The sequence below is a fragment of the Lentzea sp. NPDC004789 genome (genome assembly GCF_053601075.1).
Genome location: NZ_JBSGBE010000028.1, coordinates 1 through 106,971, shown reverse-complemented (window position 1 = coordinate 106,971; position 106,971 = coordinate 1). Strand labels below are relative to the sequence as shown.

Genomic DNA, 106,971 nt, shown 5'->3' with positions numbered 1-106,971 from the left:
GGCCTGCGGTGTGAGGGTTGGGGGGCTTTTCTTTAACTGTCTTTTACAACTAACGCGCCCCGCGTGCACTGCGCGAACGCGTCAGACGGTGGCCGACGTGCGGGCGGCCAGGCCCTCGATGACCTCGGTCAGCTTCTCGGCGACCTCGGGGTCGTCGACCGGGTGCAGCTCGGCGAAGCGGACCACCGAGCTCGGGATCGACAGCGTCAGGTCCTCGGCGACCGCGGCACCGGCGATGGAGACGGCCTTGCGGGCCTCGTCCTGCGCCCACACGCCGCCGTACTGGCCGAACGCGGTGCCGACGACGGCGACCGGCTTGCCGACCAGGGCGCCCGCACCGTAGGGACGCGACAGCCAGTCGATGGCGTTCTTCAGCACGGCGGGGATGGTGCCGTTGTACTCGGGCGAGACCAGGAGCAGGGCGTCGGCCGCGGCGGCGGCCTCGCGCAGCTTCACGGCGGCGACCGGCACGGTGCCCTCGACGTCGATGTCCTCGTTGTAGAACGGCACGGTGTCCAGGCCCTCGTACACGCTGACCTCGATGTGCTCCGGCGCGACCTGGACCGCGGCCTCGGCGAGCCTGCGGTTGGTCGACGCGGCGCGGAGGCTGCCGACGAGGGTGAGGATGCGGACTGCCATGAGGTACTCCCGGTGCAGGTGGTGGAACAGGGGTCGCCAGCCTAAACGGGTCGCGTCCCGCTTATCTTCCCGGCTACCCTGCAAAGGTGATCCACCCCACAGGACTGCCCATCATCGGCGATGGAGCGACCCTGCGCGCGGACGCGGTGCGCAACCGGGCGAAGCTGCTGGAGGCCGCGGCCAGGATCGCCGCCGACCGCGGCGCCGCGGCCATCACGATGGAGACGGTCGCCGCCGAGGCGGGGGTCGGCAAGGGCACGGTGTCGCGGCGCTTCGGCGACCGCAACGGGCTGCTCCAGGCCCTGCTCGACCACTCGGAGATCCGGTTCCAGCAGGCGTTCCTCAGCGGTCCGCCGCCGCTCGGACCCGGTGCCGGCGCGGCCGCGCGGCTGCGGGCGTTCGGCCCGGCGGTGCTGCGCCACGAACACGCCCACCTCGACCTCTACCTGGCCGCCGAACCCGTGCCCGAACGACGGTTCCGCGTCCCGCCGAAGCGGCTGCGGCACACCCACGTCGCGTCACTGGTGCGCGGGCTCCTGCCGGACGCCGACGCCGACCTGCTGGCCCACACGTTGCTGTCCTCAGTGGACGTCGTGCTGGTCGAGCACCTCCTGCACGACCACCGCATGTCGTTGGAACGCATCGAGAGCGGCTGGCACGACCTGCTCGACCGGCTGCTCCCCCGCGGCTGACGCCCGGCGCGGTCAGCGGTCCAGGCGACCGGGATCCCCCGCCTCGCTGCGGCGCACCAGCCAGGCCTCGGTGATGTGGGCGAACATCGCCTTCGCAGCACCCTCGGGGTCGCGCGCCGCGATCCGCTCGTAGATGCGGCGGTGACCGCGGTTCGAGGCAGCGCACAGTTCGCGGTCGGTCCTGCCCATGTAGCTGGCGGTGTGCAGGACCTGGCTCTCCAGCGCCCGCACCACCGCCCTGGCGATGCGGTTGCCGGACGCCCGCATGATCGTGTCGTGGAAGGCGGTGTCCAGCGCGCGGTAGGCGTCGGGGTCGTCCACCAGGCCGTCCATCCGCTCCACGAGGGCGGCCAGCGCGGCGATCTCGTCCTGGTCGGCCACCCGCGCGGCCACGTTCGCCATGTCCGACTCCAGCAACCGGCGGGTCACCACGAGGTCGTCGAGGATCCCGAGCGTCGAGTCCTCCGCGATCACGGCGCCGAGCACCAGCTCGTCGAGCATGTTCCACGTCGACGGCGGCGTGACCTGCGTGCCCGCGCCCTGGCGGACCTGGACCAGACCCTTCTCCTGCAGGACTTTCATCGCCTCCCGGATGACGGTCCTGCTCACCGAGAAGGTCTCGCACAGCACCGGTTCCGGCGGCAGCGACGTGCCGGGCGGGTGATCACCGCGCACGATCCGCTCGACGAGCTCGGTCGTGATCGCCCTGGCGAGGTTCGCCGGTCGGCGCGCCCAGTTCGGGACGGTGTTGACGCTCACGGTCGCGCTCGGTTGCTGGCCTGGTGCCGTCATCGTCCCTCCGGTCGCACCCCTCGCCGATGCGATGGTGCGTGCCGACGAGTGTAGCGGCCGGACATCGGTGACGTGATACGTCATACGATTCGGCTCGCCGTGCGCCTGCCTCAACGGACGGAGCTGAGCCTCGCGTCGTGGTGGGCGGCCATCCGCACCGGGGCGTTGACGACGCCGAAGCCCCGGTAGTCCCCGATTCGCTGGACCACCTCGAAGAACACCCGCGCGCCCACCAGTTCCGTGTAGAAGTGCAGGAACTCGCCGTGCTCGTCGCGGTCGTAGAGCACGGAGTGTTCGCGCAGCACGTCGATCCGATCCGGTGACAGGCCAGTGCGCGCTTCCAGGTCGTCGTAGTAGTTGCCGGGGATCTCCAGCAGCCTCGCGCCGGACGACCGCAGCGCCGCCGCGCACGCCACCGCGTCGTCGGTGCTGAAGGCGATGTGCTGCGGCTCCTTCACCGCGGGCGCCCACACCCCGCGCCGGACCAGTGCGGCGTCCAGCGACAGGCGGATCCCGGCACCGCTGACGCCCCGCCCGCGCACCAGCCCGTACGGCGCGGCGAACTCGGTGACAGCGCTCGGTTCCAGCCCGAGCACGGCGCGGTGGAACAACGTGGCCTCGTCGAAGTGGTCGAACGGCTGGGTCAGCGCCACGTGGTCGATGCCGGTGATGCCGGCACCGGCGGCGGTCTCGCCGGTCGGGACGAAGTCCTCGATCCAGTCGTGGCCGGAGCAGAGGAAGAGCTGCGTGCCGTCCGGCGCGGTGATCGCGGTCAACGGCGCCTCACCGGGCCCCGTCGCGCGGGCCACCGGCGGGGCCAGCATCACTTCCGCGCGCCGCGCCGCCGCGACCGGGTCCGGCACGGTGACGCCGAGCGCGCCGACCGTGCCTGGCTCCCCCACCGCGTTGACCAGCACCCGCGCCTGACCCTGGGTCCACAGCTCCACCGGTTTCGACCGGTGCACGCCGGTGCGGGCGAACCCCAGCGCCGCCAGGCCGGGGTCACCGACGACCTCGGCGAACGCGAACCCCTCCGGCACGGGCGCGGCGGGCACGTCCAGCAACCCGAGCGAGTCCTTGAGCGCCACCAGCGCCCTCATCGCGTCGACCGCTGCGCGATGCGGGTCGGACTGCCGGAACACGTCGTTGAACACTTCGAGCGACAACGGCCCGCGGTACCCGGCGGCGAGCACGTGGCCGGTGAAGGCGGTCAGGTCGAAGTCGCCCTGGCCGGGGAAGAGCCGGTGGTGGCGGCTCCACTGCAGCACGTCCATCGGCAACGTCGGCGCGTCGGCCAGCTGCAGGAAGAAGATCTTCTCGCCGGGGATCGCCCGGATCGGCCGCGGATCGTCCCCTTTGGACAGGATGTGGAAGCTGTCGAGGCAGACGCCCAGCGCCGGATGCGCACCGCGGCGCACGATCCGCCACGCGTGCTCGTAGCCGTTGACGAACCTGCCCCACGCCAGTGCCTCGTAGGCGATCCGCAGACCGCGTTCGGCGGCGCGGGAGGCGAGCAGGTGCAGCTGCTCGGCCGCCAGATCGTCGTCGTCGATGGCGTCCGGGGACACCGAGGAGCACACGAGCACGGTGTCCACGCCCAGCTCCACCATGAGGTCGAACTTGCGCTCCGCCCGGCGCAGGTTGGCCGCCAGCACGTCCGGCGGCACCGCCTCGAAGTCGCGGAACGGCTGGTAGAGGTCGATGCGCAGGCCGAGGTCGACGCACCGCTCGCGGATCTCGGCCGGCGTGCGGCGCGTCGCGAGCAGGTCGTTCTCGAACAGCTCGATGCCGTCGAACCCGGCCTCGGCGGCCGCGGCGAGCTTGTCCTCCAGCGTGCCGGACAGGCAGACGGTCGCGATGGCGGTGCGCGGGTCAGGCCGCATGGGCGGGTTCCCCTTCCAGTTCCGCGAAGTGCGCGAGCATCCGGTCCGGGTCCGGCTCCACCCCGGTGAACAACCGCATCGACTCGGCGGCCTGCAGCACGACCATGCCTCCGCCGTGCAGCACGCGGCAGCCGCGTGCGCGGGCGGCCGCCAGCAGCGCCGTCTCCAGCGGCCGGTAGACGATGTCGGCGACCCAGAGGTCCTCGTGCAGCAAGGAGTCGTCGATCGGCAGGCCTGGATGCGCGGCCATGCCCGTGGGGGTCGCGTGGACCAGCCCGTCCGCCGTCCTGACCGCGTCCGGCGTGCACACGGCCGCACGGTCGGCGCCGAACCTGCGTTGCAGCGCCGCGACGAGCTGCGCACTGCGCGCCGGGTCGACGTCGTGCACGCCGAGCCGTGCGGTGCCGAGCGAGAGCAGCGCGTGCCCCACGGCCGCGCCCGCCCCTCCGGCACCGAGCAGCACGACGTCCTCCATGCCGACGTCGGGCAGGCCGCGGGTCAGGCTGCGGGCGAACCCGGTCGCGTCGGTGTTGTGGCCGATCGCCCTGCCGTTCTCGAAGCACACCGTGTTGACGGCGCCGAGGGCGGCCGCCTCGGGGTCGAGGTCGTCGAGGTGCGGGATGATCGCCTGCTTGGCCGGGTGGGTGACGTTGAGGCCGTCGAACCCCGCCGTGCGGGCGGCGTTCAGCACGTCCTGCGGCGGCAGGCCGAGGACGTCGAGGTCCAGCAGGCGGTAGACGTAGCGCAGGCCCAGCCGGTCGGCTTCCCGCTCGTGCAGCGCGGGACTCAGCGACGGACCGATACCGGTCCCGATGAGCCCGATCAGGTAACTCGGCACGCGTACCCCTCCGCAATGTACGAACTAGTGAGTTCACGGTAGCGCAGCGTTGGGCCGTTCGGAAGAGCCGAACGAGTGGCGCAGACCTGGTCACGAAGTGCACGCGGGGAGCTTTCGTACTCTCCTGGCGCACGCGAGGTCCCCGCGTGCGGGCAAGCGCGGCGGAATAGAGTTGGGCCGGTCATCAGCTGATCGAAGGGAAGCCCGGTGGCCGCACCGTCGTCGTCCGAGGCCGAGCGCCAGCGGGACAAGGACCGCACCCGCGCCGACATCCTGGACGTGGCCACGAGGGAGTTCGCCGACAAGGGCTACACCGGCGCCCGCGTCGACGAGATCGCGGAGCGCACCAGCACCACCAAGCGGATGATCTACTACTACTTCGGCGGCAAGGAACAGCTCTACGTCGCTGTGCTGGAGCGGGCCTACTCCGCGATCCGCGCGCTCGAAGCCGAGCTGGACGTCGAGCACCTCGAACCGGAGGACGCGATCCGCGAGCTCGCCGAGCTGACGTTCGACCACCACGAGGCGAACCCGGACTTCATCCGGCTCGTCAGCATCGAGAACATCCACCGCGCCGAGCACATCGCACGGTCGGAGATCCTCGCGGGCCTCGCGAACCCGGCACTCGACGGGCTGACCCGCGTGCTCGCCCGCGGCCGCGAGGCGGGCCGGTTCCGCGCCGACGTCGACGCGCTCGACGTGCACCAGGTGATCAGCTCGTTCTGCGTGTTCCGGCTCGCGAACCGACACACGTTCGCCGCGATCTTCGGACGGGACATGCTCGACCCGGCTCGCCGCGAGCACCACCGGCGCATGCTCGGCGACCTGCTGATCAACTACCTGACCGCCTGAAGAACAGGCTCTTGACACTCCGGGGTGACGTGACCGACCTTTAATTAACTAACTAGAACGTACAACGGAGTGCGCCGTGACCTCTTCGATGGCCCGCAAGACCGCGCTGGCAGCCTGGATCGGCAGCGCTCTCGAGTACTACGACTTCTTCATCTACGGCACGGCCGCCGCGCTGGTGTTCAACAAGGTCTTCTTCCCCGCCAGCGCGCCGGCGACCGGAACCCTGCTCGCGCTCGCCACGTTCGGCGTGGGCTACCTCGCCCGGCCGCTCGGCGCCTTCGTGCTCGGCCACGTCGGCGACCGCTTCGGCCGCAAGAAGGTCCTCGTCTTCACCCTGCTGCTGATGGGCCTCGCGACCTTCGCCGTCGGCTGCCTGCCCACCTACGGCTCGGTGGGCGTCCTGGCGCCGGTCCTGCTCGTCGTTCTCCGTCTGCTGCAAGGACTTTCCGCCTCGGGAGAGCAGGCGGGCGCGAACTCGATGTCGCTCGAACACGCGCCGGAACACCGCCGGGCGTACTTCACCAGCTTCACCCTCAGCGGCACGCAGGCCGGTCAGATCCTGGCCACCGCGGTCTTCCTGCCGGTGGCCGCGCTCCCCCAGGACGACCTGCTGACGTGGGGCTGGCGCGTGCCGTTCTGGTGTAGCGCGGTCGTCGTGGTCGTGGGGCTCGTCATCCGCCGCAGGATCGACGAGACCGCCGCGTTCAAGCGCACCAAGGCGGCCAAACTGCCGGTCGCGACGTTGTTCCGCAACCACTGGGCCGACGTCCTGCGCGTCGTCCTCGCGGCCAGCGTCGCCTCGGTCAGCACGATCTTCAGCGTCTACTCCCTGAGCTACGGGGTGAACACGATCGGCCTGTCGCGCACGTCCATGCTGTGGGTCGGCGTGCTCGCCAACGTCGTCGCACTGGCCGCGATCCCGTTGCTGGCAGGCCTTTCGGACCGGATCGGCCGCAAGCCGGTGTTCCTCGCCGGCTGCGGCGCGTGCGCGATCCTGATCTTCCCGTACCTGTGGTCGATCTCCATCGGCGCGTACGGCCTGGTGCTGGCGCTCGGCATCCTGATGTCCGGCGTGGCCTACTCCGCGATCAACGGCATCTGGCCCTCGCTGTACGGCGAGATGTTCACCACCGAGGTCCGGCTGTCCGGCATGGCGATCGGCACCCAGTTCGGGTTCCTGCTCGCCGGTCTCGCGCCGAGCGTCGTGTCGGCGATCGGGTCCGGACGGGACGGCTGGACCGCAGTCGCGATCTTCACGGCCGCGGTGTGCGCGATGAGCGCGGCGGCGATCTCCACGGCCCGCGAGACCTTCCGGCGTCCCACGGCGCAGCTGGGGCAGCCGGTGCGGGAGCAGCTCGTGCCGGTTCAGGCCTGACCGTCCGACAACAGCACGACAACCGCGCTACAACGGCCCACAGGTACCTCTTCGGTCAGCAGACCTGCAACCGAGGAGGAAACCGTGAAGACCAAGCTGGCGGCGATGGTGGCCGGGTTGCTGACGGTCGTGGCGCTCGTCGTACCGGCGAGCGCCACGCCGAACTACCGGGACGTCTACACCCGCGACAACGTCACCGACGTGGGCATCGAGCCCAGCGGCGGCAGCATCTACTACAGCCCGGACATCAGGGTGTGCCACACCGCGGTGTTCTGCGCGTCGTCGCAGAACCCGATCGTGGGCGCGACCAACTACGTGTTCGTCACCCTGCGCCGCAAGCCGGGCGCCCAGGGCAACGTCGACGGCTACCTCTACCTGTACCACAGCAACATCGGTGGCGGGACGGCCTGGCCGGGAGGCTGGACGTTCATCGGCGCGGCGGGCACGAGCGTGCCGAACACCGGAACCACGGTCATGATCACCTGGCCCGGCTGGAACGTGCCGGGTCCCGGGCACTTCTGCCTGCTCTCCAGATGGGTGTCGCCCGCTGATCCCATGACGTTCGCCGAAGGGCCGAACACCCAGCTGAATGCGCAGAACAACAACAACATCGCGTGGCGCAACGTCGACTCGGTGCGGGTGTTCCCCAACCACCCGATCCGCGTTCCGTACACCATCGGCAATCCCGATCGCGTCGACGGCAGGCAGAGCCTGATCCTCGAACAGCCCGAACGGCAGTTCGCGGGCACGGTGACGGTCGACCTCGGACCGGACCTGGCGCGGCGGTGGAAGGAGGCCGGGCAGAAGGGCGCCGGGGTGAAGCCGGTGGGTGAGACCGAGGTGCTGATCGTCGAACCGAAGTTCGCACGCCTCGACGGGCTGACGCTCAAGGCCGAGGAACGCGTCGAGATCGGGCTGACGTTCGCGACCGACGTGGAGGCGCCTCCGGCCGAGCTGCTCGTGCACCAGATCGACGCGCAGGGCGTGGATCTGGGTGGCGCGCAGTACCTCGTGAACGAGAAGGACGAAAAGTAGCAGTATCAACTTCGGCAGGTCCGTCTCCGCCCAACGGAGACGGACCTGCCGAAGGGGTGGTCAATGAAGACGATCATGGTGTTGTTGCTGCTGTTGCTGGGAATCGTGCCCGCACACGGAGCACCGGACTGCGACCAGCCGGACTGCCCCGTCGTCGTGGACGCGCTCGACGGTCCGGTGCACGAGAGAGCCGGTCAGCACTCGGCGGAGCTGAAGTCGCGCAACGGCGCGGTGAAGCAGGACGTCGCCGTGTCGTACAAGTTCGTCGACGGCACCGCGAAGCTGGGCGAGGACTACCAGGCGACGCCGAGCGGAACCGTCACGATCAAGGCGGGGACGGACCACGCCGAGGTGCCGTACACCGTGCTGCGGGTGAGCGGGCAGCAGAAGCAGTTCACCCTGCACATCATCGAGGTGAAGCCCGGTCAGATCGGCAAGGCCGTGGCCGTGTTCACGATCGCCGGCAAGAAGTGAACAGCACGACGGCCTGAGACCAGTGCCGTGCCGCCTCGGTCCACCGCCCGCACCGGCCTTCCAGGTCGGCGAACGCGCGGTGGACCGAGGCCTCCTCGAACCCGTCCGGTGCCTGGGCGCGTGCCGCCAGCGCGGCCGTGAGGTGCTCGCGGGCGGCGGCGAGGCCGCCGAGAGCGAGCTCGGCCTCCGCCAGGTGGTGCAGGGTCGACGACTCGCGGTGCCGGTCGCCGAGCTCACGGCACACCGCGACCGCGGCGGTCAGGTGGTCGTGAGCGGCGGCGGGGTCACCGAGCGCGAGCTGCGTGACCCCCAGGTGGCCCAGCGCGTCGGCCTCGAACCGGCGGTCGGCGATCTCGCGGCTGATCCGCAGCGCGTCGCCGAAGCAGCGCAATGCGGGCCCGCGGTCGGCCAGCTGGTGGAAGGCGTTGCCCAGCGACATCAGCGTCGCCGCCTCCAGCCGTGAGTTCCCCTTGGCGCGCAACGTCTCCAGCGCGGCGAACAACGGTTCCACCGCATCGCCGGGGCGGCCCATGCGCACGCAGGTGTAGCCGAGGTTGCGCTGGGCCAGCGCCACGCCCACCTCGTCGCCCGCCGCCCGGTGCAGGCGCATCGCCGCCTGGTAGGACTCCAGGGCCAGGTCGAACTCCCGCAGCTCGGAGTGCGCGTTGCCGATGTTGTTGTGCAGCCGTGCTTCCCCGCGCAGGTCGCCGGCCTCGCGCACCAGCGCGAGCGCTTGCCGTTGCACCACCATGGCTTCGGCGATGCGGGAGGTCATCTGCAACGCGATGCCCAGGCCGCGCAACATCTCCGCCTCCGCACGCCGGTCGCCGAGCGCGCGGGCGGCGGCGACGGCGTGCTCGCACTGCTCGACGCGAGCCGCCCAGTTGCCGCGCGCCTCGAAGTAGCTCGTGAGCAGGTACGCCAGCTGCCAGGTCTCGCGGTGCAGCCCGGCCCGCGCGGCCAGCCTCAGCACGTGCAGCAGGTTGTCGCGTTCGGCGTCGAGGAAGGCGAGCACCTCCACCCGGTTCGCCGCGAACGGGAGGTCGTCGGCGGGTGCTCGGGTCACGAGGTCGTGGCGCGGGTTGAGCACGGTGTTGGCCGCGTGGGCGACCGTGAGGTACCGGTCGAGCAGGCGTTCCACGCCGTTGCCGAGGTCGCCGCTCTGCCGGGCGAACAACCGGATCAGGTCGTGCAACGCGTACCGGCCGTTGCCCACCTCGCTGACGAGGTGCGACGCGACGAGCTCGTCCAGTCCCGGTCCCAGCGCGTCGGCGAGGTCGGCGGGAAAGCTCGCGCCGGGATGTTCACCGAGCACGCGGAACAGGCGCGCCGCCTGCGGGCTGAGCGTGCGGTGCGCGCTGGCGAACACCGAGCGCACCGAACGGTCGTCACCGTCGACCGCCAGCACGTCCAACGGGTCGTTGCGGGTCAGCTCGCGCACGAGGTCGGCGATCCTCCTGCCCGGCCGCACCGCGAGCCGGGCGGCCGCGATGCGCAGCGCCAGCGGCAAGCGTCCACAGTGGACCACCAGGTCGGTGGTGGCACCGGACTCCGCGCGCACCCTCGGCGCGCCGAGGATGTCGGCCAGCAGGTCGTGCGCCTCCGGCTCGCTCAGCAGGTCGAGGCTGACGGTGTGCACGGCGTGGCGCGTACCGAGCGCCGAGAGCGCGTCCCGGCTCGTGATCAGCAGCAGATTCCCCTGGTCGCCGGGAACGAGGGGCAGCACGTCCCGCGCGCGGCGGACGTCGTCGAGCACGATGAGCAAACGCTTGCCGTGCAACAACGTCCGGTACAGCGGCGCCGGGTCGGCGGGAATGCGGTCGGACGGCACGCCGAGGCCGTGCAGCATCTCGATCAACGCCTGGGCGGGGGTGAGCCGTTGCAGGTCGAGGAACACCTGCCCGTCGGGGAAGCGATCGGCCACGCGGTGGGCCCACTCGACCGCGAACGTGGTCTTGCCGACCCCGGCGACTCCGGAGACGACCACGATCGGCGGGAGGCAGGCCAGTGCGGCGAACTCGGCGGCACGGCCGGTGAAGTGCCCGGCGCGGGCGGGCAGCTGGGCGGGTTTCGCGCTGTGCAGTGCGGGATCGCGGCGCAGGATGGCGGTGTGCAGTGCGCTGAGCTCTGGCCCTGGGTCGGCGCCGAGCTCCTCGGCCAGCCGGGATCTCAGGCGGCGGAACACCTCCAGCGCGTCCGCGTGCCGTCCGTCGAGGTGCAACGCCCGCATCAGCAGGCCGACGAGCCGTTCCCTGGTCGGGTGACTCGCCACCAGCCGTTCCAGCTCGCCGATCGCGCCCTGGTGGTCCAGCCGGTCGGCCCAGTACCCCTCCAGCACGGCGATCCGCTTTTCCCGCAACCGGTCGATCTCCGCGCGCCCCCACCCGAACAGCTCGGTGCCCGCGAGCGGTTCACCTCGCCACAGGCCGAGGTCCTTGGTCCGCTCGAACCGCTCGGCGTCGACCGACGCGTCCAGCTGGTAACCGCCGGGCTTGGTCAGCAGCGCGCCGGGCATGCCGCAGTCCGCGAGCGCCTGCCGCACCCGCGCCACATAACTGTGCAACGACCGCACGGCCGTGCGGGGCGGGTCGTCACCCCACAGCACGTCCACGAGGTGGTCGACCGGCACGGGAGTGCCGGCCCGCAGGGCGAGCACCGCCACGATGCCGCGTTGCCGGGCACCGGTCAGCGCGGCCCGGCCGTGCGGACCGCACACCTCGACCGGCCCGAGAATCCGGACCTCACCACGGGGTCCCGCCACAACTCGTACGTTAGCTGCCGGAATGTCCTGATGGCAGAGCTGATCAGCGGCGAACGAATTCGATTCGAAATGCCTATCCCACCGGCAGATCTTCTAGATTTGCCCGCATGCCCATGCGGAAAGCGTTGTCCGTGATCCTGGCTCTTCCCCTTCTGCTGGCCCTCACCCCGGCCGCCGACGCGCACACCCGGTCGTGCGATCGCCCCGATCTGTTGTTCTGCGAGGACTTCCAGTCCGTGCCACTGGGCGGCGCGACCAGTCTCAACTGGGGCGTCGACACCAAGCACGGCACGCTCACCGTGGAGAAAGGCGCACGCGGCCAACGAGTGCTGCACGCGCACACCGAACGCAACGGCCGCGCGTTCCTGCGCGTCGACGACTTCTCGGCGCCGGGCAACAGCTTCTACGGCCGCATCCGGCTGAAGGTCGAGGCCTTCCCGCGCAGGCCCGACTGGGCGCACTACACGCTGGTCGAGGCCACCGGCCGCGGGCCGGAGATCGTGCGCCCGCTGGGCGGCCAGTACGTGCCGACCACCGGCCACGCGCTGTGGGGAGTCGGCGCCGACGGAGGCCCGACCGGCGACTGGACGAACTGGCGCGAGTCGGCACCTTCGCGCGAGGACGTGTGGCAGTGCGTCGAGTGGCGGATGGACGCCTCCGACAACCGCGTCGAGCTGTGGTTCGACGGCGTGCCGCAGCCGGACCTCACCGTGTCGACGCGTTCGCACGGCGGCAACCCGGTGGACTTCGTGTTCCCCGCCTTCGACACCGTCAAGATCGGGTGGCAGCTTTACCAGGACAACGACGACACCCACGACCTGTGGATCGACGACATCGCGCTCGGGTCGAAGCGGGTGGGTTGCTGAGCCGAGCCGTCACGCCGACGGCTGGAACACCGGCGGCTCCCCCGCCGCCAGGTCCTCCGGCAACCGCAACCCCTGGTGCCGCGGCACGAGCTCCGACTGCAGCACGATCGCCGCGGCACCGATCGCCGGAGCCGACGCCGCCGACGGCGACAGCCGCACGGCGATCGGGTGCGCGGCACGGGCGAAGAACGCCGTGTCCAGCTCCGCACGCAGCACCGGCAGGTACACCGACCCGGCCACGGCGAAGCTCGGCCCGGTGAGCACCAGCACCTCGAGGTCCATCACGTTCGCGAGCGTGCGGGCGGCGGCCGCGACGTACCTGGCCGACCGCTCCAGCAGGGCCAGCGCCCGCGGGTTGCCCTGCCGCGCGACCCGGCTCACCGCCGCGAAGTCCGCCGAAACCGGTGTGCGGGGCCGGGTCCGGCCGCCGAGCAGGCCGGCCGCGCGGCTCAGCGCGCGGTCGGCGCGGGCCTGCGCGACGACCGCCGCGGGACCCGCCAGCGCCTCCAGGCAGCCGCGGGCGCCGCACCAGCAGTGCGGGCCGTCGACGTCCAGGCAGGTGTGGCCGATCTCGCCGGCGTTGCCGCTCGGGCCGCGGTAGGTGGTGCCACCGAGCACCGTGCCCGCGCCGATGCCGGTGCCCATGTACAGCGCGGCGAACGTCGACGTGGCGCCGACGCCGCCGGACCAGTGCTCACCGATCGCGGCCGCGGCGGCGTCGTTGTCGAGCACCACGGGCAGGCCGGTCGCGCGTTCCAGTGCCGCGGCGGCGTCGTCGTTCAGCACCACGGGCAGGCCGGTGGCGCGTTCCAGCGCCGGGGCGCCGTCGCGCATCAACGGCGAGGTGAGCCGCGGGGACACCAGGCCCAGGCCGAGCACGCGGTCGCGGTCGACGCCGACGCTGTCGATCACCGCGTCGACCGTCCGTGCCACCAGGCCGGAAGGCTCACCGACGCACGCGCGGGAGATCCTCGCGACCACCGCGCCGCCGAGGTTGGTCAGCACGCACGTGATCCGCGCGTCGTCGAGGTGCACGCCGACGGCGTAGCGCGCGAAGTGGTTGAGCTGCAACATGACCCGGCGCTTGCCGCCGGTGGACTCGGCGTGCCCGGTCTCGACGACCAGGCCCTCGTCGATCAGGCCGCGCACCACCGTGGAGATCGTGCCGCCGGTCAGGCCCGTTGCGTTGACCAGGCCGACCCGGCTGATCGTGCCGGCCGCGCGGACCAGGTCCAGCACGGTCGCCCTGGTGCTGGAATGGGTCATGCCCGCCTCCGTCGTCGAACGACGAACCTACTGATCGATAACAGAACACTAGCAAAGCGTCGACAACCGCACGGTTGACTTTCTTTGTTTAACGACTGAAGAATCCTCTCACGCAGGCGCCCCGTCCGGGCTCCACAGGCCGGGTGCGGACCACTCGGCCACGCGGAGGATCAACGATGTTCCTGCTGAAGCGGCTTTGCACACTCGGCCTGGCGGTACTGCTCGCCGCGGGCTGCGCGAGTTCCGGCGGGCGCGGTCAGTCCCGGGACACCCTCGTCGTCTACACCGGGCAGGCGGGCGACTTCCAGCTCAACTTCAACCCGTACTCCCCCACCTTCATCGAAGGCATGGGCACGATCAACGAGCCGCTGTTCTTCTTCAACATCGCCGCGGACCAGCCGCCGAAGCCGCTGCTCGGCACCGCGTACTCGTGGAACGGCGACGGCACCGAGCTCTCGATCACCCTGCGGGACGGCGTGTCCTGGTCCGACGGCCAGAAGTTCACCGCCAAGGACGTCGTGTTCACGCTCGGCATGGTCGCCAAGAACCCCGCCCTGAACAAGACCTCCTTCCAGGGCACCGCCTCCGCCACCGACGACACGCACGTGGTGGTCAAGTTCCCCGAACCGTCCTACATGGACGGACCGCAGGTGCTCGGCCAGATGTGGATCATGCCGGAGCACGTCTGGAAGGACATCGCGAACCCCGCCACCGAGGTGAACCCCAAACCGGTCGGCACCGGACCGTTCGTGCTCGACGACTTCAAACCGCAGTCGTTCACCCTCAAGGCGAACCCGAAGTACTGGGGCGGCGAGCCCGCGCTCAAGCGCATCCGCTACCTCTCGCTGTCCGGCAACCAGGCGGGCGTGGACGCGTTGAAGGCCGGGTCCATCGACTGGCAGACCGGCCCCATCCCCGACCTCAAGGACGTCGAGAAGAACTACCCCGGGTACAAGGCGATCACGTTGCCGCTCAACCAGGTCGCGCTGTTCACCTGCTCCAACGCCCAGCTGGGCTGCCAGGGCGCGCAGACCGATCCCGCGGTGCGCAGGGCGATCTACTACGGCATGAACCGCACCCAGATCAACTCGCTGGCGTTCCAGAACGTCAACAGCGAGATGTCCCCCGGTTTCACGCTGCTGCCGCGGGACAACGCGCTCGTGTCGAGCAAGCTCACCGACCGCCTGGCGCCGATGAACCCGAACGCCGCCAAGGCCAACGAGCTGCTCACGTCGGCCGGGTACGTCAAGGGCGCGGACGGCATCTACGCCAAGGACGGCAAGCCGCTGACGCTGAGCGTGAAGGTGGTCGCCGGCTGGACCGACTACATCACCGCGCTGGAGACCCTGGGCCAGCAGCTGCTCCAGATCGGCATCAAGATCACCCCGCAGCAGCTGTCGTGGAACGAGTGGGCCGACGCGCGCGGCCGCGGCCAGTACGAGCTGCTGATCGACTCGGTGGAGCAGGGCCCGGCACCCGACCCGTACTACACCTACGCCTACTTCTTCTCCACCGCGGCCACCGCTCCGGCCGGGCAGTCGGCCTACCCGAACTACTCGCGGTTCAGCAACGCGACCGTGGACCAGGCACTGGCCGAGCTGAAGAAGACCGACCGCGGCAACCCCGCGCGGCAGCAGCACTACGACGCCATCCAGGTCGAGCTGGAGAAGTACATGCCGTACATCCCGGTGCTGACCGGGGGCATCCCGAACGAGTACAACGCCAAGGCGTTCACCGGCTGGCCGAGCAAGGACGACCTCTACGCGTTCCCCGCGGTGTGGAAGCGCCCGGACGCCTCGCAGGTGTACGTGAAGCTCAAGCCGGCCGGGCAGTGAGCGGTGGGCTACCACCTGCGCAAGCTCGCGTTCTACCTGGTGGCGCTGTGGGCCGCGGTGACGCTGAACTTCGTCGTGCCGCGGCTGATGCCGGGCGACCCGGTGGACATCCTGATGGCCAAGCTCCAGCAGCGCGGCGGGACCGTCGACCCCGGCGCCCGCAAGGCCTACGAGACGCTGCTCGGCACCGGCGGGCGCGACTCGGTGCTGCACGAGTACTTCGCGTACCTGGGCAACCTGGCGCGCGGTGACCTCGGGATCTCGGTCAGCGCCTTCCCGGCGAAGGTGTCGGACGTGATCGGCGACGCGCTGCCGTGGACGGTCGTGCTGGTCGGGCTCGCGACGCTGCTGTCGTTCCTGCTCGGGGTCGGGCTCGGCGCGGTCGTCGGCTGGAAGCGCGGCACGTGGCTCGACGCGCTGGTGCCCGCGACCACCGTGCTGTCGGCGGTGCCGTACTTCTGGCTGGCGCTCATCCTGGTCGCGGTGCTGTCGTCGGGGCTGGGCTGGTTCCCGCTCAACGGCGGCTACGACGTGGTGCTGGATCCGGGCTGGAGCGCGGAGTTCATCGGTTCCGCGATCTACCACGGCGCACTGCCCGCGTTGACGATCGTCATCTCGTCGATCGGCGGGTGGCTGCTGGGCATGCGCAACATGATGGTGTCGGCGATGTCGGAGGACTACGTGCTGACCGCCAGGGCGAAGGGCCTGACCGACGGCCGGATCATGGTCCGGTACGCGGCCCGCAACGCGGTGCTGCCGTCGGTCGCCGGGTTCGCGATCTCGCTCGGGTTCGTGGTGTCCGGGTCGATCGTCACCGAGCAGGTGTTCTCCTACCCCGGCATCGGCTCGAAGCTGCTGCAGGCCGTGCAGAACAACGACTACGCGCTCATGCAGGGCATCTTCCTGGTGATCACCATCGCGGTGCTCGGCGCGAACCTGGTCGTGGACCTGCTGTACGGGCTGATCGACGCCCGCACGAGGGATCGGAGCACGGTGTCATGACCTGGTCCGGCAAGCTCCGCGCGGGCCTCGGCCTCGCCGGGCTCATCGTCCTCTTCGGACTCCTCGGCCCGCTGCTCACCGGCGATCCGGCGACGATCAGGGACATCGGCCTCACGCCGCCAGGCGGTGAGCACCTCCTCGGCACGACGCTGACCGGCCAGGACGTCCTCGCCCAGCTCGCGCACGCCACCCGCGGCTCGCTGTGGATCGGCGTGCTCGTCGGGGTCATGGCGACCGTGCTGTCCGGGATCTTCGGCATCGCCGGCGCGTACGCGGGCGGGGTGGTCGACGAGGCGTTCTCGTTGTTCTCCAACGTGATGCTGGTGATCCCGGGCCTGCCGCTGGTCATCGTGGTCGCCGGGTTCGTCCCGGCCGACCGGCGCGGCACGTGGACGATCGCGCTCGTGCTGGCGATCACCGGCTGGGCGGCGGCCGCCCGTGTGCTGCGCGCGCAAACGCTGTCGTTGCGCAACCGTGACTACGTGGCGGCGGCACGGGTGTCCGGCGAGAAGACGTGGCGGGTGATCTGCGTGGAGATCCTGCCGAACCTGCTGCCGGTGCTCGCCTCGCAGTTCGTGTTCGCCGTCGTGCTGGCGATCCTCAGCGAGGCCGGGCTGTCGTTCCTCGGGCTCGGCGCGGCCAACTCGTCGACGCTCGGCACGATGCTCTACTACGCGCAGAACGGTTTCGCGCTGCAACGGCAGGCGTGGTGGTGGTTCGTCCCGCCCGGCCTGATCATCGCCCTGTTCGGCGGCGCGCTGGCGTTGATCAACTTCAGCATCGACGAGGTCGTCAACCCCCGGCTGCGCGACCGCGCGCGGCGCGAGCGGGACGTGGTGGCCCTCGACGCGGAGATCGCCCCGGCCGAGCCGGACGCCGTGCTGACGGTCAGGAACCTCAACGTCGTGTACCAGACCGCCACGCCGGTGCACGCCGTGAAGGACGTGTCGCTGACGTTGCGGCGCGGCGAGATCCTGGGTCTGGCGGGTGAGTCCGGCTGCGGCAAGACCACGCTCGCCTACGCGATCAACCGCCTGCACCGGCCACCGGCCGAGGTCACGTCCGGGTCGGTCCGCTTCGAGGACGTCGACGTGCTGGCGCTGGGGCCCGAGGAGCTCAGGGAGTTCCGCTGGGTCAGGCTCTCGATGGTGTTCCAGGGCGCGATGAACTCGCTGAACCCGGTCACGCCGATCCGGGCGCAGCTGCAGGACGTGCTGCGCACGCACCGGCCAGCCATGTCCACTCTGGACCGCGACGCGCGTTGTGCCGAGGTGTTGCGGCTGGTCGGCGTCGACCCGTCCCGGCTCGGCGCCTACCCGCACGAGCTGTCCGGCGGCATGCGGCAGCGGGTCATGATCGCCATGGCACTGCTGCTCGACCCGCAGGTCATGATCATGGACGAGCCCACCACCGCCCTCGACGTGCTGGTGCAGCGGGAGATCCTGAACGAGATCAAGCGCTTGCGCGACGAGCTGGGCTTCGCTGTCGTCTTCATCACGCACGACCTGCCGCTGCTGCTCGAACTGAGCGACCGGATCGCGGTGATGCGCGACGGCGAGGTCGTCGAGCACGCGCCGGCGGAGGAGATCTACCTGCGGCCGCGGCACCCGTACACGCGTCAGCTGCTGGCCTCGTTCCCCAGCCTGACCGGCGAGGCAGGAGCGCTGACCCGGTGACCACCCTCGAAGTCCGCGACCTGACCAAGTCGTTCCGCAAGCTGCGGGCGGTGGACGGCGTCTCGTTCACGCTCGCGGCCGGCCGCACGGTGGCGCTGGTCGGCGCCTCCGGTTCGGGCAAGTCCACGGTCGCCAGGATGATCGCCCACCTGGTCCGCCCCAGCTCGGGGGAGATCCTGCTGACCGGTCCGGACGGCGAGCCGGTGCCGCGCCGGGCCTACCGCGACCACGTGCAGATGATCTTCCAGGACCCGTTCGCGTCGCTCAACCCGTTCCACACCGTCGAACACCACCTCGCCCGGCCGTTGCGGCTGCACGGCCACTCGCGCGCGGACACGGCGGCGGAGGTCGTCAGGTTGCTGGAACGGGTGAGCCTCACGCCGGACTTCGCGCGCCGGCGGCCGCACGAGCTGTCCGGCGGGCAACGGCAGCGGGTCGCGATCGCCCGCGCGCTCGCACCGGGCGCCAAGGTGATCGTCGCCGACGAGCCTGTGTCCATGTTGGACGTGTCGATCCGGCTCGGCGTGCTCAAGCTGCTCTCCCGTCTGCAGCAGGAGGAGAACCTCGCCGTCCTCTACATCACGCACGACCTCGCCACCGCACGGCACTTCTCCGACGAGGTCCTGGTGATGCACCAGGGCCGGATCGTCGAGCGCGGCCCGGCCGGCGAGGTGCTCGTGCGTCCGGCGGATCCCTACACCCAGCGGCTCGCCGCGGCCGCACCCCGTCCCGAGGCGCGTTTCGGTCCAGGAGGCCTGACCTGATGATCCGCCAGTACCTGCACGACGGCTGGCAGCTGACCGCGCCGACCACCGAGGTCCCCGACCACGTCCGGGGCAGGACGGTGCCCGCGACCGTGCCCGGCAGCACCCACCTGGACCTGCTCGCCGCCGGGCTGATCCCCGACCCGTTCCTGGACCAGGCCGAGACCGAGCTGGCCTGGATGCACCGCGCGGACTGGTGCTACCGCACGGCCTTCCCGGCGTGGAAGGCGGACCCGGACGAACGGGTCGACCTCGTCTTCGACGGCCTGGACACGGTGGCCGCGGTCGAGCTCAACGGCACGCTGCTCGGCAACACCGTCAACATGCACCGCAGCTACCGCTTCGATGTCCGCGAGCTGATCACCAACGGGGACAACGATCTCACGGTGTCGTTCTCGTCCGCGCTGACGCACGCCGAGAAGGTCGAGGCCGCGCTCGGCCCGCGTGCGCACGTCAACGCCCACCCGTTCAACATGATCCGGAAGATGGCGTGCAGCTTCGGCTGGGACTGGGGACCCGACCTGCAGACCGCGGGCATCTGGCGGCCGGTCCGGCTGGAACGCTGGCACACCGCGAGGATCGCCGCGGCCCGGCCGGTGGTGACCGTCGCCGAGGACGGCACCGGTCTCGTCGAGCTGCACGCCGACATCGAGTGGGCGAACGACCGTCCGCAGGACCTCGCGCTGCAGGTCTCCGTCGGCGGACGCACGATCGTCCTCCCCGCGGCGCAACGCTCTCTCGTGGCACGCGTCGCGGTTCCCGGTGTCGCGCTCTGGTGGCCTGCCGGGCACGGCGCGCAGCCGCTCTACGACCTGGAGGTCGTGCTGCTCGCGGCGTCGGGCACGGAGATCGACCGGGTCGCGAAGCGGATCGGGTTCCGCACGGTCACCGTCGACACCACCCCGGACGAGATCGGCACGCCGTTCACCGTGATGGTGAACCGGAAGCCGGTGTTCATCAAGGGCGCCAACTGGATTCCCGACGACCACTTCCTCACCAGGATCACCCGCGACCGGCTCGCGCGGCGGATCGACCAGGCACTGGGCGCGCACGTGAACCTGCTGCGCGTGTGGGGTGGGGGGATCTACGAGTCCGACGACTTCTACGACCTCTGCGACGAACGGGGCGTGCTGGTGTGGCAGGACTTCCTGCTCGCCTGCGCCGCCTATCCGGAGGAGGAGCCGCTGCGGGGCGAGCTCGAAGCCGAGGCCCGCGAGAACGTCACCCGACTGATGTCCCACCCCTCGCTGGCGCTGTGGAACGGCAGCAACGAGAACATCTGGGGGTTCGCCGACTGGGGCTGGCCGTGGCAGCTCGAAGGCAGGACCTGGGGCCTGGACTACTACACCGAACTGCTGCCGCGGATCGTGGCCGAGCTCGACCCGACCCGGTTCTACTGCCCCAGCAGCCCGTACACCCCCGAGCCCGGCCTGCACCCCAACGACGAGAACCACGGCACCCGGCACGAGTGGGAGGTCTGGAACCGGATCGACTACACCCGTTACCGCGACCAGATTCCCCGGTTCTGCTCGGAGTTCGGCTTCCAGGGGCCGCCCACGTGGGCCACGCTCACCCGGTGGATCCACGACGAGCCGCTCACCCCGTCCTCGCCGAGCTTCCTGACGCACCAGAAGGCCGAGGACGGCAACGGCAAGCTCGACCGCGGCCTGGCGGCGCACCTACCCGTTCCGCAACGGTTCGAGGACTGGCACTGGGCCACGCAGCTCAACCAGGCCCGCGCGATCCGGTACGGCATCGAGCACTTCCGCTCCTGGTGGCCGCGCACCGCGGGGGCGGTCGTCTGGCAGCTCAACGACTGCTGGCCGGTCACGTCGTGGGCCGCGATCGACGGTGACGAACGGCAGAAGCCGCTCTGGTACGGGCTGCGGCACGCGTTCGCGCCCCGGATCCTGACCTTCCAGCCGCGCGACGACCGGTTCGTGCTCGTCGCGGTGAACGACCACGACGAGCCGTGGGACACCCACATCACGCTCGACCGGCAGTCGTTCCGCGGGGTGACGCTGCACCTGACTAGACTGCGGCGGACGGTGCCGCCCCGGTCGGTCCTCGAACTGCGGCTGGACGCACCGTTGCTCGAACCGGACCACGAGGACGCGGAGGTGCTGGTGGCGACCACCGCCGAGGCACGCGCGGTGCTGCCGTTCCTGGCCGACCGCGAGCTGTCCTACCACCCCGCTCCCCTTGCGGCGCAGGCGGAAGCCGTGCCGGACGGGTACGTGGTGGAGGTGCGCGCCGAGTCGTTCACGCAGGACGTGGCGATCCTGGCCGACCGGGTCGCGCCGGACGCGGTCGTCGACGACATGCTGGTGCCGTTGCTCGCGGGTGAGTCGCGGCGGTTCCACGTCCGCACTCAGGCCACTGTGGACCCCGCCGCGTTCACCGATCCGCTGGTGCTGCGCTGCGCCAACGATCTGGGCCGGCCGTGACCGCAGCACCGACGGGCGCGATCGGGCTCGTGCTGGCGAGGCCGGCCCGGCTGCTCGGGGTGGAACCGTTCTTCATGGAGTTCATCGCGGGCATCGAGGAACGTCTCGCCGAACGCGACCTGTCGGTGCTGCTGCACGTCGTGGCCGACCACGACGCCGAGATCGCCGCGTACCGCCGGTGGGCGGCACGCGGGCTCGTCGACGCGATCGTGATGGTCAACCCCACGGACGGCGACCCGCGCCCGGACGTCGTGCGGGAGCTGGGTTTCCCGGCCGTGGTCGTCGGTGAGGCGGGCGCGCCGGACCTGCCGGAGGTCCGCACCGACCACGCCGGACCGGTCGCCGCCGCTCTCGGCCACCTGCTCGACCTGGGGCACCGGCGCATCGCCAGGGTCACCGGCCCCAGCGCGTTGCTGCACACCCGCGCCCGCACGGCCGCGCTGCTGTCCGGGTGCGCCGCCGCCGGTGTCGAACCCACGATCGTCGAGGGCGACTACTCCGAGGAGGCGGGCGCGAAGCTGACCGCCGCACTCCTGCGCGCGCCCGAGCCGCCCACCGCGATCCTCTACGACAACGACGTCATGGCCGTCGCCGGGCTCGCCGCGGCGGCCGAGCTCGGCGTCACCGTGCCGGACCGGCTGAGCCTCGTGGCGTGGGACGACTCCACCCTGTGCCGGCTCGCCTCCCCCGCGCTGACCACGATGAGCGTCGACGTGCACCAGTTCGGCGTGGTGGTGGCGGAGTCCGTGCTCGAACGCATCGACGGCCTGCCCGTCGCTCCGCGCTGGTCCCCGACCGCGCGTTACGTGCCGCGAGGGACGACGGCACCCGCTGCTCGCTGACACTCATCTGAGGCTGGTCCGTTGTTACCGGCAAGTCAACGATTGACGTCATACGTTATACATCTTATGTTTCTGCGGCACGCCGCTACGCCTAATGCACGCCCACCCTCCGACAGGCGTCCCAACCCCCGACCGCACCCGGCCGTACCTCGGCCGGTACGTCGGCGCACCCGGAAAACCAATGACGTTCATCCGTTAGGAGCGCAACGTGTCGCACGTTCTCGCCCGATCCGCCGCAGCGCTGCTGCTCGCGGCCGGCAGTGCCTCGGTGCTGTCGACACCGGCCACAGCCGCGGTCATGACGACCGTCTACGCCTCGCCGTCCGGTTCCGGCACGGCCTGTTCGTCCGCCCAGCCGTGTTCGATCACCCAGGCCCGGACCGCGGTGCGCGCGATCGCGCCGAACATGACCGGCGACGTCGTCGTGCAGCTCGCGGCCGGCACGTACACGTTGAGCTCACCGCTCACCTTCACCGCCGCCGACTCCGGCACCAACGGCAACACCGTGCTCTGGCAGGGCGCACCGGGCGCGATCATCTCCGGCGGGCAGAAGGTCACCGGCTGGACGCAGGACAACGCCGGTCAGGACATCTGGAAGGCCAGCGTCGGCACCGGGTTCGACGCCCGGCAGCTCTACGTCGACGGCAAGATCGCGACCCGCGCCCGCACCGCGATCAACCGGTCCGACTTCACGTTGAGCTCCACCGGCATGACGTTCACCAGCAGCTCGCTGTCGTACCTGAACAACCTGGGCAACTCCAGCCGGGTCGAGCTGGAGTCGGCCAACTCGTTCACCGACCGGTTCACGCCGGTGCAGTCGATCTCCGGCAACACGATCACGATGCAGCAGCCCGCCTGGGACAACAACACCTGGGGCTGGGACACCGTGCAGAGCCCGTTCAACCAGGCCGGGTTCTGGCTGGCGAACGCCAGGGAGTTCCTCGACGCCGAGGGCGAGTGGTACCTCGACACCGCCACCGGCACGTTGTACTACAAGCCGTTGGCCGGGCAGAACATCGCCAACGCCGACGTGGAGCTGCCCAGGCTGCAGTCGCTGGTGAACGTCGGCGGGACCTATGACGCGCCGGCGCACAACATCTCGTTCTCGGGCCTGCAGTTCTCGTACACGAGCTGGCTGCAGCCGAGCACGAACGAGGGCTACGCGGACCAGCAGACCGGCGGCTACATCAAGGGCGTGTGGAGCACCAGGCCGTCCAACGGGTTCAGCACCTGCGGCTCCGGCTGCAGCCAGTTCGAGTCGACCCGGCCCGGTTTCAGCCAGATGCCCGCGGCGGTCCAGGTGTCCGCGGCCAACTCGATCACCTTCAGCGGCAGCAAGTTCTCGAGCATCGGCCAGGTCGGCATCGGCATCGGCAACGACGCCAACGGGCACACCACGGGCGTGGGCCTCGGCGTGAACAACGTGACCGTCACCGGCAGCACGTTCGAGCAGATCTCGGCCGGTGGCATCGTGGTCGGCGGCATGCGGGCCGACGCGCACCACCCGAGCGACAGCCGGATGACCGTCCAGAACGTGACCCTCAGCAACAACAAGGTCCACGACGTCGCCCTTGAGTACCGCAGCCACGTCGCCGTCCTGGTCACCTACGTCACGAACGCGACCATCTCGCACAACGAGATCTACAACATGCCCTACTCGGGCCTGAACCTCGGCTACGGCTGGGGCATCAACGACCCCGGCGGCAGCCAGGAGTACCAGAACCGCGGCACCTACAACTACCAGCCGCTCTACACCACGCCGACGACCGCGAAGAACAACCTGGTCATCGGCAACTACATCCACGACACGATGACGACCATGTCCGACGGCGGCGGCTTCTACATGCTGTCCGCGAGCCCCGGCACGGTGCTGAAGCAGAACTACTTCAAGACCATGAACCGCGGGTTCGACATGTACTTCGACGAGGGCTCGCGGTACGTCTCGGTGACGAACAACGTCTACCAGAGCGGCTGGAACTGGGCACACGCGAACGCCAACAGCAACAACCACACCGGTGACCTCACGCTGACCGACAACTGGTCCGACCACAACGGTGCCGACATCACCAACGGCACGTCGGGCAACACCGTCACGGGCACCGTCTTCGTCAGCAACGGCAGCTGGCCGAGCACCGCGCAGACCGTGATGGCGGCGGCCGGTGTGCAGAACACCCAGAACGTGAAGGTGGTCGGTCAGCAGTCCAACCGGTGCATGGACATCAACAACTCGACCACCACCAACGGCACGCAAGCCCAGCTGTGGGACTGCAACGGCAACACCAACCAGCGCTGGACCTACAACGCCTCCAGCAAGCAGCTGCTGGTGTACGGCAACAAGTGCCTGGACGCCTTCGGTGCGGGAACCACCAACGGCACCGCGACCGTGATCTGGGACTGCCACGGCGGCACCAACCAGCAGTGGAACCTCAACGCCAACGGCACCATCACCGGGGTGCAGTCGGGGCTGTGCCTGGACGCCAACGGTGCGGCCGTGGCGAACGGCACGCAGCTGCAGCTGTGGAGCTGCACGGGTGGCACCAACCAGCAGTGGAGCCTGGTCCCGTGACCGCTCAGGCTCGCCCGGCGAGGTAGAGGTAGGCGCCTGCGGTCCACGTGTAAGCGCGGTCCCGCAGGCCCTCCCCGGTGAGCGCGTCGAAGTTCTCGGCGAAACCTGATTTCTCGCAGGTGGCCCGGAACCGCGCGCTCACCTCCCCGGCCAGCTCCACCGCGCCACCGCGGCGCAGACCGTCCTCGATCAGCACGGTGGCGGGGGCCCAGACCGGCCCCCGCCAGTAGCCGTCCGGCTCGTAGAACGGCGAACCCGGCAGTTCGGTGGCCAGCCCGACGGACGTGAGGTGTGCGGCGACGCCGCGGCAGAGGTCGTCGAAGATCTCGCGCGGCAGGTGTTCGCCCAGCACCACGGGCATCAGGTCGAGCAGGCTCGCACCACGTCGTTTCACCCCGCTGGTCACGCCCTGGCTGACGAAGCAGTTGCCCTGCCAGAGCTCCTCGACCAGCGCGGCCAGCAGCGCGTCCGCCCGTTCGCCCCAGCGGGCGGACGCGTCCCCCGTCTCGGCGGCGAGCACGGCGAGCTCCTTCATCTGCAGCACCAGGAAAGCGGCGAGATCGGGCGAGCGGACGAGGCGTTCCTCGCGGAACACCGTCGAGTTGTCCCAGCCGCTGTCGTTGCCGTGCTCGTAGTGCGGCAGCCGGCTGCCCGGTGCCGTCCGGTGGTCCAGCCAGAACCAGGTCCACGCGCTGAGCTGCCGGTACGTCCGTTCGGGCTCCGGCAGGCGCGGAAGACGCCCGCGCAGCAGGGAAAGCGCCCACCCGTGGATCGGGGGCTTGACGAAGTTGCGGAGCACCTCCGAGTGGGTGATCGAGTCCGGCAGCGCGCCTTCCTCGTCCTGGTGGTCGAACACCACCTGGAACTGCTCCCAGGCGAGCTCGGGCGCGCCGGGGGCGAGCGCCAGCGCGGTGAAGCAGTGGTCCCAGCTCCACACCTTGTCCATCCAGTGCTTGGACATCAGCACCGCGGGCCGGCCCACGAACCCGGCGGGACGCACGGTGGCCGACCAGAGGACGTAGGCGGCGAGCTCGGCGGCCGGGGTGTGGTCGCCGCGCCACGGTGCCACGGCGTCGGCGAAGTCCTCGAACTCCTCCCCCGCGGCCTTCAGATCGTCGTCGAACCCCCTGCTGGGCGGCGAGAACCTGCGCGTGGTGCCGATCTCCTCCACCAGCAGCTCCCACGGCTCCTCCTCGGTGAGGACGACCGCGCGTTCCGCGGTCCCGAGCTCCTGGTCGCCGTTCTGGCGCCACCGTCCGGAAAGGACGGTCAGGCGGTAGCGGTGCCCGGTCTCGTAGGAGGTGAGCACGACGCCGCCGGCCGGGTCGGCGAAGGAGTACGTGCCGGTGAACGGCGTCAGCGTCGGCTGGGCGGACCGCAGCCGCATCCCCAGGCCGGTGCCGGAGATCCGCAGCGTGTCCGGTGACGAGAACACCGCCGTGACGCGCCGGTCGCCGGCCTGCCAGGTGAGCGCGGCCGGGGTGGCCGTCACCTCGACGGGTGTGCGGTCGCCGCCCAGCTCCGGGACGAGCGACAGGACGGGGTGCATGCCGTTGCGGTGCGAGACGAGGTGCACGTCCTCGGCGTAGGAGGCGAGGCCGACCACCGGGGAAAGGCCGAACCACGCGCCGAACCGGCTGAAGGGGATCTCGCGCACGGAGAACTCGGTTGCCACGGATGTTCCTCTCAGTCCTTCACGGCGCCGGAGGTCACCCCGGCGGCGACGTAGCGCTGGGCCACCACGAGCAGCACGGACGCGGGCACCGACGCGACCACCGCGGTGGCCATGATCGAGTTCCACTCCTGGTTGTTGTTGCCGATGTAGCGGTAGATGCCGAGGGTGAGCGGTTTCAGCGCGCCGCCCGAGTCGAGCGTCGCGGCGAAGACGAAGTCCGACCACGCCCACAGGAACGAGAACAGCGCCGCGGTGACCACGCCGTTGCGGCTCGCGGGCAGCACGATCGAGACGAACGTGCGCCACGGTCCGGCGCCGTCGATCCGTGCGGCCTGCAGCAGCTCGTCGGGCACCGCCGCGATGAACGAGGTGAGGATCAGCACCGCGAACGGCACTGCGACCGTGGAGTCCGCGAAGACCAGGCCCCACACCGTGTTCGTGATGCCGAGGCTGACGTAGATGCCGTAGAAGCCGAGCGCCATGATGATCCCGGGGATCATCTGCGCGACCAGCAGCACGAACCCGAGCACGCGGCGTCCCGCGGGCCACAGCTTCGCGAGCGAGTACGCGGCGGGCGCGGCCAGTACCAGCGTCAGCACGACGGTGCCCAGTGACACCAGCAGACTCGTGCCGAAGTACGGCAGCTGCTCGCGCAACACCCGTTCGTAGCCCTCGGTCGTCGGTGAGGACGGGAACAGGCTGGGCGGCGACCGGCGCAGGTCGCGGGCGGGCGTGAGCGACACGTTGATCATCCAGTAGACCGGGAACAACATCACCGCGGTCAGCAGCACACCGGTCACCGTCCGCCAGGCCCTCATGCGCGCTCCTGGGCCCGGATGTACAGCAGTCCCGCCACCAGCGAGACGAGGATCAGCGCGTTGCCCACCGCGGCGCTCGGCCCGAACCTGGGCAGCATGCTGCCGAACCCGAGCTCGTAGGACCAGGTCGCGAGCGTGGTGGACGAGCCGCTCGGCCCTCCCCTGGTCATGATCCAGATGAGGTCGAACACCTTGAGCGTGTAGACCAGGCCGAGCAGCAGCGTGATCGCCGAGACCGGGCGCAGCATCGGGAACGTGACGTGCCGGAACGTCTGCCAGCCGCTCGCACCGTCCAAAGAGGACGCCTCGTACACCTCGGGCGGGATGGTGCGCAGCCCGCTGTACAGCACGACGAGGTTGAACGGCACGCCGATCCAGATGTTGGCGATGGTGACCGACACCAGCGACCACTCCGGCGAGGTCAGCCAATGGATCTTGGCGCCAAGCAGGGCGTTGACCAGGCCGGACTCGCTGTTGAGCAGCCACGCCCAGGTCGACGCCGACACGATCAGCGGCAGCAGCCACGGCACCAGGAACAACGCGCGCAACGTTGCGGACAACGGGAAGTCGCGTGCGAAGAACACGGCCAGCGCGAAGCCGATGGTGTACTGGAAGGCCAGCGACACGGCCGTGAACAGCACTGTGTTCACGACCGCACGCTGGAAGGTCGGGTCGGCGAGCACGGCGGCGTAGTTCTCGAACCCGACGAACGGAGCGCCGCCGTGCACGAACGTCCGCACGGTGTAGCCGCGGACGCTCAGGTTCAGGTTGGTGTAGAGGGGATACGCGTAGCAGACCAGCAGGTAGGCCACGAGCGGAGCCGCGAACGCCCAGGCGGCGAGACGTGGGCGCACGGCTACTTCGCGGCGGCCGCGGTGGCTTGGGCGTCCTTCAACGCGTCCGCCGGTGTCTTCGACCCGGTGAGCGCGGCCTGCACGGCACCCCACAGCGGCTGCGAGATCCGCGGGTAGCGGGTGCCGAGGTTGTCCCCGGTGCGTCCCTTGGCGTTCTGCACGGCGTCCACCCAGACCTTCAGCTCGGGCATGGCGGCGATCTGGTGTTGCTGCACCGACGGCACCGCCGAGACGTACGTCAGCGCGGTGTCGGCCGCGAGCACCCGGTCGGGGCTGGTGAGGCAGGTGGCGATCTTCCCGGCCGTGGTCTCGGTGGCCTTGTCGTCCTGCACCGGCACGGTGACGAACTCACCGCCCGTCGGCGCGGGCGCGGTGCCCCCGGTGCGGCCGGGGATCGCGATCACGCCGTACTCGAAGCCGGTCTTCTTCGCGTTCTGCAGCTGCCAGGTGCCGTTCTCGGCGAACGCGTAGTCGCCGGTGGCGAACTCCTGCCAGCTGGTGGTCTGCGTGTTGCCGATCACCGAGTTCGGTGCGTAACCCTTGTCCAGCCAGGACTTCCACAGCTCCAGCGCACCGGCCGCCTGGGTGGAGGCGAGGTCCGTCAGTGCCGCGCCGGAGCCCCAGAACCACGGCAGGAACTGGAAGGTGCCCTCCTCGGTGCCGATCGCGGAGAACGTGATGCCCTTCTTGCCCGCCGCCTTGACCTTGGCCAGCGCGGCGTCGAGCGACGCCCAGTCCTTGATCGAGCCCGGATCGACGCCGGCCGCGGTCAGCACGGTCTTGTTGTAGTAGAGCGCCAGGGTGTTCGCGCCGATCGGCGTGCCGTAGGTCTGGCCGTTCAGCGTGCCGGCGGACACGAGGTTGGGTGCCGCGGCGGACGCGTCGAGGCCCGCCTCGGAGATCGGCCGGAGCACCCCGGCCTCGGCGAGCGTCGACACCACGGGGTTGTCGACGACCAGGACCTGCGGCGCGGTGCGCTGCTGTGCCGCGAGCAGCACCTTGTTCGTCAGGTCGGTGGTGTCGAAGGCCTGTCGCTGGATCTTCACCCCGGCCTCGGCCCCGCACTTGTCGATCGTCTTCGCCCAGTCCGACTCGGCGGCGAACTGCGGGTACGGGTCCCAGACCGCGAAGGTGTCGCGCGCCGTGGGCGCCGACGAGCACGCGGCCAACCCGGCCGCGAGGAGAGCGAGAGCTGCGCGCCGCATGCGTGGTCCTCCCTGCCGACGTCGTTGCCGGCAACCATCGAACCGGTTCGATTTTCGAGCAGCCGCGCCAACGTAGCCGCGCCGACTCAGCCTGCGCAAGGGGTGATGTCCTACGCTGTCGATTGTCGAATCGGTTCCTTCGACGGGACGGGGCGCAGCCATGAACATCGGAGAGATCGCCAAGCGGGCGGGCGTGTCCCGCAGCACGGTGTCGTACGCGCTGAGCGGCAAACGCCCCGTGTCCGCGGCGACCGTGCGCCGGATCAACGACGTCATCGCCGAGCTCGGCTACCGCCCGAACGCGAGCGCCCGCGCCCTGGCCGAGGGCAGGACCAGGACGTTCGGCCTGGTCATCCCACCGGCGAGCAGCCGCCTGACCGACGTCCAGCTGAGCTTCGTGGCGAGCGTCGTCGAGTCGGCCGCGGTGCACGACCACGACGTGCTGCTCTCCCCGAGCGGAGGCGACCACGACCGCTCCTTCGACCGAGTGGTCACCGGCCGCCGCGTCGACGGCGTGATCCTCATGGAGATCCTCCTGCACGACCCGCGCGTCGACCGCCTCACCAGCACGGGCCTGCCGTTCGTGACGATCGGCCACGTCGAGGACCCCGCGGCCTCGTGGTGGGTCGACGTCGACTACGGCAGCCTGATCGGCCGCTGCGTCCGCCACCTCGCCGACCTCGGCCACCGCGACATCGTGCTGATCAACCGCTCGGCCGAGCTGGTCGCCTCCGGCTACGGCCCCGCGGTCCGCGCGACAGAGGCGTTCCTGGAAGCCGCCGCCGCCCGCGGCGTGACCGCGCACGACGTGTGCTGCGCCGACGACCCCGCCGCCGGCCTGGCCTGCTTCGAGCAGATCCGGTCCCGCTGGCCGGAGGTGACCGCGGCCGTGACGATCAACGAGGCGGCCCTGCCCGGCGTGCAGCGCGCCCTGCACCGGGCCGGCCTGGACGTGCCGCGCGACTTCTCGCTCACCGGCGTGATCGCCGACCGGCTGGCCGAGGACTTCCACCCGCCGCTGACCGCGGCCGACGTGCCGGCCGGGGAGATGGCGCGGCTCGCGGTCGAGCTGCTGCTGGAGCAGATCGCGGACGGGGAGGCGTTGGCGCGGCACGCGTTGCTGGCGCCGCCGATCACGTTGCGGTCGAGCACCGGGGCGCGGCTGGGCGGCTGAGTCGCGGCAAGCCAGGCTGCGGAGTCACCGCTGGCGGCGAAGCCGCCGGGCACCTGAACGCGGTCGAAGCAGCAGTGGCGCGGCGACCGAGGTCCGGGCCTCGACTCCCGGACATCCGCGCCAAGCAGCCTGGCCGCGCCGAGCAACGTGACCGCCAAGCAGCCTGTCCGACCCGCGCAGCCTTCCCGAGCCGAGGCGAGCCGCGGCCTGCCTGCGCGAACGCGAACTGTCGAATGCCGAACCGGTTCGACACCTGACCCCTTGCCATCTCCGAGCAACTGCGCGTACTTTCAGGCAGCGATCGAACCGGTTCGAGTCTCCGTCACCCCTGACCCAGTTTCGGAGTCCTCATGGTTCACCGACGCACCAGTACGACACTCCTCGCCATCACCGCATCCGTCCTGGCCCTCGCCATGCCCGCGCAAGCCGCCAACGAGTCGATCGGCGTCGACTTCTCCGTCACGAACGGCACCCCCACCTACCGCGCCTCGGGCTGGATCTACGGCATGACGGAGAACGCGGCGGCCCCTGCCGACCACTTCTTCCGCGACGTCAAGTTCCGCTACATGCGGGCCGGTGGCGCGCAGCTCGACAGCCCGGGCGGCTGGGTGCAGGGCAAGTACGACCGAAGGTGGAACGCGACGCGCGCGCAGCTGCTGCGAACGAGGCAGCTGGGCGGCGAGTTCGTGTTGCTCGTGCACGATCTCTGGGGCGCGGACGGGTATCCGATCTCGCGCTTCCCCGGCGACAACGGCAACTGGTCCGACTACGACGCCTTCCTCACCCGCGTGATCGACGACGTGCGGGCGACCGGGGTGCCGGTGCAGTGGGACCTGTGGAACGAGCCCAACATCACGACGTTCTGGAACCGGCCGCAGTCGCAGTACTTCGAGCTGTGGCGGCGTGCGTTCCAGCGGATCCGGGCGGCCTTCCCGACGCAGCTGATCGTCGGGCCGAGCCTGGCGGGCGTGCCGTCGAACGGGGGCTGGTGGACGCAGTACCTGGACTTCGTGCGCGCCAACAACGTCGTACCCGACATCGTCAGCTGGCACGCGCTGCCGAGTGACCCGGTGGCCAACGTGGCGACGGCGAACTCGACGCTCAACGCGCGCGGCATTCCGCATCCGCGGCCGTACCAGATCAACGAGTACGGCGCGGGCAACGAGCAGAACCCCGGCGACGGAGCCTGGTACATCGCACGGCTGGAGCGGGCCGGGGCCGACGGGTTGCGGGCGAACTGGGCCAGTGGCGGCAACCTGCACAACGATCTCGCCAACCTGCTCGTCCACAACTCCTCCGGGCAGTACCAGCCCAAGGGCGAGTGGTGGGCGTACCGGTTCTACGGGTCGCAGACCGGGCAGGTGGTCGCCTCGACGCCGAGCCAGTCGTACGACCTGTTCGCCACCAAGGCGAACGGCTCGGCGAGGATCCTCGTCGGCGGCGGCAGCACCACCGGCAACGTCGCGGTCGGGCTGCAGCGGCTCGACACCACCACCGGCATCGTGCAGAACAACCAGGTGCGGGTGCTCGTGCAGCGCATCCCGTACAACAACGGCGGCGCCGTGCAGGGGCCGGTCACCATCCAGAACAGCGTGGTGTCGTTGTCCGGCAACGCGACGACGGTCAACGTGCCCCACAACGACGTCAACGAGACGTTCACGATCACGCTGCTGCCGCCCGTCGAGAGCGGCTTCCAGTCCGTCGCGGCCGCCCAGCACTCGCAGCAGTGCCTGGACAACACGGACCTGAGCACGGCCGACGGCACGCAGCAGCAACAGTTCTACTGCGAGGGCGGCGACCAGCAGCTGTGGAACTTCGCGCCGGTGCAGGGCGTCGCGGACACGTACACCGTGAGCAACCAGCTGTCGGGCAAGTGCCTCGACATCAACGGGACCTCGGACGGTGCCGCCGTCACGCAGCAGGCCTGCGCCGCGAACGCGACCAACCAGCAGTTCACCTTGCGGAAGGTCACCTACAGCGGCAACGACCCGCACGACTACCAGCTCGTCGCCCGGCACAGCGGCAAGTGCGTCGACGTCAACGGCATCTCCACGGCCGCGCGCGCCCAGATCATCCAGTGGACCTGCAAGCCGGTCACCCAGGGCACCGAACTGAACCAGACCTGGCGGATCTGGGGCCGGTAAAGCCCGAACCTTCCCGAGGAGAAAGACAATGCTGTCTTCATCCCACCCCCGTCGCTGGCTCGCGACGGTCGGCGCATGCCTCGCGGTGATGTTCGCCGTCGCACCCGCGCCCAACTCGTTGGCGGCCGCCACGGCGCCGTGCGACATCTACGCCGCGGGCGGCACACCCTGCGTGGCCGCGCACAGCACCACGCGCGCCCTTTACGGCACGTACAGCGGAAACCTCTACCAGGTCCGGCGTTCGTCGGACAACGCCACGAAGAACATCCCGGTGCTGGCCGCGGGCGGCACGGCGGACGGCGCGGCCCAGGACGCGTTCTGCGCCGGCACGTCGTGCGTGGTCACGGTGATCTACGACCAGTCCGGCCGCGGCAACGACCTGTGGTACCAGGGTTCGGCCCAGGTGCCGGGCTCACCGCAGAGCAGGCCGGCGAACGCCACCTCCGAGTCGCTGACCGTCGGCGGCGGCAAGGCGTACTCGCTCTACATCAACCCCGGCAACAGCTACTGGCGCGACGGCCACCTGACCGGCGTTCCCACCGGCAGCGCGCCGGAGGGCATGTACATGGTCACCAGCGGCGCGCACGTCAACGGCGGCTGCTGCTTCGACTACGGCAACAGCGAGACGACCAGGAAAGCGGACGCCGCCGGGGCGATGGACGCGATCAACTTCAGCACCCAGTGCTGGTTCGGCGGCTGCTCCGGCACCGGCCCGTGGGTGCAGGCGGACCTGGAGTGGGGCCTGTTCCCCGGTGGCAGCAAGTCCTGGAACCCCAACCAGAGGGCGTTCCCGAACAAGTTCGTGACCGCGATGCTCAAGAACAACGGCACCTCGCGGTTCGCCATGAAGGGCGGCAACGCCCAGTCCGGCTCGATGACGACGTTGTGGGACGGCTCGCTGCCGTCCGGCTACAGCCCCATGAAGAAGCAGGGGGCGATCATCCTCGGCAGCGGCGGTGACTGCTGCAAACCGGACGGTGGCGCCAACCTCAGCGCGGGCACGTTCTACGAGGGCGCCATGGTGGCCGGATATCCGTCCGACGCCACCGAGGACGCGGTGCAGGCCAACATCATCGCGGCCGGCTACAGCACCGGTGGCACCGGCAACACCGGTGCGATCCGCGGCACCGGATCCGGTCGTTGCCTGGACGTCGGCAACACCGCACCCGGCACCCAGCTGCAGATCTGGGACTGCAACGGCGGTGCCAACCAGGCGTGGACCCGCACCGCGTCCGGCCAGCTGACCGTCTACAGCGGAACGAACCTCAGGTGTGCGACGGCGTCCGGCACGAACGCCGGAGCCGCGGTCACGATCGCGTCGTGCGACGGCGGCACGGCGCAACAGTGGCAGTTCAACGCCAACAGCACCGTCACGAACACCAGGTCCGGCCTGTGCCTGGACGTCAACGGCGCCGCCACCGGCAACGGCGCCAAGGTGATCGTGTGGAGCTGTCACGGGGCGTCCAACCAGCAGTGGACGATCGGCTAGGAAAACGCCGGGCGTGGCCACACCCGGTGGCCACGCCCGGCTCCTTTCACCGTCCGGCGGCGGCGAACACCGGGTTCGAGTAGAACCAGAGGTCCTCCCACGGGTCGGACTTGCCGACCACGTCCAGCGCCGGCCCGGCCGGGTCCACCGCGGCACCGTGGTGGCCGACCGAGCCGCGCTTGCCGTCGGTACCGCGCACCCGCACGTAGAACGGCCCGTCGACGGTGATCCGGTGCACCAGCTCGACGGTGCCGGTGCGCTGCCGGACGTCCCACGACCGGACAACCTTGGTGTCAGGCGTGTGGAACACCGAGCGGTCCGATGCCGGACCGGTGATGCCGCCGACGATCAGGTCGACCCGCGCGAGCTCCGGCACGAACCCGGCGAAGTTCGGGCGGTCGGCCAGGTCCACCCGGACCACCACCTCCACCACGTCACCTCGACATGCCCGCAACGTGCCGCCCATCGCCGCGCACTGCCCGAACCGCCCGCGCAGCCGGACGTCCAGGCCCGCCACGAGATCGCCGAGGCAGACCCACATCCGGCCGGCCCGCATCGCCCGCATCACCTCGCCGTGCCCGCGCCGGGTCACCCCGACCCAGGTCTTGTTGTAGGCACCGGGCGGGAAGGAGCTGTACTCGACGACCGGGCGACCGGCGTTCACCGGGTCCGGGAAGCGGCCGGTGGTGGCGAACGTGTGCCCCTCGCCGTCGTACGGGATCTCGTCGTAGGCCTGCTGGTCCAGCCGGTCGACCGGGTTCTTCACCCAGTCACCGCACCCCTGGTGGCCGTCCGAGGTGGTGGTGATCCACCACGGCTTGCCCTCTGCGAGCAGGCTGTCCCACAGTCCGCCGACCGTGGCCGCCGCCCAGTCGAATCCGCCCCACGTGCGGTAGCTCTCGGGGGGATAACCGGGGAACGAGAACTTGCCCGGCGCCGAGTCGTACAGCCCGCGGCCGCGCGCCATGCCCGGCGCGGGCAGACCGGCCGCCTGGTGACCGGGCGCGCCCTCCATGCCGATCACGATGCCGGGCGCGGTGTCGCGCCAGGCACGGGTTTCCTGCGGTGAGTTGATGCCCAGCCGGGAGGGGTGGTTGGGCAGCACGAGCGCGTCGGCGATGCGGCCGGTGGCGACGGCGTTCTGCAGGAACTTCAACGCCTGCACCGCGATCGCCTCGTTGGCCGGGGTGCCGTCGCGCGTGCCGTTGACCCGCGCGTCGAACCTGGTGACGAACTCCTGCAGCAGAGCGCCCTCGTTGCGGCCGGGCGCGAGCATCAGCGTGGTGTGCTCACCGGCCGGGATGTTCCACTCCAGACCGGTGAAGACCAGCATGTCGGCGTACTCCCGCCGGGCCGCCGCGATGTCGGCGACCAGTGGCGTGACGCTGTACTTCGCGAACGGGACGTTGCCGTGGTCGGTGATCGCGAGCCAGCTCAGGCCGTGCCGGGCCGCGCGCTCGACCTGCGTGGCGACCGGGTACATCGCGTCGTTGCTGTACTGCGTGTGGATGTGGTGGTCACCGGCGAGCCACTGGTAGCCGTCGCTCGACGCCTGCGCGGGAGTGCTGCTCAACGCGGCTCCGGCGACGAGGCCGGAGCCGATCAGGAACGTGCGCCGATCGGTCATGACGCGAAGCCAAGCTAACGTGAGAAAATTTCAGATATTGTGGACATGACGACACGGTGTACGCAGGGCAACGAACTGCTGACCTCTTTCGACGAAGAGGCGCGGAACAAGATTCCGAAAGCAGCGGACGAAAGTCCGCGACTTGCCGAACAACCGACGCCCTCACTGTTCCCGCGAACGGGTGACGGGAGATGATCGGCGTCTTGGCCTACATCCAAAGCGCAGCGACCAGAAAGGATCTGTGCGATGTCCGCCGACCCGCCGCAGGCCCCCGCTCGCGCGACCAACCGCAGCACCTCCGCGACGATCGCACCCATCATCCTGCGGTACCTCACGGCGGTGACGGACGAGCTCGGTGCCGACCTGCGGCCCGCGCTCGCGCACGTCGGACTGCACGAGCAGCTGCTCCAGTCGCCTGACCTCCGGGTCTCCTACCGCCAGGGCAGCGAGGTCATCCGCCGTGCCCTGGCGCTCACCGGCAGCGACGACCTGGGTCTGCGCGTCGGCGGCCGGCAGCACCCGACCGCGTGGGGCCTGATGGGGTTCGCGCTGATGGCCGCGGGCACGCTGCGCACCGCGGTCGAGACGGGGGTGCGGTTCCAGAACCTGTCGGGTGCCATGGTGGTCTGGTCCGCGGGCGAGGACGACGCGGGGTTCACGTTGTGGGCGGACCTGCCCGATCCGGCGGTGGACAGCGGCGTCGGTGCTTTCCTCGCGCAGGAGGCGTTCGCCAGCGTCGTGACGGTCAGCAGGCTCGCGCTCGGTGCCGACTTCCGCCCGCGCCAGGTCGAGCTCACCTCGCCCGAGCCGCGCGACACCGCACCGTTCACCGAGATGTTCGGGTGCCCGGTCCGCTTCTCCGCGCCGCGCAACGGTTTGGTGTTCCCCGCCCGCTGGGTGCGCGCCGAGATGCCCGGCCACGACCCGGTCACCTACGCGTCGCTGCAGACCCTGCTGGACGACCAGATCGCGTCCCGCCGGACCCGCCAGGACCTGTTGGAGGTGCTGGAGATCTCGATCGCGCAGAGCCTGCCGGACGTGCCGACGTTCGCCGAACAGGCCCGCAGGCACGCGGCGGGCGAACGCACGTTGCGCCGCCGCCTGTCCGAGTGCGGCACGACCTACGAGGCTCTCGTCGACGGCGTCCGGCGCGAGCGGGTCGAGCAGCTGCTGCGCCAGCCGGAGATCACGCTGGCCGACATCGCCCGCAGAGTCGGCTTCTCCGACGTCCGCGCGTTGCGGCGGGCGATTCGCCGTTGGCACGACATGACTCCCCTGCAGCTGCGCGGCACGGTCCTGGACCGAGCCTGATCAGCGGGTCCGGAGCCAGACGGTCTTCTCCCTGGTCCACTGGTCGAACGCGGTCGTCGACTTCTCCGCCCCGCCGAACCCGGACTGCTTCCACCCGCCGAACGGCGTGGTGAGATCGCCCTCGCTGTAGGTGTTGACCGAGACGACACCGGCCTGGATGCCGCGCGCGAGCCGCCACGCGACGTCGATGTCCCGCGTCCACACCGACGCGGCGAGACCGTAGTTGGTGGAGTTCGCGAGCTCGACCGCTTCCTCTTCGGTGGCGAACGTCTGCACGCTCACCACCGGCCCGAACAACTCGGTGCTGAGCAACGGGTTCCCCGGCGGAACGTCGGTGACCAAGGTCGGCGGGTAGTAGGAACCGCGCGGGTGCAGCCCTTCCGGCAGCTCGGCCGCGTGCACCCGGGCCCCCTCCGCCTGCGCGTTCTCCACCGCCCGCGCAACGCGTTTCACGGCGCTGTGGCTGATCAACGGCCCGATCCGGGTGTCCGGTTCGGACGGATCGCCGATCACCAGCGTCCGCATCGCGGCGGTGAACCGCGCCACCACCTCGTCCGCGATGTCCCGGTGCACCAGGATGCGCGAGCCGGCCGTGCAGTTCTGCCCTGACGTGAGGAACGCGGCCTCGATCATGGTGTCGACGAGGTCGTCGAACTCGACGGCGTCGGGCATCAGCACCTGCGGGCTCTTGCCGCCCATCTCCAGCGAGACGCGCTTGAAGTTCGTGAGCGCGGCGGTGGCGAGGACCAGCCGCCCGGTCTCGGTGGAACCGGTGAACGACAACGCTCCCACCACGGCGTCCCGCGCGAGTGCCGCCCCGGTGACCTCACCGAACCCGGGAAGCACGGTCAGCACGCCGTCGGGCAAACCCGCCTCCCGCGCCAGTTCCGCCAGGTGCAGGGCCGAGCGCGGGGTCGCCTCCGCGGGCTTGAGCAGCAGGCAGTTCCCCGCGGCGAGCGCGGGACCGATCTTCCACGCGGCCATGGCGAGCGGGTAGTTCCACGGCAGGATCGCGGCGACCACCCCGACCGGCTCGCGGCTGACCACTCCGAGCTGACCGGGACCGGTGGGGGCGACCCGACCGAAGACCTTGTCGGCGGCCTCGGCGAACCAGCGCACCGACTCGATCGCGCCGGGCACGTCACCGGTGCGGCACTCGGTGATCGGCTTGCCCGCGTCCTCGCTGTCCAGCCGGGCGAGGACCTCGGCGTCGCGCTCCATCAGGGCGGCGAGGGCGAGCAGCACAGACGCACGTTCGCGCGGCGGTCTTCGTGCCCAGTCCTCGTGCGCTGCCGCCGCCCGCCGCACCGCCTCGGCCACTTCGGCTTCGCCCGCCGCCGGCACCACGGCGACGAGCTCGTCGGTGGCCGGGTTGCGCACTTCCAGGGTCGTCACGACCTCATCTCCGCGAACCGCCCGGCCAGGCATCCCCAAGCCCGTCACCACATCACCTCCGCCACCGACCGCACCACGACCAGCCCGGCCCCATCTCCCCGAGCCCGTCACGACACCACCTCCGCCACCGGCCACACCGCGACCAGCCCGACCCCATCTCCCGAGCAAGTCACGACACCGCCTCCGCGAACTTCCCCGCCTCCCTGCCCTCGGTCCGCCACCCCAGCTCACCCGCGAGCCGAGTCACGTACCTCAGGTACGCACCGCTGTCGACGTATCCGGTGTGCCGCGGCGAAGCGACGAACTTCAGCCCCGCGCTGAGGTCGGGCCGGTCGTCGCGGATCAGCCGCGCGAACCGGTCGGCGCTCGCCCGCCCGTTCCGTCCGTCGTGGACGAACGACGCGATCAGCTGGGCCTGCAGGTCGAACAGCCGGTACGCGCCCGAGTTCGTCTCGGTGAACCCGATGCCGCACAGCCCGGCGTGCGCGCGGGAGAACACCGACAGGTACAGGTCCGGGTGCTGCTCGTCGCCGAAGTACCGCTGCGCCACCGGGACCCGGTGCCGGTAGCCGGTCGCGAACAGGACGAGGTCGAAGTCGTCCGAGGTCCCGTCGGTGAAGTGCACGGTCCGGCCCTCGGCACGCAGGATGCCGGGCCTGGCGGTGATGTCGCCGTGCCGCAGGTGGTGCAGCAGCGTCGAGTTGACGACCGGGTGCGTCTCGAACAGCCGGTGATCGGGCTTCGGCAGGCCGAGCCGCGCCGGGTCGCCGTCGAGGAACCTCAGCAGGGCGCCGAACAACCTCTGCTCCAGCCACTTCGGACCGGCGCTGGACAACGTGTCCACCGGCCGCCCGAACAGGTGCTTGGGGATGAACCAGTAGCCGCGGCGCATGCTGATCACCGCGTGGTCCGCCGTCCGCGCGGCGTCGCAGGCGATGTCGCAGCCGGAGTTGCCGGCACCCACCACGAGCACCCGCTTGCCGCGCAGCTCCTCCGGGTCGCGGTAGCCGATCGTGTGCCGGACCTCGCCGGTGAACGTGCCCGGCAGCTCCGGGAGGTTCGGGTGCCACTGCGCGCCCGTGCACACCACGACCTGCGCGTGCACGGTGGCGTGGCCGTCGGTCCTGGTGACGGTCCACGTGCCGTCGGCGTTCTTCTCGACGTCACGCACCTCCACGCCGAACTCGATCCGGCCGGTGAGGCCGTACTCGTCCGCGAAGGACCTCAGGTAGCTCAGCACCTGGCGGTGCGACGGGTAGTCCGGGAAGGACTCCGGCATCGGCCGGCCGCCGAACCCGGACCTGGTCCGGCTGGAGATGAAGTGCGCGGAGGAGTACATCGGGCTGCCGGGGTTGTCGATGTCCCAGATGCCACCGACGTCGGTGTGCCGTTCGAGGTGCGTGTACGGGAGGTCGCGTTCCGCCAGTGCTCGCGCCACGGCGAGTCCCGCGGGGCCTGCCCCGATCACACAGGTGTCGTGCTCGTTCACGAGTCCGCCTTTCTCGTGCGGTTTCAACGTATTGGCCCGGAGGTCACCGGGAACTGGCCTGAGCGGCCACGAGCGGGGCCGCCCCGGTCATCCGCAGCAGCGGTACCGAGGCGAGCACCAGACCGGCCGCGAACACCACGCCCGGCACCTCGGCGCCGGCGTTGTCCAGCAACAGGCCCACGGCCAGCGCGGACGCCTTGTCGGAGTCCTCCGCCGCCGCCGTGGCCGCCGCGTAGACGACGCCGAGACCGGCACCCAGCACGAGGTTCGTCAGCAGCAGCGTCACCGGGTCGTCGGCCACGCCCACCCACAACGCGCCGAACGCCGTCACCGCCAGGCCGAAGCGCGTCATCCAGACCCTGCCGGGCCTGGCCGCGGCCCGCGAGCAGCAACGTCACCACGGCGGTCGCGGTCAGCTGGGCCGCCCCGACCAGGCCCGCCGTCGATGAGCACCGGCATCACGTTCGTGCCGGCACTGCCCGTGGCGACCCCAGGACGCGCGCTCGGGAATCGGCTCGGTGGCGGGGACGTGCGTCATCGGGGTGGTGCCTTTCGCGCTGTGGTGGTTCAGGTTCGTGAGGGTGCGGCGGGTCAGCGCTCGTCGACGAGCTCCCAGCGGTCGCCCTGGCGGCGGGCCAGACCGCGACGCTCCAGGTCCTCCAGGTAGCGGACCATCCCGCGGTCACCGCGCTTGCGGAAGAAGGGGAGGATCTTCGGCAGCAGGTTCGGCACCAGCATCGCGAGCCGCGCGCCGATCGACTCGCCCGGCCGCGCGTAGGCCTCCAGCCGGGGCTTGTCGAGCATGCTCACCACGGCGGCCACCACGTCGGACGGCTGCTGCGGCGGCTCCTGGAACTGCACGGAGTTGCCGCCCTCGACGGCCTCCCGGCGCAGCATCGGCGTGTCGGTCGCCGACGGCAGCACCGACCCGGCGAGGATGCCCTTCGCGCGCAGGTCGAGCCCGATCGACAGCATGGCGCCGCGCAACCCGAACTTGGACGCGCAGTACACCGGTGTCTCGCCCTGGGGGAAGATGCCGGCGAGCGACACGGTGCTGATCACCCGCGGGTCGCGGGCGGCCCACAGCAACGGGATCGCGAGGCGCGTGGTGACCAGCGGCGAGGTCGTGTTGAGCGCGATCTCCCGCTCGATGCTCGCGACGCTGCGCTCGTCGAACCGCTCGGTGCTGGTCATGCCGACGTTGTTGACCAGCACGTCGAGGCGGCCGTACTCCTCGCCGACGCGCTCGAAGAGCTGCTCGATCTGCGCCCAGTCCATCAGGTCGCAGCCGAGGCCGAGGTGTCCGCCGCCCGGGAGGTCCTCGGCGACGCTCTTCGCGCGGGCCTCGTCGATGTCGACGACGACGCAGTGGGCGCCACCGGAGGCGAACCGCCGGCACATGGCGCTGCCGATGCCGCCCGCGCCACCGGTGACCGCGATGACCTTGCCCCGGAAGTCGTAGCTCATGGTGGTGCTGCCCTTCGTGACAACCGCTTCTCGTTGTCACCAAGCTATGGAGGGGCAGCACGCGTGGAACTGGCCGAACCGGCCGCGGAGGGGACCTCAGCGGCCAGCCGGGCTACTCGACGGCCGGGCAGCTGCCGCCCTCGGCCGGCACCTTCAGGCCGAGCAGGTAGTCGTCCACACCGCCGCGGGTGCAGGCACTGCGCGGATAGGCGATGTGACCCCATCCCTCGTAGGTCAGCAACGCGGTGTTGCGCGGCGCCTGCCGGTGGATGCTGACCGCCCAGGCGTACGGGGTGATCGAGTCGTGCCGGGCGTTGAGCACCAGGATCTTCGGTGCGGCACCGATGTTCAGGCGGTGGGGCGGGTTGCTGGGCGGTCCGGCGATGCCGATGCACGCGGTGGGCTCGTCGTGGCCGATGAGACTGCCGCGCATGATCGGTGACCGGCGGAGCTCCTCGGCGCGCAGCCGCGAGTACTGCTGGAAGTTCCTGATGCGCAGGGAGAAGTCCTGGCAGACGGTCGCCAGCCGGACCGACAGGTAGTTCGGTTCGAACGACAGCGCGGCCCTGGCCTGCGCACCGGTCGCGGCGGCGATGCGGTTCGCGACGTAGGGCCAGTCCGGGCCGTCCAGCCCGCGGTAGACGCCGTCGATCAGGTCCTGGCGGTGCTCGCCGGCGCGGGCCAGCGCGGTCTCCCAGGTCGCGAGCACGTCCTGCCCGTGCAGGGCGCAGGAGGCCGTGCGGTCGCACCACCGGACGAACTCGACGAACGAGTCGTCCACGGTCGCGGCCCGGTCCCCCACGAACCGCATGGCGTCCACGCTGTGGTCGACGACGCTGTCGAGGACCATCGCGCGGACCCGGTCACCGAACTTCTCCGCGTACAGCTGGCCGAAGACCGTGCCGTACGACAGCCCGAGGTAGCTGATCTTCCGTTCACCCAGGGCCTGCCGGAAGGCGTCCATGTCCTGGGCGACGAGGCCGCTGTCGGCGTGGTCGAAGATCGGCCCGCTGCGCTCGCGGCACCGGCGCAGCACGTCCTGGTTGTAGCGCAACAGGGTGGCGAACTGCGCCTCGTCGGCGGGGTAGCTCGTCGGCGGGTCCGTCATGAGGTCGTCGCAGCGGATCGGCAGGCTGTTGCCGGTACCTCGCGAGTCGATGCCGACGATGTCGAACCGCGCCCGCAGCTCCGGGCTGAACAGGCGCGAGAGCGCGAACTCCGCCGCGGAACCACCGGGACCGCCCGGATCCACCATCAGCACACCGATGCGCCGCGCCGGATCGGTGGCGGCGTGGCGGGCCACCGCGAGGTCGATGCGCTGCCCCCACGGCTTGTCCCAGTCCAGCGGCACGCTCAGCGTCCCGCACTCGCCCTCGGGGTTGTCCTGGCACGGCGCCCACGCGATGGACCGCGCCGGTGCGGCGTTCACCGCACCGGCGCTGGTCATCAGGATCATGGCAGCCAGGGGCACCGCCAGCGCCCGCGTCATCAACCGCATGGTTCGGAACTCTTTCAGAAGATCGCGGGCATGGGATCCGCTGATCAACCGAAGTTCACGTCGCTGCACCACATGTAGGTCTGGTCCGCGTGCGACGCCTGCCAGATCGTGAACACGATGTGACGCCCGCGGTAGGCCCCGGAGGTCTGGACGTTGAACGTGATGTCCTTGGCCGGCGCGAACCTGCCGGTCTGCGTGATGAAGTCCAGGTTGCCCCAGCCGAGTTTCTGCGTGGTCGGGTCGTACCCGTTCTTGCTCACGTAGACCTTGAAGTAGTCAGCGCCGTGACTGGCCTGGTCGTACAGGTGCATGCTGAAGCTGCTGCCCAGGTTGGTTGTCTTCCAGTCGCCCGGCGTGTTCAGGGAGTTGTTGCGCGACAGGGCGTTGCTGCAGAGCTGACCGTCCGGCGTGGACCCCTGGAAGTTGCCGCGAAGGCCGTCCCGCAGCGCGCTCATCCAGTTCCACATCGTGTCGGCGTTGGCCTGGAAGGCCTGGTAGCACATGGGGTCCTGGGTCTTCATGGCCGGATCCAGGTGGTGGCTGCCCCACGTCTGCCAGCACTGGTAGGCGCGAGTTGCCGGGCTGACGATCGTGCCGTGCGCCGACGCCGTCGGCGTCCATAGGAACGTGCAGACCAGCATGCCGATGATCAGTGTGATGACGCCCCGCCGTCTGGTGACGGACCCGAAGGTGCTGCGCGTGAGCATGGATGTGCCTCCATTCTCCGATGATCGACAGCAGCGGCGGAATGGGAGCGCTCCCAGAAAATTTAGCCTACTCCTCACTTTGTGAAACCTCAAGGACACATTCCGTAGCGGTTCAGCCTCGTCCCCGCTTCCGGAGCAGTCGGGGTTAGCGTGTGCCGTACCAGAACGACGCGGGGAGGCCAGGGTGGAACGACCGACGTGGGCGGGTCCGGAGATCGACGTGGACAAGCCGAGCGCGGCCCGGATCTACGACGCCCACCTGGGCGGGTTCCACAACTTCGAGGTCGACCGGGCCGCGGCCGCGAAGATCGTCGCGTTCATGCCGGAGCTGCCCGACATCCTGCGGGCCAACCGGTCGTTCCTGCGCCGGGCGGTGCACCACCTCGCCAGTGAGGGCGTCACTCAGTTCCTCGACCTCGGTTCCGGCATCCCGACGGTCGGCAACGTGCACGAGATCGCCTGGAAGGCCAATCCGGACTGCCGGATCGTCTACGTCGACGCCGACCCGATCGCCGTCTCCCACAGCCGCACGATCCTCTCCGGCCTCGACCGCGCCACCGCCGTCCGGGCCGACCTGCGCAGTCCTCAGGAGATCCTCGCCAACGAGGAGACCCGGCGGCTGCTGGACTTCTCGCAACCGGTGGCGGTGCTGATGTTCGCGGTGCTGCACTTCGTGCCGGACAGCGACGACCCGCGGGCCATCATCCGCGAGTACCTCGACGCGACCGTGCCGGGCAGCTACCTCGCGCTCTCGCACGCCAGCCTGGAGGGACCGGAGCCGGACCGGGCGGAGGACGCCACCAACCAGTTCCGCCGCAGTGTCACCGACTTCTCGATGCGCACCCGCGCGGAGATCACCGCCCTGTTCGACGGGCTGGACCTGATCGAGCCCGGCGTGGTCTACCTGCCGGAGTGGCGGCCGGACCCCGGCGACGAGATCGGCGACGCGCAGCGGACCTCCACGTTCGCCGGAGTGGCGCGCAAACGGGGCTGAGCGCGCCGAGGTGCACGTTGACCGCGGGCGTCGGCAGGCGGGCTGGGCGAGGACCGCGGCGCGCCGGTCACCGAGCACACCGAGCGGGCGGCCACCACCGGAAGCCGGCCAGGCGAAGCCGGGTCCGCGACCTCAACCACCGACGCCGGGGCAAGATGACGGCGTGAGCGCGCCGAGACGAGGCCGACCCGCCGGTCCCACCGGGCCGGTCGTCGGCCGTGCCCTCCACCTCCTCGGCGCGTTCGACGCCGACCACCGCGAACTGACGCTGAGCGAACTCGCCCGGCGGGCGGACCTGCCCCTGTCGACGGCGCACCGGCTGCTGAACGAGTTCTGCGAATGGGGCGCCGTCGAGCGGGGCGCGGACGGCCTCTACCGGGTCGGGCTGCGGTTGTGGGAGCTCGGCTCGCTCGCGCCGCGCGGGCCCGGTCTGCGCGAGGCCGCGTTGCCGTTCCTCGAGGACCTGTCGCTGATCACCAGGGAGAACGTGCAGCTGGCCGTCCGGGAGGGCACCGAGGTCGTCTTCGTCGAACGGATCGCGGGGTCCGGCGCGGTGCCGGTGCTCACGCGGGTCGGCGGGCGGTTCGCGCTCACCGCCACCGGGGTCGGGCTGGTGTTGCTGGCGCACGCTCCGGTGGAGGTGCAGGAGGAGGTGCTGGGCAGCCCGATCGACCGGTACACCGAGCGGACCGTCACCGATCCGGTGCGGCTGCGCCGGATGCTCGCCGAGACGAGGTCGAACGGGTTCTCGATCAGCGACCGCCAGGTCACGATGGACGCGCTGTCGGTCGGCGCGCCGATCCGCGATCGGCAGGGTGCGGTGGTCGCCGCGGTCTCCCTCGTGGTGCGGCACGGGAGCAGCACGCCGCACGCGCTGGCACGGCTCGTGCGCACCAGCGCACAGGCGATCTCCCGCGCCCTCTCGGGCTAAGAGCTTCCATTTTCCGGAAACCGATCTACGACTCGGGCAGCGGTCTCGGCCAGGCTGTGCTCTTCCTCACCACGAAGAAGGAGCGCCGATGCCAGGCTTCCCGCGCGACCAGTGGTACGTCGCCGCCTATGGGTCCGAGATCGGGCACGACCTGTTCAGCCGCACCGTCTGCAGCGAGCCGATCCTGTTCTGGCGCACCCGCGACGGAGCGGTCACGGCGATGGCGGACCGGTGCGTGCACCGGCGGTTCCCGCTTTCGCAGTCGCCGTCACGGCTCGTCGACGACCAGGTCATCTGCGGCTACCACGGTTTCACCTACGACGCGGGCGGCAAGTGCGTCGCCGTGCCGGGACAGACCCGGATTCCGCGCACCGCAAGGCTTTCGCCGTACCCGGTGGTCGAGCAGGACTCGTTCGTGTGGGTGTTCATCGGCGACCCGGCCAACGCCGACGCGACGAAGATCCCGCGCGCGCCCTGGCTCGTCGCGCCCGACTACACCACGGTGTCGGGCATGGAACCGTTGAACGCCAGGTACGAGCTGCTCGTCGACAACCTGCTGGACCTCTCCCACGAGACCTACCTGCACGGCGGTTACATCGGCACGCCCGAGGTCGCCTCCACGCCCATCACGACCGAAGTGGACGAGGACGCGGGCATCGTCTACGTCTCGCGGCACATGGACGACGCGGAATGCCCGCCGTTCTACTCGAAGTCGACCGGCCTGCAGGGCAGGATCGCGCGCTGGCAGGACATCGAGTACACGCCGCCGTGCCTGTACAAGCTGCACAGCCGCATCGCGCCGGTCGGGTCCGTGCCCAACCCGGACGGCAGCGACCCGGACGCGTTCCACGTCGAGGTCGTGTACGCGATCACGCCGGAGACCGAGACCTCCACGCACGACTTCTGGGCGGTGGCACGGGACTTCGCGCTCGACGACGAGGAGGTCTCGGCGTTCCTCGCGGAGAACAACCGCACGGTGGTGCTCCAGGACGTCGTCGCCCTGAACGTGCTGGAGCAGGTCATCGCGAACGAACCCGAGGGCTACCAGGAGCTGTCGATCAACATCGACACCGGCGGCCTCGCCGCGCGGCGGATGCTCAAGCGCCTGTGCGAGAAGGCATGAACGCGCTCACCGGCAACCGCGTGTTCCGCATCCACTGGGTGCTCGGCACCGATCGGCTTCGCGCGGTCTGCCACTGCTCCGCCGAGCGCGAGTTCGAAGATCCCGTCGAGCTGTGGGAATGGCTGCTCGACCACCCAGTGGGGCACACGCCGTGAAACTGCTGCTGGAGAAGAAGGAACCGATCGCCGACGGCGTGGTGCGGCTGACGTTGCGGCACCCGGACGGCGAGGCGCTGCCGGCCTGGACGCCGGGTGCGCACGTCGACCTCGTGCTCGCCGACGGCCTGGTCCGCCAGTACTCGCTGTGCGGCGACCCGTCCGACCGGACGGTCCTGCGGGTCGCCGTCCTGCGCGAGGAGGCGGGACGCGGCGGCTCACAGCACGTGCACGACGTGCTCGCCGCCGGGCAACTGGTCGAGGTGGACGGACCGCGCAACCACTTCGAGCTCGTCGAGGCCAAGCGCTACCTGTTCGTCGCGGGCGGCATCGGTATCACGCCGATCCTGCCGATGATCAACCAGGTCACCGCGTCCGGGCACGACTGGCGGCTCGTCTACGGCGGCCGGACCCGGTCGTCCATGGCGTTCCGCGACGAGCTGGAACGGCTGGGACAGGTCGAGATCCGCCCCCAGGACGAGTACGGACTGCTGGACCTGGACGCGCTGCTGGGTGAACCGGAAGAGGGCACCGCGGTGTACTGCTGCGGGCCGGAACCCCTGCTGGCCGCCGTCGAGCAACGCTGCTCGATCTGGCCGAAGGGGACACTCCACGTCGAACGGTTCGCGCCGAAACCCGATGCGGCCCAGGGGCCCCGGCACGAGTTCGAGGTCGAGCTCGCCGAGTCCGGCACCGTGCTGCGGGTGGCGCCGGACCAGTCCGTGCTCGAAGCCGTGGAACAGGCGGGCGTGTCCGTGCTGTCGTCCTGCCAGGAAGGCACCTGCGGCACCTGCGAGACGGTCGTGCTCGACGGCACCCCGGATCACCGCGACTCCGTTCTCAGCAAGGAGGAACAGGAGACCGGTGACGTGATGATGATCTGCGTGTCCCGCTCGCGTTCCCCACGCCTGGTGCTGGACCTCTGAGCAGGGCAGCACCCGACAGCGAACAGACACTTGACAGTTCAACCAGGCAGCACCATGCTTTCTATATCAGGATTCCTTATATTCGAAATCCTGATACCCCGAGCTCGACGAGGAGCTGAACCATGCGCGGTACCTAGGGCCCGGTCAGAGCGGCGCGGCACCGGTTGAGCAGGTCGTGCAGCGCGGTTCGCTCGCCCTTGTCGAGCCTGCTCACCATCCGGTCCTCGATCGCCGCGATCTCGTCGGCGTGCTCGTCGAGGAACGCCCTGCCCTTGTCCGTGAGGCTGATCAGCAACCTCCTGCCGTGCGCGGGGTCCTGCGCGCGGACGATCAGCTCGCGCCGCTCCAGCGCGGCGACCATGTCGGTCATCGTCTGCGCGGTCACGAACGAGTTCCGCGCCAGTTCCGCTGACGTGAGGCCGTCCCGCCCGGCCAGCACGGTCAGCGCGGTGTACTGCAGGGTCGTCACGCCGGCGGGGCGCAGCACCTCGTCCATGAGCGCGCGCACCGCGAGCTCCACCTGCTTGACCTCGTACATCAGCGATGGCCGCAAGGTGCCTCACCTTCCCCGATCTTCTCTCCCCGACACCCGAAGCCTGTCACAGGAAGGCAAATCCACATGACCACAGTCGACGACCGGCCGGCCGCGACGGTGCGGCGCCCCGACGTCAAGCCTGGCAGGTTGTTCATCGGGGGCCGGTGGCGGGAGTCGGCGGAGGGCGGCCGGATCAACGTCGTCGACCCGTCCACGGGATCGGTCGTGACGTCGGTCGCGAGGGCCGGCACGGCGGACGTGAACGACGCGGTCGACGCGGCACGGGCGGCGTTCGACGGCTGGGCGGCGACACCGGGCAGGCACCGCGCGAGGATCCTGCACCGCGTCGCCGACCTCGTGCGGGCCAGAGCCGACGAGCTGGTCGCGGTGGAGAGCCTGGACGTCGGCAAGCCGATCGCGCTGTGCCGCCCGGTCGACGTGGAGACGACGGCCGAGCAGTACGAGTACTACGCGGCGCTGGCGCAGACCCTCGACGGGGCCACGCGGCAGATCCCGCTGCCCGTGCACGCCTACACCCGGCGCGAACCGGTCGGCGTGGTCGCGGCGATCACCCCGTTCAACTTCCCGCTGATCCTGTCCAGCTCGAAGATCGCGCCGGCGCTCGCGGCCGGCAACACGGTGGTGCACAAGCCCGCGGAGGACACGCCGCTCAGCGCGTTGCTGATGGCCGAGATCCTCGCGGAGGCGGGCGTGCCCGACGGCGTGGTCAACGTGGTGACCGGGTACGGCACCGAGATCGGCGAGCACCTGCTGCGCCACCCCGGCGTCGACAAGGTGGCCTTCACCGGGTCGACCGCCGTCGGCAGGCACGCGGCGAGCGTGGCGGGCGCTCAGCTCAAGCCGATGACGATGGAGCTGGGCGGCAACGCGGCGCACATCATCTTCGACGACGCCGACCTCGACAAGGCGATCGGCGCGGCCATCAAGGGTTTCGTGTTCAACACGGGCCAGTTCTGCATGGGCGGCCCCCGGCTGCTCGTCGCCGCACCGCTGTACGACGCCGTCGTGGAGGCGCTCGCCGGTGCCGTGCCGCACGTCCCGCTGGGTGACCCGTTCGACGAGGGGACCGTGATCGGCCCGATGGCGGGCGAACGCCATCTGTCCAAAGTGGAAGGCTATGTCGCACAGGCGAAGGCGGAGGGCGGCCGGATCGTCGCAGGTGGACGTCGGGCTGACCGGACCGGGTTCTTCTTCGAGCCGACGGTGATCGCGGACCTGCCGGACTCCTCCCCCGTCGTGCGCGAGGAGATCTTCGGCCCGGTGCTCACCGTGCAGCGGTTCGAGACCGAGGACGAGGCGGTCGCCATGGCCAACGGCACGTCCTACGGCCTCGCGGCCGGGCTGCAGACCGAGAACCTCGCCCGCGCGCACCGGGTCGCCGCCCGGCTGCAGGCGGGCATCGTCTGGGTCAACGACTGGGCGATGCTCGACCCCGCGATCCCGTTCGGCGGCGTCAAGGACTCCGGCTACGGCCGCGAGTACGGGCCGGAGGCACTCGCCGCGTACACGCGCACCAAGTCCGTCGTCATCTCACTGGCCTGAGGAGCAAAGCCATGTCCACCACAACGACGGCGGCCGTGGTCGAGTCCGCCGGTTCCGGGTTCGCGCTCACCGAGGTGGCGCTCGACGACCTGCGTCCCGACGAGGTGCGCGTGCGCGTCGTCGCGGCCGGCGTCTGCCACACCGACCTCGGTGTCGCGGGCGGCCACCTGCCGTTCCCGCTGCCCGGCGTGCTCGGTCACGAGGGCGCCGGGATCGTCGAGGAGGTCGGCGCCGCGGTCACCAAGGTCGCCGCGGGCGACCAGGTGCTGCTGAGCTACACCTCGTGCGGCCGCTGCCAGAACTGCCGCGAGGGCCACCCCGCGTACTGCGACACGTGGCTGCCGTCGAACCTCATCGGCGGCGAACGGGCCGACGGGACGTCGCCGATCTCCCGCGACGGCGTCCCGCTCGGCGGCCGGTTCTTCGGCCAGTCGAGCTTCGCCCACCACGCCGTCGTCGACGAGCGCAGCGTGGTGAAGGCGCCCGCCGACGCCCCGCTCGACCTGCTCGCCCCGCTCGGCTGCGGGGTCATGACCGGCGCCGGCGCGGTCTGGCACGTGCTCGCCCCGCGACCCGGCGCCACCCTGCTCGTCACCGGGGCGGGCGCGGTCGGTCTCTCCGCCGTCATGGCGGCCCGGCTGACCCCGGCCACGCGCATCATCGTGGTCGACCGCGTCCCGGAAAGGCTCGCACTGGCGACCGAGCTCGGTGCCACCGACACTGTGGACACGAACACCGAGGACCTCGGGGAGGCGGTCGCGAAGCTCACGTCCGGCCGCGGCGTCGACGGCGTCGTGGAGACCACCGGCAACGCCGACGTGCTCGGCGTCGCGATCTCCTCGCTCGCGACGCGCGGCACCGCGGTGATCGTCGGCGCGCCCGCGTTCGGCACCCAGGTGCCGGTCAACGTGAACTTCATGCTGCCCGGCCGCCGGATCGTCGGGCTCACCATGGGCGACGCCGAGACACAGTCGCTGATCCCGGTGCTCGTCGAGCTGGTGACCGCGGGCCGGATGCCGATCGACCGGCTGATCACGCACTACGAGTTCGGCGACATCCAGCAGGCGGTCGACGACGCGCTGGCGGGCGTCACCATCAAGCCAGTGCTGCGGTTGGGGTGAACCGGATGATGATCGGACCGAGCAACCCCGGCGTCGGCAGCTGGCCGGCCCGCCGCGCGCGCATCTCCCCGCACCGCATGGCACTCGTGCAGGCGGACCGCTCGCTGACCTACACCGAGCTCGCCCGCCGGGTGGACGGGCTGGCGGCCGTGCTGGCCGGACGCGGTGTGCGGCCCGGCGACCGGGTCGCCTACCTGGGCGTCAACGACATCACCGTGTTCGAGACGTTGTTCGCGACGGCGCTGTGCGGGGCGATCTTCGTGCCGCTCAACTACCGGCTGTCCGGCGCGGAGATCGGGTACATGCTCGCCGACAGCGGCGCGTCCCTGCTGGTGCACAGCGCGGACACCGACGAGCTGGTCGCGTCGGTGTCCGGGCCGCTGCCGGGCGTGCTGCGCACGGACGACTTCGACGCGGAGATCGCCGGCGCCGGTGCGCCGCCCTCGGCCGGGGTGACGCTCGACGACCCGTGCCTGCTGCTCTACACCTCCGGCACGACCGGCAAACCGAAGGCGGCTGTGCTCACGCACGGCAACCTGACCTGGAACACGGTCAACCAGCTCGCCCACTTCGACGTGCTCAGCACCGACCGGGCGCTGTGCATCGCGCCGTTGTTCCACTGCGTCGGCCTCGGCCAGATCACGTTGCCGACGTTGTTCAAGGGCGGCAGTGTCGAACCGGTCGCCAGGTTCGATCCCGGCACGATCCTCGCGCGCATCTCGAAAGCGCGGATCACCGGTTTCTCCGCCGTGCCGACGATGTTGCAGATGATGTGCCAGGACCCGTCCTGGGACACGACCGACCTCAGCTCGCTGACCTGCGTGCTCTACGGCGGATCGCCGGTGCAGGAACGGGTCGCGCGGGCGTGGCTCGACCGCGGTGTCCGGTTGTTGCAGGGCTACGGCATGACGGAGGCCTCCCCCGGCGTGTCGATGGGCACCCACGACGGCACGTTGGCACACCCGGTCTCGGCCGGTGTGCCGCACTTCTTCACCGACGTCGCCGCGCTCGGCCCGGATGAGCGTCCCCGGCCGCTCTGCGCGGAACCGGCCGAGCTGCTCGTCCGCGGGCCCAACGTGTTCCCCGGTTACTGGAACCGTCCACAGGAGACTCGCGACAGCTTCGTCGGCGACGAGTGGTTCCGCACTGGCGACGTGATCCGCACCGACGACGACGGCTGGAACTACGTGGTCGACCGGGTCAAGGACCTGTTCATCTCCGGTGGCGAGAACGTCTACCCCGCCGAGGTCGAGGCCGTCGCCGTGCAGCTCGACGAGGTCGAGGCGTGCGCGGTGGTCGGGGTGTCCGACGAGCGCTGGGGCGAGGTCGGCGTCGCCTACGTCGTCACCCGCACCGATCTCCCCGAGGACGCGCTGCGGTCACACCTGGTCGCGAACCTGGCCCGCTACAAGGTGCCCAAGCACGTGGTGTTCGTGGACGCGTTGCCGCGCAACGCAACCGGCAAGATCCGCCGCGTCGACCTGCGGGCGCGGGCCGCCGCGACCTTCACATCGGGCTGAGGCGCCCGTCCGTCCACAGTGGAGCTCAGGCAGGCCGGCGGGCATCCCGCCGGCCTGCCTCGTCCGCGCGATGTTCGTCGAACGCCGTACACCTTTGTTCGGCAAAATCTTGACGGCCGTCACCAATCTGAATACTTTCGGGTCTCCGGAATCCCTGACCGGAGGTCGATGATGACCACACGCAGAACACTCGTCACACTCGTCAGCGCCCTGCTCACCGTTGCCGGTGTTGTGCTCGCACCGCAGGCGTCCGCCGCGTCACTGGTGGAAGTGACCAACTTCGGCGACAACCCGGGCCGGATGCGCATGCACGTCTACGTGCCGGACACCCACCCGGCCAAGCCCGCGATCGTGGTGGCCATGCACGGTTGCGGAGGCTCGGGCCCCGGCTTCTACTCGGGCAGCGAGTTCGCCTCGCTCGCCAACAGGTACGGGTTCATCGTCATCTACCCGAGCGCGCAACAGGAGGCCGGGTTCGGCAAGTGCTTCGACACCTGGTCCGACGCCGCGAAACGCCGCGGCGGCGGCAGCGACCCCGTCTCGATCGTCTCGATGGTGACCTACACCGAGCAGCGCTACAGCGGTGACCCGAACCGGGTCTTCGTCACCGGGTCGTCGTCCGGCGGCATGATGACCAACGAGATGCTCGCGCTCTACCCGGACGTCTTCAAGGCGGGCGCGGCGTTCATGGGCGTGCCGTTCAACTGCTTCGCCAACGCCGCGGACTACCCGCCGGGGCGCAGCAAGTGCACCGGCGGCAGCATGAACCGCACGCCGCAGCAGTGGGGCGACGCCGTCCGGCAGGCCTACCCCGGCTACACCGGGCCTCGCCCGCGGGTGCAGCTGTGGCACGGCACCGCCGACAACCTCGTGCCGTACTCCTTGCTGCAGGAGGAGATCGAGCAGTGGACCAACGTGTTCGGGCTGAGCCAGACACCGACGTCCAGCGACACCCCGCGGGCCGGCTGGAACCGCCGCAAGTACGCCGACAAGGTCGAGGCCTACAGCATCCAGGGCGCCGGGCACAGCCTGCCGTCCGGGGGCATGGCCGCGGTCGCCGTCCAGTTCTTCGGCATCGGCGGCTGAGCTGATGGGGTGGTTTCCGTTGCCGGGCAACGGAAACCACCTCGCCGTCAGATCAGCTTCCAGGCACCTTCCAGCGTGTGCCGGATGATCTGCTCCATCTCGTCGAAGTGCGACTGGTCGCAGATCAGCGGCGGCGAGAGCTGGACGACCGGTTCGGCGCGGTCGTCGGCACGGCAGTACAGCCCGTTGTCGAACAGGGAGGTGGACACGAAGCCCTTGAGGATGCGTTCGGACTCCTCCGCGGTGAAGCTCGTCTTGGCCTCCTTGTCCTTGACGAGCTCGATGCCGTAGAAGAAGCCGGTGCCGCGGACGTCGCCGACGATCGGCAGGTCCCTGAGCTTGTCCAAAGTGGACCTGAACGCGTCCTCGTTGGACAGCACGTGTCCGTAGATGTCCTCGCGCTCGATCAGGTCGAGGTTGGCGAGCGCCACCGCGCACGACACGGGGTGGCCGCCGTAGGTCGAGCCGTGCATGAAGATGGTGCCGTCCTGGCGGAACGGCTCCATCAGCCGTTCGTCGACGAGCACCGCACCGAGCGGGGCGTAGCCGGACGTGAGGCCCTTGGCGGTGGTGATCATGTCGGGGTGGTAGCCGTAGCGCTGAGCGCCGAACGCGTGCCCGAGGCGGCCGATCGCGCAGACCACCTCGTCCGACACGAGCAGCACGTCGTGCCGGTCGCAGATCTCGCGGACGCGCTGGAAGTAGCCGGGCGGTGGCGGGAAGCAGCCACCGGTGTTCTGCACCGGTTCGAGGAACACGGCGGCCACCGTGTCCGCGCCCTCGAACAGGATGGCCTGCTCGATCTGGTCCGCGGCCCACCGGCCGAACGCCTCGTAGTCGTCGGCGTGCTCGGTCGCGCGGTAGAAGTTGGTGTTCGGCACGCGGATCGTGCTGGGCACGAGCGGTTCGAAGTCCTTCTTCAGCGCGGGCAGCCCGGTGATCGACAAGGCACCCTGCGAGGTGCCGTGGTAGGCGAGCGACCGGCTGATGACCTTGTGCTTGGCCGGCCTGCCGGTGAGCTTGAAGTAGTTCTTGGCGAGCTTCCACGCCGTTTCGACGGACTCGCCGCCGCTCACGGTGAAGAAGACGCGGTTGAGATCGCCCGGCGCGTCGGCGACCAGGCGCTCGGCCAGCTCGATCGCCCTCGGGTGGGCGGCCGACCACAGCGGGAAGTAGGCGAGCTCGCGCGTCTGCCGGGCCGCGGCCTCGGCGAGCTCCTCGCGGCCGTGGCCGACCTGGACGGCGAACAGGCCGGCGAGCCCGTCGAGATACCGCCTGCCCTCGGTGTCCCAGACGTACGCGCCCTCGCCGCGCGCGATGACGGGCACGGCGTGGTCGTCGTCGGCGGCGGAGTGGCGCGTGAAGTGCAACCAGAGATTGTCAAGCGGCATGACTACGTTTATCGCACACGTAACGTCCCATGGCAAGCGAATCAGTAGGTTGATGCGCCTGGTACAACGAAATCCGTAGTCAGCGAGTGCCCCACTGGTAGGACTGCTTGCGCAGCGAGAGGTAGACCAGCACCTCGGTGTCGGCCACCCCCGACAACGTCCGCACGCGACGGGAGAGCAGCTGGAGCAGGGCGGTGTCGTCCTCACACACGATCTCGAACAACACGTCGAAGCGACCGGCGCAGATCACGACGTACGCGACCTCGTCGATCTCGCTGAGCGCGTCCGCCACGGGCTCGATCGGCCCCTGCACCTTGACCCCGATGAGCGCCTGCCGGAAGAGACCGACCTGCGCCGGGTCGGTGACCGCGACGATCTGGATGACGCCGGCGTCCGACAGGCGCTGCACGCGCTGACGCACGGCCGCCTCGGACAGGCCGACCGCCTTGCCGATCGCGGCGTACGGCCGGCGGCCGTCCTGCTGGAGCTGCTCGATGATCGCCTTCGAGACGTCGTCGATGATCAGCTGGCTGCGGTCGTCCGCCGGGCTCGTCTTCTTCACGCGCACAGTATGACCACATGCCGGCCGGTCAGACGGCAAGACGCGACCATCGCAATCCGCCTACGGTTCCGGTAGCTTGAGCGCAACCGAACTACTGATTTCGTTGCCGTCATGCTCATAGACCGAGGAGAAGCACTGTGACGCTGGAGCTGCGCAACTTCGTCGGCGGCGAGCACACCGGCACCGCCGAGGACCGCCGGGCGGACCTCGTCGACCCCGCGACCGGTGAGGTGTTCGGCACCGCGCCGGTCTCCGGTGCCGAGGACGTCGACGCCGCCTGCCGAGTCGCGGCGAAGGCGTTCGAGACCTGGGGCGAGTCGACGCCCGCGCACCGGCAGCGGGTGTTGCTCGCGTTCGCCGACCTGGTGGAGGAGCACGCCGACGAGCTCGTGCGGGCCGAAAGCCGCAACACCGGCAAGCCCGTGGGGCTCACGGCCAGCGAGGAGGTGCCGGTCGCGGTGGACCACCTGCGGTTCTTCGCCGGCGCCGCGCGGGTGCTCGAAGGCAAGGCCGCGGCCGAGTACCTGCCCGGCCACACGAGCTTCGTCCGGCGCGAGCCGATCGGCGTCGTCGGCCAGGTCACACCGTGGAACTACCCGCTGCTGATGGCCGTGTGGAAGATCGCTCCCGCGCTCGCCGCGGGCAACACGATCGTGCTCAAGCCGTCCGACACGACCCCGGTGACCACCCTGCGGCTGGCCGAGCTCGCGGCCGAGGTGCTGCCGGCCGGCGTGTTCAACGTCGTGTGCGGCGGCCCGGAGACCGGGCGCGCCCTGGTCGAGCACGAGATCCCGCAGCTCGTGGCGATCACCGGTTCGGTGCGGGCGGGCAGCGCCGTGGCGACCTCCGCGGCCCGCGACCTCAAGCGCGTGCACCTCGAACTCGGCGGCAAGGCGCCGGTCGTCGTGTTCGACGACGCCGACGTCGAGGCCGCCGCCGCCGGAATCGCCACGGCGGGTTACTTCAACGCGGGCCAGGACTGCACGGCCGCCACCCGCGTGCTCGTCGGGCCGCGCGTGCACGACGACTTCGTGGCCGCGCTCACCGAGCAGGCCAGGAGCACGACGACGACCTACGTCAAGGGCGCGGAGGACCCCGACGCCCTCGTCCCGCCGGTGAACAACGCACGGCAGTTCGCGCACGTCACCGGGTTCCTCGACCGCGTGCCCGGCCACGCCGAGATCACCGCGGGCGGCCGCCGCCAGGGCGACCGGGGCTTCTTCGTCGAACCGACCGTCGTGACCGGGCTGCGGCAGGACGACGAGATGGTGCAGCGGGAGATCTTCGGTCCGGTCATCACCGTGCAGCGGTTCACCGACGAGGACCAGGCGGTCGCGTGGGCCAACGGCGTCGACTACGGCCTCGCGTCGAGCGTGTGGACCCGCGACTTCGGCCGCGCCATGCGGATGAGCAAGCGGCTGGACTTCGGGTGCGTGTGGATCAACACGCACATCCCGCTGGTGGCCGAAATGCCCCACGGCGGCTTCAAGCAGTCCGGTTACGGCAAGGATCTTTCGCTGTACGGGTTCGAGGAGTACACGAGGATCAAGCACGTCATGGCGAACATCGAGTCCTGACAGGAGAACCGCATGAGCCGCTACGGCGCCCAGTACGGACCGGACGTCACGTTCCTGGGCGTCGACCGGTGCAGCCTCGACGACCCGGACTCCTTCGCCGGAGCCGACGTCGTCGTCCTCGGCGCCCCGTTCGACGGCGGCACCTCCCACCGCCCCGGCACGCGCTTCGGCCCGCAGGCCATCCGCACCACCGACTACCTCCCCCACGACGGTTCGCGCCCCAGCCTCGCCCTGCGCACCGACGGCCTGCGGGACCTGCGCGTGCTCGACGCCGGTGACGTGGAGATGCCACCCGGCGACATCACGACCGCACTGGCCGCGCTGGAACGCGCGGTCGAGACGGTCGCCCGTGCCGGCGCGATCCCGGTCGTCCTCGGCGGCGACCACTCGATCGCCTTCGCCGACGCCAAGGGCATCGCCAACGTCGTCGGGCACGGCCGGATCTCCATGCTGCACTTCGACGCGCACGCCGACACCGGCGACATCGAGTTCGGCTCGCTGTGGGGCCACGGCCAGCCGATGCGCCGGCTGATCGAGTCCGGCGCGCTGCGCGGTGACCGGTTCCTGCAGATCGGGTTGCGCGGCTACTGGCCACCGCCCGAGACGCTGGCCTGGATGGCGGCCCAGCGCATGCGGTCCTACGAGATGACCGAGATCGGGTTGCGCGGCCTGGAGGCCTGCCTGACCGAGGCGTTCGGCATCGCCGTGGACGAGTGCGAGGGCGTGTTCCTGTCCGTGGACATCGACGTGTGCGACCCCGGCCACGCACCCGGCACTGGCACCCCGGAACCGGGCGGCCTGTCCGCGCGCCAGCTGCTCGACTCGGTTCGCCGGATCTGTCTGGAGCTGCCGGTCGTCGGCATCGACGTGGTGGAGGTGAGCCCGCCCTACGACCACGCCGACATCACGGCCGCGCTCGCCAACCGCGTGGTGCTGGAGGCGTTGTCGGCGATCGCCCGCCGCCGCCGTGACGAGGCGGACGGCACCCGCTGGGACCCGTCCCTGCCCCTGCTGGCAGACCGCCCGACCCCAGAGTCCACAGCCTGACCCCGCTCCGCTCACTCCACGCGGGGACCTCCCGTACTCCAGAAGAGTACGAAAGCTCCCCGCGTGCACTTCAACGAACAAACACAACCAACCACCGCCGCCCGCCGCAACACGCGGACCCTTCCAGTTCGCCAGCGCACAACCCCAGCGAAACCCACGTCACCGCCTCATCCACGCGGGGACCTCCCGTACTACAGAAGAGTACGAAAGCTCCCCGCGTGCACTTCAACGAACAAGCACAACCAGCCACCGCCGCCCGCCGCGACACGCGGACCCTTCCAGTTCGCCAGCGCACAACCCCAGCGAAACCCACGCCACCGCCTCATCCACGCGGGGACCTCCCGTACTCCAGGAGAGTACGAAAGCTCCCCGCGTGCACTTCAACGAACAAGCACAACCAGCCACCGCCGCCCGCCGCAACACACGGACCCTTCCAGCTCGCCAGCGCACAACCCCAGCGAAACCCACGTCACCGCCTCGTCCACGCGGGGACCTCCCGTACTCCAGGAGAGTACGAAAGCTCCCCGCGTGTAGTTCGGCGGACGGGGTCAGCGCGCCGGTACGGAGGCGGCGCGGTGCACGATCACGCCGCCGACCGCGGTCAGCGCGATCGGCGCGTCGGCCAGTTCGTCGGGGGCGGCCCGCAGCGGGTCGACGGTGAACGCGGTGAAGTCCGCGCGCCCGCCGACCGCGATCCGGCCACCGCCGGGCTCGCCCGCGGCCAGCGCGGCGTGCGAGGTGTAGCCCTCCAGCGCCATGCGGGCGGTCAGTCCCTGCGTCGGGCCCACGGGCGGCACGTCGGGTTCGAGTGCCGGGCGGCGCAGGATCGCCTCGGCCAGGCCGTGGCGGGCGTCGAACGGGGCGACCGGCCAGTCCGAACCCAGGACGACGGGCACTCCGGCGTCGCGCAGGTCGCGGCAGCGCCAGGCGCGGTCCGCACGGTCATCGCCCAGGCGGGCCGACCAGTTGTCGCTGTGGTCGGCCTTGGTGAAGTGGCTGCAGTGGGTGGGTTGCATGCTCGCCACCACGCCCTGCCGGCGGAAGCGCTCGATCAGGGCACCCGGCAGGGTTTCGAGGTGTTCGACCCGGTGCGGCACGGTGGCGGAACGGGCGACGCCGTCGAGGGCGTTCAGGACGTGGCGCACGGCCGCGTCGCCGATGGCGTGGGTGGCGGTGGGAACGCCGGCGGCCGCGAGTTCGCGCAGGGCCGCGGTGTAGTCGTCGGCGTCGGGCCAGAGCGCGGCGGTCGACTCCCCCAGCGCGTCGGGGGTCTCCAGCCAGGCGGTGCCGTTGTCGATCGTGCCGTCGAGCATGAACTTGACCGCGCCGACCTGCCAGCGACGGCCGCCGCGGCCCTGCGCCGCGATCAGGGCGGCGAGGCCGTCCGCGTCCACGCCGGGGTCGCACCAGGGCGCGAACCTCAGCCGCAACGGCAGGTCGCCCAGGTCCTCGGCCGCGGCGAGGACCTCCTCGCTGTCGCCGAGCAGGTCCATGACATGACCGCCGGTCAACCCGGTGGCGGCCATCGCACGCAGCAGTTCGTGCAGCCTCGCCGCACGGGCCGCGACCGGCTCCACCGGGAGGTGGGCCAGCACCAGTTCCATCGCCGCCGACTCGAGCAGCAGCCCGGTCGGCCGGCCGTCCTCGTCGCAGACCACGGTCGAACGCTGGTCGAACTTCCTGGGGCCGTCGACGTCCGCGATCCGCAACGCCGCTGCCGTCACCAACGCCGAGTGCGCGTCGAACAGCCGGACGAAGGCAGGCCTGCCGCCGACCGCGTTCTCGATCAACGCCCCGGTGAGCGGCCGGCCGATGAACACGTTCGGATCAAGTCCCCACGCCTGCACCCAGGCGTCGGGGGCACGGGACGCGGCGGCCTCGGCGAGCAGCCGGTGAACCTCCGCCGCATCGCGCGCACCGGACAGGTCGACGTCGGCGGTGAGGCTCAGCCCCGCGACCGGGTGGAGGTGGCCGTCGACCAGACCCGGCGTGAGCACCGCGGGTCCGAGGTCGACGACCTCGGTGCCGGGGCCGCGCCAGTCCCGCACGTCCCGTCTGGAGCCGACCGCGCTGATCACACCGTCTCGCACCGCGACCGCCTCCACCGGACGGAGACCGACGGCCAGCGTGTGCATCGTGTGAACCGTGTCGGCGCACAGGACGAGATCCGCATTCACGCGACGACCTCCTGCATGGCCGGTCCCTCGCCAACGCGCGCATAGGTCTCCGGACGGCGGTTGCGCAACCAGACCGCCAGCACGCCGCCCACCAGCAGTGTCAACGGAACGATGCCGACCAGCACGACGTTGACGCTCGTCGGCGCGTTGGTGAGCAAACCGACGTTGCTGATCAGCACGTAGGTGGCCACCGCCAGCAGCACGGCGGACACGACCGCGGCCGTCAGCGCCATCGGTGTGCTCGCGGACTTGTTGCGCCGCAAGAAGTACACCGCGCACGCGACCGCGGTGAGCACCTGCAGCACGACGATGCCGACGACACCGGGCGTGTTCACCCACAGCAGCAGGCCGGTGATCGGGTCGGCCCCGGCGAGCGCGAACCCGCCGATGACGATCACCGCGAAGACCGTCTGCAGGGCGCTCGCGCGGTACGGCGAGCCGAAGCGCGGGTGGACCTCGCCGATCCAGGCGGGCAGCACCCCGTCCTGGGACAGCGCGTGGGTGTAGCGGGTGATCGCGTTGTGGAACGCGATCTGCGAGGCGTAGACGCTGGAGAGCACGAGCAGGCGCATCAGCGTGGCCGCCCACGGCCCGACGTAGGTCTCGGTGGCCGCGAAGAACAACCCGGCGACGTTCTCCGACGCCGCGCCGACGACCTTGTCGCTGCCGAACCCGATCACGACGGACCAGAGGATCACGCAGTAGAACACCGCCATGAACCCGACGGCGAAGTAGGTCGCGCGGGGAATGGTCCGCTCCGGGTCACGGGCCTCCCGGCGGTACAGCGCGGTGGACTCGAAGCCCATGAACGCGGCGAAGGCGAACGCGAGCACACCGCCCATGCCGGGGTTGAACGCCGCCGCCGGGGTGAAGGACGCTCCGTCCACACCGGACGCACCACCGTGCGTGAAGATCCCGATGGCCATCACCACGAGGATGCCCGACTCCAGGATCAGCAGGACGCCGAGCACCTTCGCGCCGACGTCGATGCCCAGCCAGGCGATGACCAGCACCAGGCCGAGGGCGACGAGCGCGATGACCGGCCACGGCACGTTCACCCCGAACAGGTCGGCCAGCGTCGCCCTCGTCTGCGCGGCGAACAGGCCGTAGACCCCGATCTGCAGCGTGTTGTAGGACACCAGCGCCAGCAGCGCGGCCGCGAGCCCCCAGCCCCGGCCGAGCCCCTTGGCGATGTAGGCGTAGAACGCTCCCCCACCGCTGACGTACTTGGTCATGCGGGTGAACGCGACCGCGAAGATGATCAGCACCGCGCCCGCGGCCAGGTAGGCGACCGGGGCACCGACGCCACCGATCATGAGGGCCAGCGGGGCGATGCCCGCCATGACGGTCAGCGGCGCGGCGGCCGCCACGACCATGAAGACCAGGCCGCCGCTACCGAGCACGCCGCGTTTGAGCTCTCCCACCGGTAAGGCCGCGCTCTTGTCGTCCGTGGAGGCGGTTCGGGTCATGGCGCGCCCTTTCGCATGTGTCGGGGGTCACTCAGGCTGTGATTGCCGAATCATTGGCCAACACCCCCTCCAAGTCAAGGTTTTCGTAGCTGAATAGGCCTCCTCGACACGTAAACGGTAGATTCAGAGCACTTCGGCAACGAAAATAGTTGAGCGGCCGGTAGCCGCTACACCCGCGACGAGGTCGTGACCAGGGCGGCGGCGTCCGCACGTGCGGCGGCGATCGTGCGGTCGTCGGCACCGCACACGCGCAGGCACGCCTCGGCGATGGCGTGGCAGTCCGACGTGTCCGGCACGCGGGTGCGGCGTTGCTGGATCACGACCTCGACGAGCTGGATCAGCATCTCCCCGCGGCGCGCGGTCGCGGCCGAGTCCGGTTCGTCACCGGCGACCCTGGCGCCGAGGCGGGCGTAGATGTCCTGAAGTTCCGCGCGGTCCTGGCGGAACAGGTCGTACCGCTCCAGCTGCACCTCGGGCAGCAGGTAGAGCACGCCGATGTTGTGGGGTGCCGTCGCGAGCGTGTGCGCGTCGGCCATGGCCAGGGCGTAGAGCGCGGCCGCCGCGGCGGCCTCCTCCAGCAGGCGGGCCGTCTCCAGGCTCGGCCGCACGGAGGTGCACAGCAGTTCCAGGAGGATGTCGTCCTTGCCGGCGAAGTGGTAGTACAGCGACGCCTGTCTGATCCCGACCCGGTCGGCGATGGCACGGGTGGAGGTCGCCGCGAAACCCTGGTCGACGAACAGCGCGGCGGCTGCTTCGAGGATCTGGTCCCGCGGCGACCTGGCACCGTCGTCGGGCGCGTGGCGCGGGCGGCCGGGTCGGGGTCGAGTCACGGCGTCATTGTTCCCGGCGCGCCGCGAGATAGGCCCGCCATCCCCCGAACGCGGTGATGTCGTCGGCACCGTCCAAAGCCCACGGTTCGGCCAGAAAGCCGGAAACCGCAACGCCTTCGGCAAGTTCGACGGTGCCGATCACCATCGGCGGCGGCACGGCGGCGACGAACGTGCCGAACCCCGCCGCCGGCAGCCGCCAGATCTCGCCCTCGATCGGCGCACCGCCGTCCGGCACCCGCACCAGACCCGGCTTCGGCGGTGTGGTCGCCAACGCCCGCAACCGGTACGCCGCAGCGGTTCGCGCCGGCCGCACGAGGGTGCCGCCCGCCTGCACCAGTTCCCTGTTCAACGGCTGACCGCTGAGGTGCGCGCCGACGACGAACAGGTCGATCGACGGCGCGAGCAGCCTCCTGGCGAGCTCGGCCAGACCGCGGTCGCCGAACGCGGGACCGGTGAACATCACCCCGAACGGCAGGCCGTCGACGAACCCGGCGGGCACCGCGAGCGACGCGAGGTCGAGCAGGTTGGCGAAGTTCGTGAACCGCCCCAACCGGCTGTTGACGCCGACCGGATCGGCGGCCACCTCGGCGAGCGTCGGATGACAGGTGGTGGTCGGGGTCAGCAGCGCGTCGCACCCGGCGAGCAGGGCACGTCCCTCCGCGCCGAGCCGGGCGAGCGTGGCGGTGTCCTCGGCCCACTGCGCGGCCGTCGGCGTCGCACCCGCGAGGATGATCGCGGCCACGGTGGGGTCGAGATCGGTGCCGACGAGGTCGCGGTGCGACTCGATGTGCGCCCCCACTGCGGCGTACCGCTCGGCGACGAAAGCACCGCCGTACAACATCTTCGCGGCTTCCAGCAGTGGCGCGATGTCGACCTCGACGATCTCCACACCGGAGTCGGCGAGACGTGCCGCCGCGGCTGCGAACGCCTCGCGCCAGCCGGGTGCCATGCCGTCCAGGTGCTCGCTGGTAGGAACGGCGACCCGCGGCCGCGGTGGGAGCACGACGTCCGGACCGGCTTCGCGCGACAGCGGATCCGCCGGGTCCGGTCCGGCCATGATCTCCGCGGTGAGCCGGGCGAGGCCGAGGTCGCGGGCGAAGACCGTGACGCAGTCCAGGGAGTAGCACGCGGGCACGACACCCGTGACCGGCACGAGCCCCTTCGTCGGCTTCACCCCGACGATCCCGTTGAGCGCCGCCGGCACCCGTCCGGAACCCGCGGTGTCGGTGCCCAGCGCGGCGTCGACGATGCCGAGCGCGACGGCCACCGCCGAACCCGCCGACGAACCGCCGGAGATCCTCGCCGGGTCCCATGCGTTGCGGACCGCGCCGTACGGGGTCCTGGTGCCCACCAGCCCGGTCGCGAACTGGTCGAGGTTGGTCTTGCCGATCACCACGGCCCCGGCGGCCCGCAGCCGCGCGACCGCCGTGGCGTCCGCATCCGGGCGGTAGAGGTAGGAGTGCGCGGCCGCGGTGGTCGGCAGGCCGGCCACGTCGATGTTGTCCTTGACCGCGAGCACCCGGCCGGCCAGCGGGAGGTCCTCGCCGGCGGCCAGCCGGGCGGCGATCTCCTTCGCCTCGGACAGCGCGTCCTCGCGGTGGCGCCGCGTCACCCAGATCTCGGGCCGCTTGACCGCGTCGATCCGGTCGTAGGCGGCCTCGACGGCGGCGACCGGGTCCGGGGTGGCGGACTCCGCGATCCGGCCGACTGGGTCGCTGACCGGACTGACCGAGCCGATCCGGTCGCCGGCCGCCTTCACCTCGGCCACGCGATCCGGCGTCACGGCCGCACCGCCGCGAGCACCTGACCGGGACCCACCTGGTCGCCGGGACGCACGTACAGCTCGACCAGCCTGCCCGTCACGGGTGCGGTCACCTCGGCCTCCATCTTCATCGCCTCCAGCGAGAGCACCGGATCTCCTTCCACCACCGGGGAACCCGGTTCCAGCGCAAGCCGCCACACGGTCGCGGTGAACGGCGCGGTCACGGCGACCGAGCCCTCCGGCAGGGCCACCGACGGCGCGGCGGCCGGTTCCGGTTCGTCGTGCCGGTCGAACTCGCCGGCGAGCCGCCAGCGTTGTTTCTCCTCCTCGAAGGCCGCGGTCTGACGGGCGCGGAAGGCCGCGATGTCGGCGGCGTTGTCGTCGAGGAACCGGAGGTGGTCGGCGATCGAGAAGGTGCCGTCGACCGCCGGGAAGTCGCCCCGCCCGGCGTCGGTTTCGGCGCGGAGTTCGAGCAGTTCGTCGGCGGAGACCGGGTACCACTCGATCCGGTCGAAGAAGCGCAGCGCCCACGGGTGCTCGGCGAACAGGCCGCCGCGGCGGTAGCGGTTCCAGACCTGCACGGTGCGGCCGACGAACTGGTAGCCGCCCGGCCCCTCCATGCCGTAGATGCACAGGTACGCGCCGCCGATGCCGACGGAGTTCTCGGCCGTCCACGTCCGCGCGGGGTTGTACTTCGTCGTCACCAGCCGGTGCCGGGGGTCGAGCGGGGTCGCCACCGGGGCGCCGAGGTAGACGTCACCGAGGCCCAGCACCAGGTACGAGGCGTCGAAGACGGTCCGGTAGACGTCGTCGACCGACGGCAGGCCGTTGATGCGGCGGATGAACTCGATGTTCCACGGTGTCCACGGCGCGTCCGAGCGCACGCCGGCCATGTACCGCTCGATCGCCAGCCGGGTGGCGGGATCGTCCCAGCTCAGCGGCAACCGCACGGTGCGGGACGGCACGACGAGGTCCTGCGTGGCGGGGACCGAGTCTTCGAGCTCCTGGAGCAGCCGTGCGACGTCGGTGGCCTTCAGCCGCGCGGGATCGGTGTGGACCTGCAGCGAGCGGATGCCCGGCGTGACGTCGAGGATGCCGTCCGGGGCATGTGCCGCAAGGGTTTCCTGCAACGCGTGCACCCGCATCCGCAGCGCCAGGTCCAGGGTCATCGGCCCGTACTCGACGAGCACGTTGCTGTCACCGTCGCGCCGATACGTGACGGACGGGCGGTCGCCGGTCTCCTCCAACCGGCCCAGCACGCCGTCGTCACCGTCGCCGCCACGGGAGACCACCCGCGGAACCGCAACCGGCGCTGCGGCATCCGCCTCGCGCACCCGCACGAACCGCACGGAGTCACCAGGCCGCAGCTGTCCGAGCTTCCAGAGATCCCCGCTGGCCACCACGGCCGGGCAGACGAACCCGCCCAGCGACGGGCCGTCGGGGCCGAGGACGACCGGCGTGTCCCCGGTGAAGTCGATGGCCCCGATGGCGTAGGGCGTGTCGTGGATGTTCGACGGGTGCAGGCCCGCTTCCCCGCCGTCCGGACGCGCCCACACCGGCTTGGGGCCGACCAGCCGGATGCCGGTGCGCGCGGAGTTGTGGTGCACCTTGAAGTCGGTGCCGTAGAAGGAGTCCAGGTCCGCACGCGTGAAGAACTCCGGTGCCCCGTGCGGCCCTTCGGTGACCGCGATCTCCCACGCGTCCACGATCGCGGGACGGCGGTGCGCCGGGGTCGGGCCGCCGATCGTGGTCAGGCCCGGGTTCTCCGCCGCGTCCGGTGAGCCCAGCCGCAGCACGTCCCCGGAGAGCAGCGCCCGTCCGGCGTGGCCGCCGAACCCGCCCAGCGTGAACGTCGACGCGGAGCCGAGATACGCGGGTACGTCCAGCCCGCCGCGGACGGCGAGGTAGACGCGCAGGCCGGAACCGGTGATCGAGCCGATCCGCAGGGTGCCACCGGCGGGGACGTCCACCGGCTCCCACTGCGGCACCGGCTCACCGTCCACATCGGACTCCACGGCGGCGCCGGTGAGGCAGACGACCGCGGGCACCGAGAACCGCAGGATCGGCCCGGACGCGGTGATCTCCAGTCCCGGCGCGGTTTCGGGGTTGCCGACGGCGAGGTTGGCCTCGCGCAGCGACACGGCGTCGAACGGACCGCTCGGCGGCACGCCGACCTGCCAGTACCCGATGCGGCCCGGCAGGTCCTGCACCGTCGTCATGGTTCCCGGCACCAGCACGTCCACGCGTGGATCGGGGTCGGTCGTGACGTCGAGCGTGGAGGTCGAGTGCGCCGCGGCCCGCACGTCGTCGGAGCCGGTGAGTGCGCGCAGCAGCCCCAGGTTGGTGACGATGCCGTCCACGCGCGAGCCGTCGAGCGCCTCGCCGAGCAGGTCGAGCGCGGCGTCCCGGTTCGGTCCGGCGGCGATCACCTTGGCCAGCATGGGGTCGTAGTGCGGCGAGACCTCCAGCCCGGTCTCGATCCAGCCGTCCACCCGGACGCCGTCGAGCTCCGCCGGGAAGACCGCCCGCGTCACCAGACCTGACGACGGCAGCGAGTCCTTCGCGGGATCCTCGGCGTACACCCGGGCTTCGACCGCGTGCCCGTCCGGCACCCACGGCGAGTCGAAGACGCGATCGGGCAGACCGTCCGCGCCGTCGCGGGCCAGCCGCAGCATCAGCTCGACCAGGTCGACGCCGAAGACCATCTCGGTGACCGGATGTTCGACCTGCAACCGCGTGTTGACCTCCAGGAACGAGGCCTCCTGGCGGACCGGGTCGTAGATGAACTCGACCGTGCCCGCGCTGCGGTACCCCACCGACGCGGCCAGGTCCCGCGCCGAGGAGTGCAGCAGCGAGCGGACGTCGTCGGGCAGGGCCGGAGCGGGCGCCTCCTCGACGACCTTCTGGTTGCGGCGCTGCAGCGAGCAGTCCCGGTCGCCGATCACCGCGACGCGGCCGAGCCCGTCGCCGAACAGCTGCACCTCCACGTGCCGGGCCGGGCGCACGAGACGTTCGAGGAACACCCCGGCGGAGCCGAAGTTCTGCCGTGCCAGCAACTCCACGCGTTCGAACGCCGCGCGCACCTCGTCCGCGGTGGCACAGGCCTGCATGCCGATGCCACCACCGCCACCGGTCGCCTTGACCATCACGGGCAGCCCGATCCGCTCGGCCTCCGCGACCGCCTCGTCGGCCGACGACAGCAGACCGGTCCCGGCGAGCATCGGCACGCCCGCGGCGAGCGCGATCTCCCGCGCGGTGTGCTTCCGGCCGAACGCGGCGATCTGCTCGGGCGACGGGCCGACGAACCGCAGGCCGGCGGCCTCGACGGACCGCGCGAACTCGACGTTCTCCGACAGGAACCCGTAGCCGGGGTGGATCAGTCCGGCACCGCTGTCGAGAGCGGCCTCGACGATCGCGTCGGCCCGCAGGTACGACTCCCGCGCCGGAGCCGGACCGAGCCGGACGGCCGTGTCGGCCTCGCGGACGTGCGGCGCGGCGCGGTCGGCGTCGGAGTAGACCGCGACCGTCTTCATGGCCAGCGCCTGCGCGGTGCGGATGATCCGGCGCGCGATCTCACCCCGGTTGGCGACGAGGACGACGTCGAACGAGGTCATGGCGCCACCACGATCATGCGCAACGGCGTCGGGTTGAAGTCGTTGCAGGGGTTGTTCATCTGCGGGCAGTTCGACACGAGCACCAGCACGTCCACGTCGGCGCGCACCGCGACCCTCTTGCCCGGCGCGGACATGCCGTCGACGATGCCGAGCGCGCCGTCCGCCTCGACCGGGACGTTCATGAACCAGTTGAGGTTGGACACCAGGTCGCGCAGGCCGAGCCCGTGCTTCTGGCCCTCCGACAGGAAGTTCTCCCGGCACCCGTGGTGGAACATCACGTGGTGCCCGTACCGCAGCGTGTTGGACTCCTTGGAGCACGCGCCGCCGATCGTGTCCTGCCGGTCGATCTCGTTGCCGACGACGGTCATCAGCGGGTTGCCGAGGTTGCTGCGCAGCACCGTGCCCGTGCGGACGTAGGCATTGCCCTGCCACGCCAGCGTGTCCGGCACGCTGTAGCGCTCCTCGGTGTCGGCGGCGTTGTAGATCAGGCAGTCGCCGGACTGGTTGCCGCCGACGTCCACAATGGTCAGAACGTGGCCGGCACGCACGACGGCGGACCAGGAGGCGTTGGGGGCGACGCGCTCGTCGAGGACCACCTCGCCGGCGACGAGCGGCTCCGACCAGTCGAGCGGCGAATCGGGCGAGCACGTCGCCCCGACCGGGACCGAACTGGTCACCATCCTCGTGCCTCCGCGTAGTCGATCGTGTTGAGGTAGGCCCGATGTGCTTCGGGCGTGGCCGTGCAGCGTTCGTCGGCAGGTCCCGTCGGCTCCGAACGCCAGGCGTGCACGCGCAACGGTCCGACCACGTAGTCGGCGCGCGGGTCCAGCGGGTGCGGCACGTTGGCCACGAGGACCAGCAACGGCAGTTCGGCCAGCAGCTCGACCGAGGCACCCTCCCCCGCCGATCCGCGCCACTCGAACGCCCCGTGGGCGTCGACCCTGATGCCCTGGAAGAAGGAGACGCTCGGCGGCAGGTCACGCGGTGCGAGCCCGTGTTTGGCCGCGGCCTTGACGAACAGCGAACGGCCGGCCGGGTACGGCCCCTCCGGTCGGGCGTCGCCGTACTTCCGCTGGTTCCACGCCTCGGTGGTCGTTCCGCAGAAGGCGTCGTGATGCCCGGACGTGTCTTCGACGATCGTCGCGAGCACCCGGCCGTCACCCGACAGCAACGGGTGCCCGGCGCCGAGGTAGGCCTGCCAGGGGATCTTCAGCGTGTCGGCGACGTTGAGCCGTTCGACCGGTTCCAGCGCGTTGTAGACGATCACGTGCGCGCAGGCGTCACCGGTGGGATCGTCGAACCGGATCCGGGTGCCGCGCGCGAGGACCTTGTGCGTGTATCCGCCTGGCGCAACGGTTTCCGCCCAGGTGAGCCCCTCCACTCCTGGAGGCCGGTACGGGCTCGACGACGCCGGCAGGTACGGCATCCACTCGCTGGTCTGACCTCCCCGTGCGCGAGCGTCGTCCCTGGCGTTGAGCACGGTGTCGGTCATCACGCCTCCGTCGTGTGGGTGTGCGAGACGTGCCGCAGCTCGATCCGGCCGTGCACCCGGTGCTTGAAGAGCAGGTACGCGGCGCCGCCGGCGAGGCTGAGGGCGATCACGAGCAGCGCGCTCCAGCGCAGCCACCACGTCTCGCCGGTCAGGTCGTAGATCTCCGGGCGCGGCCACAGCAGGTTGATCGCCATGCCGATCTGGTAGACGACCGCGAGGGCGTTCAGCCCGATGCCCCACGCGCCGAGGCTGAACAGCGGTTTCCCTTGCTCGTCAACGCCTCTGGGCCAGCCGTCGGTGTCGCGGTGCCGGATCCGGGTCACCAGCAGCGGCAGCGTCACGCCCAGGTACGCGAGGTAGAGCATCGCGATGCACAGGCTCGACAACGCGGTGAAGATCGCGGACTGCCCGATGTTCACCACGAGGGCGACGGCGGCGCCCACACCCACGACGATCGAGGCGCCGACCGGCGTGCCGGTGCGCGGCGAGACCTTGCTGAGCGTGCGGTGGAACGGGAAGGCCTTGTCCCTGGCCATCGAGTAGATCATCCGCGCGCCCGCGGTCTGGATCGCCAGCGTGCACGCGAAGACGGCCACCGCGACGCAGCAGAGGAACAGGCGGCCGAGCACACCACCCAGCCGTTCGGTGAGCACCCACGACAGCCCGCTGGTCGCCAGGTTGCCGTCGGTGAGGCTCGGCGCGGCCATCAGCGCGCCGACGATCAGCAGCGCTCCCCCGACGGCGGACGCGATGAGCGCGTGCAGGATCGTGCGCGGAGTCGTGCGGCGCGGCGAGTGGGTCTCCTCCGAGAGCTCGCCCGCGGAGTCGAACCCCACCATCACGTACGCGGCCATCAGCGACGACGCGAGGAACGCCGGCAGGTAACTGCCTTCACCGGTCCAGCCCTCGTGGTGGAACACCACGTCAGGACCGCGTTCGGGCAGGAGGAACAGCACGAACACCAACGCGATGACGGCGACGATCTCAATGGTGACACCGACACTCGTGGCCGCGGCCATGTGCCGGACACCGGCGATGTTCACGGCCGTCGTGATCACGAGCAGGATCACGCCGAGCAGCACGGCGTTCTGCGCACCGGTCGCGGACGTCACGGACGGGTCGGCACCGGAGCCGCCGACGATCTGGAACCCGGACCAGATGCTCGGCAGGACCACCTGGATCGCGATCGCGGCGGCCGCGACCGTGAGGATCTGGCCGATCACCATGACCCAGCCCGACAACCAGCCGGCCGTCGTGCCCGCCAGGCGGCTCGACCACTGGAAGATCGCGCCGGAGACCGGCCAGCGCGCCGCGAGCTCGGCGAAGCACAGCGCGACGAGCAGCTGGCCCAGGAAGACCAGCGGCCACGCCCAGAAGAACGAGGCGCCACCGAGCCCGAACCCGAGCCCGAACAGCTGGAACACCGTGGTGAGGATCGAGACGAAGGAGAATCCCGCCGCGAACGACGAGAACGTCCCCACGCCTCTGCGCAGCTCCTGGACGTAACCGAGTCCCGCGCTGCCAGGGGAACCGGTGTCGCTGAGAGAGGTGCTCATGGGTCCTCCGCGGGGCCGGACGGAATATCTGTCGAGCGACAGGTAAGGAACTGTCCGACGCTGGTGTTTCACGAACGGGTGACGCCATGTGAACTTGCCGTAAATCCGCGGAAGGGTCTACGCATTTCGGTCAGAACGAAAACACGTCCGTCCTTTGAGGACGGTTGCTCAACCGCGGCCGAACGCCCTGGAATTGGCGTCGTACGAGGTACCACCGGTCAGCTGCGTGTCACCGAACAGCTGGGAGACCGTGACGAACCGGTAGCCGCGCTCCTGCAGCCCGGCCAGGACCGCCGGCACGGCGTCGACCGTGGTCTGGTGGATGTCGTGCATCAGCACGACGTCACCGGGCTTGGTCCGGTCCAGCACGGCCTTGGTCACGACCGCGCTGTCGCGGTTCTTCCAGTCCTCGGTGTCGACGCTCCACAGGATCAGCGGCCTGCCCGCGGCGGCGCGGACCGTGTCGTTGAGGGCGCCGTAGGGAGGCCGGACGAGCGCGGGCTTGGCACCGGTCGCCTTCTGCACGGCCTGGTCGGTGCGGTCGAACTGCTCGCGGACGTCCTTGTCCGACAGCTTGGTCAGGCTGGGATGCGACCAGCTGTGGTTGCCGATCTCGTGCCCGGCCGCGGCCGCCCGGTGAACCAGGTCGGCGTTGTAGACGGCGTTCTGCCCGACGACGAAGAACGTGGCGTGGGCGTTGTACTTCTCCAGGGTCGTCAGCAGCTGTTCGGTGTACGGGCCGGGGCCGTCGTCGAACGTCAGCGCGACGCACTTGACCTGAAGGCAGTCGACCGGCTGGGCGGTGGGCGGGGCGGCCGTCGTGGTCGGCACGGGCGGCGCGACCGGCACACCGGGGAGGTCGAGCCGTTGCCCCGGCTGGACGGCTTCGCGCTGTGCCCGGCGGCCGAGATCGGACAACAGCGGCGCGGCGTCGGCCGGGGACAGGACTACCTGCTGCCGTCCGGCGGGCACGGCGGCGACCGCGCCCTGGTCGAACTGGGCGACGAGGCCGCCCGACTCGGTGAAGGTGAGGTCGGTGACGGTCGACGCGCGGCGGTCGGGGCCGAGTGCCTCCTTCACCCCGGCGACATCGACGCCCTCGTGCCCGGACAGCCCGTTGACCAGGGCGCTGGTGAACCGGTCGAGGGCGTCGTCGGCGATCAACGCCGTGGCCGGAACGGTTTTGCGGGTGGCACCGTCGAACCAGTAGGACCTCGTGCTGATGCCGTCGCCGGCCGCGACGAAGTCGAAGGTCGTCATCTCGACGCCCACCACGTCGCCGGAGGCCACCAGGAAGTCCGACTCGATGCTGATCTCCGGCGGGGCGTCGCCGCGGGCCTGCGCCTGGCACTGCTCGTCGCTGCCGCCGTTGGCCTGGAAGAACGTGGCGAGGCGCCGGTGCACCGCGTCCCGCAGCGTGGTGGTGAGGTCGTCCGCGCCGGGAACCGCGGGATAGGTGGTCTCCCAGTGACAGTTCTCGTGCTCGCTGTTCTCGCTCACCAGCTGCAGCCCGCCGATCCAGACCGGGGTGACCGTCCTGATCGCGGGAACGGCCGGCACCGGCCGGCCGGGTTCGAGACTCGCCGTGCACCCCGCGAGCGTCGCGGCGAGCGCGAGCACGACGAATCCGTTCCTCATGCTTCGGCATACGTACGCGGCACAAGATCGGTTGCCGCCCGCCTTGGGGGGTTTGACGGAAAGCCGCCCGTTTGTCATGCGCCAAAAGGATGGCGATCAAAAAATTCCTCCCTCGCCGGGGAACGCCCGGCTCAGAGTGTTCGTCGCACCAGCGCTCAATTCGGCGGAGGGGATCGCGATGACTGGTCCGGGATCATCGAGCGCGGGGATCGACGCGTGGGTCGCGCAGGCCAAGGCGAAGGCCGAGCGCTATCAGGAGATGCGCGTGCAGGCGCAGCAGATCTCCGTCACCGATACCGAGGGCCCGGTCACCGTCACGATCGACTCCAGCGGCAACGTCACGGACCTGCGCATCAAGGACCACGACGAGCTGGCGCGAGCCGTCCTGCTGACCATGCGCAGGGCGCAGGCCCGGCTGCCGGAACGGCTCGCCGAGGTGATGGCCGAGACGATCGGCGACGACCGGCAGACGGTCGACACCATCGTCGGCAACTACCGCGCCAAGTTCCCGGAACCGCTCACCGAGGAGAAACCGCCGCCGTCGCGCCCCAGGACCGATGACGACGACGACTTCGGCTCGGTGATGGACCGATGACCGGCTACCAGGTCAGCCCGGCCGAGCTCAGCGGCCACGCCGAGTCCGTGCGGAGGGTCGCCGACACGCTCAGCCAGGCGATGGACGCCGCCACCCAGGTCACCGTGGGAGTGGAGGCCTACGGGTTGATCTGCGGCCCGTTGTTCGTGCCGATCGTGATGGCGGTCAGCGCGCCCGGACTGATCACGCTGAAGGTCGCGCAGGAGGCGGTCGGCAAGATGGCCGACGAGGTCAAGGCCACCGCCGAGCACTACGGCACGGTCGACCAGAACACCGCGAGCAGCTTCACCGCGATCGAGGGGAGACTCTCGTGACGAACCCGTTGCTCGCGCAGAAGCAGGACTCCACCAACTGGCACACCGGCATCAACCTCATCGACGACGCCGCCGGGGTGTACGACGCGGTCGAGTCGGGCAGCTGGATCGAGGGCGGCATCTCCGCGCTCGGCGCCGGCATGGACCTGCTGACCATGGCGATGAACCCGGTCGGCACGCTCATCTCCTACGGCCTGAACTGGTTGATCGAACACGTCAAACCGTTGCAGGACGCGCTGAACCACCTCGCGGGCGACGGTGACCAGATCGCCGCGTACTCGGCGACGTGGGCGAACGTCGCCAAGGCCGTCGAGGGCGCCGGCAAGAGCCTCACCGACGCGGTCGCCAAGGAGACCGCGAACTGGTCGGGGCCGGCCGCCGACGCCTACCGCAAGCACGTCGAGGGCAAGGTCAGCGGCCTGTCCACGATCGTGACGTGCGCCAACGCCATCAGCACGGTCGTGAAGGTCGTCGGCGTCATCACGGGTGTCGTGCGCGGTCTGGTCCGCGACATGGTCACCCAGGCCATCGGCGACTTCATCCAGGACGCGCTGGAGGAGATCTTCTCGCTCGGCCTCGGCACGCCGTTCGTGGTCGCCCAGGTCGTCGAACAGGTCGCGGCGTGGACGGAGAAGATCGGCGCCACGATCAAGAAGCTGATCAACTCGGTCGAGAAGCTGCGGCCGATCATGAGCAAGCTCGAGGAGATCTGGCAGGGCGTCCAGAAGGTCATGAACGCCCTGCACGGCCACGGCGGCGGCGAACCGCACGTGCCGCACGGCGAGGGCGGCGGCACGCACGTCTCCTCGGCCGAACCGCACGCGGGCGGCGGTGGTGCCGGCGGTGAGACGCACGTGTCGGGCGCGGGCGGGGAAACCCACGTCTCCAGCGCGGAACCGCACACCGCCAACGGCGAACACGGCACCACGGGCGAGACCCACGCCTCCTCCGGCGAGGGCGCGCCCGGTGAGCACGGCGACCCGTCCGGCAACGGCAAGCCGCCCGGCGACGACTCGTCCGTGCGCAGCCAGACCGAGGACCCGCGCTCGACCGTGCAGGAGGCGGAGAACCGCACCGGCTGCGGTGACCCGGTCGACGTCGTCACCGGCGACATGTTCCTCACCCAGATCGACGTGACGCTGCCCGCCGAGCTCGGCCTGGTGCTGCAACGCACCCACATCTCGTCCTACCGCGTCGGCAGGCTCTTCGGCCGCTCCTGGGCGTCCACTGTGGACCAGCGACTGGAGGTCGACGCGCAGGGCGTCTGCTACGCGGGCGCCGACGCGATCATGCTCGTCTACCCCGCGCCGGCGCGGGGCGGTGCCGCGGTCCTGCCGGTGGAAGGCCCGCGCTGGCCGTTGACGCTCGACGCCGAGGGGACCTACCGGATCAGCCGCCCGAACGGCCAGATCCTGCACTTCACGCCGTCCGGGGTGGCGGGGCTGGCGCCGCTGCGGGCCATCACCGACCGCAACGACCACCGCATCGACTTCGTCACCGACGCGGACGGGATGCCCACCGAGATCAGGCACTCCGGCGGCTACCGGGTCACCGTCGAGACCGCGCGCGGCCGCGTCACCGGCTACCGGCTCGGCGACATCCAGCTGATGTCGTTCGGCTACAACGACTCCGGCGACCTGACGCACGTCACCAACGCGTCCGGCCGGCCGCACGTGTTCGACTACGACGACGAAGGCCGGATCGTCGGCTGGACCGACCGCAAGGGCACGCAGTACCACTACCACTTCGACCAGCAGGGCCGGGTCGCGTGGGCCGAGGGCACCGGTGGCATCCTCAACGCCCGCTTCCGCTACGAGCCGACGAAGACGACCGTGCTGGACTCGCTGGGCAACGAGTCGGTCTACCACCTCAACGAGCTGAAGCAGATCGTGCGGGTCGTGGACCCGTTGGGGCACAGCGTCACCAGCGAGTGGGACCGCTACGACCACCTGCTCGCCCGCACGGACGCCCTCGGCAACACCACGCGCTACCGCTACGACGACGCCGGGCACGTCATCGAGATCGCCGAACCGACCGGGTCGACGAAACGCATCGCCTACAACGAGTTCGGACTGTCCACTTCGGTCACCGACGGGGTCGCGACCACCAGCTACAGCTACGACGACCGCGGCAACCTCGTCGCCGTCAACGGTCCCGGCGGCTCGACCCGCACGACCTACGACGCGCACGGGCACCTCACGAGCAGGACGGACGCGACCGGCGCGACCAGCCACATCACCACGAACGCCGCCGGTCTGCCGGTCATGATGATCGACCCGCAGGGCAACCGGCACCGCTACGAGCGCGACGTCTTCGGACGGCTCGTCGCCGTCATCGACCCGTTGGAGGGCACGACCCGTTACGGCTGGACCGTCGACGGTCAGCCCGCGTGGCGGATCGGGCCCGACGGCGGCCGGGAGACGTGGCGCTACGACGGCGAGGGCAACCTCGTCGAGCACGTCGACGCGAGCGGCAGGCGCACGACGTTCGAGATCGGCGACTTCGACCTGCCCGCCGCGCGGATCACGGCCGACGGCGCGCGCACGGCGTTCGCCTACGACACCGAACAACGTGTCACGGCCGTCACGAACGCGCAGGGCCGCACGTGGACCTATGAGTACGACGCGGCCGGAAACCTGGTGCGGGAACAGGACTTCCACGGCCGTGCCATGACCTACACCTACGACGCGGCCGGTCGGCTCGTGTCCACCACGAACGGCGCGGGCCAGACCGTCACGGTGTTCTACGACGCCATGGGCCGGCGCGTGCGTCAGCTCAGCGACGACGGTGAGATCACCTACGCCTACGACGCGCAGGGCCAGATCGTCCGCGCGGTGAACGAGGCGGGCGAGCTCACCCTCACCCGCGACCCCGTCGGCCGGGTGCTCACCGAGACGTTCAACGGGCGCGTGCTGGTCAACAACTACGACGCCGCGGGCCGTCGCGTGCGCCGGGTGACGCCGTCCGGTGCCGCCGTGGACTACACCTACGACCCGCTGGGCGCGCTGGCCTCGGTGCGAGCGGGCGCGCACGCGCTGACTTTCGACCGCGACCCGCTCGGCCGCGCGGTCGCGCACCGCCTCGACGCCCGCCCGGTCGTCACCCAGTCCTGGGACGCGGCGGGCCGGCTCGTCGCCCAGGACGCCGCGGGACAACGCAGGCAGCTGCAGTGGCGGCCCGACGGCCAGCTGGTCGCCGACGGCCAGAAGCGCATCGACCTGGACGCCGCGGGCCGCGTCGCCGCGATCCACACGCCGGACAACACCGAACGCTACGTCTACGACCTCGCCGGCAACATCACCGCCGCCGCCTGGCTGCCCGGCGGCGACACCGAGGGTCAGCGCGAGTTCGACCGCGGCCTGCTGCGCGCCGCCGGCCGCACGACCTACACCTACGACGGGCAGGGCCGCGTGAGCGAGGTCCGCCGCCGCACGCTCTCCGGCCAGACCCTGCTGTGGCGCTACACGTGGAACGCCTACGACCAGCTCACCGAAGTGTCCACACCGGACGGACACACCTGGCGGTACCTGTACGACGCGTTCGGCCGCCGGTGCGCCAAGATCTCCGCCGGCGTGCGCGTCGACTTCGCCTGGGACGGCTTCGACCTGGCCGAGCAGCACGTCACCGGTACCGGCGTCACGACGTGGGTGCACGAACCGGGCACGTTCACCCCGCTCGCCCAGCTCGACGGCACCGGCTTCCACGCCGTCGTCACCGACCACATCGGCAGGCCGACCTCGCTGGTCGACACCGGCGGCCGGGTCACCTGGCAGGCCACGTTCTCGGCGTGGGGCGCGCTGCTGGGCTCGCGGTTCACCACGGACTGCCCGCTGCGCTTCCCCGGCCAGTACCACGACGCCGAAACCGGCCTGCACTACAACATCTTCCGCTACTACGACCCGCAGACCGGCCGCTACACCGGCCCCGACCCGCTGGGCCTCACGCCCTCGCCCAACCACTACACCTACGTCGGCAACCCGCTGCTGTTCATCGACCCGTACGGGCTCGCGGTGTGCGGCCGGCAGGGACCGGTGCAGCTGGGCGAGACCGACCTCAGCAGGATGGCCTACGAACACCGCCTGAACGAGGGCGTCGGCTCGCACCAGAACGTCGCGGTGTACGAGTACGACACACCGGCCGGCAAGCAGTACCTGATCCAGGCCAACGACCCCGGTGGTCTGCACTCCGAGCAGATCATGCAGGCCGAGCTGCAGGCCCGCGGCATCCACCCGGACCAGGTCACCCGCATCTACTCCGAGCGCGTGCCGTGCTCGACGCCCGGCCACGACTGCGCGGGCATCGTCGGGCAGTACAAGAACGCCGCGATCACGTGGAGTCTCAGCGGGACGAAGGGCCAGAACTGGTCCGCCATCAACAGGTGGATGACCCAGGGCCACCCCTGACCCGCGCTCGCTCGCCGTCGATGAAGAGCGCCTGGCACGTCCGCGCCCAACCTCTAGGATGCACTGCCGTGGAACCACTTGAGCTGTACGAGCACTCGCTGACCGCACCGCTGGACGACCTGGTCGTGCCGGCGGTGCAGGTCATGCCGCCCGCCTCGGTGAAGACCTGGCAGGTCCCCGACGCCGACCTCGACGCCTACCAGCGCTGGGGCCTGCCGGTCGTCGCGCCGTCGCAGTTCCAGCCGACGTTCGACGCGGTCGTCGAGGACGAGGACCGGACGTACTACCGCGTGGGCACCCTCGCGAACGCCGACGTCGTCACCGCCGCCGGCACCGGCGAGGTCGAGGGCTTCTCCACCCTGGAGACCGCGACCGTGCCCCGCTACTGGGTCAACGGTTCGGGCGCCCTGCTCGTGGAGACGGCGTGGCGCTGGTACGGCGTGAACACCGCCCTGCGCGCCGCCCCGTTCGACGAGGAGACCTACGACCGTCTCGACAGGTTCTTCGCACTCGTGCAGGAGAAGGACCCCACGGTCGCCGAGAACTCGCTGTGGTTCGGGCTCGTCGAAGGCTGGTGAGCACCTGAAACGGATTCACCCCTCCGACCATTAATCGAATTCGACAAGACAACACTGCATTCGCGAACGAACAACATCGCGCAAACTGTTGCTGCATTGCGGAAAAGAATGCGAATCTCTCGCGGCCAACGCCTGATGGACGTTGAGAGATCGGAGTTCTCGGCATGCCCGAAGGCATCAGTCGCCGCAGCCTGATAGCGGGCGCGCTCGTCGTCGCCGCCACCGCCGACCAGGTCCTCACCACCACCTCGGCACAGGCCGCCACCGCCACGCCCGTCCCGCTCCCGCCCCTGCGCATCCCGAAGGTCGACCTGGGGGTCGAGCAGCAGTCCGATGCCAAGGTCCAGTGGCTGCAGGACGCCAAGCTCGGCCTGTTCCTCCACTGGGGACCGTACGCGGGCCCGGCCAAGGGCGAGTGGTACATGCACAACTCGGCCGTGACGCCCGCGAACTACCGCAAGTACGTCACCGACGCCACCAACGAGCAGTTCACCGCGAGCGCCTACAACCCCGGCACCTGGGCACAGCTGGCCAAGGACATGGGCGCGAAGTACACCGTGCTGACCGCGCGCCACCACGACGGGTTCGCGCTGTTCCCGAGCGCGCACCCCAACGCGTGGACCTCGGCGCAGGCACCGCTGAACCGCGACCTGATCAAGGACTACGTGGCCGCCGTGCGGGCCGCCGGGCTCAAGGTCGGTCTCTACTACTCGCCGATCAACTGGCGTTATCCCGGCTACTACGACGTGACCGGCACGAACTGCGCGTCGAACCCCTGGGGCTACACCACCGATCCCGCGCACAAGGAGAACGCGCGGGTCATGAAGAACGAGGTGTACCAGGCGGTCCGGGAGCTGGTCACGCAGTACGGCGTGATCGACGACTTCTGGTGGGACGGCGGCTGGGTCGCCGAGCAGGGCACCGACGCGGACGGCGCGTTCTTCTGGGAGCCCGGCCAGTCGCGCGACACCGCCAACCAGTGGCCGGTCGACGCCGCCTACAGCGAGAACGACCCCGCCACCGGCAAACCGCTCGGCCTGACCGGGCTCGTGCGCGCGCATCAGCCCGACATCGTCACGACCTCGCGCTCCGGCTGGATCGGCGACTACACCAGCGAGGAGGGCGGTTCGGTGCCCACCGGCCCGATCCGCGCGGGCAAGGTCGCCGAGAAGTGCTTCAGCGTCGGCGGGGCGTGGGGCTACACCGGGGACAGCGCGATGTCCTATCGCGACACGATGAACGTCCTGGTCAACGCGTGGGTCCGGAACATGACCTGCCTCGTCAACGTCGGACCCGACCGGACCGGCGTGGTGCCGCCGAGCCAGGCGGGCCTCATGCGCCAGATCGGTGCCTACCTGTCGACCTGCGGCTCGTCGGTCTACGGCACCCGCGGCGGCCCGTGGGAACCGGTCGACGGCCAGTACGGCTTCACCAGCAACGGCACCACGTTCTACGTGCACCTGCTGCCGGGCTACAGCGGCACGAGCTTCACCACCCCGTCGATCGGCGACGCGCAGGTGAGCAGGGTCTTCGACGTCGCCTCCGGCACCGCCCTTTCCTACACGGTGAGCTCCGGCCAGGTGACGGTCACCGGCATCAACCGCACCCGCCACCCCGAGGACAGCGTCGTCGGCGTCACGCTCGACCGGCCCGTGCAGCCGTCCGACATCGCCGCGGGCAGGACCGTCACGGCCAGCAGCGAGGAGAGCGGCAAGGGCAACACGGCGGCGAAGGCGGTCGACTCCTCCACCTCGACCCGGTGGTCCGCGAACGACGGCACCACCGGGCAGTGGCTCAAGGTCGACCTCGGCTCGGCGAAGCCGGTCACCGGCGTGCGGATCGCCTGGGAGCGCGACGCGACCAACTACCGATACCGCGTAGAGGGTTCCGCCGACAACACGACCTGGACGACGCTGTCGGACCGGACCGCCACCACGAGCACCAGCCAGGTCCAGACCGCCGTGTTCAGCGCCCAGGTCCGGTACGTGCGGGTGACGGTGACCGGTCTGCCGTCCGGGAGCTGGGCGTCCATCCGCAACTTCGAGGTCTACGACCGGCCGTTCGCCACGGGCGTCCGCACGGTGAAGCTCGTCAACCGCAACAGCGGCAAGGTGCTCGACATCTACGGCGCCTCCACGGCCGACGGCGCGGTGGCCGTCCAGTGGAGCGACACCGGCGGCACCAACCAGCAGTTCACCGTCACCCCCGACGCGGACGGCTCGTACCGGCTGGCGAGCGTGCGGAGCGGGAGGCTGCTGGAGAGCCCGGCCGGCTCCGCCCAGGGCGCCCAGCTCGTCCAGAGGAGCGACACCGGTGGTGACAACCAGTCGTGGCGGCTGGTCGCGTCCCCGTCCACCGGCTACTTCACCGTCGTCAACGTCCGCACCGGCTGGTGCGCCGACGTCGCGGGCGGCTCCACTGCGGACGGTGCGCAGGTCGTGCAGTGGCCCGCCACCGGTGGCGCGAACCAGGACTGGCAGATCGTCGAGCTGTAGCTCCCCAGGAAGGACCAACGATGTTTCGCAGAACCGCCGCAGTCGCCGGCCTGCTCACCCTGGTGGTGACCGCCGTCCCCGCCTCGGCCGCACCGGTCGTGATCACCAACGCCACGCAGTTCACCGACACCACCGGAGCCGTGGTGCACGCCCATGGCGGCGGTGTGCTGAAAGCCGGCGCCTACTACTACTGGTTCGGCGAGAACCGCAATCCCGACAACAGCTTCAAGGCCGTCTCCGTCTACCGCTCGACCGACCTGAAGACCTGGGAGTTCCGCAACAACGCGCTCAAGCAGTCGAGTGCCGCGGAACTGCAGTCGGCCAACATCGAACGACCCAAGGTCATCTACAACAGCACCACGCACAAGTACGTGATGTGGATGCACAAGGAGAACGCCACCGACTACAACGAGTCCCGCGCCGCGGTCGCCGTCTCCGACACGGTCGACGGCGACTACACGTGGCTGCGCAGCTTCCGGCCGCCGAGCGGCACGACTTCCCGTGACCAGACGCTGTTCACCGACGACGACGGCACCGCGTACCAGATCACCGCCACGGCCGGGAACGCCGACTTGAGCATCTACCGGCTCACCGCGGACTACACCAGCTACGACGCGCTGATCGCGAACCCGTGGCCGGGCGCCTACCGCGAGTCACCGGCGTTGTTCAAGCGCAACGGGGTGTACTTCATGCTGACCTCGGGCACCAGCGGCTGGTACCCGAACCAGCAGCGCTACGCCACGGCCACCAGTCTCGCGGGTCCGTGGACGGCGATGGCGGACGCGGGCAACGACACCACCTACCGCTCGCAGACCGCGTACGTCCTGCCCGTCCAGGGCACGTCGGGCACCTCGTACCTGTACCTTGGCGACCGGTGGGGCAACTCCATGGGCGGCACGGTGAACGACTCGCAGTACGTCTGGCTGCCGATCTCGTTCCCCAAGAACAACACCATGGTCCTGCCGTGGTACCCGCAGCTCTCGATCGACACCGCGGCGGGCACGATCACCGGCGTCGGCGGCGGGCCGTACTACAACCTCGTCGCCCGCCACAGCGGCAAGTGCGTCGACGTCACCAGCAACTCGGCCGCGGACGGCGCGTCCGTCCTGCAGTACACCTGCGGCGGCGGGCTCAACCAGCAGTGGCGGCTGACCGACGCGGGCGGCGGCTACGTCCAGGTCATCGCGCAGCACAGCGGCAAGTGCCTCGACGTGTCCAGCGGGTCGACCGCGGACGGCGCCACCGTCCTGCAGTACCGGTGCGGCGGCGGCACGAACCAGCAGTGGTCGTTCCAGGACCAGGGCAACGGCTACTACCGCCTGGTCGCCCGGCACAGCGGCAAGTGCCTGGACGTGTCGGACGTGTCCACCGCCGACGGCGCCAAGCTGATCCAGTGGACCTGCGGCAGCGGCACCAACCAGCAGTTCACCCGCCGCGCGGCCTGAAAAGGCCGGGGGAGCCTTGTGCGCCAGGGCTTCCCCGGCCTTCAGCCAGGTCAGGTCAGGAGCGCCACTGCTGGTTCGACTGGCCGCCGCACGACCAGAGGATCAGCTGGGTGCCGTTGGCGGTGCCGGCGCCGCTGGCGTCGAGGCACAGGCCGGACTGGGCGCTGGTGATCGTGCCGTTGGCGTTGACGTTCCACTGCTGGTTCGCGCCGCCGGTGCAGTCCCAGATCACCACCTTGGTGCCGTTGGCGGTACCGCCGCCGGAGGCGTCCAGGCACTTGCTGCCGTAGACCACGAACTGCTTGCCGGAGGTGTAGGTCCACTGCTGGTTGGTGCCGCCGTGGCAGTCCCAGAGCTGGAGCTGCGTGCCGTTGGTCGTCGTCGCGCCGGGAACGTCGGTGCACCGGCCGGACGGCACGCCGACGATCTGCCGGCTGCTCACCGGGTCACCGATGCTGCCGGGCACCGAACGCAGTGCGGCGTACCAGGTCGCGGCCATCTTGTCGTAGCCGGTCGCGGTCGGGTGGACGCCGTCGATCAGGTCGGCGGTGGTGAGCGCGGAGTGCATGTCGACCAGGTGCACGCGCTTGCCCGCGTTCACCTTGCTCTGCACCATTCCGGGAATCGTGGCGTTGAACGCGCGGCCGAGGGACTCCTGGCCCTCGTTGGTGATCGGGATGATCGTCGCGACGAACACGTCGGCGTTCGGCACGGTCGCGGTGATGCGGTCGACCAGCGCGGACAGACGTGCGGGCGCGTTCGACACGTCGTGGTTCTGCAGCACGTCGTTGGTGCCGATGTGCAGCAACACCGTGCGGGGGTTGGTGCTGCCGAGCCAGCTGACGATGTTCGCGTCGATCTGGTCGATCCGCCAGCCGGGATGACCCTCGTGGTCGTGGTCGCCCAGCGAGCTGGGGCCGTTGAACTGCGAGCCGACGAAGTCGACCCGGTAGTTCGCGGCTGTGAGCCGTTGCCACAGACCGATGCGGTAGCCGCCCGGCACCTGCGTGCCGTCGGTGATCGAGTCGCCCAGCGGCATGATCCGCGTGCCGCCGTTGGACTCCGCGACCGCCGGTGCGGCGGCGGACAGCGTGGCGGTGAGCACGGCGGCAGCGGAGACGATGAGCCGTCGTAACGTGACCTGCATCAGGTACTCCTGTCAGGTGTGCGCGTCGTTGCGTTAGCGTTAACACTGGCCAATTCGCCGACTGCACGTCAAGAGCATGTCCATTTGAGACAAATGCTGTTAACGCTCACACGAGGACCGCTCACGAACGCTGCTGCGACACCCAGGTCGCGACCTGGACCCTCGATCTGAACCCGAGCTTGGCGAGGATGTGCTCGGTGTGCGTCTCCGCCGTCCGCACCGAGATCACCAGCCGCTCCGCGATCTCCCGGCTGGTCAGCCCTTCGGCGATCAGGTCGGCGATCTCGCGCTCCCGCCTGGTCAGCACGGCCGGCGACTCCACCGGCGCGGCGGCGGGCGGTTGCTCGTTCAGCGAGAACGCGATCGCCTCGTCGACGTCCATCGCCCGGCCGCGCCCGAACGCCTCCTCGAACCCCTTGTCCCCCAGCCGTTCCCGGCCCACCCGCTCGGTTTCCTCGTGGTAGGGGTAGAGGTGCTGGTAGGTGCGCAGCGGCCGGCCCATGATCTCCCAGATCCGGTCCGCCGCGCCGAGCAGCGCGGCCGCCTGCGCCGCGTGCCCCAGCGCGGACTCGACCCAGGACAACGACTCGGTCGACCAGCCGATGCCGGTGAGGTCGCGGATGTCGCGGCGCAGCCGGATGCTCTCGCGGTACAGCTCGGCGGCCCGGTCGTGCGCGCCCTGCGCCATCGCGAACAACCCCATGCTCCACAACGCGTACGAGCGGTGGAAGCGCTCACCCGCGGGTTCGGTGAGCCGCAGCCACTCCTCGTGGCAGGCGGTCGCGCGGGCCACGTCACCGACGAGTCCCACCGCGCTGGAATAGCTCAGCATCAGGTCGAGGCGGCGCGGCACGTCGACGCCGGGTGGCAGCGTCGCGAGGCCCCGCTCGAACACCGCGATCGCGGCCGGCAGGTCACCGCTGTACAGGTCGACGCTGCCCTCGACCCAGTCGGCGAAGGCCGCGATGCTCGGGTCGGCCAGGATCCCGGCGTCGGCCCTGGCATCGGCCAGGCGCCGCAGGCTGTCGTCGAACTGGCCGTCCGCGGACGCCAGGCTGCCGTCGGTGAGCAGGGCCATGGCCCGCAACGCGGACGGCGGGCTCGGCCGGTCGAGCGCCCGCGCCAGCCACAGCCGGCCCTCCCTGGCCCACCCGCGGCCCCACCAGTAGAAGTGGAACAGCCCCGACAGCAGCTGGAACGCGGCGTCCAGCTCCCCCGGTCGCCGCAGGCAGTAGTCCACGGCCGCCTGCACGTTGGCGTGTTCGCGGTCCAGCCGGGCGAACCAGTCCACCTGCCGGGAGCTCACCCAGTCGGCGTTGGCCTGGTCGACCAGGCCGAGGTGGAAGTCGCGGTGCGCCCGCAGCAGCCGGTCGTGCTCGCCGGTCTCCTTGAGCTGCTCCACGCCGAACTCGCGGATCGTCTCCAGCATCCGGTAGCGCATCACGTCGCCGTGCTGCTCGGCGACCAGGATCGACTTGTCCAGCAACGAGGCCACGGTGCTCAGCACGTCCTCCGCGGCGAGGCCGGAGCCGATGCACACGGCCTCCGCGGTGTCGAGCTCGAACCCTCCGGGGAACACCGACAACCGCGCCCAGAGCAGCTTCTCCTTCTCGGAGCACAGGCCGTGGCTCCACTCGATGCACGAGCGCAGGGTCTGCTGCCGGGCGGGCAGCCTGCGCCGTCCCGCGGTCAGCATCGCCGGCTGGTCCACCAGCCGGTCGAGGATGTCCTTCTCCGACAACGCGCGCACCCGTGCCGCCGCCAGCTCGATCGCGAGCGGCAGGCCGTCCAGGCGTTGGCAGATCTCGGCGACCACGTCCCCGTTGGCCGCGTTCACGGTGAAGCCGAGTCGCACCGACGCCGCCCGTTCCACGAACAGCGTCACCGCCTCGGAGCTGCTCAGGTCCCGCTCCGCGCGCGGCCCCCGCACATCGGGCAGGGTGAGCGGTGGCACCGGCATGACCACCTCGCCCGCGATGCCCAGGCACTCCCGGCTCGTCGCGAGGACCCTCAGCTCGGGACAGGTCTGCAGCAACGCGTGGGACAGCTCGGCGACGGCGTCGACCAGGTGCTCGGAGTTGTCGAGCACCAGCAGCAACCGGCGTGCGGCCAGGTAGTCGATCAGCATCTCCAGCGACGTGCGGCCGGCCTCGCGCATGCCCACCGCCAGCGCCACGGCGTTCGCCACGAGCTCCGCGTCGCGCAGCTGGTCCAGCTCGACCAGGACCACGCCGTCCGGGAAGGCCCGGTGCACGACGCGGCTCACCTCCAGGGCCAGCCGGGTCTTGCCGACTCCGCCCGGTCCGGTCAATGTGACCAAGCGTGACGACGAGAGGAGGCGCTTCACCTCGTCGACCTCTTTCCGACGGCCGACGAAGCTGCTCAACTCCAGAGGGAGACCCGAGGTTCTCCTCCGGACGACGGCGCCCACACACGCACCGTAACGGTCCGGCCCCCACCTCGCAGTGAGAGACACGCAACGGTTCGGACACTCTCGAATCCGTAGGCGTCTACGCAGTTCTCCCGATGTGTCCGCGCGGCGCGGCGAGCACGCTCTTCTCATGTGACCCGGAACACGAAGGCCGGCGCGAAAGCCGGCCGCCGGATCCACCAGGAGCGCCAGCCATGTGCCAGCACGAACCGCACTGCCCCGCCGCGGAGGACCCGCGCGGCCAGTGGGCCGAGATCACCGTCTCCCACCCCGAACAGGGCTGGTACCTGCTGTGCAACGGGATCGTGCTGTTCGACGACGGCGGCCTGATGCTGCCCGGCCACCGCGTCGTCGCCCCTGCCGCCTGATCTCGCTCGGGGGCGGCCTGTGCCCCGACGGCCTCCCTCAGCGTGCCCGGTGACTCCCCGATGCCGGTGTCCGATTCCCCCTCCGGGCACCGACGCGCACCGGGCGGGCGGGGTGACGGTCTGCTCGCCGCAGCGCGCCTCTGCGGTCGGACCGTCCCCCGCACTCCAACCTCCCGAGGAAGCACGCCATGACCATCGACTCACCACCGCAGCCCTGCCCGCGCTGCCTGCGGCCGACCGTGCTGGTGACCAACCGCCGGGGCCGCGAATGGCTGCACGTCGGCACCTGGCTCGCGCGGTGCGGCCGGGTCGTGCCGGCGGGAACGTGAGCGAACCGGGTCACCATCCCGGTGCCCGGAGGCATAATGATCAACCGTGACCCACGTGACCGACGCCGTCGCGCCGAACCGCGAGACCGATTCGGCCCTGGAACGGCTGACGTTCTTCTCCGACGCCGTCATCGCGATCGCGATGACGCTGCTCGCGCTGGAACTACCGGTCCCGGAAGGGGACAGCGACCGGGAGCTGTGGCAGTCGTTCCTGCACCTCCTGCCGCGGCAGTACCTGACGTTCGTCCTCGGCTTCGTGGTGATCGCGATGTTCTGGCACTCGCACCACCGCTTCTTCCAGCACGTCACGGCGATCGCACCGGGTCTGGTCAGGGCGAACACGGTGTTCCTGTTCACCGTCGTGACGCTGCCGTTCGCCACGCGGGTGCTCGGCGAGCGCGGCGAGTCGACGTTCGGCACCGTGTTCTACGCGCTGGCCGTGACCGCCGTCGGCCTGAGCCTGCTGGCACTGCTGTGGCTGGTCCGCAAGCACGGGGTGGTGCACGCGGACGCCGATCCCGAATGGCCGGGGCGGATGGCGCGCGGAATCCTGGTCCCGGTGTCCGCGTTCGTGATCTCCATTCCGGTCGCGTTCGTCGACAACGAGATCGTCAGGTACGCGTGGGTGCCGCTCGCGTGGCTGATCGGGTTGGCCGTCCGCGGGTATCTCCGGCTGCGGCGGTTGAATTCATAGCCGATGGAACCGCGCGGGGCGTGACTCCACTGTGGAAGCTCGTCGGGCAGATCGTGCCGGGTTTCGCCCGCACCGCATTACGATGATCGCGGCTGAGCAAGGCGATCCGAGGAGCGGGCATGATCACGATCAAGGAGGTCGCCCGTCACGCCGGTGTCTCGATGAGCACGGTGTCCTATGTGCTCAGCGGAAAGCGGACCATCTCCGAGGAGACCAAGCGCCGGGTGGAGCGCAGCATCGCCGCTCTCGGCTACCACCCGAACGCGGGCGCGCGGGCGCTCGCGTCGAACCGGTCGCAGGTGCTCGGCCTGGTCGTGCCGTTGCGGTCCGACCACCACCTGCCGGTGCTCATGCAGTTCGTCTCGTCGATCGCGGCGTCGGCCCGTGAGCACGACTACGACGTCCTGCTGCTGACCAAGGAGGCCGGTCCCGGCGAGGCGCACCGGGTGACCGCCAGGTCCATGACCGACGCGGTCATCGTGATGGACGTGGAGAGCAACGATCCCCGCGTGCCCGAACTGCGTTCCGTCGACGCGCCCGTGGTGCTGCTGGGCATGCCCGACGACCACGAAGGCCTGAGCTGCGTCGACCTCGACTTCGCCACCGCGGGCAGGCAGATGGCCGCCCACCTGGCCGACCTCGGTCACCGCCGCATCGTCCTGATCGGCTCGGCCCCCGTCGTCTACCAGCGCGGCACCAGCTACGCCCAGCGGTTGCTCACCGGGTTCGAGAGCGAGGCCGCCAAGCGGGGGCTGTCCGCGTCGGTGCACCCGTGCGACCCCGGTTACGAGGCGGTGGCGGCCTGCCTGGACGACGTGCTGCGTCCCGACCGCGGCATCACCGGCCTGGCCGTGCACAACGAGGCCGCCCTCGGCGCGCTGCTGCTCGAACTGCGCCGCCGGTCGCTGCGCGTGCCGGACGACCTGTCCGTGATCACGCTCGGCCCCGACGACGTCGCCGAGAACCAGGCCGTCCCGCTCACCTCGATCTCCGTGCCCGCGGACGAACTGGGCGCGATCGCCGTCGAGATGGTGATGGCCCGGCTCGTCCAGGAGCAGCCGCCCGAGATCCGGCTCCTCCAGCCGCGCCTCACCGACCGGGGCAGCACGTCCGCTCGCTGATAACGATTTCTCCGGCACGTTCGACAGAATTCGAATCGAATGGCGTCGAATGCTCTCGGGTATCGATTTATGCGAAGGTTCTTCCGCATTCGGCCGATGAGTCGTAGCCTGCCCGGACAAGATCAGCCGTTCGGTCGAACCCGCTGTGGGGCGTTCGCCGGGCAACTCCTTGCCGCCGGGGGAAAGAAATGAGAAGAAGACCTGCCAGATGGCTGGTGGCTGCCGCGATTCCGCTGGTCGGAGCGTGCGGAGCTGGCCACGCGGAGGAGGCGCCGCCCACGTCGACGACCCCGCCGTTGCACTTTCCCTCGCTCATCGAACAGCCGTCGAAGAAGGCGACGACGCAGGTGACCGTCCAACGGGTGGTGGACGTGCGCACGGTCCAGCTCTCCGACGGCACCGAATTCAAGATCAGCGGTCTCGCCGCCCCCGACGCCTGCTGGTCGGAGGCGTCCACGACGTTCGCGACGACCATGCTGCTCGACAAACCGGTCGAGCCCACCGCCTCCGGCTCCCTGCGCCTCGCCGACAGCACCGACTACGCGGTGATCGCCGTCGAGCTCGGCATGACGCGCAACGAGTCCGCCGACGACCTCGCGCTCAAGGAGGCGGAGGCCACCGCCTCGGCCAAGCGCCTCGGCCGCTGGGGCCCGCCGTGCGTGAAGCCGAGCACCAGCGCCACGCCGCCACCGGCCACGGCCACCACGTCGGCCGCCCCCAAGCCGAAGCCCGTGCCCGGCTGCGCGGTGACCTACCACGTCACCGACGTCTGGCCCGGCGGTTTCCGCACCGACGTCACGATCTACAACACCGGCAACACCGAGGTCAACGGCTGGACGCTGCAGTGGAGGTTCGCCAGCGGTCAGCGGATCAACGAGATGTGGAACGCGACGCCCAAGCAGTCCGGCGGCGACGTGCAGGCCACCGCCGTGTCGTACAACCAGGTCATCGCGCCCGGCGAGTCACTGCTGATGGGCTTCACCGGCTCCAGCGGCAACACCAACGCCGACCCGCGCGCCTTCAGCCTCAACGGCCTGGCCTGCACCCTCAAGACGTGATCCACGGCGGAAGCCGTTCGCCCGTGCGGTGAACGAGCAGGAACTCGTGCCGGCTCCAGCCGGCCGGCTCGCCGCCCAGCGGACCGGTGTCGAGCTCGACGTCGCCGGTTTCGACGAGGCAGATCAGCCGCCGGCCGAACAGCAGGTGCCAGCGGCCGATCGAGGCCACCAGGTCCAGCAGGATCCGCACGGACTCCTCGTCCGCACGCCGGACGCCGTCGAGTCCTTTCAGGACCAGCACCACGAGCGGGCGCCCGGCCGTGAGCAGGTGGTCGGTCAGCCCGTCGCGGAAGCCCGGCCAGCTGCCGTGCCCGTAGCCGTCCGGCCACTCGGCGACCGCCGCGATCACCGCGGCGCGCAGCCCGTCGGCGTCGGCGCACGCCGCCACGTCCACCTCGACGATCTCGTACCCGAGCGCGGCGAGGTCGGTCACGAGGCGGGACAACGCCCAAGGGTGCCGGAACAGGTGCACGTGCCCGTTGTGCAGCAGCTGGAAGTCCTCCGGGTGCGAGCCCCGGACATCGTCGTCGAACACCACGGGCCACCTCTCGATCGTCCCCCGCGCCCGGCCGGACTCTACTGACGCCGACCGGTCGCGGAGGGACGAACGCGGTCACTTGCCGATGCTCGCCCCCGTCCGTTCGAGCGCCGCGGTGACGGGCTGGAAGAAGGTCACACCGCCCGACTTGCAGTCACCGCTGCCGCCGGAGGTGAGACCGATCGCGTCGCCGTTGCGGGTGAACAACGGGCCGCCGCTGTCGCCGCCCTCCGCGCACACGGTGGTCTGGATGAGACCGGTGACGGTGCCTTCCGGGTAGTTCACGGTGGCGTTGAGCGCCGTGACGCGGCCGGAGTGCAGGCCGGTCGTGCTGCCCATGCGTTGCACCTGACCACCGACGCGGGCCTGGGCGGCGCGGCGGATCTGGACCTTGCCGCCGTTGCCGGTGTCGACCTCGCTGGGCGCCTTGGTGTTGCGGTTGTTGTAGGTCAGCAGGGCGAAGTCGGCGTCACCAGGGAACGTCGAGTCGGTGACGGTCGCGGCCGGGCGGCCGTTGGCGGACAGGGCGAACTGGCGTCCCGCCAAGGTGCAGTGGCCCGCGGTGAGGAAGGCCGGGCGGCCGTCGTCGGTGACCACGTTGAAGCCCAGTGAGCACCGGCTCCTGCCCGCGAAGATGGCGTCACCGCCCTCGGCGAACACGTGGAAGGCGCCCTCGGTGCGCCGCAGGGTCGCGCGGTCGCCCATGGCGTCCACTGTGGACACCAGGTTGTCCCACCGCGCTCCGGTGACCGTGCTGTCAGCCGTCACGATCACCTTGTTCGTGTCCGGGTCCACCGCCCACGCCGTGCCGGGGGTGGACGCCTTCTGCCGCAACATCGCGGTGGCCTGGGCCGTGGTCGGCCGCTCGTCCTGCGCGGCCTGGCTCGCGGTGAAGGTCGTGGCGGTGATCGTCACCGCCACGAGACCGACGGCGGCCGCGACGGCTTTGGCCCTGCGGTTGTCGTCCTTGTGCTTGCCCATGTGGTGGTGCCCTCTCGTGAAGTCCGCAACTGAATGAACAGTGAATCTCGTTGTGCCGCAACGACAAGTTGCCGATCGTCTCGGTCTGCGAGCCGGTCGGCCCATGCCGGTGCCCGATCGTTTCGAGCGTGCGGAAGCGGTGAACGGGCGACGACGGAAGCCGCGTAGTCCACATCAGACGGCACCGCCCGACGAGCGGGCCGCGGCGGAAGGGAAGCGGAGAATGACCGAGTACGAGGTGAAGCGGGGCGTGCTGGCGGTGGTGCTGGCGGCGACGGTGGGGTTCGGTGTCGTCGGGTTCTCGGGGACGGCGGTCGCGGCGCCACCCACCACGAGTGCGAGCAACACGTGCAACGCGCAGCAGCGCCAGGCCGCGACCAACGCCAAGAACCAGGCCGCGCGGGCACAACGGGCGGCCAAGCTGGCGGCGAACACGGCCAAACGGGCCCAGCAGGCGGCGCTACGTGCGCAGCAGCGGGCGAACCAGGCCAAGCAGGCCGCCGATGCGGCGGCGAAGAAGGCGCAGCAGACCGGGCAGCAGGCGGACAGGAGCAAGGCCGTCCAGGCCCAGCAGCAGGCTCAGCAGGCCGCCGCCCAGGCGAACCGGGCGAAGCAGCAGGCGGCCGCGCTCGCGAACCGCGCCGCGCAGGGCCGCAAGACAGCGGACCAGCGCAACACCCAGGCCGCCGCGGCGGCCCGCAAGTGCGCCTGACCGAGTCGGCGGCAGCGGAGCCCGGGAGCGGCGGTCCCGGGCTCCTCTTCCCGTGTGCCAACGGAAGCGGGCTCACCCGGCCGGCAGCAGTCCGGCGTCGTGGGCGATGATCGCCGCCTGCACTCGGTTGGCACAGCCCAGCTTGGCCAGAATCCTGCTGACATAGGTCTTGACGGTGCCCTCCCCCATGTACAGCATCCGGGCGGCCTCGGCGTTCGACGCGCCGACGCCGACCATGACGAGCACGTCGCGTTCGCGTTCGTTCAACCCGTCGACCAGCCGTTGTGCTTTCACGGAACGGTTGTCGGCCGCCATGACGTGCGTGGCGATGAGGTCCTTGGTGATGCGCGGCGACAGGATGGCGCCACCGTGCGCCGCCGCCCGCACCGCGTGGATCAGCTCCTGCGGACCGCTGTCCTTCAACAGGAACCCGGCGGCGCCGGCCCGCAGCGCCCGCGTGATGTACTCCTGTTCCCCGAACGTCGTCAGCATGACCACCTTGACCGCCGGTGCCCGCACGGCGAGCTGCTCGGCGGCCGTCAGCCCGTCGGTGCCCGGCATGCGGATGTCCACGAGGGCGACGTCGACCGGTTGGGTGCACGCCAGCCGCACGGCCTCGGCACCGTCACCCGCCTCCGCGGTCACCTCGATGTCGTCGGCGTGCCGCAGCACCAGCCGGACGCCCGCGCGCAGCAGCTGTTCGTCGTCGACCAGCATCACCTTGATCACGGGTCACGCTCCCGGCAGGGCGAAACGGGTCTTCTCGACGAGTAGATCCCTGCGGAAGCAGTAGCGCTCGACCATGGCTGTCCCGTCCTGTTGTTCGTAGTAGGTGTACGAGCAGTCCGACTTGTTGGGCGGCAACGGTTCGACGCCGCGCGAGGCGATGCGGGCGATCGGGCTGCCCGTGCCGATCTTCTGGGCGACCTCGTCGCGGGTGCTGCCGAGCGGGAGCGTCTCGAACGGCAGCCGCACCTCGTCCGCGTCGAACATCACCGTGTTGAAGGTGACCACGAGGATTGCGACCGCGCCGATCAGCCCGGTCGCCAGCACGGCCGACATGCCCGCGCGGGAGAAGGTGTCCTCCGGCCCCTCCGCCGGGGTCTCCACGGCGGGCGCGACCGGGGCGAGCGAGAGCTCGGCCGTGACACGGAACCCGCGTCCTGCCACGGGTCCGGCGGCGAAGGTGCCGCCGAGCAGCCGGACCCGTTCCTGCACACCGGCGAGGCCGAGCCCGGTGCCCGGCACCGCCGCCACGGCACGCCCGTCGTCGAACACCCCGACGCGGACCCGATCGTTCCCGTGCTCCACCAGCACTTCGGCGTGCGAACCCGGCGCGTGCCGGCACACGTTCGTGAGGCCTTCGCGCACGATCCGGTGCACGGCCTGCCGGACCGGCCTGGCCACTTCGGACAGATCATCGCCGCTCCAGTTCAACGCCACCCGCACACCACCGGCCCGGGCCTGGTGCACCAGCTGGAAGATGTCCGCCCGCGTGCCGGTGTGGTCCGTCGGCTGCGTGGCCGCGGGCTCGGGCTGGCGCAGGATGCCGAGGGTCGACCTGAGCTCGTCCATCGCGGTGCGCACGGTCGTCCTGATCAGCCGCGCCGGTTCGCTCACGTGCTGCGGGGCGTCCATTTCGAGGCTGCCCGCGTACAGCGAGATGAGGCTCAGACGGTGGCCGAGCAGGTCGTGCATCTCCTGCGCGATGCGCGAGCGTTCCTGCAGCCGTGCCGTCGACCCGGCGTAGCGCGACTGCTCCCGCAACGCGCTGATCAGCTGCTCCCGTTGCGCGAGAAGGGTCTGCACCACGACCGGACCGGCCACGGTGACGAGCGCGGCGATGCCGAACTCGATGATCACCACCTGCCACTGGTACCCGGACCCGACCAGCCCGATCACCATCGGCAGCACCGCCGCCGCGGTCAGGACGACGGCCCTGGGGCGCTCGGCCCGCACCCGCGCGGCCACGCTGTAGGAGGCGATCGCCAGCGCGATGCCGGTCGCCGGGTACCACCCGAAGAGCGTCGCCGCCGCGAGCACCGCCACCGCGGGGAACCGGCGCCGGAGCACGGCCGGCACCATCGCGGCGCCCGCGACCAGCAACCCGACCACGACGTTCTCGCACGGGGCGGGCCCCCACTCCACCGTCACGTACTGCGTCGCCATCCAGGTGACGGCACCGACGAACGCGAGCAGCGCCACCTCCCGGCCCAGCCCCACGACCCGCGGTGACGTCAGGGCGTGAGATGCGCTCATGTCCGGGTGTACGTACGTGATCACCACCTGGTTTAGGCCGGCGCCTTCCGCACCGGCGAAAGGCAGTACGTGGTGGGCGGTTCGGGGTAAACGATCGAGATCAGGTCGTCGCCCGCGTCGGGGCACTCGGCGTCGCCGCCCGCGGCCGCGAGCACCTTGTTGACCTTGACGGTCTCGTCACCGGTGCACGCGGCCTTGCCCCAGCCGTCGTCGTTGTCGGCGGGCTGGTAGCAGGCGCCCTCGACGAGGTTGGGCAGCAGGCAGAGCTTGCCGCCGGACTTGGGCGCGACCTGCACGTAGTCGTCGTCGCCCGCGGGACAGCTCGCGTTCGAGTCGGTGAGCACCTTGCCGACCTTGAACCGCGCGTTGTCGGCGGCGCAGCCGGTGGTCACGACGTCCGAGGTGCCCACGAGGCACTCCCCCGCCCTCGCCTCGGGGCCACCGGAGAACCTGACGACGGCGAAGGCCGCGGCGGCGGTGACGACCAGCGCCGCGATGACCAGAACTGGTTTCCTCATGTGAAGGGGTACGGACCCGCCCGGCCACCCCGGCGACGGCGAACGTCTTCACGATCGAGACGATGGGTGACTTGCGCTTCCCGCCAGTTCGTGGGATGGCGACCCTGGATCAGTCCTCTTAGGACGCGTCAGCGAAGATGAGCGCATGAACACGTTGCTGCTCGCCGCCGCGTTCGCCATGGTCGTGCGTTCACTGGCGGCCGACCGGCTGGACCGGTGGAACCTCGGCGCGCCGGTCCTGATGGTGCTGGCGGGCGCCGCGGTCGGGCTGCTGAACGCGAGCTCCATCGCCGAGGGCCTGAACACCTCGACCGCGCAGCTCGCCGCCGAGATCATCCTCGCGGTGCTGCTGTTCGTCGACGCGACCGAGGTGCGCGCGGGCCGGCTGTGGGGCGCCTACCCCGGCCTGGTGGCGAGGGTGCTGCTCATCGCGATGCCGCTGAGCCTGGCCCTGGCCGCGGTGCTCGGCTGGCTGCTGTTCCCCAGCCTGCCGTGGGCGGTCCTGCTGCTGATCGCGTGCGTCACCGTGCCGACCGACTTCGCCCCGGCGGAACGCGTCGTCCGCGATCCGGCGCTGTCCGTGCGCGTCCGCAGCACGCTCAACGTGGAGAGCGGCTACAACGACGGCATCGTGTCCCCGCTGTTCCTGTTCGCCCTGATCCTGGCGGGCAGCCAGACCGAGCAGCGCACCCCGCTGGAGGCGCTCGCGACGGTGCTGCCGTTCGCCGTCAAGGCCCTCGTCGCCGGGGTCGTGATCGGCGGCCTGCTCGGCTGGCTGATGGACCGCGCCCACCAGGCGGGCTGGGTCACCGGCCAGTCCGGGCGCATCGTGGTGCTGCTCGCGCCGTTGCTCACCTACACCGCTACGGTCGCGATCGACGGCAACGGCTTCGTCGCCTCGTTCGTGTGCGGCATCGTCTTCCGCTACGTGCACCGGTTGCTCAAGGCCGCCAGGGTCCGCGCGGGTCGCAGCGACCGCACGGAGTTCCAGGCCGACGCGCTGCACTCGGACCTGCGCCTGCTGGAGGACGTCACCGGCGTGCTGATGATGACCATGTGGTTCGTCGTCGGCATCACGACCGTGCTGACGTTCGACCTGGGCATCTCGTGGCAGGTGGTGCTGTTCTGCGCCGCGGTCCTCACCGCCGTCCGGCTGGTACCGGTCCTCCTCGCCTTCGCCGGATCACGGCTCACGGGCCGCGAACGCGTGCTCGTCGGGGCGCTGGGACCACGCGGCACCACCACGATCGTGTTCGGGCTGCTCGCGTTCAACAAGCTGCCGGAAGGCGACGCCGCCAACACGATCCTCGTGATCACGGTGATCTGCGTGCTGGGTAGCGTGGTGCTGCACGGCGTCGGGGCCCGGCCGATGGCGCACCTGCTGGCACGGACGGGAGAACGCCGGTGAACCAGGAACTCCTCGACCGCTTCCGCCGCGTCGACACGACCGCGATCTGCGACGCCGACCGGACCGTCCGGGTCGTGCACAGCGCGATCCGCCCCCGTTCCGCCGCGACCCGGATCCTCGGCAGGGCGTTCACGGTCCGGTGCCGCGAGGACTTCCTGGCCGTGCTGCGAGCCGTCGAAGCGGCCGAACCGGGCGACGTGATCGTCGTGGACGGCGGCGGCCGCGAGACCGCGCTCGGCGGCGAGCTGTTCGCACGGGCGGCGCAGGCGCGGTCCCTCGGCGGCATCGTGGTGGACGGCGGCTACCGCGACATGTCCTACGTCGCGACCTGCGCGCTGCCCGTCTACAGCCGGTTCGTCACGCCCCGTGCCGGCACCGCGGTGCAGCCCGGTGAGCTGCAGGTGCCGGTGACGTGCGGAGGCGTCGTCGTCAACCCGGGAGATCTGGTGCTGGCCGACGACGAGGGCCTCGTCGTGCTCGACCCCGGCCGCGCCGACGCGCTCCTCGACGCGGCGCTGGCGATCAAGAACAGGGAGCAGGAGGTGGTCGAGCTGCTGAACGGAGGGACGCCGCTGAGCGACGCCCTGGAAGCCACCAAACCCTGACCGCCGGGGTGGTGGGTCGACGCCACTAGTGGAGGGCGAGCCGGCGCAGGAGGTCCTCGACCCGTTCCGCGCCGAGCCGGTAGCCGGACTTCGCGTGCAGCACACCGGCTTCTTCCGCGCGGCGGCGAGCGTCACCGGGACGGCGCCGCGCCAGGTCCACCTCGGCGAGCACGCGAAGGCTCTCCCCTTCGATCAGCCGGTGCCCGGTGCCGCGGCTGATGGCCAGCGCCTCCGAAGCCAGCGCGTGGGCGGAATCCGGCTCCGAGTGCCGCAGGTGCAGTGCCGCCAGGGAGATGAGGGCGTCACACCGGCCTCGCAGGTGGGACGTGGCGACGGCCAGCTCCAGCCCGGTCCGCAGCTCCTTCGCGGCCTCGTCGTCGTACCCCAGCAGCAGGTGGGTGCTGCCGAGCACGTGCCACGCGCTGATCTGCGTGCGCCGCATGCCGAGGCGGGTGGCGATCTCCAGCGCCTCCCGTGCCGTGTCCAGAGCGAGGTCGTACTTCTCCAGGTCGCGGTAGGCGCCGGAGAGGTTCGCCAGGTTGCCGGCTTCCTCCGCCGGTTCGGCGAACTCCCGGCACAACGCGAGGCCTGCTTCGTAGTGTTCGATCGCCCGCTCCAGGCGGCCGAGTGCCTGGCACGACCGTCCCGCGTGCGTTTCCCCGAGCAGAACGCCGAAGCGGACGCCCGTCTTCCTCGCCTCGTCGATCGCCTCGACGTGCAACGCGTAGGCCTGGACCAGCTCGCCCAGCTCCCAGCACGCGTCTCCGAGGACGAGGGAACCGGCGGCCGGCCGCCCGTCCCGCTGCCACAGCTCCCGTGCCCGCCGGTAGTAGTCCCTGCAGTCCCTCGGCCGTCCCATCGAGATGGACGTCCTGCCGAGTGCGCAGAGCACCACGCGGTAGAACTCGTCGTGTCCCAGCTGTTCCGCCACGTCGAGCGCTTTTCGCAGATGTGCCAGCGACTGCTCGTAGTCGCAGGCGCACCAGCAGGCGTCCCCGATGATCCTCAACGCGTGGGCCTCGGCGAGCAGGTCACCGCTGCGTCGGGCGGCGTCCAGCACCGCCGCACCGGTCTCCAGCCACACCGATTCCATGCGGTTGCGCTCGAACTGGGGGTGCAGCCCGATCAACAACTGCACCGCCAGGCGGGCGCGGCCGGCGGCCGCCGCGGCGTGCGTCGTGGCCACGAGGTTCTCGGTCTCGGCGTCCATCCACGTGTTCGCGATGATGTCGTCGTTGAACGTCGTGTGGCGGTAGTCCTCGGCCAGCACGTGCCGGTACGTACGAGGATCCACCCGTTCGCCGGCGTTCAGCAGGGTCAGTGCGAAGTGACCCCACAGCCGTTCGGCCGCGGCCTCTCCCTCGGCGCCGGCCCGTTGCGCGGCGTGCAGGCGAAGCAGGTCGTGGAACGTGTAGCGGCCGGGCTGGTGCTCGTCCACGAGATGTGCCGCGGTGAGCACCTGCAGGCACCGGTCGGTCTCCGCCGCGTCCAACCCGGTCAGCGCGGCGACGGCGTCGGCCGTCAGGTCCCGCCCCGGCATGCGCCCCATCAACCCGAACACCCGGCGCGATTGCGGTTCCAGCGCGCCGTACGACAGGTCGAACGCGGCGCCCACCGCGGTGTCGGGATCACCGGGAACCGCCAGCGAGGCGAGCCGGTCACCCGATCGCAGAGCGGCCACGTAACCGGCCACCGACCGGCCACCGAGCAGGTGGGCCGCGGCGATGCGCAACGCCAGCGGCAGCCCCGCGCACAACGCCACGAGATCGGTGACGGCCTCGGGCTCGGCGGCGACTCGCTGCTCCCCCAGCACGTGCACGAGCAGGTCCCGTGCCGCGTCCCGGCTCAGCTGCTCGACCTGGATCCGTCGCGCCCCGTCCCGCGCGACCAGGCCGTCGAGCCGGTACCTGCTGGTGACGAGGACGAGACACCCCGGCGATCCGGGCAGCAGCGGCCGGACCTGGCGGGCGTCCACCACGTCGTCGAGCAGCACCAGGACGCGCCGATCCGCCAGCAGCGTCCGGTAGGCCGCCGCGGCGGACTCGACGTCGGCGGGCACCTCGGCGCGTTCCAGCCCGAGACCGGTCAGCAGGTGGGTCAGCGCTTCGAGCGGGGTCACCGGCGCACCACCGCCGTGGCCGCGCAGGTTGAGGAACAGCTGACCGTCCGGGAAGCGCGAACGCGCGCGGTGGGCCCAATGCACGGCGAGCGTCGTCTTGCCGATGCCCGCCATACCGGCGATGGCGGACACCACCACCGCGTCGGATTCGTGCGCGAGAAGTTCGTCCATCGCGAGCAGGACGTCCTCGCGACCCGTGAACCCCTGGACCGCGGCCGGCAACTGGGCGGCCGCGGTGTGCTCGGCCGATCGGGGCTCGGCTCTCGGCACCGACGGCCGCGACGCGGCGGTGATCAGCTCGGTGTGCTCGTCCTCGGCGAGGCGCAACGCCCTGGCCAGCCTGGAGAGGGTCTCGCGGTGGGGATACCGGCGGGTGCCGCGCTCCAGTGCGCCGATGGCCTGAGCACTTATCCCCGCCTGCTCGGCAAGGGCTTCCTGCGTCAGCGCCGCCGCCAGGCGGTGGTGGCGCAACAGCGCACCGAACGACCCGTCCACGCTCCCCTCCTCCACCAACTGTATCGGTGGATTGTGCGGGTTGTCGCTGTCGCCACCGCCGTTCGGCCTAAACAATCAGTGCCGGTGAGCGGCCGGAACGGCTCACGGGGAGAGGGGGTCCGGCCGCTTCCACCAGAGGACCGGTTGCCGCGACGGGGGCGGCAACCGGTCCTCACACCCCCGATCCGCGGTCCTCACTTCGTCGAGCCCGCCAGCACGCCCTGCACGAAGTACTTCTGGAACACCAGGAACACCGCCAGCGGCACGATCATCGACAGGAACGCGCCGGTCGCCAGCGTGTCGATGTTGGTGCCGAACTGCCGCAGCTGCGCCCGCAGCGCCACGGTGATCGGCGCCGAGTCCTGGTCCGCGAACACCAGCGCCACCAGCAGGTCGTTCCACACCCAGAGGAACTGGAAGATCGTCAGCGACGCGATGGCCGGCTTCGCGACCGGGAGCACGACGCGCTTGAAGATGACCCACTCGGTGGCGCCGTCCATGCGCGCGGCCTCGATCAGGTCGCGCGGGATGCCGGTGAAGAAGTTGCGCAGCAGGAAGATGGCGAACGGCAGGCCGAACGCGACGTGGAACAGCACGACGCCGGTGATGGTGCCGAACAGCCCGATGGCGCCGAACAGCTTCGCCACCGGGATCAGCGCGACCTGGATCGGCATCACCAGCAGCCCGACCACGAGCACCGTCAGGCCCTCGCGGCCGGGGAACTCGATCCACGACAGCGCGTAGGACGCCAGCGCCGCCATCACGACGACCAGGACCGTCGCGGGCACGGCGATGTAGAAGGTGTTGAGGAACGACTGCCACACCGTCCGGTTCGCCACGAGCTCGGCGTAGTTGGCCAGCGTGAGCTCGGTGGGCTTGGTGAAGACCGTCCACCAGCCGCTCGCGGTGTTGGCCGACTCGTCGCGCAACGACGCGATCAGCAGGCCGAACACCGGAACCAGCCAGAACAGCGCGACCAGCGCGAGCACCAGCTGCACGAAACCGTTGCCGAGCCGGGAGGCGAGCCGCGACAGCACCCCTCGCCGCGGCGCGCCGGACACCGGCACCTCGATGCGGACCTCGTCGGCTACCAGGGTCACGACCGCTCCCGTCGGAATCTGCGGATGTTGAACAGCATCGCCGGGGCGACCAGCAGGAAGAGGATCACCGCGAGGGCACTGCCCGCGCCCTGGTCGCCGCCCGTGCCGAAGGAGACCTGCCACATCTGCAGCGCCAGCACGTTCGCCTCGGACTGGACCGAGCCCGGCGCGATGACGAAGACCAGCTCGAAGATCTTCAGCACGTTGATCACCAAGGTCACGAAGACCACCAGCAGCACCGGGGACAGCAGCGGGATCGTGACGCGGCGGAACACCTGCCACTCCGTCGCGCCGTCGACGCGGGCCGCTTCCAGCGCGTCGCGGGGGATCGCGGACAGGCCGGCGGCGATGAACGTGATCGCGAACCCGGTCATGATCCAGATCCAGGACGAGATGATCACCGGTGTGATCAGCGACGAGCCGAGCCAGGTCAGGCCGCGGAACGGCAGCGTGAAGCTGGACGACGGCAGGCGCACCTCGACCTCACCCCGCGCCAGGTCGGGGAACGTGAACCTGCCGTCGTCGCCCGTGGTGGTGCGCGCCACGACCTGCCCGTCCCGCACGGCCTCCACCGCGACGCCGGGCAGTCCGCGCTCGGTCGGGTCGATCTTGCCGGCCTTGCCGCCGACCGACACGTCGAGCCACACCACGCCGCGCAGTTCGCCTTGTCCTGGCTGCGGTGTGGACGCCGGGAGCGCCTGCGCGGGCACCTGCTGCGGGTTGAAACCCACCAGCGGCACCATGATCGTGTCACCCGCCCGTGCCGGTGCGTTGGCCGTGAAGCCCGCTTCCGTTGCGGTGTAACCATCTCGCGGTCGTGCGCCGGGGTAGTTCGACGACGGGCTGAACACGTCGTGCACGCCGACCAGCACCGCGTTGACCACGCCCTGGTTCGGTGCTTCCTCGTAGACGAGCCGGAAGATGATGCCGGAGGCGAACAGCGAGATCGCCATCGGCATGAACAGCACCAACCGGAACGCCGTCGCCCACCTGATCCGTTCGGTCAGCACGGCGAGGATCAGGCCGATGCCGGTGACGGCCGCCGGTGCGACCACCACCCAGATCACGTTGTTGCGGAACGCGGTCCGCGTCCGCGGGTCGGTGAACGTGTCGACGTAGTTGCGCAGACCGACGAACTGGTCGCCCGAGGCGTCGAAGAAGCTGCGGATCAGCGAGAACACCAACGGGTACAGCACGAGCGCGGCGAGCACGACCAGCGCGGGCAGCAGGAACGGGATCGCCTGCCGGGGCGAGCGCCCCGGCGCGGCGTCCACGTTCATCCGAACCCTCATTTGCCGTAGGCCTTGGCGGCGTTGGCCTCCAGGCGCTGCATGATCCCGTCGACGTTCCTGGGATCGGCGAGGAAGTCCTGCAGGTCCTTCCACTCCCCCGCGCCCTTCGTGCCGCCGAACGCGGCCGGCGCCAGGTCGGACATGTCGAACCGGACGTTGTCGCCCGCGGCCACGATGCGCTTCGCGAGGTCCTGCGTCACGTCGTCGGGGTACGCCGACTCCTTGATGTCCTTGTTGGGCGACAGGAACCCGCCGAGTCCCGCCCAGATCTCCCCGGACTCCGGCGAGGCGAGGAACTTCATCAGCTCGGTGGTCACCTCGTCGTCCTTGAACTGCACCGCCATGTCCCCACCGGCGACCACGGCGTCCTTGCTGCCCGCGACCGACGGGAACGGGAAGAACTTGGCGTCCTGACCGACCTTGGCCTTGGTGTTGGCGCTGATCACGCCCGCCACGAAGTCCGCCTCGAACACCATCGCCGCCGTGGGCGGCTCACCGAAGACGTTGATCACGGACTTCGGGAACTCGGTCTGCAGCGCACCGCTCGCGATCAGCGTCGGGTCGCCCCAGAGCTTCGCCAGTTCCTCCAACGCCTTGCGCACGGTCGGATCCGTCCACGGGATCTCGTGCTTCGAAAGCCTGTCGTAGTTGTCCGGGCCCGCGGTGCGCAGGTAGACGTTCTCGAACCAGTCGGTGAGCGTCCAGCCGTCCGCGCCGCCGACCGCCACCGCGGCCAGTCCGGTCTCGGAGATCGCCTTGCTGGTCTTCACCAGGTCGTCCCACGTGGCCGGAGGTGTCGCGCCGACCTGCTGGAAGGCCTTGTCGCTGTACCAGAACGCGGACTTGTTGGCGGTCTTGAAGGTGAAGCCGTAGAGCTTGCCGTCGACGCTGCCGAACTTCTTCCACACCGCCGCGTTGTGCTCGGTGACGGCCTTCTCGACGTCGGCGTTCACCGGCTTGAGCGAACCGGCCTTGGCGAACTGCGCCACGAGACCGGGCTGGGCGACCAGTGCGACGTTCGGTGGTGTGCCACCGGAGATTCTCGTCTGCAGCACCGTCGGCAGCTCGTCCCCGGCGGGGGTGTACTTGACCTCGGCGCCGGTCTTGGACTTGAAGGCCTCCAGCACCTTCTCGAAGTTCTTCTGCTCGTCACCGGTCCACGGGCCGACGATCTCGGCCGACTGGCCCTTGAGGTCCCCGGAGCCGGACACCGCGGCACCTCCCGAGCACGCCGCGGCGGTGAGCGCGAGCAAGGCGATCCACTGCTTCCTCATCGAAGCTCCTCTTCTACTTCCAGATCGAGGACCCGGTGGCCGGGTCGAAGAAGTGCAGCCGGGACGTGTCCACCCAGGCGGCGACGGGTTGTCCTTCGTAGATGCGGGTGCGCGGGCTGAACCGTCCGACCAGGACGGTCCCCTTGCCGCCGGCCTTGGGCAGGTCGTCGGTTCCGGCGTCCCGCGCCAGTTCGCGGGTGTCGTCGGTGACCACGGGCGGCACGTCGACCGGGAAGTGCACGAGGACGTCCGAGCCCATGGCCTCGACCAGGTCGGCGACGGAGTGCAGAATTTGGCCTTCGCGCGCGTCGGCCAGGGCGGTGTCCTCCATGTCCTCCGGCCGGATGCCGACCACGACGTCGCGGCCGACGTACTGCCGCAACGCGGGCCGCTGCCGCAGCACGGACTCCGGCAGCAGCAGGGCGTCGGAGTCGAGCGAGACCCAGAACCGCCCTTCGGCGTCCTGGTCGAGCTTCGCGGACACCAGGTTCATGCCCGGCGAGCCGATGAACCCGGCGACGAACAGGTTCACCGGACGGTCGTAGAGCTCCTGCGGCGGCCCGACCTGTTGCAGCACACCGCGCCGCATCACCGCCACGCGGTCGCCGAGCGTCATGGCCTCGGTCTGGTCGTGCGTCACGTAGACCGTCGTCACGCCGATCTCCCGCTGGATGCGGGCGATCTGCGCCCGCATCTGCACCCGCAGCTTGGCGTCCAGATTGGACAGCGGCTCGTCCATCAGGAACGCCTGCGGGGCGCGCACGATCGCCCTGCCCATGGCGACGCGCTGCCGTTGCCCGCCGGAGAGGTTGCGGGGCTTGCGGTCCAGGTGCTCGGTCAGTTCGAGGACCTCGGCGACCTCGCGGACCCGGTGGTCGATCTCGGACTTGGCGAGCTTGCGCAACGTCAGGCCGAAAGCGATGTTGTCGTACACGTTCAGGTGCGGGTAGAGCGCGTACGACTGGAACACCATCGCCACGTCGCGGTCACGGGAGGGCACGTCGTTCACGACCTGCTCGCCGATGCGGATGGTGCCCTCGGTGATCTGCTCCAGCCCGGCGATCATCCGCAGCGCCGTCGTCTTGCCGCAGCCCGACGGGCCGACGAGCACCAGGAACTCGCCGTCGCGGATCTCGAGGTTGAGGTCGGTGACCGCACGGGTGCCGTCACCGTAGGCCTTGCCCAGGCCCGTCAGAACGACTTCTGCCACGTGAACTCCCTGGTTCGGTGTGACTGCAGACCGTAGGGCCGCGTGCCCTAAGGGAGATTTAAGGACGAAACACGATCTAGATAAGGTTGTGACTTCTCTCCCAATCGATCGCTTCGCTGCTTACGCTGCGTGTATGTCGAAGGTGCTGGTGGTCGAGGACGACCCGGTGGTCCAGGCGGCGCTCGTGCACGCGCTGACCGACCTCGGGCACGTCGTGCAGGCCGTCGGCACCGCGGTCGCGGCGTTGCGCGAGGCCGGGACGAACGAGCTGGACCTGGTGATTCTCGACCTCGGGCTGCCGGACCTGGACGGTGTCGCGGCCCTGCGGATGCTGCGCGGGGTGAGCAACGTGCCGGTCATCGTGGCCACCGCCCGCGGTGCCGAGAACTCGGTCGTGAGCACGTTGAACGCCGGTGCGGACGACTACATCGTGAAGCCGTTCTCGTCCGAGCACCTGGCCGCGCGGATCAACGCCCTGATGCGGCGAACGGGTGGTTCTTCGGCTCCGCCTTCGGAGGTCGTGGTGCTGGGCGAGCTTTCCGTCGACCTCGCCCAGCGGACCGCCACGCTCGGTGATCGCGTGCTCGCGTTGAGCAGGCGGGAGTTCGACCTGCTCGCGTATCTGGCGCAACGGCCGGGGCGGGTGATCTCGCGGCGGGAGCTCATCCAGGCCGTGTGGGGGCATCCGTACGTCGGTGACGACAAGACGATCGACGTGCACGCCTCGTGGTTGCGGCGCAAGCTCGGCGAAACGGCGGCGCATCCCCGTTATCTGCACACCGTCCGCGGCGTCGGGTTCAAGCTGGCGGCGCCAGAATGAGATCCGTCATCACCCGCGCCCTGCTGATCGCGGCGGGCCTGGTGACGGTCGTTTTCCTGATCACGGCCGGGTTTCTGGTGTTCACGCGGGCCGCCGCCGTGGCGGAGGCGGCTGATCAGCGCGACGCCGCCGCGGTCGCCGCGGTGCTCGCGGTGTCCTCGAACGCCGACGACGTCCGCGGCACGATCGCGCGGACGTCCGCCGGTGCCGCGGGACGGTTGTCCGTGGTGCTGGCGGACGGCACGAGGCTCGGCGTCGGTGGTGGGACGCCGGTCGCGTCCGTCGGCGGGGCGGTGGTGTCGATCAGACCGGCCGTCGTGCCGTTCCCGTTCGGCGCGATGTCCGGCGTCCTGGGGATCTCCGCGGTGGCGCTCGCGGCAGCGGTCTGGTTGGGACACAGGCCTTTCACCCCGGTGCTCGACGCGCTGCGGGTGCTCGCGTCGTCGGCGGGGCGGCGGGTGCGGTTGCGCGGGCCGAAGGAGCTGGAGGCGCTGGCCGCGTCGATCGACGAGGCCTCGGAGCGCACCGCGCAGCTGCTGGCCAAGGAGCGGGAGATGATCGCGGACGTCTCGCACCGGCTGCGCACGCCGCTGGCCGCGCTGAGGCTGGACGCCGACGCGATCGGGGCCGGGCCGGTCGCCGATCGGATCCGCAGCGCGGTCAGCACTCTGGGCCACGACGTGGACCGGATCATCCAGGCCCTGCAACCGGAGGAACGCGAGTCGGCCGGCACGTGCGACGTGGCCGCGGTGGTCGAGGCGCGGATGGCGTTCTGGTCCGCGCACGCGGCCGACCAGGGCCGGATGCTCGAAGTGGACGTCGGTGAGCCCGCCAGGGTGCCGCTGGCGCCCGATGCGCTGGGCGCGGTGGTGGACGCGTTGCTGGAGAACGTCTTCCGGCACACCCCCGCCGCCGCACCGGTCGGTGTGTCGGTCGTGCGGCACGCGGGCTGGGTGACGCTGGTGGTCGAGGACGGCGGCACGGGCGTCGCGGACCCGTCGTCGGCGTTGCACCGGGGCAGCAGCGGCGGCGGGTCGACCGGGCTCGGGCTGGACATCGCCAGGGCGGCCGCGGAGGCCACCGGCGGCACGATCCACCTCGAACGCGGACGGCTCGGCGGGGCTCGGGTGCGGCTGCGGTTCGGGGAGGCGAACAGCCACCACTCGCCGGCCAGCCCGCGGGCGTGGCGGTTGTGGCGAGGTCATCCCTGATGTCGAAACGGCGAAGGCGGCTTCGACATGTCCGTGCAAGCGGTACCGACCATGCTTGGAGGACGTCATGACACGCCCGCCCGTCGTCGACTTCGACACCTGGCAGGCCGCCAGCGATGAGCTGCTGGTTCGCGAGAAGGCCCACACGCGCGAGGGGGACGCCATCGCCGCGGCCCGCCGGCGGTTGCCGATGGTCGAGGTCGACGCGAAGGCCGAGGTCGTCGGGGCCGACGGACCCGTGCCGTTCATCGACCTGTTCGAGGGCCGCGACGAGCTCGTGGTCTACCAGCACATGTGGTGGGACGGGGCGCCGCACCAGGGCCAGTGCGAGGGCTGCACCCACGTGCCGTGGCACCTCACGAACGCGGCCTACCTGCACGCCCGCGGTGTCTCGTTCGCGATCCTGACCGTCGGCGCGTGGGCCGAGGTGGCCCCGTTCGTCGAGTTCATGGGCTACACCCAGCCCTGGTACTCGGTGCGGGACGTGCCCGCACCGATCGGCGGCGACATGGGCCACCTCGCGTGCTTCCTGCGCGACGGCGACCGGGTGTTCCTGACCTACCGGTCGACCGGACGCGGCACCGAACGGGTCAACGGGTCGCTCGCGTTGCTCGACATCACGCCGTACGGCCGTGGCGAGAGGTGGGAGGACAAGCCGGAGGGATGGCCGGAGGGACGCGACGCCGGCTGGTTCTGGCGGACGGACGTGCACGGCAACCCGACGTGGGGCGAGACCGGCCGGCCGACGCCGCAGTGGACCCGTCCCGGCGTGACGCCGGAGCGCACGCTCGGGCGAGACGGCCACTGCCACTGAGCCGATGCGGCCCGGGGCGGGCCGCGGGCCGGGCCGGGGGCGGCGGCGCGGGCTAGCTCACCTCATTAAACCAGAAACAACGTGTTTTATATTGTTTGTTGTGTGGTGTG

At 70.6% G+C, this 106,971-nt stretch carries 86 protein-coding genes; 45 read left to right on the top strand and 41 right to left on the bottom strand.

Annotated features, from left to right (window positions below; all coding sequences use genetic code 11):
* Positions 1-81: 81 nt before the first annotated feature.
* Positions 82-639, bottom strand: a complete 558-nt coding sequence (locus ACWEIJ_RS41140) for an NADPH-dependent FMN reductase (protein ID WP_449842717.1) — start codon at positions 637-639, stop codon at positions 82-84.
* 86 nt (positions 640-725) lie between these two features.
* On the opposite strand from ACWEIJ_RS41140, the gene ACWEIJ_RS41135 reads away from it, so the two are divergent.
* A complete protein-coding gene (locus ACWEIJ_RS41135) occupies positions 726-1,331 on the top strand; it encodes a TetR/AcrR family transcriptional regulator (RefSeq protein WP_449842716.1) in 606 nt (201 codons plus the stop codon).
* 12 nt (positions 1,332-1,343) lie between these two features.
* On the opposite strand, the gene ACWEIJ_RS41130 is transcribed toward ACWEIJ_RS41135, so the two are convergent.
* The 3 genes from ACWEIJ_RS41130 to ACWEIJ_RS41120 all read right to left on the bottom strand — a co-directional run bounded on the left by ACWEIJ_RS41130 (position 1,344) and on the right by ACWEIJ_RS41120 (position 4,844).
* Positions 1,344-2,123, bottom strand: a complete 780-nt coding sequence (locus ACWEIJ_RS41130) for a FadR/GntR family transcriptional regulator (protein WP_449842715.1) — start codon at positions 2,121-2,123, stop codon at positions 1,344-1,346.
* A 110-nt stretch (positions 2,124-2,233) separates the two neighbouring features.
* Positions 2,234-4,006 (bottom strand): bifunctional sugar phosphate isomerase/epimerase/4-hydroxyphenylpyruvate dioxygenase family protein, encoded by a 1,773-nt coding sequence (locus tag ACWEIJ_RS41125; protein WP_449842714.1) that lies wholly within the window; start codon positions 4,004-4,006, stop codon positions 2,234-2,236.
* Entirely contained in the window at positions 3,996-4,844 is an 849-nt protein-coding gene (locus ACWEIJ_RS41120; protein ID WP_449842713.1) for a shikimate dehydrogenase, read from the bottom strand. Before ACWEIJ_RS41120 ends, ACWEIJ_RS41125 begins: the two co-directional genes overlap by 11 nt.
* Positions 4,845-5,051: 207 nt before the next feature.
* Between ACWEIJ_RS41120 and ACWEIJ_RS41115 the strand changes: the two genes are divergently transcribed.
* The 4 genes from ACWEIJ_RS41115 (at position 5,052) to ACWEIJ_RS41100 (ending at position 8,580) form a co-directional block, all read left to right on the top strand.
* Positions 5,052-5,696 carry a TetR/AcrR family transcriptional regulator gene (locus ACWEIJ_RS41115; RefSeq protein ID WP_449842712.1) on the top strand — a complete coding sequence of 215 codons (645 nt, stop codon included), beginning with the start codon at positions 5,052-5,054 and terminating at the stop codon, positions 5,694-5,696.
* A 76-nt stretch (positions 5,697-5,772) separates the two neighbouring features.
* Positions 5,773-7,071, top strand: coding sequence for an MFS transporter (locus ACWEIJ_RS41110; RefSeq protein ID WP_449842711.1), 1,299 nt, complete (start codon positions 5,773-5,775; stop codon positions 7,069-7,071).
* An 84-nt stretch (positions 7,072-7,155) separates the two neighbouring features.
* The gene (locus tag ACWEIJ_RS41105; RefSeq protein ID WP_449842710.1) at positions 7,156-8,106 is read left to right on the top strand and encodes a hypothetical protein; all 951 of its coding nucleotides are present in this window, start codon (positions 7,156-7,158) and stop codon (positions 8,104-8,106) included.
* Between the two features lie 63 nt (positions 8,107-8,169).
* A complete protein-coding gene (locus tag ACWEIJ_RS41100) occupies positions 8,170-8,580 on the top strand; it encodes a Calx-beta domain-containing protein (protein ID WP_449842709.1) in 411 nt (136 codons plus the stop codon).
* Here the strand turns inward: ACWEIJ_RS41100 and ACWEIJ_RS41095 are convergent.
* Positions 8,558-11,341 carry a BTAD domain-containing putative transcriptional regulator gene (locus tag ACWEIJ_RS41095; protein WP_449842708.1) on the bottom strand — a complete coding sequence of 928 codons (2,784 nt, stop codon included), beginning with the start codon at positions 11,339-11,341 and terminating at the stop codon, positions 8,558-8,560. The genes ACWEIJ_RS41100 and ACWEIJ_RS41095 overlap by 23 nt on opposite strands.
* Before the next feature lie 107 nt (positions 11,342-11,448).
* On the opposite strand from ACWEIJ_RS41095, the gene ACWEIJ_RS41090 reads away from it, so the two are divergent.
* On the top strand, positions 11,449-12,207 hold the full coding sequence (locus ACWEIJ_RS41090) for a hypothetical protein (RefSeq protein WP_449842707.1): 759 nt from the start codon (positions 11,449-11,451) through the stop codon (positions 12,205-12,207).
* A gap of 9 nt (positions 12,208-12,216) precedes the next feature.
* On the opposite strand, the gene ACWEIJ_RS41085 is transcribed toward ACWEIJ_RS41090, so the two are convergent.
* Positions 12,217-13,473, bottom strand: a complete 1,257-nt coding sequence (locus tag ACWEIJ_RS41085; RefSeq protein WP_449842706.1) for an ROK family protein — start codon at positions 13,471-13,473, stop codon at positions 12,217-12,219.
* Positions 13,474-13,649: 176 nt separating this feature from the next.
* On the opposite strand from ACWEIJ_RS41085, the gene ACWEIJ_RS41080 reads away from it, so the two are divergent.
* The 7 genes from ACWEIJ_RS41080 (at position 13,650) to ACWEIJ_RS41050 (ending at position 24,605) form a co-directional block, all read left to right on the top strand.
* Complete coding sequence (locus ACWEIJ_RS41080; RefSeq protein WP_449842705.1) at positions 13,650-15,308, top strand: ABC transporter substrate-binding protein; 1,659 nt, start codon at positions 13,650-13,652, stop codon at positions 15,306-15,308.
* Positions 15,309-15,311: 3 nt separating this feature from the next.
* Positions 15,312-16,310 (top strand): ABC transporter permease, encoded by a 999-nt coding sequence (locus tag ACWEIJ_RS41075; RefSeq protein WP_449842704.1) that lies wholly within the window; start codon positions 15,312-15,314, stop codon positions 16,308-16,310.
* Positions 16,307-17,986: a dipeptide/oligopeptide/nickel ABC transporter permease/ATP-binding protein gene (locus tag ACWEIJ_RS41070; protein ID WP_449842703.1), complete on the top strand. Its 1,680-nt coding sequence runs from the start codon at positions 16,307-16,309 to the stop codon at positions 17,984-17,986. The genes ACWEIJ_RS41075 and ACWEIJ_RS41070 overlap by 4 nt, the downstream gene beginning before the upstream one ends.
* On the top strand, positions 17,983-18,750 hold the full coding sequence (locus ACWEIJ_RS41065) for an ABC transporter ATP-binding protein (RefSeq protein ID WP_449842702.1): 768 nt from the start codon (positions 17,983-17,985) through the stop codon (positions 18,748-18,750). Before ACWEIJ_RS41070 ends, ACWEIJ_RS41065 begins: the two co-directional genes overlap by 4 nt.
* Positions 18,750-21,197, top strand: a complete 2,448-nt coding sequence (locus ACWEIJ_RS41060; protein ID WP_449842701.1) for a glycoside hydrolase family 2 protein — start codon at positions 18,750-18,752, stop codon at positions 21,195-21,197. Before ACWEIJ_RS41065 ends, ACWEIJ_RS41060 begins: the two co-directional genes overlap by 1 nt.
* The gene (locus tag ACWEIJ_RS41055; RefSeq protein WP_449842700.1) at positions 21,194-22,039 is read left to right on the top strand and encodes a LacI family DNA-binding transcriptional regulator; all 846 of its coding nucleotides are present in this window, start codon (positions 21,194-21,196) and stop codon (positions 22,037-22,039) included. Before ACWEIJ_RS41060 ends, ACWEIJ_RS41055 begins: the two co-directional genes overlap by 4 nt.
* 208 nt (positions 22,040-22,247) lie before the next feature.
* Positions 22,248-24,605: a ricin-type beta-trefoil lectin domain protein gene (locus ACWEIJ_RS41050; RefSeq protein ID WP_449842699.1), complete on the top strand. Its 2,358-nt coding sequence runs from the start codon at positions 22,248-22,250 to the stop codon at positions 24,603-24,605.
* 4 nt (positions 24,606-24,609) lie between these two features.
* Here ACWEIJ_RS41050 and ACWEIJ_RS41045 read toward each other — a convergent pair whose 3' ends face one another.
* From ACWEIJ_RS41045 to ACWEIJ_RS41030, 4 genes are read right to left on the bottom strand one after another with little or no spacing between them, the layout of a single operon-like run.
* Positions 24,610-26,280, bottom strand: coding sequence for an amylo-alpha-1,6-glucosidase (locus tag ACWEIJ_RS41045; protein WP_449842698.1), 1,671 nt, complete (start codon positions 26,278-26,280; stop codon positions 24,610-24,612).
* Between the two features lie 11 nt (positions 26,281-26,291).
* Positions 26,292-27,098 (bottom strand): carbohydrate ABC transporter permease, encoded by an 807-nt coding sequence (locus tag ACWEIJ_RS41040; RefSeq protein ID WP_449842697.1) that lies wholly within the window; start codon positions 27,096-27,098, stop codon positions 26,292-26,294.
* The gene (locus ACWEIJ_RS41035; protein WP_449842696.1) at positions 27,095-27,952 is read right to left on the bottom strand and encodes a carbohydrate ABC transporter permease; all 858 of its coding nucleotides are present in this window, start codon (positions 27,950-27,952) and stop codon (positions 27,095-27,097) included. The genes ACWEIJ_RS41040 and ACWEIJ_RS41035 overlap by 4 nt, the downstream gene beginning before the upstream one ends.
* Before the next feature lie 2 nt (positions 27,953-27,954).
* The gene (locus ACWEIJ_RS41030) at positions 27,955-29,157 is read right to left on the bottom strand and encodes a sugar ABC transporter substrate-binding protein (protein ID WP_449842695.1); all 1,203 of its coding nucleotides are present in this window, start codon (positions 29,155-29,157) and stop codon (positions 27,955-27,957) included.
* A 160-nt stretch (positions 29,158-29,317) separates the two neighbouring features.
* Here ACWEIJ_RS41030 and ACWEIJ_RS41025 point away from each other — a divergent pair, with 160 nt between their 5' ends.
* From ACWEIJ_RS41025 to ACWEIJ_RS41015, 3 genes are all read left to right on the top strand, one after another.
* On the top strand, positions 29,318-30,331 hold the full coding sequence (locus tag ACWEIJ_RS41025) for a LacI family DNA-binding transcriptional regulator (RefSeq protein WP_449842694.1): 1,014 nt from the start codon (positions 29,318-29,320) through the stop codon (positions 30,329-30,331).
* A gap of 350 nt (positions 30,332-30,681) precedes the next feature.
* Complete coding sequence (locus tag ACWEIJ_RS41020; RefSeq protein ID WP_449842693.1) at positions 30,682-32,475, top strand: RICIN domain-containing protein; 1,794 nt, start codon at positions 30,682-30,684, stop codon at positions 32,473-32,475.
* A 28-nt stretch (positions 32,476-32,503) separates the two neighbouring features.
* Positions 32,504-33,964 (top strand): arabinofuranosidase catalytic domain-containing protein, encoded by a 1,461-nt coding sequence (locus tag ACWEIJ_RS41015; RefSeq protein ID WP_449842692.1) that lies wholly within the window; start codon positions 32,504-32,506, stop codon positions 33,962-33,964.
* A gap of 46 nt (positions 33,965-34,010) precedes the next feature.
* Here ACWEIJ_RS41015 and ACWEIJ_RS41010 read toward each other — a convergent pair whose 3' ends face one another.
* Positions 34,011-35,591 carry a PHP domain-containing protein gene (locus ACWEIJ_RS41010; RefSeq protein WP_449842691.1) on the bottom strand — a complete coding sequence of 527 codons (1,581 nt, stop codon included), beginning with the start codon at positions 35,589-35,591 and terminating at the stop codon, positions 34,011-34,013.
* Positions 35,592-35,837: 246 nt separating this feature from the next.
* Here ACWEIJ_RS41010 and ACWEIJ_RS41005 point away from each other — a divergent pair, with 246 nt between their 5' ends.
* Complete coding sequence (locus ACWEIJ_RS41005) at positions 35,838-36,902, top strand: AraC family transcriptional regulator (protein WP_449842690.1); 1,065 nt, start codon at positions 35,838-35,840, stop codon at positions 36,900-36,902.
* Here ACWEIJ_RS41005 and ACWEIJ_RS41000 read toward each other — a convergent pair whose 3' ends face one another.
* From ACWEIJ_RS41000 to ACWEIJ_RS40975, 6 genes are all read right to left on the bottom strand, one after another.
* Positions 36,903-38,297: an aldehyde dehydrogenase family protein gene (locus tag ACWEIJ_RS41000; RefSeq protein WP_449842689.1), complete on the bottom strand. Its 1,395-nt coding sequence runs from the start codon at positions 38,295-38,297 to the stop codon at positions 36,903-36,905. It abuts the gene before it with no gap.
* Between the two features lie 169 nt (positions 38,298-38,466).
* On the bottom strand, positions 38,467-39,786 hold the full coding sequence (locus ACWEIJ_RS40995; RefSeq protein ID WP_449842688.1) for a flavin-containing monooxygenase: 1,320 nt from the start codon (positions 39,784-39,786) through the stop codon (positions 38,467-38,469).
* Positions 39,787-39,829: 43 nt separating this feature from the next.
* Complete coding sequence (locus ACWEIJ_RS40990) at positions 39,830-40,138, bottom strand: hypothetical protein (protein WP_449842687.1); 309 nt, start codon at positions 40,136-40,138, stop codon at positions 39,830-39,832.
* Between the two features lie 239 nt (positions 40,139-40,377).
* Positions 40,378-41,253, bottom strand: coding sequence for an SDR family NAD(P)-dependent oxidoreductase (locus ACWEIJ_RS40985; RefSeq protein WP_449842686.1), 876 nt, complete (start codon positions 41,251-41,253; stop codon positions 40,378-40,380).
* Between the two features lie 112 nt (positions 41,254-41,365).
* Positions 41,366-42,742: an alpha/beta hydrolase gene (locus ACWEIJ_RS40980; protein ID WP_449842685.1), complete on the bottom strand. Its 1,377-nt coding sequence runs from the start codon at positions 42,740-42,742 to the stop codon at positions 41,366-41,368.
* A 53-nt stretch (positions 42,743-42,795) separates the two neighbouring features.
* Positions 42,796-43,458 (bottom strand): lytic polysaccharide monooxygenase auxiliary activity family 9 protein, encoded by a 663-nt coding sequence (locus tag ACWEIJ_RS40975; RefSeq protein ID WP_449842684.1) that lies wholly within the window; start codon positions 43,456-43,458, stop codon positions 42,796-42,798.
* Positions 43,459-43,642: 184 nt separating this feature from the next.
* On the opposite strand from ACWEIJ_RS40975, the gene ACWEIJ_RS40970 reads away from it, so the two are divergent.
* The 5 genes from ACWEIJ_RS40970 to ACWEIJ_RS40950 all read left to right on the top strand — a co-directional run bounded on the left by ACWEIJ_RS40970 (position 43,643) and on the right by ACWEIJ_RS40950 (position 47,587).
* Positions 43,643-44,452 carry an SAM-dependent methyltransferase gene (locus tag ACWEIJ_RS40970; protein WP_449842683.1) on the top strand — a complete coding sequence of 270 codons (810 nt, stop codon included), beginning with the start codon at positions 43,643-43,645 and terminating at the stop codon, positions 44,450-44,452.
* Positions 44,453-44,615: 163 nt separating this feature from the next.
* A complete protein-coding gene (locus tag ACWEIJ_RS40965; protein WP_449842682.1) occupies positions 44,616-45,383 on the top strand; it encodes an IclR family transcriptional regulator in 768 nt (255 codons plus the stop codon).
* Positions 45,384-45,471: 88 nt separating this feature from the next.
* Positions 45,472-46,506: a Rieske 2Fe-2S domain-containing protein gene (locus ACWEIJ_RS40960; protein WP_449842681.1), complete on the top strand. Its 1,035-nt coding sequence runs from the start codon at positions 45,472-45,474 to the stop codon at positions 46,504-46,506.
* A complete protein-coding gene (locus ACWEIJ_RS40955) occupies positions 46,503-46,661 on the top strand; it encodes a hypothetical protein (protein ID WP_449842680.1) in 159 nt (52 codons plus the stop codon). The genes ACWEIJ_RS40960 and ACWEIJ_RS40955 overlap by 4 nt, the downstream gene beginning before the upstream one ends.
* A complete protein-coding gene (locus tag ACWEIJ_RS40950) occupies positions 46,625-47,587 on the top strand; it encodes a PDR/VanB family oxidoreductase (RefSeq protein ID WP_449842679.1) in 963 nt (320 codons plus the stop codon). Before ACWEIJ_RS40955 ends, ACWEIJ_RS40950 begins: the two co-directional genes overlap by 37 nt.
* 133 nt (positions 47,588-47,720) lie before the next feature.
* Here the strand turns inward: ACWEIJ_RS40950 and ACWEIJ_RS40945 are convergent, their stop codons facing one another.
* On the bottom strand, positions 47,721-48,140 hold the full coding sequence (locus ACWEIJ_RS40945; RefSeq protein ID WP_449842678.1) for a MarR family winged helix-turn-helix transcriptional regulator: 420 nt from the start codon (positions 48,138-48,140) through the stop codon (positions 47,721-47,723).
* Between the two features lie 66 nt (positions 48,141-48,206).
* Here ACWEIJ_RS40945 and ACWEIJ_RS40940 point away from each other — a divergent pair, with 66 nt between their 5' ends.
* The 4 genes from ACWEIJ_RS40940 (at position 48,207) to ACWEIJ_RS40925 (ending at position 53,412) form a co-directional block, all read left to right on the top strand.
* Complete coding sequence (locus ACWEIJ_RS40940; RefSeq protein ID WP_449842677.1) at positions 48,207-49,685, top strand: aldehyde dehydrogenase family protein; 1,479 nt, start codon at positions 48,207-48,209, stop codon at positions 49,683-49,685.
* Positions 49,686-49,696: 11 nt separating this feature from the next.
* Positions 49,697-50,806: an NAD(P)-dependent alcohol dehydrogenase gene (locus ACWEIJ_RS40935; RefSeq protein WP_449842676.1), complete on the top strand. Its 1,110-nt coding sequence runs from the start codon at positions 49,697-49,699 to the stop codon at positions 50,804-50,806.
* A 5-nt stretch (positions 50,807-50,811) separates the two neighbouring features.
* Complete coding sequence (locus ACWEIJ_RS40930) at positions 50,812-52,326, top strand: acyl-CoA synthetase (protein WP_449842675.1); 1,515 nt, start codon at positions 50,812-50,814, stop codon at positions 52,324-52,326.
* A 171-nt stretch (positions 52,327-52,497) separates the two neighbouring features.
* The gene (locus tag ACWEIJ_RS40925) at positions 52,498-53,412 is read left to right on the top strand and encodes an extracellular catalytic domain type 1 short-chain-length polyhydroxyalkanoate depolymerase (protein WP_449842674.1); all 915 of its coding nucleotides are present in this window, start codon (positions 52,498-52,500) and stop codon (positions 53,410-53,412) included.
* A 47-nt stretch (positions 53,413-53,459) separates the two neighbouring features.
* Here the strand turns inward: ACWEIJ_RS40925 and ACWEIJ_RS40920 are convergent, their stop codons facing one another.
* A complete protein-coding gene (locus tag ACWEIJ_RS40920) occupies positions 53,460-54,803 on the bottom strand; it encodes an aspartate aminotransferase family protein (protein WP_449842673.1) in 1,344 nt (447 codons plus the stop codon).
* Between the two features lie 79 nt (positions 54,804-54,882).
* Positions 54,883-55,365, bottom strand: a complete 483-nt coding sequence (locus ACWEIJ_RS40915) for an Lrp/AsnC family transcriptional regulator (protein WP_449842672.1) — start codon at positions 55,363-55,365, stop codon at positions 54,883-54,885.
* Between the two features lie 137 nt (positions 55,366-55,502).
* Here ACWEIJ_RS40915 and ACWEIJ_RS40910 point away from each other — a divergent pair, with 137 nt between their 5' ends.
* Together ACWEIJ_RS40910 and ACWEIJ_RS40905 are read left to right on the top strand one after the other, a co-directional pair.
* Positions 55,503-56,942, top strand: a complete 1,440-nt coding sequence (locus ACWEIJ_RS40910; RefSeq protein WP_449842671.1) for a gamma-aminobutyraldehyde dehydrogenase — start codon at positions 55,503-55,505, stop codon at positions 56,940-56,942.
* Between the two features lie 12 nt (positions 56,943-56,954).
* Positions 56,955-57,989 (top strand): agmatinase family protein, encoded by a 1,035-nt coding sequence (locus ACWEIJ_RS40905; protein ID WP_449842670.1) that lies wholly within the window; start codon positions 56,955-56,957, stop codon positions 57,987-57,989.
* Between the two features lie 548 nt (positions 57,990-58,537).
* On the opposite strand, the gene ACWEIJ_RS40900 is transcribed toward ACWEIJ_RS40905, so the two are convergent.
* The 9 genes from ACWEIJ_RS40900 to ACWEIJ_RS40860 all read right to left on the bottom strand — a co-directional run bounded on the left by ACWEIJ_RS40900 (position 58,538) and on the right by ACWEIJ_RS40860 (position 72,527).
* Complete coding sequence (locus ACWEIJ_RS40900) at positions 58,538-60,124, bottom strand: amidohydrolase (RefSeq protein WP_449842669.1); 1,587 nt, start codon at positions 60,122-60,124, stop codon at positions 58,538-58,540.
* A gap of 38 nt (positions 60,125-60,162) precedes the next feature.
* On the bottom strand, positions 60,163-61,635 hold the full coding sequence (locus tag ACWEIJ_RS40895) for an APC family permease (protein ID WP_449842668.1): 1,473 nt from the start codon (positions 61,633-61,635) through the stop codon (positions 60,163-60,165).
* Between the two features lie 167 nt (positions 61,636-61,802).
* Positions 61,803-62,465: a helix-turn-helix domain-containing protein gene (locus tag ACWEIJ_RS40890; protein ID WP_449842667.1), complete on the bottom strand. Its 663-nt coding sequence runs from the start codon at positions 62,463-62,465 to the stop codon at positions 61,803-61,805.
* Positions 62,466-62,469: 4 nt separating this feature from the next.
* On the bottom strand, positions 62,470-64,164 hold the full coding sequence (atzF, locus tag ACWEIJ_RS40885; RefSeq protein ID WP_449842719.1) for an allophanate hydrolase: 1,695 nt from the start codon (positions 64,162-64,164) through the stop codon (positions 62,470-62,472).
* An 80-nt stretch (positions 64,165-64,244) separates the two neighbouring features.
* Positions 64,245-67,841, bottom strand: coding sequence for an urea carboxylase (gene uca, locus ACWEIJ_RS40880; protein ID WP_449842666.1), 3,597 nt, complete (start codon positions 67,839-67,841; stop codon positions 64,245-64,247).
* Positions 67,838-68,521: an urea amidolyase associated protein UAAP2 gene (locus tag ACWEIJ_RS40875; protein ID WP_449842665.1), complete on the bottom strand. Its 684-nt coding sequence runs from the start codon at positions 68,519-68,521 to the stop codon at positions 67,838-67,840. Before ACWEIJ_RS40875 ends, uca begins: the two co-directional genes overlap by 4 nt.
* Entirely contained in the window at positions 68,515-69,333 is an 819-nt protein-coding gene (locus ACWEIJ_RS40870) for an urea amidolyase associated protein UAAP1 (protein WP_449842664.1), read from the bottom strand. The genes ACWEIJ_RS40875 and ACWEIJ_RS40870 overlap by 7 nt, the downstream gene beginning before the upstream one ends.
* Positions 69,333-70,889: an amino acid permease gene (locus ACWEIJ_RS40865; RefSeq protein WP_449842663.1), complete on the bottom strand. Its 1,557-nt coding sequence runs from the start codon at positions 70,887-70,889 to the stop codon at positions 69,333-69,335. Before ACWEIJ_RS40865 ends, ACWEIJ_RS40870 begins: the two co-directional genes overlap by 1 nt.
* A gap of 168 nt (positions 70,890-71,057) precedes the next feature.
* Positions 71,058-72,527, bottom strand: a complete 1,470-nt coding sequence (locus tag ACWEIJ_RS40860; protein WP_449842662.1) for a polysaccharide deacetylase family protein — start codon at positions 72,525-72,527, stop codon at positions 71,058-71,060.
* A gap of 178 nt (positions 72,528-72,705) precedes the next feature.
* Here ACWEIJ_RS40860 and ACWEIJ_RS40855 point away from each other — a divergent pair, with 178 nt between their 5' ends.
* The 6 genes from ACWEIJ_RS40855 to ACWEIJ_RS40830 all read left to right on the top strand — a co-directional run bounded on the left by ACWEIJ_RS40855 (position 72,706) and on the right by ACWEIJ_RS40830 (position 82,357).
* Entirely contained in the window at positions 72,706-73,122 is a 417-nt protein-coding gene (locus tag ACWEIJ_RS40855; protein WP_449842661.1) for a YbaB/EbfC family nucleoid-associated protein, read from the top strand.
* Positions 73,119-73,436 carry a type VII secretion target gene (locus ACWEIJ_RS40850; protein WP_449842660.1) on the top strand — a complete coding sequence of 106 codons (318 nt, stop codon included), beginning with the start codon at positions 73,119-73,121 and terminating at the stop codon, positions 73,434-73,436. The genes ACWEIJ_RS40855 and ACWEIJ_RS40850 overlap by 4 nt, the downstream gene beginning before the upstream one ends.
* Positions 73,433-77,839, top strand: a complete 4,407-nt coding sequence (locus tag ACWEIJ_RS40845) for an RHS repeat-associated core domain-containing protein (protein WP_449842659.1) — start codon at positions 73,433-73,435, stop codon at positions 77,837-77,839. The genes ACWEIJ_RS40850 and ACWEIJ_RS40845 overlap by 4 nt, the downstream gene beginning before the upstream one ends.
* Positions 77,840-77,907: 68 nt before the next feature.
* Positions 77,908-78,417: a hypothetical protein gene (locus ACWEIJ_RS40840; protein ID WP_449842658.1), complete on the top strand. Its 510-nt coding sequence runs from the start codon at positions 77,908-77,910 to the stop codon at positions 78,415-78,417.
* A gap of 164 nt (positions 78,418-78,581) precedes the next feature.
* On the top strand, positions 78,582-80,912 hold the full coding sequence (locus ACWEIJ_RS40835) for an alpha-L-fucosidase (RefSeq protein ID WP_449842657.1): 2,331 nt from the start codon (positions 78,582-78,584) through the stop codon (positions 80,910-80,912).
* A 20-nt stretch (positions 80,913-80,932) separates the two neighbouring features.
* The gene (locus tag ACWEIJ_RS40830) at positions 80,933-82,357 is read left to right on the top strand and encodes an RICIN domain-containing protein (RefSeq protein ID WP_449842656.1); all 1,425 of its coding nucleotides are present in this window, start codon (positions 80,933-80,935) and stop codon (positions 82,355-82,357) included.
* 55 nt (positions 82,358-82,412) lie between these two features.
* Here the strand turns inward: ACWEIJ_RS40830 and ACWEIJ_RS40825 are convergent, their stop codons facing one another.
* Positions 82,413-83,504: an RICIN domain-containing protein gene (locus ACWEIJ_RS40825; protein ID WP_449842655.1), complete on the bottom strand. Its 1,092-nt coding sequence runs from the start codon at positions 83,502-83,504 to the stop codon at positions 82,413-82,415.
* 121 nt (positions 83,505-83,625) lie between these two features.
* Positions 83,626-86,067 (bottom strand): ATP-binding protein, encoded by a 2,442-nt coding sequence (locus tag ACWEIJ_RS40820; protein ID WP_449842654.1) that lies wholly within the window; start codon positions 86,065-86,067, stop codon positions 83,626-83,628.
* 62 nt (positions 86,068-86,129) lie between these two features.
* On the opposite strand from ACWEIJ_RS40820, the gene ACWEIJ_RS40815 reads away from it, so the two are divergent.
* The 5 genes from ACWEIJ_RS40815 to ACWEIJ_RS40795 all read left to right on the top strand — a co-directional run bounded on the left by ACWEIJ_RS40815 (position 86,130) and on the right by ACWEIJ_RS40795 (position 89,505).
* Complete coding sequence (locus tag ACWEIJ_RS40815; RefSeq protein ID WP_449842653.1) at positions 86,130-86,303, top strand: DUF5999 family protein; 174 nt, start codon at positions 86,130-86,132, stop codon at positions 86,301-86,303.
* A 188-nt stretch (positions 86,304-86,491) separates the two neighbouring features.
* Positions 86,492-86,632 (top strand): hypothetical protein, encoded by a 141-nt coding sequence (locus ACWEIJ_RS40810; RefSeq protein ID WP_449842652.1) that lies wholly within the window; start codon positions 86,492-86,494, stop codon positions 86,630-86,632.
* Between the two features lie 46 nt (positions 86,633-86,678).
* Positions 86,679-87,326 carry a TMEM175 family protein gene (locus ACWEIJ_RS40805; RefSeq protein WP_449842651.1) on the top strand — a complete coding sequence of 216 codons (648 nt, stop codon included), beginning with the start codon at positions 86,679-86,681 and terminating at the stop codon, positions 87,324-87,326.
* A gap of 92 nt (positions 87,327-87,418) precedes the next feature.
* On the top strand, positions 87,419-88,447 hold the full coding sequence (locus ACWEIJ_RS40800) for a LacI family DNA-binding transcriptional regulator (protein ID WP_449842718.1): 1,029 nt from the start codon (positions 87,419-87,421) through the stop codon (positions 88,445-88,447).
* A gap of 188 nt (positions 88,448-88,635) precedes the next feature.
* A complete protein-coding gene (locus ACWEIJ_RS40795) occupies positions 88,636-89,505 on the top strand; it encodes a cellulose binding domain-containing protein (protein ID WP_449842650.1) in 870 nt (289 codons plus the stop codon).
* Here ACWEIJ_RS40795 and ACWEIJ_RS40790 read toward each other — a convergent pair.
* Both ACWEIJ_RS40790 and ACWEIJ_RS40785 read right to left on the bottom strand, forming a co-directional pair.
* Entirely contained in the window at positions 89,495-90,040 is a 546-nt protein-coding gene (locus tag ACWEIJ_RS40790) for a barstar family protein (RefSeq protein ID WP_449842649.1), read from the bottom strand. The two genes, ACWEIJ_RS40795 and ACWEIJ_RS40790, sit on opposite strands and share 11 nt — an antisense overlap.
* A gap of 78 nt (positions 90,041-90,118) precedes the next feature.
* Positions 90,119-91,024, bottom strand: coding sequence for a S1 family peptidase (locus ACWEIJ_RS40785; protein WP_449842648.1), 906 nt, complete (start codon positions 91,022-91,024; stop codon positions 90,119-90,121).
* 223 nt (positions 91,025-91,247) lie between these two features.
* Between ACWEIJ_RS40785 and ACWEIJ_RS40780 the strand changes: the two genes are divergently transcribed.
* Positions 91,248-91,736: a hypothetical protein gene (locus tag ACWEIJ_RS40780; RefSeq protein WP_449842647.1), complete on the top strand. Its 489-nt coding sequence runs from the start codon at positions 91,248-91,250 to the stop codon at positions 91,734-91,736.
* A 72-nt stretch (positions 91,737-91,808) separates the two neighbouring features.
* On the opposite strand, the gene ACWEIJ_RS40775 is transcribed toward ACWEIJ_RS40780, so the two are convergent.
* Genes ACWEIJ_RS40775 through ACWEIJ_RS40765 form a run of 3 tightly spaced genes read right to left on the bottom strand, consistent with a single transcriptional unit; the run spans position 91,809 to position 94,513 of the window.
* Positions 91,809-92,465 carry a response regulator transcription factor gene (locus tag ACWEIJ_RS40775; RefSeq protein ID WP_449842646.1) on the bottom strand — a complete coding sequence of 219 codons (657 nt, stop codon included), beginning with the start codon at positions 92,463-92,465 and terminating at the stop codon, positions 91,809-91,811.
* 3 nt (positions 92,466-92,468) lie between these two features.
* Positions 92,469-93,995: a sensor histidine kinase gene (locus ACWEIJ_RS40770; RefSeq protein WP_449842645.1), complete on the bottom strand. Its 1,527-nt coding sequence runs from the start codon at positions 93,993-93,995 to the stop codon at positions 92,469-92,471.
* Between the two features lie 32 nt (positions 93,996-94,027).
* Positions 94,028-94,513: an LppU/SCO3897 family protein gene (locus ACWEIJ_RS40765; protein WP_449842644.1), complete on the bottom strand. Its 486-nt coding sequence runs from the start codon at positions 94,511-94,513 to the stop codon at positions 94,028-94,030.
* A 145-nt stretch (positions 94,514-94,658) separates the two neighbouring features.
* Between ACWEIJ_RS40765 and ACWEIJ_RS40760 the strand changes: the two genes are divergently transcribed.
* Both ACWEIJ_RS40760 and ACWEIJ_RS40755 read left to right on the top strand, forming a co-directional pair.
* The gene (locus ACWEIJ_RS40760) at positions 94,659-95,921 is read left to right on the top strand and encodes a cation:proton antiporter (RefSeq protein ID WP_449842643.1); all 1,263 of its coding nucleotides are present in this window, start codon (positions 94,659-94,661) and stop codon (positions 95,919-95,921) included.
* Positions 95,918-96,526, top strand: a complete 609-nt coding sequence (locus tag ACWEIJ_RS40755; RefSeq protein WP_449842642.1) for an RraA family protein — start codon at positions 95,918-95,920, stop codon at positions 96,524-96,526. Before ACWEIJ_RS40760 ends, ACWEIJ_RS40755 begins: the two co-directional genes overlap by 4 nt.
* Positions 96,527-96,551: 25 nt before the next feature.
* On the opposite strand, the gene ACWEIJ_RS40750 is transcribed toward ACWEIJ_RS40755, so the two are convergent.
* From ACWEIJ_RS40750 to ACWEIJ_RS40730, 5 genes are all read right to left on the bottom strand, one after another.
* Entirely contained in the window at positions 96,552-99,140 is a 2,589-nt protein-coding gene (locus ACWEIJ_RS40750; RefSeq protein WP_449842641.1) for an ATP-binding protein, read from the bottom strand.
* Between the two features lie 194 nt (positions 99,141-99,334).
* Positions 99,335-100,240 carry a carbohydrate ABC transporter permease gene (locus ACWEIJ_RS40745; RefSeq protein WP_449842640.1) on the bottom strand — a complete coding sequence of 302 codons (906 nt, stop codon included), beginning with the start codon at positions 100,238-100,240 and terminating at the stop codon, positions 99,335-99,337.
* Positions 100,237-101,520 (bottom strand): ABC transporter permease subunit, encoded by a 1,284-nt coding sequence (locus tag ACWEIJ_RS40740; RefSeq protein ID WP_449842639.1) that lies wholly within the window; start codon positions 101,518-101,520, stop codon positions 100,237-100,239. Before ACWEIJ_RS40740 ends, ACWEIJ_RS40745 begins: the two co-directional genes overlap by 4 nt.
* A gap of 8 nt (positions 101,521-101,528) precedes the next feature.
* The gene (locus ACWEIJ_RS40735) at positions 101,529-102,806 is read right to left on the bottom strand and encodes an ABC transporter substrate-binding protein (RefSeq protein ID WP_449842638.1); all 1,278 of its coding nucleotides are present in this window, start codon (positions 102,804-102,806) and stop codon (positions 101,529-101,531) included.
* Between the two features lie 13 nt (positions 102,807-102,819).
* Positions 102,820-104,016, bottom strand: coding sequence for an ABC transporter ATP-binding protein (locus ACWEIJ_RS40730; RefSeq protein ID WP_449842637.1), 1,197 nt, complete (start codon positions 104,014-104,016; stop codon positions 102,820-102,822).
* A gap of 133 nt (positions 104,017-104,149) precedes the next feature.
* Here ACWEIJ_RS40730 and ACWEIJ_RS40725 point away from each other — a divergent pair, with 133 nt between their 5' ends.
* From ACWEIJ_RS40725 to ACWEIJ_RS40715, 3 genes are all read left to right on the top strand, one after another.
* The gene (locus ACWEIJ_RS40725; protein WP_449842636.1) at positions 104,150-104,836 is read left to right on the top strand and encodes a response regulator transcription factor; all 687 of its coding nucleotides are present in this window, start codon (positions 104,150-104,152) and stop codon (positions 104,834-104,836) included.
* Entirely contained in the window at positions 104,833-106,047 is a 1,215-nt protein-coding gene (locus ACWEIJ_RS40720) for a sensor histidine kinase (RefSeq protein ID WP_449842635.1), read from the top strand. Before ACWEIJ_RS40725 ends, ACWEIJ_RS40720 begins: the two co-directional genes overlap by 4 nt.
* 67 nt (positions 106,048-106,114) lie before the next feature.
* Complete coding sequence (locus ACWEIJ_RS40715; protein WP_449842634.1) at positions 106,115-106,861, top strand: DUF899 family protein; 747 nt, start codon at positions 106,115-106,117, stop codon at positions 106,859-106,861.
* The last annotated feature ends 110 nt before the right edge of the window (positions 106,862-106,971 follow it).

Coding starts and splice junctions, on each gene's coding strand:
- ACWEIJ_RS41140 (WP_449842717.1), bottom strand. CDS start 639: ATGGCAGTCCGCATCCTCACCCTCGTCGGCAGCCTCCGCGCCGCGTCG.
- ACWEIJ_RS41005 (WP_449842690.1), top strand. CDS start 35,838: ATGTCCGCCGACCCGCCGCAGGCCCCCGCTCGCGCGACCAACCGCAGC.
- ACWEIJ_RS41010 (WP_449842691.1), bottom strand. CDS start 35,591: ATGACCGATCGGCGCACGTTCCTGATCGGCTCCGGCCTCGTCGCCGGA.
- ACWEIJ_RS40865 (WP_449842663.1), bottom strand. CDS start 70,889: ATGAGCACCTCTCTCAGCGACACCGGTTCCCCTGGCAGCGCGGGACTC.
- ACWEIJ_RS40855 (WP_449842661.1), top strand. CDS start 72,706: ATGACTGGTCCGGGATCATCGAGCGCGGGGATCGACGCGTGGGTCGCG.
- ACWEIJ_RS40935 (WP_449842676.1), top strand. CDS start 49,697: ATGTCCACCACAACGACGGCGGCCGTGGTCGAGTCCGCCGGTTCCGGG.
- ACWEIJ_RS41100 (WP_449842709.1), top strand. CDS start 8,170: ATGAAGACGATCATGGTGTTGTTGCTGCTGTTGCTGGGAATCGTGCCC.
- ACWEIJ_RS40735 (WP_449842638.1), bottom strand. CDS start 102,806: ATGAGGAAGCAGTGGATCGCCTTGCTCGCGCTCACCGCCGCGGCGTGC.
- ACWEIJ_RS41080 (WP_449842705.1), top strand. CDS start 13,650: ATGTTCCTGCTGAAGCGGCTTTGCACACTCGGCCTGGCGGTACTGCTC.
- ACWEIJ_RS40785 (WP_449842648.1), bottom strand. CDS start 91,024: ATGGGCAAGCACAAGGACGACAACCGCAGGGCCAAAGCCGTCGCGGCC.
- ACWEIJ_RS40875 (WP_449842665.1), bottom strand. CDS start 68,521: ATGGTGACCAGTTCGGTCCCGGTCGGGGCGACGTGCTCGCCCGATTCG.
- ACWEIJ_RS40940 (WP_449842677.1), top strand. CDS start 48,207: ATGACCACAGTCGACGACCGGCCGGCCGCGACGGTGCGGCGCCCCGAC.
- ACWEIJ_RS41060 (WP_449842701.1), top strand. CDS start 18,750: ATGATCCGCCAGTACCTGCACGACGGCTGGCAGCTGACCGCGCCGACC.
- ACWEIJ_RS40905 (WP_449842670.1), top strand. CDS start 56,955: ATGAGCCGCTACGGCGCCCAGTACGGACCGGACGTCACGTTCCTGGGC.
- ACWEIJ_RS40960 (WP_449842681.1), top strand. CDS start 45,472: ATGCCAGGCTTCCCGCGCGACCAGTGGTACGTCGCCGCCTATGGGTCC.
- ACWEIJ_RS40925 (WP_449842674.1), top strand. CDS start 52,498: ATGACCACACGCAGAACACTCGTCACACTCGTCAGCGCCCTGCTCACC.
- ACWEIJ_RS41020 (WP_449842693.1), top strand. CDS start 30,682: ATGGTTCACCGACGCACCAGTACGACACTCCTCGCCATCACCGCATCC.
- ACWEIJ_RS41015 (WP_449842692.1), top strand. CDS start 32,504: ATGCTGTCTTCATCCCACCCCCGTCGCTGGCTCGCGACGGTCGGCGCA.
- ACWEIJ_RS41130 (WP_449842715.1), bottom strand. CDS start 2,123: ATGACGGCACCAGGCCAGCAACCGAGCGCGACCGTGAGCGTCAACACC.
- ACWEIJ_RS41070 (WP_449842703.1), top strand. CDS start 16,307: ATGACCTGGTCCGGCAAGCTCCGCGCGGGCCTCGGCCTCGCCGGGCTC.
- ACWEIJ_RS40815 (WP_449842653.1), top strand. CDS start 86,130: ATGTGCCAGCACGAACCGCACTGCCCCGCCGCGGAGGACCCGCGCGGC.
- ACWEIJ_RS40740 (WP_449842639.1), bottom strand. CDS start 101,520: ATGAACGTGGACGCCGCGCCGGGGCGCTCGCCCCGGCAGGCGATCCCG.
- ACWEIJ_RS40825 (WP_449842655.1), bottom strand. CDS start 83,504: ATGCAGGTCACGTTACGACGGCTCATCGTCTCCGCTGCCGCCGTGCTC.
- ACWEIJ_RS40975 (WP_449842684.1), bottom strand. CDS start 43,458: ATGCTCACGCGCAGCACCTTCGGGTCCGTCACCAGACGGCGGGGCGTC.
- uca (WP_449842666.1), bottom strand. CDS start 67,841: ATGACCTCGTTCGACGTCGTCCTCGTCGCCAACCGGGGTGAGATCGCG.
- ACWEIJ_RS40930 (WP_449842675.1), top strand. CDS start 50,812: ATGATGATCGGACCGAGCAACCCCGGCGTCGGCAGCTGGCCGGCCCGC.
- ACWEIJ_RS40780 (WP_449842647.1), top strand. CDS start 91,248: ATGACCGAGTACGAGGTGAAGCGGGGCGTGCTGGCGGTGGTGCTGGCG.
- ACWEIJ_RS41030 (WP_449842695.1), bottom strand. CDS start 29,157: ATGCGGCGCGCAGCTCTCGCTCTCCTCGCGGCCGGGTTGGCCGCGTGC.
- ACWEIJ_RS40990 (WP_449842687.1), bottom strand. CDS start 40,138: ATGACGCGCTTCGGCCTGGCGGTGACGGCGTTCGGCGCGTTGTGGGTG.
- ACWEIJ_RS40860 (WP_449842662.1), bottom strand. CDS start 72,527: ATGAGGAACGGATTCGTCGTGCTCGCGCTCGCCGCGACGCTCGCGGGG.
- ACWEIJ_RS40835 (WP_449842657.1), top strand. CDS start 78,582: ATGCCCGAAGGCATCAGTCGCCGCAGCCTGATAGCGGGCGCGCTCGTC.
- ACWEIJ_RS41090 (WP_449842707.1), top strand. CDS start 11,449: ATGCCCATGCGGAAAGCGTTGTCCGTGATCCTGGCTCTTCCCCTTCTG.
- ACWEIJ_RS41125 (WP_449842714.1), bottom strand. CDS start 4,006: ATGCGGCCTGACCCGCGCACCGCCATCGCGACCGTCTGCCTGTCCGGC.
- ACWEIJ_RS40870 (WP_449842664.1), bottom strand. CDS start 69,333: ATGACCGACACCGTGCTCAACGCCAGGGACGACGCTCGCGCACGGGGA.
- ACWEIJ_RS40985 (WP_449842686.1), bottom strand. CDS start 41,253: ATGAGCTACGACTTCCGGGGCAAGGTCATCGCGGTCACCGGTGGCGCG.
- ACWEIJ_RS40955 (WP_449842680.1), top strand. CDS start 46,503: ATGAACGCGCTCACCGGCAACCGCGTGTTCCGCATCCACTGGGTGCTC.
- ACWEIJ_RS40980 (WP_449842685.1), bottom strand. CDS start 42,742: ATGACGCGGGCGCTGGCGGTGCCCCTGGCTGCCATGATCCTGATGACC.
- ACWEIJ_RS40850 (WP_449842660.1), top strand. CDS start 73,119: ATGACCGGCTACCAGGTCAGCCCGGCCGAGCTCAGCGGCCACGCCGAG.
- ACWEIJ_RS41040 (WP_449842697.1), bottom strand. CDS start 27,098: ATGAGGGCCTGGCGGACGGTGACCGGTGTGCTGCTGACCGCGGTGATG.
- ACWEIJ_RS40725 (WP_449842636.1), top strand. CDS start 104,150: ATGTCGAAGGTGCTGGTGGTCGAGGACGACCCGGTGGTCCAGGCGGCG.
- ACWEIJ_RS41085 (WP_449842706.1), bottom strand. CDS start 13,473: ATGACCCATTCCAGCACCAGGGCGACCGTGCTGGACCTGGTCCGCGCG.
- ACWEIJ_RS41025 (WP_449842694.1), top strand. CDS start 29,318: ATGAACATCGGAGAGATCGCCAAGCGGGCGGGCGTGTCCCGCAGCACG.
- ACWEIJ_RS40765 (WP_449842644.1), bottom strand. CDS start 94,513: ATGAGGAAACCAGTTCTGGTCATCGCGGCGCTGGTCGTCACCGCCGCC.
- ACWEIJ_RS40795 (WP_449842650.1), top strand. CDS start 88,636: ATGAGAAGAAGACCTGCCAGATGGCTGGTGGCTGCCGCGATTCCGCTG.
- ACWEIJ_RS40820 (WP_449842654.1), bottom strand. CDS start 86,067: ATGAGAAGAGCGTGCTCGCCGCGCCGCGCGGACACATCGGGAGAACTG.
- ACWEIJ_RS40770 (WP_449842645.1), bottom strand. CDS start 93,995: ATGAGCGCATCTCACGCCCTGACGTCACCGCGGGTCGTGGGGCTGGGC.
- ACWEIJ_RS40810 (WP_449842652.1), top strand. CDS start 86,492: ATGACCATCGACTCACCACCGCAGCCCTGCCCGCGCTGCCTGCGGCCG.
- ACWEIJ_RS40950 (WP_449842679.1), top strand. CDS start 46,625: ATGGCTGCTCGACCACCCAGTGGGGCACACGCCGTGAAACTGCTGCTG.
- ACWEIJ_RS40715 (WP_449842634.1), top strand. CDS start 106,115: ATGACACGCCCGCCCGTCGTCGACTTCGACACCTGGCAGGCCGCCAGC.
- ACWEIJ_RS40920 (WP_449842673.1), bottom strand. CDS start 54,803: ATGCCGCTTGACAATCTCTGGTTGCACTTCACGCGCCACTCCGCCGCC.
- ACWEIJ_RS40900 (WP_449842669.1), bottom strand. CDS start 60,124: ATGCACACGCTGGCCGTCGGTCTCCGTCCGGTGGAGGCGGTCGCGGTG.
- ACWEIJ_RS40760 (WP_449842643.1), top strand. CDS start 94,659: ATGAACACGTTGCTGCTCGCCGCCGCGTTCGCCATGGTCGTGCGTTCA.
- ACWEIJ_RS40720 (WP_449842635.1), top strand. CDS start 104,833: ATGAGATCCGTCATCACCCGCGCCCTGCTGATCGCGGCGGGCCTGGTG.
- ACWEIJ_RS40895 (WP_449842668.1), bottom strand. CDS start 61,635: ATGACCCGAACCGCCTCCACGGACGACAAGAGCGCGGCCTTACCGGTG.
- ACWEIJ_RS40830 (WP_449842656.1), top strand. CDS start 80,933: ATGTTTCGCAGAACCGCCGCAGTCGCCGGCCTGCTCACCCTGGTGGTG.